The organism is Blautia sp. St.27G3, assembly GCF_059728505.1.
The window spans coordinates 1-115,343 of the sequence record NZ_BAAGFO010000004.1; the positions used below are offsets into that span (position 1 = coordinate 1).

The 115,343-nt window shown below is 46.4% G+C and carries 102 protein-coding genes, 1 tRNA gene and 7 pseudogenes (1 of these 110 running past the window's edge); 95 read left to right on the top strand and 15 right to left on the bottom strand.

Features of this window, described 5'->3' with window-relative positions; translation table 11 throughout:
• Positions 1-258: 258 nt before the first annotated feature.
• Together AC6I2O_RS17395 and AC6I2O_RS17400 are read right to left on the bottom strand one after the other, a co-directional pair.
• Positions 259-654 (bottom strand): replication initiator protein A, encoded by a 396-nt coding sequence (locus AC6I2O_RS17395; RefSeq protein ID WP_002575861.1) that lies wholly within the window; start codon positions 652-654, stop codon positions 259-261.
• A 111-nt stretch (positions 655-765) separates the two neighbouring features.
• On the bottom strand, positions 766-1,179 hold the full coding sequence (locus AC6I2O_RS17400) for a cysteine-rich VLP domain-containing protein (protein ID WP_002575860.1): 414 nt from the start codon (positions 1,177-1,179) through the stop codon (positions 766-768).
• 349 nt (positions 1,180-1,528) lie between these two features.
• Here AC6I2O_RS17400 and AC6I2O_RS17405 point away from each other — a divergent pair, with 349 nt between their 5' ends.
• Together AC6I2O_RS17405 and AC6I2O_RS17410 are read left to right on the top strand one after the other, a co-directional pair.
• Positions 1,529-1,672 carry a hypothetical protein gene (locus AC6I2O_RS17405; RefSeq protein ID WP_441036818.1) on the top strand — a complete coding sequence of 48 codons (144 nt, stop codon included), beginning with the start codon at positions 1,529-1,531 and terminating at the stop codon, positions 1,670-1,672.
• A 78-nt stretch (positions 1,673-1,750) separates the two neighbouring features.
• Positions 1,751-2,552, top strand: a pseudogene (locus tag AC6I2O_RS17410) (helix-turn-helix domain-containing protein).
• 80 nt (positions 2,553-2,632) lie between these two features.
• On the opposite strand, the pseudogene AC6I2O_RS17415 reads toward AC6I2O_RS17410, so the two are convergent.
• Positions 2,633-3,854: pseudogene (locus AC6I2O_RS17415) on the bottom strand (MFS transporter).
• 1,068 nt (positions 3,855-4,922) lie between these two features.
• Between AC6I2O_RS17415 and AC6I2O_RS17420 the strand changes: the two are divergent.
• From AC6I2O_RS17420 to AC6I2O_RS17465, 10 genes and pseudogenes are all read left to right on the top strand, one after another.
• Positions 4,923-7,082 (top strand): annotated as a pseudogene (locus AC6I2O_RS17420) (leucine-rich repeat protein); the annotation flags it as partial.
• An 807-nt stretch (positions 7,083-7,889) separates the two neighbouring features.
• The gene (locus AC6I2O_RS17425) at positions 7,890-8,429 is read left to right on the top strand and encodes an S-layer homology domain-containing protein (protein ID WP_497743455.1); all 540 of its coding nucleotides are present in this window, start codon (positions 7,890-7,892) and stop codon (positions 8,427-8,429) included.
• A 242-nt stretch (positions 8,430-8,671) separates the two neighbouring features.
• Complete coding sequence (locus AC6I2O_RS17430; protein WP_120391449.1) at positions 8,672-9,049, top strand: DUF6864 domain-containing function; 378 nt, start codon at positions 8,672-8,674, stop codon at positions 9,047-9,049.
• The gene (locus AC6I2O_RS17435) at positions 9,050-10,291 is read left to right on the top strand and encodes a hypothetical protein (protein ID WP_497743357.1); all 1,242 of its coding nucleotides are present in this window, start codon (positions 9,050-9,052) and stop codon (positions 10,289-10,291) included.
• Positions 10,248-10,808 (top strand): NUDIX hydrolase, encoded by a 561-nt coding sequence (locus AC6I2O_RS17440; protein WP_120391450.1) that lies wholly within the window; start codon positions 10,248-10,250, stop codon positions 10,806-10,808. The genes AC6I2O_RS17435 and AC6I2O_RS17440 overlap by 44 nt, the downstream gene beginning before the upstream one ends.
• Before the next feature lie 26 nt (positions 10,809-10,834).
• Entirely contained in the window at positions 10,835-11,695 is an 861-nt protein-coding gene (locus AC6I2O_RS17445) for a YitT family protein (RefSeq protein ID WP_120391451.1), read from the top strand.
• Positions 11,696-12,035: 340 nt separating this feature from the next.
• Positions 12,036-12,833: a sporulation transcription factor Spo0A gene (gene spo0A, locus AC6I2O_RS17450; RefSeq protein ID WP_120391452.1), complete on the top strand. Its 798-nt coding sequence runs from the start codon at positions 12,036-12,038 to the stop codon at positions 12,831-12,833.
• A gap of 81 nt (positions 12,834-12,914) precedes the next feature.
• The gene (gene glgA, locus AC6I2O_RS17455; protein ID WP_120391453.1) at positions 12,915-14,360 is read left to right on the top strand and encodes a glycogen synthase GlgA; all 1,446 of its coding nucleotides are present in this window, start codon (positions 12,915-12,917) and stop codon (positions 14,358-14,360) included.
• A 133-nt stretch (positions 14,361-14,493) separates the two neighbouring features.
• The gene (locus tag AC6I2O_RS17460) at positions 14,494-14,679 is read left to right on the top strand and encodes a hypothetical protein (RefSeq protein WP_120391454.1); all 186 of its coding nucleotides are present in this window, start codon (positions 14,494-14,496) and stop codon (positions 14,677-14,679) included.
• A gap of 24 nt (positions 14,680-14,703) precedes the next feature.
• Positions 14,704-14,952, top strand: coding sequence for a spore coat protein (locus tag AC6I2O_RS17465; RefSeq protein WP_120391455.1), 249 nt, complete (start codon positions 14,704-14,706; stop codon positions 14,950-14,952).
• A gap of 182 nt (positions 14,953-15,134) precedes the next feature.
• Here the strand turns inward: AC6I2O_RS17465 and AC6I2O_RS17470 are convergent, their stop codons facing one another.
• Complete coding sequence (locus AC6I2O_RS17470) at positions 15,135-16,745, bottom strand: putative polysaccharide biosynthesis protein (protein ID WP_497743358.1); 1,611 nt, start codon at positions 16,743-16,745, stop codon at positions 15,135-15,137.
• Between the two features lie 171 nt (positions 16,746-16,916).
• Here AC6I2O_RS17470 and AC6I2O_RS17475 point away from each other — a divergent pair, with 171 nt between their 5' ends.
• From AC6I2O_RS17475 to AC6I2O_RS17515, 9 genes are all read left to right on the top strand, one after another.
• Positions 16,917-17,387: an RrF2 family transcriptional regulator gene (locus AC6I2O_RS17475; RefSeq protein WP_120391457.1), complete on the top strand. Its 471-nt coding sequence runs from the start codon at positions 16,917-16,919 to the stop codon at positions 17,385-17,387.
• A 28-nt stretch (positions 17,388-17,415) separates the two neighbouring features.
• Entirely contained in the window at positions 17,416-18,603 is a 1,188-nt protein-coding gene (gene nifS, locus AC6I2O_RS17480; protein WP_120391458.1) for a cysteine desulfurase NifS, read from the top strand.
• 193 nt (positions 18,604-18,796) lie between these two features.
• Positions 18,797-19,237 (top strand): Fe-S cluster assembly scaffold protein NifU, encoded by a 441-nt coding sequence (gene nifU / locus AC6I2O_RS17485; RefSeq protein WP_120391459.1) that lies wholly within the window; start codon positions 18,797-18,799, stop codon positions 19,235-19,237.
• A 27-nt stretch (positions 19,238-19,264) separates the two neighbouring features.
• A complete protein-coding gene (mnmA, locus tag AC6I2O_RS17490; protein WP_120391460.1) occupies positions 19,265-20,353 on the top strand; it encodes a tRNA 2-thiouridine(34) synthase MnmA in 1,089 nt (362 codons plus the stop codon).
• A gap of 57 nt (positions 20,354-20,410) precedes the next feature.
• On the top strand, positions 20,411-21,373 hold the full coding sequence (locus AC6I2O_RS17495; protein ID WP_120391461.1) for a D-alanyl-D-alanine carboxypeptidase family protein: 963 nt from the start codon (positions 20,411-20,413) through the stop codon (positions 21,371-21,373).
• 133 nt (positions 21,374-21,506) lie between these two features.
• The gene (locus AC6I2O_RS17500) at positions 21,507-23,681 is read left to right on the top strand and encodes a carboxylesterase family protein (RefSeq protein WP_497743359.1); all 2,175 of its coding nucleotides are present in this window, start codon (positions 21,507-21,509) and stop codon (positions 23,679-23,681) included.
• 128 nt (positions 23,682-23,809) lie between these two features.
• Positions 23,810-24,790, top strand: coding sequence for a sugar ABC transporter substrate-binding protein (locus AC6I2O_RS17505; protein ID WP_497743360.1), 981 nt, complete (start codon positions 23,810-23,812; stop codon positions 24,788-24,790).
• Positions 24,775-26,328, top strand: a complete 1,554-nt coding sequence (locus AC6I2O_RS17510; RefSeq protein ID WP_120391464.1) for a sensor histidine kinase — start codon at positions 24,775-24,777, stop codon at positions 26,326-26,328. Before AC6I2O_RS17505 ends, AC6I2O_RS17510 begins: the two co-directional genes overlap by 16 nt.
• The gene (locus AC6I2O_RS17515) at positions 26,303-27,859 is read left to right on the top strand and encodes a response regulator transcription factor (RefSeq protein ID WP_120391465.1); all 1,557 of its coding nucleotides are present in this window, start codon (positions 26,303-26,305) and stop codon (positions 27,857-27,859) included. The genes AC6I2O_RS17510 and AC6I2O_RS17515 overlap by 26 nt, the downstream gene beginning before the upstream one ends.
• Positions 27,860-27,999: 140 nt before the next feature.
• Here AC6I2O_RS17515 and AC6I2O_RS17520 read toward each other — a convergent pair whose 3' ends face one another.
• Positions 28,000-28,518, bottom strand: a complete 519-nt coding sequence (locus tag AC6I2O_RS17520) for a TetR/AcrR family transcriptional regulator (protein ID WP_497743361.1) — start codon at positions 28,516-28,518, stop codon at positions 28,000-28,002.
• A gap of 192 nt (positions 28,519-28,710) precedes the next feature.
• Here AC6I2O_RS17520 and AC6I2O_RS17525 point away from each other — a divergent pair, with 192 nt between their 5' ends.
• Together AC6I2O_RS17525 and AC6I2O_RS17530 are read left to right on the top strand one after the other, a co-directional pair.
• The gene (locus AC6I2O_RS17525; protein ID WP_497743362.1) at positions 28,711-29,679 is read left to right on the top strand and encodes a poly(ethylene terephthalate) hydrolase family protein; all 969 of its coding nucleotides are present in this window, start codon (positions 28,711-28,713) and stop codon (positions 29,677-29,679) included.
• Positions 29,680-29,705: 26 nt separating this feature from the next.
• Positions 29,706-30,081: pseudogene (locus AC6I2O_RS17530) on the top strand (DDE-type integrase/transposase/recombinase); the annotation flags it as partial.
• Positions 30,082-30,331: 250 nt separating this feature from the next.
• On the opposite strand, the gene AC6I2O_RS17535 reads toward AC6I2O_RS17530, so the two are convergent.
• Complete coding sequence (locus AC6I2O_RS17535) at positions 30,332-31,150, bottom strand: histidinol-phosphatase HisJ family protein (protein WP_497743363.1); 819 nt, start codon at positions 31,148-31,150, stop codon at positions 30,332-30,334.
• Positions 31,151-31,415: 265 nt separating this feature from the next.
• Here AC6I2O_RS17535 and gap point away from each other — a divergent pair, with 265 nt between their 5' ends.
• From gap to AC6I2O_RS17695, 32 genes are all read left to right on the top strand, one after another.
• Positions 31,416-32,429, top strand: coding sequence for a type I glyceraldehyde-3-phosphate dehydrogenase (gap, locus tag AC6I2O_RS17540; protein ID WP_120391467.1), 1,014 nt, complete (start codon positions 31,416-31,418; stop codon positions 32,427-32,429).
• Between the two features lie 229 nt (positions 32,430-32,658).
• Positions 32,659-33,864, top strand: a complete 1,206-nt coding sequence (locus AC6I2O_RS17545) for a phosphoglycerate kinase (protein WP_120391676.1) — start codon at positions 32,659-32,661, stop codon at positions 33,862-33,864.
• 63 nt (positions 33,865-33,927) lie between these two features.
• Complete coding sequence (tpiA, locus tag AC6I2O_RS17550) at positions 33,928-34,677, top strand: triose-phosphate isomerase (RefSeq protein ID WP_120391468.1); 750 nt, start codon at positions 33,928-33,930, stop codon at positions 34,675-34,677.
• A 271-nt stretch (positions 34,678-34,948) separates the two neighbouring features.
• A complete protein-coding gene (locus AC6I2O_RS17555; protein WP_497743364.1) occupies positions 34,949-35,779 on the top strand; it encodes a helix-turn-helix domain-containing protein in 831 nt (276 codons plus the stop codon).
• 4 nt (positions 35,780-35,783) lie between these two features.
• On the top strand, positions 35,784-36,701 hold the full coding sequence (locus AC6I2O_RS17560; RefSeq protein WP_120391470.1) for a DMT family transporter: 918 nt from the start codon (positions 35,784-35,786) through the stop codon (positions 36,699-36,701).
• Positions 36,702-37,094: 393 nt separating this feature from the next.
• A complete protein-coding gene (locus tag AC6I2O_RS17565; RefSeq protein ID WP_120391471.1) occupies positions 37,095-37,283 on the top strand; it encodes a hypothetical protein in 189 nt (62 codons plus the stop codon).
• A 66-nt stretch (positions 37,284-37,349) separates the two neighbouring features.
• Positions 37,350-37,529, top strand: a complete 180-nt coding sequence (locus tag AC6I2O_RS17570; protein WP_120391472.1) for a DUF3006 domain-containing protein — start codon at positions 37,350-37,352, stop codon at positions 37,527-37,529.
• Between the two features lie 153 nt (positions 37,530-37,682).
• Complete coding sequence (locus AC6I2O_RS17575) at positions 37,683-38,489, top strand: sirohydrochlorin cobaltochelatase (RefSeq protein ID WP_120391473.1); 807 nt, start codon at positions 37,683-37,685, stop codon at positions 38,487-38,489.
• A gap of 29 nt (positions 38,490-38,518) precedes the next feature.
• Positions 38,519-39,802: a glutamyl-tRNA reductase gene (hemA, locus tag AC6I2O_RS17580; protein ID WP_497743365.1), complete on the top strand. Its 1,284-nt coding sequence runs from the start codon at positions 38,519-38,521 to the stop codon at positions 39,800-39,802.
• 60 nt (positions 39,803-39,862) lie between these two features.
• Positions 39,863-40,759 carry a hydroxymethylbilane synthase gene (hemC, locus tag AC6I2O_RS17585; protein ID WP_120391474.1) on the top strand — a complete coding sequence of 299 codons (897 nt, stop codon included), beginning with the start codon at positions 39,863-39,865 and terminating at the stop codon, positions 40,757-40,759.
• On the top strand, positions 40,756-42,297 hold the full coding sequence (gene cobA, locus AC6I2O_RS17590) for a uroporphyrinogen-III C-methyltransferase (protein ID WP_497743366.1): 1,542 nt from the start codon (positions 40,756-40,758) through the stop codon (positions 42,295-42,297). Before hemC ends, cobA begins: the two co-directional genes overlap by 4 nt.
• Positions 42,298-42,342: 45 nt before the next feature.
• Positions 42,343-43,326, top strand: coding sequence for a porphobilinogen synthase (hemB, locus tag AC6I2O_RS17595; RefSeq protein WP_497743367.1), 984 nt, complete (start codon positions 42,343-42,345; stop codon positions 43,324-43,326).
• 12 nt (positions 43,327-43,338) lie between these two features.
• Positions 43,339-44,616: a glutamate-1-semialdehyde 2,1-aminomutase gene (gene hemL, locus AC6I2O_RS17600; RefSeq protein ID WP_120391476.1), complete on the top strand. Its 1,278-nt coding sequence runs from the start codon at positions 43,339-43,341 to the stop codon at positions 44,614-44,616.
• A 77-nt stretch (positions 44,617-44,693) separates the two neighbouring features.
• Entirely contained in the window at positions 44,694-45,242 is a 549-nt protein-coding gene (locus AC6I2O_RS17605; RefSeq protein WP_120391679.1) for a bifunctional adenosylcobinamide kinase/adenosylcobinamide-phosphate guanylyltransferase, read from the top strand.
• Positions 45,217-45,981: an adenosylcobinamide-GDP ribazoletransferase gene (locus AC6I2O_RS17610; protein ID WP_497743368.1), complete on the top strand. Its 765-nt coding sequence runs from the start codon at positions 45,217-45,219 to the stop codon at positions 45,979-45,981. The genes AC6I2O_RS17605 and AC6I2O_RS17610 overlap by 26 nt, the downstream gene beginning before the upstream one ends.
• Positions 45,982-46,024: 43 nt before the next feature.
• Positions 46,025-46,444, top strand: a complete 420-nt coding sequence (locus AC6I2O_RS17615; protein ID WP_497743369.1) for a GtrA family protein — start codon at positions 46,025-46,027, stop codon at positions 46,442-46,444.
• 13 nt (positions 46,445-46,457) lie between these two features.
• On the top strand, positions 46,458-47,513 hold the full coding sequence (locus tag AC6I2O_RS17620) for a bifunctional adenosylcobinamide kinase/adenosylcobinamide-phosphate guanylyltransferase (protein WP_497743370.1): 1,056 nt from the start codon (positions 46,458-46,460) through the stop codon (positions 47,511-47,513).
• A gap of 92 nt (positions 47,514-47,605) precedes the next feature.
• Entirely contained in the window at positions 47,606-48,589 is a 984-nt protein-coding gene (cbiB, locus tag AC6I2O_RS17625; RefSeq protein WP_497743371.1) for an adenosylcobinamide-phosphate synthase CbiB, read from the top strand.
• Between the two features lie 98 nt (positions 48,590-48,687).
• Positions 48,688-49,914 (top strand): pyridoxal phosphate-dependent aminotransferase, encoded by a 1,227-nt coding sequence (locus AC6I2O_RS17630; protein ID WP_497743372.1) that lies wholly within the window; start codon positions 48,688-48,690, stop codon positions 49,912-49,914.
• Positions 49,914-51,431 carry a cobyric acid synthase gene (locus tag AC6I2O_RS17635; protein WP_497743373.1) on the top strand — a complete coding sequence of 506 codons (1,518 nt, stop codon included), beginning with the start codon at positions 49,914-49,916 and terminating at the stop codon, positions 51,429-51,431. Before AC6I2O_RS17630 ends, AC6I2O_RS17635 begins: the two co-directional genes overlap by 1 nt.
• A gap of 20 nt (positions 51,432-51,451) precedes the next feature.
• Positions 51,452-52,105 carry a precorrin-8X methylmutase gene (locus tag AC6I2O_RS17640; RefSeq protein WP_120391482.1) on the top strand — a complete coding sequence of 218 codons (654 nt, stop codon included), beginning with the start codon at positions 51,452-51,454 and terminating at the stop codon, positions 52,103-52,105.
• Between the two features lie 63 nt (positions 52,106-52,168).
• Positions 52,169-54,133: a cobalt-precorrin-5B (C(1))-methyltransferase CbiD gene (gene cbiD, locus AC6I2O_RS17645; protein ID WP_497743374.1), complete on the top strand. Its 1,965-nt coding sequence runs from the start codon at positions 52,169-52,171 to the stop codon at positions 54,131-54,133.
• A 56-nt stretch (positions 54,134-54,189) separates the two neighbouring features.
• Positions 54,190-54,879 carry a precorrin-2 C(20)-methyltransferase gene (cobI, locus tag AC6I2O_RS17650; protein WP_120391680.1) on the top strand — a complete coding sequence of 230 codons (690 nt, stop codon included), beginning with the start codon at positions 54,190-54,192 and terminating at the stop codon, positions 54,877-54,879.
• Positions 54,876-55,658 (top strand): precorrin-4 C(11)-methyltransferase, encoded by a 783-nt coding sequence (cobM, locus tag AC6I2O_RS17655; protein WP_120391484.1) that lies wholly within the window; start codon positions 54,876-54,878, stop codon positions 55,656-55,658. Before cobI ends, cobM begins: the two co-directional genes overlap by 4 nt.
• Positions 55,655-56,710 carry a cobalt-precorrin 5A hydrolase gene (locus AC6I2O_RS17660; protein WP_497743375.1) on the top strand — a complete coding sequence of 352 codons (1,056 nt, stop codon included), beginning with the start codon at positions 55,655-55,657 and terminating at the stop codon, positions 56,708-56,710. Before cobM ends, AC6I2O_RS17660 begins: the two co-directional genes overlap by 4 nt.
• An 80-nt stretch (positions 56,711-56,790) precedes the next feature.
• On the top strand, positions 56,791-57,522 hold the full coding sequence (cobJ, locus tag AC6I2O_RS17665) for a precorrin-3B C(17)-methyltransferase (protein WP_497743376.1): 732 nt from the start codon (positions 56,791-56,793) through the stop codon (positions 57,520-57,522).
• Positions 57,519-59,744: a precorrin-6A reductase gene (cobK, locus tag AC6I2O_RS17670; RefSeq protein WP_497743377.1), complete on the top strand. Its 2,226-nt coding sequence runs from the start codon at positions 57,519-57,521 to the stop codon at positions 59,742-59,744. Before cobJ ends, cobK begins: the two co-directional genes overlap by 4 nt.
• Before the next feature lie 105 nt (positions 59,745-59,849).
• Positions 59,850-61,298, top strand: a complete 1,449-nt coding sequence (locus AC6I2O_RS17675) for a cobyrinic acid a,c-diamide synthase CobB (RefSeq protein ID WP_497743378.1) — start codon at positions 59,850-59,852, stop codon at positions 61,296-61,298.
• Positions 61,299-61,385: 87 nt separating this feature from the next.
• A complete protein-coding gene (gene cobT, locus AC6I2O_RS17680; RefSeq protein WP_497743379.1) occupies positions 61,386-62,462 on the top strand; it encodes a nicotinate-nucleotide--dimethylbenzimidazole phosphoribosyltransferase in 1,077 nt (358 codons plus the stop codon).
• 32 nt (positions 62,463-62,494) lie between these two features.
• The gene (locus tag AC6I2O_RS17685) at positions 62,495-64,792 is read left to right on the top strand and encodes a fibronectin type III domain-containing protein (RefSeq protein ID WP_497743380.1); all 2,298 of its coding nucleotides are present in this window, start codon (positions 62,495-62,497) and stop codon (positions 64,790-64,792) included.
• 133 nt (positions 64,793-64,925) lie between these two features.
• Positions 64,926-65,777, top strand: a complete 852-nt coding sequence (locus tag AC6I2O_RS17690; RefSeq protein ID WP_120391489.1) for an ABC transporter ATP-binding protein — start codon at positions 64,926-64,928, stop codon at positions 65,775-65,777.
• Complete coding sequence (locus AC6I2O_RS17695; RefSeq protein ID WP_497743381.1) at positions 65,761-66,567, top strand: ABC transporter permease; 807 nt, start codon at positions 65,761-65,763, stop codon at positions 66,565-66,567. Before AC6I2O_RS17690 ends, AC6I2O_RS17695 begins: the two co-directional genes overlap by 17 nt.
• 77 nt (positions 66,568-66,644) lie before the next feature.
• Here AC6I2O_RS17695 and AC6I2O_RS17700 read toward each other — a convergent pair whose 3' ends face one another.
• Positions 66,645-67,310, bottom strand: coding sequence for an epoxyqueuosine reductase QueH (locus AC6I2O_RS17700; protein ID WP_497743382.1), 666 nt, complete (start codon positions 67,308-67,310; stop codon positions 66,645-66,647).
• Between the two features lie 341 nt (positions 67,311-67,651).
• Here AC6I2O_RS17700 and AC6I2O_RS17705 point away from each other — a divergent pair, with 341 nt between their 5' ends.
• The 16 genes from AC6I2O_RS17705 to AC6I2O_RS17780 all read left to right on the top strand — a co-directional run bounded on the left by AC6I2O_RS17705 (position 67,652) and on the right by AC6I2O_RS17780 (position 89,305).
• Positions 67,652-69,334 (top strand): hypothetical protein, encoded by a 1,683-nt coding sequence (locus tag AC6I2O_RS17705; protein ID WP_497743383.1) that lies wholly within the window; start codon positions 67,652-67,654, stop codon positions 69,332-69,334.
• A gap of 95 nt (positions 69,335-69,429) precedes the next feature.
• Positions 69,430-70,719, top strand: a complete 1,290-nt coding sequence (locus AC6I2O_RS17710) for a fibronectin type III domain-containing protein (RefSeq protein ID WP_497743384.1) — start codon at positions 69,430-69,432, stop codon at positions 70,717-70,719.
• Between the two features lie 42 nt (positions 70,720-70,761).
• Positions 70,762-72,153 carry an argininosuccinate lyase gene (gene argH / locus AC6I2O_RS17715; protein ID WP_120391495.1) on the top strand — a complete coding sequence of 464 codons (1,392 nt, stop codon included), beginning with the start codon at positions 70,762-70,764 and terminating at the stop codon, positions 72,151-72,153.
• Positions 72,154-72,282: 129 nt separating this feature from the next.
• Positions 72,283-73,368 carry an aspartate-semialdehyde dehydrogenase gene (gene asd / locus AC6I2O_RS17720; protein WP_120391496.1) on the top strand — a complete coding sequence of 362 codons (1,086 nt, stop codon included), beginning with the start codon at positions 72,283-72,285 and terminating at the stop codon, positions 73,366-73,368.
• 174 nt (positions 73,369-73,542) lie between these two features.
• A complete protein-coding gene (locus AC6I2O_RS17725; RefSeq protein WP_497743385.1) occupies positions 73,543-75,708 on the top strand; it encodes a DNA topoisomerase in 2,166 nt (721 codons plus the stop codon).
• 16 nt (positions 75,709-75,724) lie between these two features.
• Complete coding sequence (locus AC6I2O_RS17730; RefSeq protein WP_120391498.1) at positions 75,725-76,390, top strand: acyltransferase; 666 nt, start codon at positions 75,725-75,727, stop codon at positions 76,388-76,390.
• A 40-nt stretch (positions 76,391-76,430) separates the two neighbouring features.
• Complete coding sequence (locus AC6I2O_RS17735; RefSeq protein ID WP_120391499.1) at positions 76,431-78,353, top strand: DNA gyrase/topoisomerase IV subunit B; 1,923 nt, start codon at positions 76,431-76,433, stop codon at positions 78,351-78,353.
• Positions 78,354-78,433: 80 nt separating this feature from the next.
• Positions 78,434-80,674, top strand: a complete 2,241-nt coding sequence (locus AC6I2O_RS17740) for a DNA gyrase/topoisomerase IV subunit A (RefSeq protein WP_120391500.1) — start codon at positions 78,434-78,436, stop codon at positions 80,672-80,674.
• A 190-nt stretch (positions 80,675-80,864) separates the two neighbouring features.
• Entirely contained in the window at positions 80,865-81,731 is an 867-nt protein-coding gene (locus AC6I2O_RS17745) for an MTAP family purine nucleoside phosphorylase (RefSeq protein WP_120391501.1), read from the top strand.
• A gap of 125 nt (positions 81,732-81,856) precedes the next feature.
• Positions 81,857-83,113 (top strand): BMP family lipoprotein, encoded by a 1,257-nt coding sequence (locus AC6I2O_RS17750; protein ID WP_497743387.1) that lies wholly within the window; start codon positions 81,857-81,859, stop codon positions 83,111-83,113.
• Between the two features lie 84 nt (positions 83,114-83,197).
• Entirely contained in the window at positions 83,198-84,721 is a 1,524-nt protein-coding gene (locus AC6I2O_RS17755; protein ID WP_120391502.1) for an ABC transporter ATP-binding protein, read from the top strand.
• Positions 84,718-85,800, top strand: a complete 1,083-nt coding sequence (locus AC6I2O_RS17760) for an ABC transporter permease (protein WP_497743388.1) — start codon at positions 84,718-84,720, stop codon at positions 85,798-85,800. The genes AC6I2O_RS17755 and AC6I2O_RS17760 overlap by 4 nt, the downstream gene beginning before the upstream one ends.
• Positions 85,800-86,717, top strand: a complete 918-nt coding sequence (locus AC6I2O_RS17765) for an ABC transporter permease (RefSeq protein ID WP_497743389.1) — start codon at positions 85,800-85,802, stop codon at positions 86,715-86,717. The genes AC6I2O_RS17760 and AC6I2O_RS17765 overlap by 1 nt, the downstream gene beginning before the upstream one ends.
• Positions 86,718-86,724: 7 nt before the next feature.
• Positions 86,725-87,339, top strand: coding sequence for a V4R domain-containing protein (locus tag AC6I2O_RS17770; RefSeq protein ID WP_497743390.1), 615 nt, complete (start codon positions 86,725-86,727; stop codon positions 87,337-87,339).
• Between the two features lie 224 nt (positions 87,340-87,563).
• A complete protein-coding gene (gene istA / locus AC6I2O_RS17775; protein WP_497743391.1) occupies positions 87,564-89,120 on the top strand; it encodes an IS21 family transposase in 1,557 nt (518 codons plus the stop codon).
• Positions 89,117-89,305 (top strand): hypothetical protein, encoded by a 189-nt coding sequence (locus tag AC6I2O_RS17780; RefSeq protein ID WP_497743392.1) that lies wholly within the window; start codon positions 89,117-89,119, stop codon positions 89,303-89,305. Before istA ends, AC6I2O_RS17780 begins: the two co-directional genes overlap by 4 nt.
• Before the next feature lie 432 nt (positions 89,306-89,737).
• Here AC6I2O_RS17780 and AC6I2O_RS17785 read toward each other — a convergent pair whose 3' ends face one another.
• Entirely contained in the window at positions 89,738-89,929 is a 192-nt protein-coding gene (locus AC6I2O_RS17785) for a hypothetical protein (RefSeq protein ID WP_497743393.1), read from the bottom strand.
• A 283-nt stretch (positions 89,930-90,212) separates the two neighbouring features.
• Between AC6I2O_RS17785 and AC6I2O_RS17790 the strand changes: the two genes are divergently transcribed.
• Genes AC6I2O_RS17790 through AC6I2O_RS17800 form a run of 3 tightly spaced genes read left to right on the top strand, consistent with a single transcriptional unit; the run spans position 90,213 to position 92,178 of the window.
• Positions 90,213-91,451: a sensor histidine kinase gene (locus AC6I2O_RS17790; RefSeq protein WP_497743394.1), complete on the top strand. Its 1,239-nt coding sequence runs from the start codon at positions 90,213-90,215 to the stop codon at positions 91,449-91,451.
• Positions 91,452-91,457: 6 nt separating this feature from the next.
• Positions 91,458-91,880 carry a response regulator gene (locus AC6I2O_RS17795; protein WP_497743395.1) on the top strand — a complete coding sequence of 141 codons (423 nt, stop codon included), beginning with the start codon at positions 91,458-91,460 and terminating at the stop codon, positions 91,878-91,880.
• A 37-nt stretch (positions 91,881-91,917) separates the two neighbouring features.
• Positions 91,918-92,178, top strand: a complete 261-nt coding sequence (locus tag AC6I2O_RS17800; protein WP_497743396.1) for a LytTR family DNA-binding domain-containing protein — start codon at positions 91,918-91,920, stop codon at positions 92,176-92,178.
• A gap of 83 nt (positions 92,179-92,261) precedes the next feature.
• Here AC6I2O_RS17800 and AC6I2O_RS17805 read toward each other — a convergent pair.
• From AC6I2O_RS17805 to AC6I2O_RS17815, 3 genes and pseudogenes are all read right to left on the bottom strand, one after another.
• Positions 92,262-92,574, bottom strand: a pseudogene (locus AC6I2O_RS17805) (TnpV protein).
• Between the two features lie 42 nt (positions 92,575-92,616).
• Positions 92,617-93,761, bottom strand: a protein-coding gene (locus AC6I2O_RS17810; protein ID WP_497741782.1) for an IS3 family transposase whose coding sequence is annotated in 2 segments (ribosomal slippage) — positions 92,617-93,518 and positions 93,518-93,761 — 1,146 coding nt in all. Because the reading frame shifts where the segments join, the coding sequence is not laid out codon by codon here.
• Positions 93,762-93,840: 79 nt separating this feature from the next.
• Positions 93,841-93,912, bottom strand: a pseudogene (locus AC6I2O_RS17815) (TnpV protein); the annotation flags it as partial.
• Between the two features lie 84 nt (positions 93,913-93,996).
• Between AC6I2O_RS17815 and AC6I2O_RS17820 the strand changes: the two are divergent.
• The 9 genes from AC6I2O_RS17820 (at position 93,997) to AC6I2O_RS17860 (ending at position 100,182) form a co-directional block, all read left to right on the top strand.
• A complete protein-coding gene (locus AC6I2O_RS17820; protein ID WP_497743397.1) occupies positions 93,997-95,160 on the top strand; it encodes a sensor histidine kinase in 1,164 nt (387 codons plus the stop codon).
• Positions 95,079-95,303 (top strand): hypothetical protein, encoded by a 225-nt coding sequence (locus AC6I2O_RS17825; protein ID WP_497743456.1) that lies wholly within the window; start codon positions 95,079-95,081, stop codon positions 95,301-95,303. The genes AC6I2O_RS17820 and AC6I2O_RS17825 overlap by 82 nt, the downstream gene beginning before the upstream one ends.
• A gap of 219 nt (positions 95,304-95,522) precedes the next feature.
• Positions 95,523-96,365 carry a CPBP family intramembrane glutamic endopeptidase gene (locus tag AC6I2O_RS17830; RefSeq protein WP_497743398.1) on the top strand — a complete coding sequence of 281 codons (843 nt, stop codon included), beginning with the start codon at positions 95,523-95,525 and terminating at the stop codon, positions 96,363-96,365.
• Between the two features lie 104 nt (positions 96,366-96,469).
• On the top strand, positions 96,470-96,889 hold the full coding sequence (locus AC6I2O_RS17835; RefSeq protein WP_497743399.1) for a pyridoxamine 5'-phosphate oxidase family protein: 420 nt from the start codon (positions 96,470-96,472) through the stop codon (positions 96,887-96,889).
• 41 nt (positions 96,890-96,930) lie between these two features.
• Positions 96,931-97,059 (top strand): hypothetical protein, encoded by a 129-nt coding sequence (locus AC6I2O_RS17840; RefSeq protein ID WP_497743400.1) that lies wholly within the window; start codon positions 96,931-96,933, stop codon positions 97,057-97,059.
• Positions 97,060-97,296: 237 nt separating this feature from the next.
• On the top strand, positions 97,297-98,076 hold the full coding sequence (locus AC6I2O_RS17845) for a recombinase family protein (protein WP_497743401.1): 780 nt from the start codon (positions 97,297-97,299) through the stop codon (positions 98,074-98,076).
• Between the two features lie 178 nt (positions 98,077-98,254).
• Entirely contained in the window at positions 98,255-98,863 is a 609-nt protein-coding gene (locus AC6I2O_RS17850) for a type IV toxin-antitoxin system AbiEi family antitoxin domain-containing protein (protein WP_120391511.1), read from the top strand.
• Positions 98,863-99,759, top strand: coding sequence for a nucleotidyl transferase AbiEii/AbiGii toxin family protein (locus AC6I2O_RS17855; protein ID WP_120391512.1), 897 nt, complete (start codon positions 98,863-98,865; stop codon positions 99,757-99,759). Before AC6I2O_RS17850 ends, AC6I2O_RS17855 begins: the two co-directional genes overlap by 1 nt.
• 93 nt (positions 99,760-99,852) lie before the next feature.
• On the top strand, positions 99,853-100,182 hold the full coding sequence (locus AC6I2O_RS17860; RefSeq protein WP_120391513.1) for a hypothetical protein: 330 nt from the start codon (positions 99,853-99,855) through the stop codon (positions 100,180-100,182).
• Between the two features lie 16 nt (positions 100,183-100,198).
• Here the strand turns inward: AC6I2O_RS17860 and AC6I2O_RS17865 are convergent, their stop codons facing one another.
• Both AC6I2O_RS17865 and AC6I2O_RS17870 read right to left on the bottom strand, forming a co-directional pair.
• Positions 100,199-100,342 carry a hypothetical protein gene (locus tag AC6I2O_RS17865; protein WP_497743402.1) on the bottom strand — a complete coding sequence of 48 codons (144 nt, stop codon included), beginning with the start codon at positions 100,340-100,342 and terminating at the stop codon, positions 100,199-100,201.
• A 115-nt stretch (positions 100,343-100,457) separates the two neighbouring features.
• The gene (locus tag AC6I2O_RS17870; RefSeq protein WP_120391514.1) at positions 100,458-101,303 is read right to left on the bottom strand and encodes an AraC family transcriptional regulator; all 846 of its coding nucleotides are present in this window, start codon (positions 101,301-101,303) and stop codon (positions 100,458-100,460) included.
• A gap of 273 nt (positions 101,304-101,576) precedes the next feature.
• Between AC6I2O_RS17870 and AC6I2O_RS17875 the strand changes: the two genes are divergently transcribed.
• From AC6I2O_RS17875 to AC6I2O_RS17890, 4 genes and pseudogenes are all read left to right on the top strand, one after another.
• Positions 101,577-102,899, top strand: coding sequence for an ABC transporter substrate-binding protein (locus AC6I2O_RS17875; RefSeq protein WP_497743403.1), 1,323 nt, complete (start codon positions 101,577-101,579; stop codon positions 102,897-102,899).
• Positions 102,896-103,774, top strand: coding sequence for a carbohydrate ABC transporter permease (locus AC6I2O_RS17880; RefSeq protein ID WP_120391515.1), 879 nt, complete (start codon positions 102,896-102,898; stop codon positions 103,772-103,774). Before AC6I2O_RS17875 ends, AC6I2O_RS17880 begins: the two co-directional genes overlap by 4 nt.
• Positions 103,775-103,943: 169 nt before the next feature.
• Positions 103,944-104,033: pseudogene (locus AC6I2O_RS17885) on the top strand (carbohydrate ABC transporter permease); the annotation flags it as partial.
• 55 nt (positions 104,034-104,088) lie between these two features.
• On the top strand, positions 104,089-106,293 hold the full coding sequence (locus AC6I2O_RS17890) for an alpha-galactosidase (RefSeq protein WP_497743404.1): 2,205 nt from the start codon (positions 104,089-104,091) through the stop codon (positions 106,291-106,293).
• Between the two features lie 119 nt (positions 106,294-106,412).
• Here AC6I2O_RS17890 and AC6I2O_RS17895 read toward each other — a convergent pair whose 3' ends face one another.
• A complete protein-coding gene (locus tag AC6I2O_RS17895; RefSeq protein WP_497743405.1) occupies positions 106,413-107,306 on the bottom strand; it encodes a Fic family protein in 894 nt (297 codons plus the stop codon).
• A 212-nt stretch (positions 107,307-107,518) separates the two neighbouring features.
• Positions 107,519-107,589 (bottom strand) — tRNA-Gly (locus AC6I2O_RS17900).
• Positions 107,590-107,824: 235 nt separating this feature from the next.
• On the opposite strand from AC6I2O_RS17900, the gene rimP reads away from it, so the two are divergent.
• The 8 genes from rimP to truB form a co-directional block, all read left to right on the top strand.
• Positions 107,825-108,292, top strand: coding sequence for a ribosome maturation factor RimP (rimP, locus tag AC6I2O_RS17905; RefSeq protein ID WP_120391518.1), 468 nt, complete (start codon positions 107,825-107,827; stop codon positions 108,290-108,292).
• A 17-nt stretch (positions 108,293-108,309) separates the two neighbouring features.
• Positions 108,310-109,608 carry a transcription termination factor NusA gene (nusA, locus tag AC6I2O_RS17910; RefSeq protein WP_120391519.1) on the top strand — a complete coding sequence of 433 codons (1,299 nt, stop codon included), beginning with the start codon at positions 108,310-108,312 and terminating at the stop codon, positions 109,606-109,608.
• A gap of 3 nt (positions 109,609-109,611) precedes the next feature.
• Positions 109,612-109,893, top strand: coding sequence for an RNase P modulator RnpM (rnpM, locus tag AC6I2O_RS17915; protein ID WP_120391520.1), 282 nt, complete (start codon positions 109,612-109,614; stop codon positions 109,891-109,893).
• Positions 109,880-110,227 carry a L7Ae/L30e/S12e/Gadd45 family ribosomal protein gene (locus AC6I2O_RS17920; RefSeq protein ID WP_120391521.1) on the top strand — a complete coding sequence of 116 codons (348 nt, stop codon included), beginning with the start codon at positions 109,880-109,882 and terminating at the stop codon, positions 110,225-110,227. Before rnpM ends, AC6I2O_RS17920 begins: the two co-directional genes overlap by 14 nt.
• Positions 110,205-113,471, top strand: a complete 3,267-nt coding sequence (infB, locus tag AC6I2O_RS17925) for a translation initiation factor IF-2 (protein WP_497743406.1) — start codon at positions 110,205-110,207, stop codon at positions 113,469-113,471. The genes AC6I2O_RS17920 and infB overlap by 23 nt, the downstream gene beginning before the upstream one ends.
• 259 nt (positions 113,472-113,730) lie before the next feature.
• The gene (gene rbfA / locus AC6I2O_RS17930) at positions 113,731-114,138 is read left to right on the top strand and encodes a 30S ribosome-binding factor RbfA (RefSeq protein ID WP_497743407.1); all 408 of its coding nucleotides are present in this window, start codon (positions 113,731-113,733) and stop codon (positions 114,136-114,138) included.
• A 16-nt stretch (positions 114,139-114,154) separates the two neighbouring features.
• The gene (locus AC6I2O_RS17935) at positions 114,155-115,123 is read left to right on the top strand and encodes a DHH family phosphoesterase (protein ID WP_497743457.1); all 969 of its coding nucleotides are present in this window, start codon (positions 114,155-114,157) and stop codon (positions 115,121-115,123) included.
• Positions 115,116-115,343: the beginning of a tRNA pseudouridine(55) synthase TruB gene (gene truB, locus AC6I2O_RS17940; RefSeq protein WP_497743408.1), read on the top strand. 732 nt of this gene lie beyond the right edge of the window; only the first 228 of its 960 coding nucleotides appear in the window; its start codon is at positions 115,116-115,118; its stop codon lies beyond the right edge, outside the window. Before AC6I2O_RS17935 ends, truB begins: the two co-directional genes overlap by 8 nt.

Consider the following 115,343-nt stretch of genomic DNA (forward strand, 5'->3'; position numbering starts at 1 on the left):
TCTTTTTCCGTTCATGGTGGGCTTCCAGCGGCCCCGCCGGGTGGCCCTTGTGCTTCTCAAATCGCAAAATTGCGTGTTGTGCCATTGAACTCCTTTCCCCATTCCATTCCTTTCCGGCGGGTTTTCCCGCCGAAAATATCTCTGATAGGATTGGAATGGAATGAATGTAAATAGATGGTTTTAATCTCTGTATTTCTATATACCGTCAGATTTCCGTACTTCAAGAGGATTGATTTTCGTACTCGCCAAGTACGGTTTTCAGCCCTCCGGCGTACCATAACCGGATTTCTTGAAGTCGGTGTTTGGAACCGCTTCATAGGATTTCGGGTAAATGCGGTTGGGTTTTCCACAGCCCTGTTTCTGGATTTCCACCAGCCCCGCATACTGCAACTCCCGCAGGGTGTTGACCGCTTTCTGCCGCCCGCAGCGGAGCAAAGCGACCACCTCGCAGATGGGGTAGTACAGGTAGACCCGCCCGTACTCGTCCGCCCAGCCGTTCTTCCGGGACAACTCCGCCCGGCGCAGGACAAAGGCATACAGCACCTTCGCTTCGTTGCTCAAGGGCTGGAATGTGGGTGCTTCAAAAAGGAAATTGGGGAGCCGGGTGAAACTGAACGCCTTTTCCGGCTGGTGAATATAAATCGTGTTTGTCATAGCGTGTTTTGTGGACGGTTAGAGGCCCGTTTTCCGGGGCGAATGATAAATGATACCAGCCGCCCCGGTTGAGGGCTTGCGGAGCCTTGCAAATCAAGGCTTTTCCCGCTCTTAACTGTCCACAGCAGACCTCCTTTTCCGTTCACTTTCTGTTTTCTGCCGCCTGTGAACTCTGGCGGCGCAGTCCGGGCAGTATTTGCCCCGGTTGGACTTCGGGACGAACACACCGCCGCACTCCGCACAGCGTTTCAAGTCCCTGTCCCGGTAAATCTCCGCTTCCAGCGTCCTGTCCAGCGGCAAGACCGCCCAGCGGAACCACTTGCAGCAGACGGAGAACGAAATCATCTGCGGACAGGCGCAGGTGTCGCCATCGTCCAGCGCAAGGCAGTTTCCGTCCTCGCAGTTGCAGCACTCCCGGCGTATCAGGCCGCTGGCTCGTCTCTTCTGGGGCGGGGTTATGCGGTAGGGGGAGCCGTCCGGCCTGTGTTCCAGCGGCGGCAGGTGTTGATAGGGTCTTTTGCTCATGCGTCCCTCCGTTTTCTTTGGCGTGTTCTGTTTCCAAGGTGCTTGTCCATCGATGAACTATCCCAAGTCTACACCTTTTTGACCGCCTGTGCCGTATATCCAAGAGGTAGGAAATCAGCCTGAAAAACTCCCTATTTCCACGCTCTCGGATTTGTGATATAATCAAAAAAAGATAAAAGACAAATTCAGGTTTCTGGTCTTCTTGCACAAAATAAAGGAGGAGCTATTATGCAAATTGTTTATATTCCAAGCGAATCAATGTCTGTTCAAGGTAAAAAAGATGAAATCTATAAAAGATATGGGAAAGACTGGAATATTAGAGAACAGGGAGGAGGGTAACGGAAATTGGTTGTTGACCAGAAAAAGTGATGTGCTTGTAGATGGAAAAAGTTATCGTACTTTTGTACTTGAACACTACGGTAAATCCAAGCTGACAGCGAAGCTTGTTGATAAATTTCGTGAAGATGTAGCAAATGGTAAAATAAAACTGTAAATGCCTATGCCGTTATGCTATGAGCATAGTACATAGCATAACGGCTTCTCTTTCGTTGAGCTAGCAAGGAGGGTGAATATGTCTTTATCCATACAAGAGCGATTAAAAGACCTACGTGTGGAGCGTGGCTTGACGCTGGGGCAGCTTGCGGAGCAGACCGGGCTTTCCAAGTCTGCGCTGGGCAGTTACGAAACGGAAGACTTCAAGGACATCAGCCACTATGCCCTTATCCGGCTGGCGAAGTTTTACGGTGTGACCGCTGATTATCTGCTGGGGCTGTCTGAAATGAAAAATCACCCAAACGCCGATCTTGCAGACCTGCGTTTGAGTGATGAAATGATTGACCTGCTGAAAAGCGGGAGGATAGACAATACCCTGCTGTGTGAGCTGGCGGCGCACCCGGATTTCCCCCGGCTGATGGCTGACCTTGAAATCTATGTGAACGGAAACGGCACTGAAACAGGCGCAGGGTGCAAACGCCATAGTGGACACGATGAGCGCAACTGTTATAAAAAAGCATAATCCTGGCATGAGTGATACGCAGTTAAGACAGCTTATCACCGCCCATATTGATGAGGACGAGTTTTGCCGCTATGTGATACAACGGGACATAAACGGGATTGCCCTTGCTCTGCGGGAAACACACAAGGACGATTTTTTCAGCGTCCCAGAGGATAACCCGCTAAAAGAAATGCTGGAAACTGCTGGTGAAATCGTCAGCCAGGACAGCGACACGGAACAAGCGTACTTGGCGTTTATCTGCAAACGGCTCAAGCTGAATTTTAGGAAGCTGTCAGTAGAAGAACGGAAGTGGCTGAAAAAGATTGCGGAAAAATCCGACTTGCTGAAGAATCCAAAACCGCAGAGAGGACGAAGATAAAAAATGCCTGAACGGCGGTTCTGGTTTTTCAGAACCACCATCCAGGCATTTTGTTTAGTAATAGAAAAAGGTGCAGTTGATTATTGCGTATTGTCAATCTCTCTCAAACCGGGTAGTAAAAATACGGCAAGCGCAACGATGATAATGCCAATTCCGCAAATGACAAACCATTTCTCAACTCCCAGCCGCTCCGCCAGAGGCCCGGAAATGACAAGGCCAAACGGCATGGCGAGGGAAGCGGCGCTTGTCAGTAGAGAAAAAACTCTCCCCAGATATTCTGGTTTGACCGTTTCTTGAAAAATCGCATTTTGCACACCGTAAAATGGAGCGGAAATTCCCATAACAGTACAGCACACAACAAAGACAAGAAATGCGTCTGGCGGCAAAAGCCCGGAGAGCATATTGCTAACGCCCATCAGGAGAACGGAAAGACCGATGGTGTACCGCCGTTTCTTAAAACCGCCCCAAATGCTCAGAATGACTCCGCCAAGCAGCATACCAACCGCAAAAGCAATTTCAGCGGCAGAGGCATGGGCCGGTGTTCCTTTGAAGTATGACATACAGATGAGAGGAAAAAGCGTACTGATTGGCATATAAAAGAACATATAAATTACACCAATCCAGAGCAGAGCAAAGAGGCCCCTGTTTTGCTTTAATACCACATACCCCTCTTTCATATCCTGTAAAAACTGTTGTCTTTTCGTTTCTGGACATAGTTCAGGCGTTGGTATGGACGAAATCGCAACAGTCACACAGGCAAGGATTGCACCCACAATATCTAACAATATAATTGCATTAAGAGGCCAAACAGCATATAAAAACGCTGCGGCAGCTGGACTGATAATCGCACTTACTGCTTGCATGGTCTGCGTGTAACCAGCGCATTTTGTAAGTTCCTCTTTTGGCACAATCATAGGTGTTGCTGCGCTGAATGCTGGAGAATGAAAAGCAGTTTCCCGCACTTCGGATTAACAGGACAACCATAATAGACCATACGGGCAATTCCATGTAAAACGCCACCAGCGCCAGAATACCGCCAGCGGCGGCAATTATCAAATCCGCACCAATCATTACGCTTTTACGGCTGTGCCGGTCAACAAAAGCACCTGCAAACGGGCCTAAACAGGCTTGCGGCAAAAATCCAATCAGTGTTGCCGCCGTCAATATGATTGCAGAATTAGTTTTCGCAACCAAATAAAAGATAATGGCCATTTGCAAAATACCGCTGCTAATAAAGGATATTGCTTGTCCGGCAAGAAGTGTAAAATAAGTTTTTCTCCATGAATTGTTGTTTTGGGTCATAATGCGAACCTCCTTTTTTATTGCATTGTTCCTTTGTTTCTGCAATAAAAAGCAGGCGTTGTCCCACAGAGAGGGCAGACGCCTGCATAACAACAAAGCACGAAAAAACACCACGATACAGTTCAAAGACTGCTCGTGTCAAACCTACGTGTTCCTTTGCATACGCACGCAAAAAAAGCCCACCATCATGTGGAAAGGTACTTCTACTTTTTATTGCTTATTAGCGTACACAAATTAACACACGTAAGCCTCCTTCCAATCTCAAACTGTCGCACAGTATAACACACATCCGATAGACTTGTCAACCATTTTTAACCTTGTTTTCCATCTTGTTTTTCCATCTCTTACGGGCAGTAGCAAAGCCAGGCGAGCCAGTCAACGGTCAAGATGAACGGCGCTTTCAGCGCCGCCGTTGACAGTCTCGCCCGTCTTTGCTAATGGGTAATCAAGGCGGGAAAGCCATTTTAGGGCTTTCCCGCCCATTTCAATTTTGGGAGAAGAAAGGCCCCAAAATGAACGAGTGCGGCCAAACACTTTTAGGGATTGGCCACCTTGTCCACCCATCCAGCGGGGCGGCGGGGAACGGTCAAGGCCGGGCGTCAGCCCATTCATTTCAGCCTTGACGGTTTCCTGCCGTCCTGCTACTTTTCCCGGAGTGTGGCCACACATCTGGTCACGGTGTCCAGAGCTTTGGGACTTTTTGTCCCATAGGCCGGGGGCGGAGGACGAGGGACGGGGGCTTTCATAATACGCCCTGTCTGCTGCTGAAATCAGCCCTTTGTTTCCGGCTTACCAGCCCCAAACAAAGCCCTGCTTTCCTGCCGCGTCAAATGCCCTTGCCCTCCCCGGCGGCAACGGTATTTTCAGGGCAACGCCGACAGAGCGTATAACACACTACACTTTGCTCCGCAAAGTCGTGTGCCAAATGGGGCGCTGCCCCCTTTGGAAACCCCCGCAACAAACAGGTGCTATGCACCCAGCCGGGAGCATAGCGCCGTTTGTTGTCAGCAGCCCGTTTCACGGTCTGCGTGTAGTTCCTTGTAAACTGACCTAAGGGCATTTGCAAGCAACAAAAATCTGACTGGAATTACTCTTCCCTCAAGCCTGACCAGCATTGGAACTTATGCATTTTCAGGGTGCAGCGCTCTGACAGGGAACCTGGTTTTACCTGAAGGCCTGGCGGAGCTCGGGGATTATGCATTTCAGAGCTGTGCAGGTCTTTCCGGGGATATCAGACTGCCGGACAGCCTGTTGAATATTGGAATCAGTGCTTTTTATGGATGCAGCGGTTTTAATGGAAGCCTGGTTCTGCCGGGAAATCTGACTTACCTTGGAAAGAGTACGTTCGATGGATGCAGCGGGCTGCAGGGAACCGTGCTTCTGCCGGACAGCCTGAATGTAATCGAGACATACGCTTTTTCGAGATGCCAGTTTACGTGTGAGGCATCATCAGAATCAGTTGCAGCACTGGCGTATGGTTCAGGATATCGTAACATAACGCTGAATGGCGTTCTGTATGAACCGGCGCCGATAAACACTTCTACTTTTCGTGTTGATGACTTTTATTATAAAATAATTGATAAAGAAAAAGGATATGTTCAATTAAGTTCGTCTCCAAGCACGGTATCAGGCGTTGTGACAATTCCGGATCGTGTCACGTATCAGGAAAAAACGTATCAGGTAACAGAAATCGGGCCAATGGCCTTTCATTCGAAAAAGAATATAACCGGAGTGATTTTTCCGGAAGGCCTGCTTCATATAGGAGATTCTGCTTTTGACTACTGTACTGGCCTTAGCGGAACCCTGACATTGCCGGACAGCCTGGTCAGCATCGGGGCAGAGGCTTTCATGGAATGTACCGGCCTGAGTGGGAATCTGATTTTTCCAGAAAATATGAAAAGCATAGGAAAATTTGCTTTTATGAATTGTACAGGCTTCAATGGATCTTTACAATTACCGGACAGCATTACAAATATCGGGGAAAGTGCCTTTTTTAACTGCTGTAACCTGAGAGGAACTCTGACATTGCCGTCTGGTCTGACGAAAATATCTCAGAATGCATTTTATAATTGCAGCCGTCTGACTGGAATACTGACAATTCCGGACAGTGTTACGGGACTGGGCAGCACGGCATTTCAGCTGTGCAGCGGTATTACAGAGTTTCAGGTTGGAAAAGGGGTACAGAGTATCGGAAGTTCCGCGTTTCCTTCTGGAGCCAAGCTGGTGACGGGCAGCCCTCAGGTTCAGCTTTTGCTGGTAGAATATCTGAGATTGAATGAGATCCCGGCCGCTTTTTGGGACGGGCAGGAAGATGTGCCGGGCGGTGCGATAGTTACCGTAGAGAAAGATGCTGTGATTTCCGGTGACATTACGATTGGTGAGGAAGCGCAGGTAAGGATTGCTCCGGATGTTACGGTCACTGTTTCCGGAAAGCTGACAGTGGAAGGAACTGTTACCGTGGAAGGAATTTTGCTGGCAGACGGCACAATTAATGTCACAGAAACAGGTACGATTGTCAGGAGAAAACAGGAGCAGCTTGAGATTCAGGATATAGGGAACAGAACGTATGGGGATGACAGCTTTACACTGGCTGTAAACGGCGGAAGTGGTGTAGGTGCTGTGACATTTGAAAGTTCTGATCCGTCTGTGCTGAGTATTTCAGGTAATACAGCGACAATCCGAAAGGCAGGAACTGTTGTTATTACGGCGACAAAATCGGAGGATTATACATTTAAAGAAACGTCAGCGATACAGCCTGTTGATATTGAACGGAAAAGAGTTACAATTCAGGCAGAAAATATTTCTGTGAAGAAAGAAGAGCAGCTCCCGGGATTCACGTATGTGCCCTTGACACTGGCGTATCAAGATCGTATCGAAACAGAGCCGGTATTAACCAGCAGTGTAATAGATACAGGGGTGATCGGTGAATATTCAATTGAGATTAAAGGAGCAGTACTGACCAATCATGACAGCTATGTGATTGAATATGTTCCGGGGATTTTGAGGGTGACAGATAATCTCTATACACTTAAGGTAAATAACAGTGGGGATGGAGCAACAGCATCAGGAGAGTTCCATCCAGGAGAACGGATTGAGCTTCATGCCGGAACCAGAAATGAGTATGTGTTTGATGGCTGGATTTCTGACAATGGCGGTGTGTTTGAGGACGCAGCTTCACCGGATACTGGTTTTATTATGCCAAAAGCGGATGTAGTGATTACTGCAAACTGGAAAAAAGAAGAGGGACCTTCTGATAATAATGAAGGAGGAACCGGCGGCAACGGAGGAACCGGAAGTAACGAAGAGGGAACCGGCGGCAACGGAGGAACCGGAAGTAACGAAGAGGGAACCGGCGGCAACGGAGGTTCCGGAAGCAATGAAGGAGGAACTGGCGGTAACGGAGGTTCCGGCGATAACGAAGGAAACAAGAAACCGGACAATGACAAAAAAACAGAAGAAAAAAGAAAAGATGATAGAAAGGTGACAGAGCCTGCAATCGGAACTGTTTCCGTAGATGCTGAGAAGGATGGTAAGGATGGAACTATTTCTGTGAACATAACAGAAGCACATATCAGTCAGGCGGTTCAGGCAGCAAAGGATGCAGCAGCAGACAGGGATGTAAATGCAGGAGATATTTCAATTAAGATTCAGGTTACATTTGAGGAAGATGGTTCAGATGAGAATAGGGTGAATCATCTGAAAGTCAATCTTTCGTCTGAGGTACAGAAGCAGATGAAAGACAATAAAATCAGCCGGGTTACGTTTGCAGCCGAAAAGCCGGGCATCTCCGTAGGGCTTGATCTGAATGCTGTCGTGGCAGTCAATGATCAGGCGAAAGGAGATGTGCAGCTGGTCATCACGTGCGCAGATTCCACCAAGCTTTCCGGGGAAGCACAGGTTGCAATTGGAAGCCGTCCGGCGTTTGAACTGAACATTTTATACGGCAGTGATCAGCAGATGATCACAGATTTTGGTTCCGGGAAAATGCACGTTGCAGTTCCATATGAATTACAGAAAGAAGAAAATCCGGGAGGAATGCAGGCAGTTTACGTGAGCGAAGAGGGAGAAGCCACGTATTTGATTAATTCTGTTTACAGCAGCGGCAAAAAGGTGGCGTATTTTGCAGCAGACTGTCCCGGAATCTATGGACTGGGGTATCGAACACCAGCTTCCTGCAAAGATGTGAAAACCCACCCGGCAAAAGATGATATGGAATTTGTAATCAGCCGGAAACTGATGGAACCGCTTGAAGATGGGGTGTTCGGCCCGGAAGAACCGGTAACGGTGGAGCAGTTTACCGCTTGTTTTGAAAAACTGACTGGGATAGATGTGACCACTGGCCTTGAACGTTATTTTGCCGGAGCAGATACATGGCAGACTCTTACGCGTGCACAGGCGTGCTGTCTGCTGCGCCATTATACGGAACATACCATTTCTGGTTCTGTATCAGAAGGCTGGCTGAGAAATACTTCCGGCAGTTGGGCATACTATCAGGATGGCAGAAAGCTGACCGGAATTCATACCATAGACGGGTTGTGGTATGAATTTGGTAAAGACGGTTTGCTGAAAGGATAATTAAATCTTCAGGTAAGACTTCAGGCAAATGAAGTTGGAATGAAAAAAGGCATATGGAATAGCAAAGGAAAGAAGCTTTGTGATCCATATGCTTTTTTGTAGCCCATTCAAGAGACAATGTGTAAGGGAATCAAGCTTCCTTTTGCCTGCGTGGCTTGAAATATGGCAGACTTCATGATAAGATAATTTTAATCGTTGGAAATATTTTGATAATAAAAAACAGAGCGCATGAGGTGTTGCGGATGCAGATTAATTTAAGTTCAGATGGTTACGAGATCGTTGACAGCAGGCAGGTTTTTCTATTTGAGGCGAGTAAGGATTTAAAGCTGGATATCAGAGCAGATAACGGCTTTTCTTTTTCTGTTGTTTTAGTTTTTTTGAAGGATTCCTCAGGGAAACAGGAGATTAGGCAGGAAGTTAGGGAAAATACGCTTCATCTGTCGTGTATGAATTTTATGGATAAGGGAACCGGCCTTATTACACCAAAAAAGATAGCAGAGATCGAAGACAGAGCGCTGTTTTTGATGTTTTGGTCTTCCGTGCACGGAGATCTGAACGGGAAGGTCAGAAGTGTAAGATATACCCTGTTTTTTGAAAGACAGCCGGAGGAGAGTGAATAAATGGGAGCGAATCGGCTGATTACAAACGGGTCGTATGTATTAAATGAGAAAGCGGTTCAAAACAAAACCAAAAAACGGCTTGCGTATGAAGTGATGCACATGGACCGGCGGGTGGCAAGTATTTCGTCCATTGGGAATGTAAAGATTTTTGATGAGGCTTTTATGCCATTTGACCTTTATCTTGAGCAGGAAGAGGAACACGACATTGAGACAATGATGAACAATGTCAACAATTTTTACCATTGGTGTGCATCGCGTGTTCTGTCGCTGGACCGGAAATATGCAAAGGAAATTTTAAACAGTATCGGTGTGGCTCAGGCTGTGACAGATAAGGACCGCGCAGAGATTTCTCTGTCATATCACTGCGTCTCTCTGACGGATGTTTTCTGGGTCAGGGGCCAGGAGGAAGATGTTGCATTTGCAGAGCTGAATCTGTACGACAATACATTAAATGAGGCAGTTGTAGAGCTGTCCTTGAAAGGCCGGCAGATGACAGTCACAAATGAGGAGCTGGCGCCGGATTTATCAACAAAAGGCTGCTTTCCCAAAGCATGGATCCGCGGTGAAGGCGGCTTTCGTCTCCTGAAAGGGGGAAACGAATCTGCCGTGAACAGGGAATTGCTGGCAAGCGCGGTCTGCCAGTGTTTTGATGTCAGGCAGGTGAGGTACCGAAAGCATATTTATGAGGGGCAGGTGGTTACGGAGAGCGATATCATAACGTCAAAGGAATACTCTATGGTTTCAAAGATGGCGTTTGATATTTATGCGTGTAATCATGATCTGGATACACTTGAGATCTGTAAGCGTCTGGACCCGGTAACTTATTATGGTATGAATATTCTGGATTATCTGACCGGGAATACGGACCGCCATCCGGAAAACTGGGGGTTTTTGGTGGATAACAGCACAAATCAGTGTATTTCTCTGTATCCGCTGATGGATTTTAATCAGTGTTTTTTGTCTTATGACAATCTGGAAGGTGCAAGCTGCCAGACCGTATTACCGCTTCGAATGACACAGAGAGAGGCGGCTATCGAAGCAGTCAAAGCGATCGGGCTGCGGCAGATCGCAAAGATCGATATGGGCTGGTTTGGGACAATGGAAAAAGAAGCAGAAATGTTTCTGTTACGGCTTGCAGAATTGAGACATTATGAATCGAAACGTTATGAATCAAAACGTGACGAAAGGACAGAAAAGGATGAATCTGATACAAAAGATAGAAGCGTACCGTCCATGGAATGAACAGGAAGCAAAGGACCGGGAGCTGATTCTGGAATGCCTGCGCCGGGAACCGGATATTTTTACAAGAAAAAATGTCCTGGCGCATATGACAGCTTCAGGCTGGGTGGTGAATCCGGCGCGGGACAGAGTATTGATGGCGTATCACAGGATTTTTGATTCCTGGTCATGGCTTGGCGGACATGCGGACGGGCAGGAGGATCTGCTGGCTGTGGCAGTACGTGAAGTGCAGGAGGAGAGTGGGCTTCAGGAAGTATGTCCGGTATCAGAGGATATTTTTTCTCTGGAGGTGTTGACCGTAGACGGCCATATAAAGCGTGGGGCATATGTGGCTTCTCATCTGCATTTGAATGTTACGTATCTTCTGGAGGCTTCCGATGAGGAAGCGTTGTCTGTGAAAGAGGATGAAAACAGCGCTGTGGCCTGGTTTGGCCTGCAGGAGACCGTGAAGGTTTCCACGGAGCCATGGCTTCGGGAGCACATTTACGGAAAATTAAACGAAAAACTTCATTTCATGTAAGGTTATGAGAGAGGAAAAGTACGAAAATGAGCTTTGACTGGAAAAAAGACGGAAAAAGAATTTTGATTATCTGCATTGCGGCTGTGATTTCAGCGGTGAATATCAAGACATTTGTGCGCACAGGCGGACTGTATCCGGGCGGAGCAACGGGACTTACGATTCTGATACAGCGCATCGGAGAACGCTATCTGAATGTGGAAATTCCGTATACAGTTATCAATCTGCTGTTGAACGCAGTTCCGGCTTATATTGGATTCCGATTTATCGGAAAGAAATTTACCCTGTATTCCTGTCTGATGTTTTTTCTGACCGGTCTTCTTACAGATGTGATTCCGGCGCAGGTAATCACGTATGATACGCTGTTGATCAGTATTTTTGGCGGTATTATCAACGGATTTACGATAAGCTTATGTCTGCGTGAGAATGCGACGACCGGAGGCACCGATTTTATCAGTATTTATTTGTCGGACCGGACCGGAATGGACTCTTTTAATGTGATTCTTGGTATTAATGTTGTGATTATCGGAATTGCAGGCGTTCTGTTCGGATGGGATAAGGCGCTGTATTCCATTATCTATCAGTACGCCTCCACACAGGTATTGCATACGCTTTATCAGAAATATCAGAAAAAAACGTTGTTTATTGTAACAAACAGGCCAAAGGAAATCTGTGAGGTCATTAAAGAGATGAGCCATCACGGTGCGACGATTCTGGAAGGGGAAGGGTCCTATGAAGGGTGTACGCGCGATGTTGTTTATTCTGTCATATCAAGTGCGGAATGCAAACAGGTAACGCGCGCAGTGCGTGAAGTCGATCCGAAAGCGTTTATCAATGCAATGAGGACCGAGGAACTGACGGGACGTTTTTATCAGAAGCCGACAGAATGATGCCCGACGTATGTCCGGAACGCTGTTTTTTCCAGCAGATTTTCCGTATTGCGTTTATTCGACGGCAATCGGAGAAAAAAATTTCGTGATTTTCAGACTTTTTTTTATTTTCTGCGTCACTAATCGATTCCTATTACGTTATAGTATTATGTGACGTGTGCATTTTACGGCAGAAACAGGGGAGCTTTCTGTCGTTTTTGGGGGACAAGATTTTCTTGCCATCACGCGAGGTTGTTATATAATACAAGTAGTTTTTGTACATGACAATTTTTGGTAAGGGCCCACAAAAAATGCAGCGGTGCAACGACAGAAAATTCATAGGATTGAGAGGAGTATTACGATGGAAAAGCTGAATATTGCGATTGCTGACGACAATGAGAGAATGGTGCAGCTGCTTGATCAGATTGTGAGTAGTGACGAGGAGCTGCAGGTGGTTGGAAAGGCCGGAAACGGAGAGGATCTGATTGAGATCATCCGAGAGAAGAAACCGGATGTTGTGCTGCTGGATATTATCATGCCGAAACTGGACGGACTTACTGTAATGGACAGAGTCAATCAGGATTCCAATCTGAGAAAGCCTGCGTTTATCGTGATATCTGCGGTTAGTCAGGAAAAGATGACAGAGGATGCGTTTGAGCTGGGAGCGGATTATTATATTTTAAAGCCGTTTGACAATGACACTGTGGTGAACCGGATCAAACGTGTGCGTACAAGACAGCTTCGAAACGCGTCAAAGACAAAAAAGATAAGCGCATACGAAAGCCAGAAAGCATATATGGAACATAATCTGGAAACAGATGTGACAAATATCATACATGAAGTCGGCGTTCCGGCACATATTAAAGGATATCAGTACTTAAGAGATGCGATTATCATGTCTGTGAATGATATGGAAATGCTGAATTCCATTACAAAAATCCTCTATCCGACAATAGCAAAGCGTCATCAGACAACGCCGAGCAGAGTCGAGCGTGCAATCCGGCATGCGATTGAGGTAGCATGGAGCCGCGGTAAAATGGATACGATTGAAGAGCTGTTTGGCTACACGGTCAGCGGTGGAAAAGGGAAACCCACGAATTCAGAATTTATTGCGTTGATTGCGGATAAGATACGTCTGGAATATAAAAACCGGGCCTGAACAAATGTAAATAAAGTCTTTTCATTGCGCCGAAAATGAGTTATAATTTTTATAATATTCGTAATGAGCGGAGGTTCGTATATGAAAAGAATACTTTATGTTGCTTCTGAAGCAGTGCCGTTTATCAAGACAGGAGGACTTGCCGATGTAGTAGGTTCTCTTCCGAAATGTTTTAATAAAGATGAGTATGATGTCCGTGTAATTCTTCCCAAATATATGTGCATGAGCGAAGAGTGGAAGAGTAAAATGAACTATGTGACGCATTTTTATATGGATCTTGCATGGCGTTCTCAGTATGTCGGCGTTTTGGAGATGCAGTATGACGGCATACAGTTTTACTTTATTGACAATGAATATTATTTTTCCGGTGCCAAGCCATACGGAAACATTTATCAGGATATCGAAAAATTTGCATTCTTTTCAAAAGCAGCCCTTTCCGCACTTCCGCTGATCGGCTTTCAGCCGGATATCGTTCACTGCCATGACTGGCAGACGGGGTTGGTTCCGGTGCTTCTTAAGGATAAGTTTCATGAGGGTGAGTTTTTCCGGAATATGAAGTCCGTGATCACGATCCACAACCTGAAATTCCAGGGGGTGTGGGATGTCAAGACCGTACGTGATATTACAGGACTTCCGGCATATTATTTCACACCGGATAAGCTGGAGGCCTATGGCGACGCAAATTATCTCAAAGGCGGTATTGTCTATGCAGATGCGATCACAACAGTGAGCGACACGTATGCGGAGGAGATCAAGACGCCGTTTTACGGAGAAGGCCTGGATGGTCTGATGCGTGCGCGTTCGGGGAGCCTGCGAGGGATTGTAAACGGTATTGATTACGATGTATTTAATCCTGAGACAGATACGCTGATTGAGAACAACTACAACAGCCGTAACTTCCGTAAAGAAAAGATCAAAAACAAGAGAGCATTGCAGCGCGAGCTTGGCCTTGAGCAGAATGACGGCACCTTTATGGTGGGAATCGTATCGAGACTGACAGACCAGAAAGGTTTTGATCTGATTGCTTATATGATGGATGAGATGTGCCAGAATAACATCCAGATTGTTGTGCTTGGTACAGGCGAAGAAAAATACGAAAATATGTTCCGGCACTTTGCATGGAAGTATCAGGGCAAGGTATCGGCCAATATTTTCTATTCAGAAGCTTTGTCGCATAAGGTTTACGCTGCCTGTGATGCGTTTCTGATGCCGTCACTGTTTGAGCCGTGCGGTTTGTCACAGCTTATGAGCCTGCGCTATGGTACTGTGCCGATTGTCCGCGAGACCGGCGGACTGAAGGATACGGTGATTCCGTACAACGAGTATGAGAGCACAGGAACAGGCTTCAGCTTTGCAAATTACAATGCACACGAGATGTATTTTACGTTGCAGTATGCAATGAACATTTATTACAACAAAAAGCGTGAATGGAATAAACTGATTGACCGCGGTATGGCAGCTGATTTCTCCTGGAATCACTCTGCGAGCAAATATCAGGAAATGTACGACTGGCTGTGTTCTTACTGATTCTGAGAGAATTTTGTCAGAACTATTTTTGGTCAGAACTACATTTTTGGTTTTTCTGTCAGGATGCATATTTTCCCTCCTGTCCGGAGATACTGAGATCGTAACTCAAGTATCCGGAAGGAGGGATTTTTTTATGAATCAGATATCAGAGCTTGACCTTCAGAACCTTCGCCACCTGATTGGCGGATTTTCCACGACCCATTGTAAAATGCAGGCTTATGCACAGCAGGCAACAGACCCGGGCGTGAAGCAGTTTTTCCAGAAATCTGCGCAGTCTGCAATGCAGAGCAAGCAGCAGCTGATGCAGTTTTTGCAGTAAGAGATAAATAAGGAGGAAACAGACATGGACGAGAAAACAATGGTATCCGATACGCTGGCTGGCATCAATGGCGAGCTGGTACGCTACGGAGAGATGATTCCGCAGACAGAGAATGCACAGCTGAAGCAGACTCTGAAGCAGTTCCGCAATCAGTGTGAGCAGTCTCAGGAAGAGATTTATCAGATTGCAAGAAGCAAACAGTACTATGTTCCGGCAGCACAGGCAACCAGAGAAGAAATTGAGCATGTAAAATCAATACTGTCTCAGATGTAATCAGGGAATAGAACCAGGGAATGATAACAAAAATCCTGCCATGAGGCCGATGTAAATGAGTTTCAGGTACAGACGGCACATTTTTGTATAGGACTGTCGCATGAAAGAGGGACGATTCTTTTTTCATGCGGCAGCCCTGCTCTGAAAGGATAGGAGAAGGATCAGTCTGTTTCAGTAGTGTTTTATGAGCGTCTGGTTCCATGATTTTTTGCGGAAGCAAGCCTGGAATGATGCAGAAGCTTTTGAGGCAGCATGCTTTGCGGCAGCAGGAAAAAGCACGGGACCAGAAATGAGATGCCAAAAAGCACCGCCAAAAGGAGCGTGCCGCTCCAGGAAGGTACAGAAAAACGTGGGCAAAACAGGCGCAGAGCGGTCAGTCCGGCTCCGCACAGGATGCATAAAAGGGCAGGTTTTAACAGAGCGTCCGTGAGGCTTGCAGTAAAGCCGGCAGCACGGTGCAGCGTGATCAGGGAACAGACTACGATAAACGCCTGGCTGACCAGCATTCCGATAAAGTAACCGTCAATGCCGATGTCCGGTACCAGAAAAAGAATACATAAAAGCCGGACGCAAAACCCTGCCGTATTCCACACAGAAGCAGCGGCTGTTTTTCCCATTCCGTGCAAAACGCTGATAAGTGTCGTGTTGATATAGACGAAGGGACAAAGCAGCGCCAGTTTTCTCGTAAAAACTCCGGCCAGGGAGCTGTGGAATAAAAGCGTCCCCAGATCATTTCCGAAAAGTAAAAAACCAGTTAAAAAGAAATAACCTAAAAGAAGGCTGCCCTGAAAACTGGCATTGATCGTGTCAGTTATTTTTTTGTCCTGATTCAGTGCACGTGCTTCTGAAACGGCCGGAAGGAGCAGCGTTCCGATGGCGCTTGTTACTGCGGTTGGAAACATGAGAAGCGGCAGTGCCATGCCAGTCAGGGTGCCATATACGGCGAGCGCATCCAGGGAGCTGTGACCGAACTGACCAAGCATTTGCGGGAGCAGTGCGGCTTCAATTCCCTGTAGGACGCAGAGGAGCATTCGGCTCAGACCAAGCGGCGCCGAAACTGCCAGTGTTTTTTTTGTATCGCGGCGAATTAAGCGAAAGAAGGAATGGCGCCGGATCACGGAAAGTGCCGGAGATGCCATCTGTTCTTCCTGGAGTTGGTGTTTTCCAAAGACAAGGTGATAAATACAAAACAGGGCAGCGGCCAGTTCTCCGGCAAGCTGACCAAGTGCCATGATATTGGCGTTTGCGGTGCGCCCGCTTTTCTTGAAAATCATATAGAAAAGCATAACCGCAGTGATGCGCAACAGCTGCTCGATCAGCTGAGATGCCGCAGAAACGGGAATATTTTTCTTCCCGATAAAAAATCCGTTCAGACAGCCATGGATGGCAGAAAAAGGCAGAGAAAAAGCAATGATTTGCAGCAGAGAAGCACAGCTTGGCTCTAAAAGAAAATAAGTAGCCAGCCAGAGTGAACCACCAAAAAGCGCGGCACAGCACACCGTAGATAAGGTGATGGAAAGGAACAGCGCGCAGGCGAGAATACGGATTGCGGATTTCTGGTCTTTTTCTGCATAATATTCCGCAGTGAAGCGGGAAACGGCAGTCTGAATGCCGCCGCAGGAAAGGGCGGAGCAAAATGCCAAAACAGGAAAAGTGAGTTGAAATCGTCCGATTTCGGCTGCACCGATTGTACGGGATAGGAATATTTTATAGAAGAACCCCGCTGCTCTGGTAAGTAGCCCTGCCACAGTCAGAAGAAAAGTGCCTTTTAAAAGATAATGTCGTTCATTCATGGATAAATCCTGTCTCAGTGTTTGTTCAATATATGCAGATTGGAAGAGCGGATAGTACGAATTCCGCAAAACAGGCTTGACAGGAAAGAAAACGAGTGTTATTCTGAACAAGAAATCCGAGTAAAACACTCGGATATAAGAGCAGTTTTATCTTCTGTAAAGGAGAAAAAGATGAAATTATCAACAAAAGGAAGATATGGCCTTCGCGCTATGATCGATCTGGCACAGTACAGTGAGCATGAGGCTGTGTCGATCAGCAGTATTTCCCAGAGACAGAATATTTCAGAAAGTTATCTGGAGCAGCTTGTGGCAAAGCTTCGAAAGGCGGAGCTGGTTACGGGCATTCGGGGCGCGCAGGGAGGGTATCGCCTGATGCGCGCGGCAGATACGATTTCTGTCGGAGATGTGCTGCGGGCACTGGAAGGGAATCTGTCTATGGTCGAATGTTCGGAACACACAGATGAGGGATGTGTCGGAGCAGATCTTTGTGTCACAAAATATGTTTGGCAAAAGATTAATGAGAGTATCACAAGAACTGTAGATGAGATCATGCTGAGCCAGCTTGTGGAAGAAAGCAGAAAAGCACAGAAAAACAGGGAGACCCAGCCTCCGGATTACGGCAGCAGAAGCTGCCTGGGGTAGATGGCCAGGATCAAAGGAGAGTAGAAATATGGATAGATTTGTTTATCTGGACAATGCAGCAACGACAAAAACTTCGCCGACCGTGCTGGAAGCGATGCTTCCGTATTTTTCGGAGCTTTATGGAAATGCGTCCAGCATTTACAGCATTGGCGTAGAGAGCAAAGAAGCGATTACACAAAGCAGGGAAATGATTGCCTCAACTTTGGGGGCAAAACCTGAGGAAATTTATTTTACAGCGGGCGGCACGGAGGCAGATAACTGGGCGCTCAAGGCGACGGCAGAGGCTTATGGAGGAAAAGGAAAGCATATCATTACGTCTAAAATCGAACACCATGCGATCCTGCATACGTGTGCGAATCTGGAAAAATGCGGCTATGAAGTCACGTATATTGATGTGGATGAAAACGGCGTCATCAAACTGGAAGAACTGAAAAAAGCAATCCGGCCGGATACGATTCTGATTTCTGTGATGTTTGCAAATAATGAAATCGGGACGATTCAGCCGATTCGTGCGATTGGCGAGCTGGCGGCGCAGCATGGCATTTTGTTCCATACGGATGCGGTGCAGGCATACGGACAGCTTCCGATTAATGTAGATGAGCTGCACATTGATATGCTCAGCTCCAGCGCGCATAAGGTAAACGGACCGAAGGGTATCGGTTTTCTGTATATCCGCAAGGGAGTGAAAATCCGCTCTTTCATACATGGGGGCGCGCAGGAACGGAAACGCCGCGCAGGCACAGAAAATGTTCCGGCTATTGTCGGTTATGGCCAGGCTGCGAAGGAAGCATTTTCTTCGATGCAGGAGCGGACAGCCGGGGAAAGAGAGCTGAGAGATTACCTGATTGATCGTATGGAAAAGGAAATCCCGTTTACGAGGCTGAACGGAGACCGCAAAAACCGTCTTCCGAACAATGCGAATTTCAGTTTTCAGTTTATTGAGGGAGAATCTCTTCTGATTATGCTTGACATGGAAGGGATCTGCGCATCCAGTGGTTCTGCCTGTACCTCAGGGTCTCTCGACCCGTCCCATGTGCTTCTTGCGATTGGGCTTCCGCATGAAATCGCACATGGTTCGCTGCGCCTCACGCTCGGTGCAGATACGACAAAAGAGGATATTGACTATGTGGTGGAAAAGACGAAGGGAATCGTCGAACGGCTGCGCAGTATGTCACCGCTTTATGAAGATTTCTTAAAAAAATGTCAAAAGCGATAATACAAGATCCTAATGGGACAAAAAACAAATAACAAAAGATATCAATTACACAAGCTATTCATAACACAAAATATAAATTAAGAGAAAGTTCCCGTAACGAGTAAATACAGATAAAATAGAGGAAAACAGGACAAAATAGGACTAATACAGAAAGAATGGAAAAAGCAGCACGGGAATTTGGAGGAGATGAATTATGTACTCAGAAAAAGTAATGGATCATTTTCAGAATCCGCGAAATGTCGGCGAAATAGAAAATGCCAGCGGAGTCGGTACGGTTGGAAACGCGAAGTGCGGAGATATTATGAGGATTTATCTTGACATTGACGAAAACGATATCATCCGAGATTGTAAATTTAAAACATTTGGTTGTGGCGCAGCAGTGGCAACGAGCAGTATGGCGACAGAGCTTGTAAAGGGAAAATCCATCCAGGAGGCGCTTCAGGTGACCAATAAGGCGGTGATGGAGGCACTTGACGGGCTTCCTCCTGTGAAGGTTCACTGTTCTTTGCTTGCGGAAGAGGCGATTCACGCAGCTCTTTGGGATTATGCGGAAAAGCATGGAATCAAGATTGAGGGTCTGGAAAAACCGAAGTCGGATATTCATGAGGACGAAGAAGAGGAAGAAGAGTATTAAGGCAGTTTCGGGAGGGAGACCACAGGAATGGGAAAGAAGAAGGTTGTCGTAGGGATGTCTGGCGGCGTGGATTCCTCCGTTGCTGCATATCTGTTGCAGAAACAAGGCTACGATGTGATCGGTGTGACCATGCAGATCTGGCAGAAAGAGGAAGATGAGGCGGCGAGCGAAAACGGAGGATGCTGTGGGCTGAGCGCAGTGGAGGATGCCAGGAAAGTGGCTTTTGGGCTTGGAATTCCTCATTATGTGATGAATTTCCGGGATGAATTCCAGGACAAGGTGATTGATTATTTTATGGAAGAGTATCTGGCTGGCCGTACTCCGAATCCCTGCATAGCCTGCAACCGCTATGTAAAGTGGGAGTCGCTGCTTCGCCGGAGCCTGCAGATTGGCGCTGATTACATTGCGACCGGACATTATGCGAGAATTGCTCAGTTGCCGGGAGGGCGTTATGCGCTGCAGCGCTCTGCTACGGCTGCGAAAGACCAGACGTATGCATTGTACAATCTGACGCAGGAACAGCTTTCGCGCACCTTGATGCCGGTCGGTGATTATGAGAAAGACCAGATTCGGGAGATTGCACAGGAGCTTGACCTTTCCGTGGCACAGAAGCCGGACAGCATGGAGATCTGTTTTGTGCCGGATCAGGACTATGCTGGTTTTATTCAGAAAAACAGTGGCCAGAAGATTGCAGAGGGGAATTTTGTCACATCGGACGGAACAGTCGTCGGTCGCCACAAAGGAATTACCCATTATACGATCGGTCAGAGAAAAGGACTGAATCTGTCCATGGGACATCCGGTGTTTGTAACGGAAATCAGACCGGAGACGAATGAAGTTGTGATCGGGGAACATGAGGATGTTTTTACGGATCGTCTGGTATGTACGAATCTGAATTTTATGAGTGTTCCGGACATTTGTGATGAAGTATCGGTTATCGCGAAGATACGTTACAATCATCAGGGCACACCTGCGGTTGTACGAAAAATCGGGCCGGATCAGGCAGAGGTTGTTTTTGACGAGCCAGTGCGGGCTGTCACGCCGGGACAGGCTGTCGTGTTTTATGACCACGATTATGTGCTTGGAGGCGGAACAATCGTAACGGGCAGAAAGTAGTATACTGAAATAGTATATTGAAATAAGTATGGAAAACCGGAGGGACAAGCTGAGTTTATGGAAGAGAGAAGCAAAAAAAGGTATAGCAGGCGGAATCACAGGCAGACATTCTATGTCTGTCTTGTTGTTTTTTTCCTGCTTGTAGCAATCTGCGTTTTTGTTACGATGTTTCTGTATCGGAGTAGTGAACGCGGTCGCGTACCCGGAACAGGGGAACCAGCTTCTGTGATTCATACGGTAGATCTGGAATTGCTGGACAGTCCGTATGCGATTTTGCTGGATGCAGATACTGGGGAGGTGCTGTCTTCGAGGCGTGGAGAAGAGAAGATTTTTCCGGCATCTATGGTAAAGATTATGACAGTTTTAACTGCAATTGAGCAAATTGAGGATTTGGACCGGAAGATTACAATGTCGTATGATTATTATGATATGCTTTACGAGCGGGATGCATCGCGGGCCGGATTTGAGCCAGGTGAAGAAGCGGTGATCCGCGACCTGCTTTACGGGGCCCTGCTTCCGTCGGGAGCTGAGTGCTGTATGGAACTGGCCGTGCAGGCAGCAGGATCAGAATCAGCCTTTACGGAGTTGATGAATGAGCGCGCCCGAAGTCTCGGACTGACACAGACACACTTTACAAATTGTACGGGACTTCACAATGACGAGCAGTATTCAACTGCAAAGGAGATTGCGCAGATTCTCTGTGAAGCAATCAAAAATAAAACGTTTTACCAAGTGTTTACCACACCGTCCTATACGGTAAAGGCTACGGATCTCCATCCGGATGGATTTACGTTCTGGAGCACAATGTTTAAAACCATGGAATCTTCGGAGGTGACGGATGGTAAGATTGTTGGTGGTAAGACAGGTTATACCGACGAAGCGGGGCGATGTCTTGCCAGCATGGCTGAAATTGACGGACATGGCTATATTCTTGTGACCGCAGGCTGGGCTGCCGAGCCGCGTACGGAGCAGTATCATGTGAACGATGCGTTTCTGGCATATAATCAGATTGGCGATTAAAAGCGCAAATTATGGCAGTCTGATCACAAATATTTGCATGGTAAAGTCAGGTATTCAGAGATGTTTCCTTTTTTGCAGTGTTGTATAATGAACACGTAACAAAAACTGGTTTGTTCAAAAAAGGAGGAAAGACATGAGGAAGAGGATTTTGGTTGGAACATTTCTTGGAACGCTGGCGTTCGCATCCGGAACTGTGTTTGCGGGCGAGACAGCAGGTAGTGAAATTGAATCTGTAAAAGTGAACTGTTCCGTACAGTCTCCGGGACAGCGTCTTGATACGATTGAGGTAAAGGTAAAGAATCCGGAAGTGCTGAATGGTATTCAGGCAACGGCATTTACGATGGAAGGGAAATCATATGGCTGGGGATATGAAAAGGAGGACGGCTTCCGTTCGCCTGATGTCCATGATTTCACAGCTACAATAGCAGGCGCCGTAGTGGAAGAGGATACTCTTATTTTAAGCATTTCTGATTTTAATGAGAAATATTACTATGTAGACAGCTATACGGTTACTTGCAGCAGCAACGAAGCACTAACATTTACGAAAGATCAGGTGACGGAAGTAGTGACGCCGGTTGCAGATGATTTTGAGCAGCTGACAAAGAGCTTTGATGGACAGCCGGACCTTGTTTATAATCTTTATACACCGGAGAAAGCTGATGAGCCGATGCCTCTGGTACTGGCCTTCCATGGTTCCGGAGATCAGGAGAATACAAGAGCGAACCGTGTGGTTACCGCATGGGCAGAGCCGGCACAGCAGGCAAAATATCCGTCTTACGTACTGGCGCCGGTGCTCAGCGATCAGTCGGCAGAGGGACAGGACATCAATGTGGCGCAGGCTGTTTCTGTGGTAAGAGAAATGATCGAAGACGGAAAGGTAGACGCAGACCGCGTATACGTGACCGGCAAGTCACTCGGAGGAGGAAATACGGTTCATGCGGCAGCTACAAACAGCGATCTGTTTGCGGCAGCGCTTCCGCTTTGCCCGGCAGCTAAGCGTTTTGAAAACGATGATCTCACCGTGCTTTCAGATATGCCGGTATGGTTTGTCCAGGGTACGAACGACCAGGCAGTTCCGATTGAGGGAACAAGAGACGCTTATCAGACGATTTTAGGCACGGGAAGCTACAAAGTTAAGATGAAAGAGTATTCTCAGGAAGAGATGGCAGCAAGGGGAATCGCAGATGAGAAGCATCATGATGTGGAAATCATTTCCCTTGAAGATGACAAATACGCTGACTGGCTGTTTGCTCAGAAAAAGTCAGATGTGAATGACGCAGTGGATTACGTCAGGGTGAATACCTCAGTTCCGGCAAGAGGGCAGAGGATTGACACAATAGAACTCTACCTGAACGAAGCTCTGGCAGAGATTCCGGGCGCGGACGCATTTACATTGACCGGTAAGGCATACACCTGGGCAGGCAATCCGGCTACAGGTTACCGTTCTGACGAGACGCATGATTTTGAAGCATCTGTTTCTGATGTGGCGGCAGAAGATGGAAAGCTGACATTGACAATCGGTGATTTTCCAGAAAAATATTTCTATGTGGACAGTTTTGAAGTAGTATGTGCATCGAATGAAACGCTGAGCTTTACGAAAGAAGACGTAAGAGAGACAACAATAGCAGTAGTAGATGAGTTTGACAGCTATTATGCGAACAGAACAGGTGCTTTTGATTATCATCTGTATGCACCGGAGACGAACGGCGAGGCGGTTCCGCTTGTACTTGCATTGCATGGTTCAGGCGACCAGATGAACCTTCAGGCAAACCGTGTGGCGGAAGCATGGGCAGATCCGGCGAATCAGGAAGTACGTAAGGCATTCGTACTGGCGCCGATTTTCTATGATCAGAGCAATGAAACAGCATTTGAGATTTTCCAGGATACGATGAACCTGATTCGTAGCCTGATCAGTAAGGGCATGGTTGACCCGAATCGGGTTTACGTGACAGGAAAGTCCATGGGCGGAAGAAATACCGGAAGAATTTTCTCAAGCTACAATGGAATGTTTGCAGCGGCAATGCCTCTTTGTGGAGGTTATAGCGACGAGCTGAAGGATAAAATCGAAAATATTCGCAACAAGCCAATCTGGATTTTGCAGGGTGATCAGGACAAACCTGCTCTGCTGGATGGCAGCCGCAATCTGTACCAAGAGCTTCAGGAACTGGGCAATGAACAGGCAAAATATCATGAGTTCACAGTGGCAGAAATGGATGAGGCAGGCATCGGATATCATGATATCGAGATTCTTGCGATGGAAGATTCGCAGTTTATGGAGTGGATGTTTGCACAGACACTTGCAGAATAAATGAGTACAGACTGTTAAAAAGTAAGACAGAAACAAAAATGATAAATAAGATAGCAGCCAGGGGACTGTTGCGTCATGCAGCAGGCCCCTTTGGTGCATTGTACGTATTGTGAGAGGAATGGAAGCGGATGAAGAGATGGTTGGCAGCGTTCAGTGTGGTTATGATGCTAGGGGGAATCTGGTTTGTATTCAGAAATGAAGAAGAACAAAACATGCTGCCTGGACGGAGGATTACGTTTATCTCTCCTATGGCAAATTCAGGGTATTGGGGCAATGTGGCAGGCGGAATCCTGGATAAGGGAAACGCGTGTGACATGGATGTGAAATGCGTAGGTTTTTCAGAATTGAACCTGGATAAACAGATCTATGCAATGGAGAATGCAGTACTGTCAGGCGTGGACGGGATTGTCACAGTCGCATACGAGGATTCGAAAGAATTTCGGGAAATAGTGAGCCAGGCGCAGGAAGCGGATATTCCGGTCATTTTTATTGACAGTGATGTGGAGGATATCGGAAGATTATGTTACATAGGGTCTGATAATTTTTATGCGGGACAGCTTGCAGGAGAAAAGCTGGCAAAGGAGTGTGGTGGACAGGGAAAAGTGGCGATTGTCACGTCATTTTGTGATAACGCAAATCAGGCGGAGCGAATCAGCGGTTTTATAGAAGCTTTGAAGGACTTTCCCAAGATGGAAGTAGTGAAAATACTGGAAGGGCAGTCAAATACGGGACTGCTGAGAGAAATGATTGTGGGAATGATGGAAGATATTCCAAAGATCAGTGCAATTTTCTGTGCAGAAGGATATGGCTCCGGCGTTATGTGTAAGTTGGCGGAGAAAAACAGAGAACGGTTTGACGGAATTAAAATCCTGGTTTTTGATTACAGTGAAACAATCAGACATGCAATGATAAGCGGAAATATTGCAGGGACAATTAAGCAGAATCCATATGAGATGGGAGGACGGGCAGTAGAAGTACTACAGGAATACTTTACTGGAAACAAAGAGGAGATTCGGGATCAGTATACAAATGTCGAGCTGGTGGGAACCGAGGATGAGCTGGAAATCGAGCATACAGTAAGAGAGGATATTTTATGGCACATATATTAAAAGAAGGCTCAAATGCTACGCTGAAACAGATACTGAACCGTTATCACAGCCTGATTCTTGGCGTTGCTTTTTTTATGAACTTTGCAGCAATTTTGTTTCACGTTGTCAGTGTGGAGAGTTATTCGGATGCGATGCGGCAGGCATTGAGTCTCAATGAATATTATATGCAATTTGACAGGATGAACACAAACTTGTCCAATTATATATCAGATGGTTCTTCAGAAATAAAAACGCGGTTGTTTGAAACCATACAGGAATTGGAAAATTCGATGGCAGGATTGCAGGAACTAAATGTGAGTCCTGCATTTCAGCGGGATATAAAGGATATTTCGTTGATGATGGGGCAGTATGAGAAGAGGGTCAGAGCCATTGCAGAGAAAACGACGACAGGGGAGGAAGGGTTCTCTTCATCTGTTTACCGGGAGCTTCTGGACGAATATGAAAAAGCCGAGAATATATATGAAAGGATTGATGCTGAGTTTAAACCGCTGCATCTTCAGCTCTTGAGTAAAGCAAGCGAAAGGCAGAGTGCAGTTATGAAAAAGAGCAGGCTTTATTATGCCGTATTTCTGTTGTTGGTACTTCTTTTATCAGCATATGGAATCTGGTGGGGGAAACGCCTGAGCAGCTGGATTTTACTTCCGATTCAGACGCTGACGCATGCGGCGGAGGACATTCGGGATGGAAGGCTCTCAGAGTTTCGGAGGATTGATTTTCGGGAACATATCTATGAGGAAGGGACTTTGCTGATTCAGGTTTTTAATATGATGGCGCAGCAGATTAAAAGCCAGATTAAAATTATCGAAGAGGATGCGAAGACAAAGGTGCTCTACCAGAAACAGAAGGTGGAGAAATTGAAAATTTTGAATTTACTGCGCACAAGTGAGCTAAAATCTCTGCAAATGCAGATGAATCCGCACTTTTTATTTAATACCTTAAATATGATTGCAAAAACTGCTTATATAGAAGAGGCAGAGAAAACCGTATTTTTGCTGAAAAAGACGTCGCAGCTTTTGCGATATAGTCTGGATTATATGGGGAAATCCGTGACGCTTGGCCAGGAGCTGGAAAGCCTCGGAAATTATGTGTATCTTCAGGAACAGCGGTTTGGTAAGCGGATTTTATTTGAATTTGATCTGGACGAGTCCTTTCATCAGACGAAGATTCCGTGTCTGATTCTGCAGCCTTTGGTAGAAAATAGTATCATTCATGGTGTCGGAGCGTTTGTGGAGGGCGGAAGAGTTTTAATTCAGACAAAGTACGAGCAGAAAAGCGGGAGAGGACTGATTCGGATTGCAGACAACGGTTGCGGAATGGACGGGCAGACGCTTGCTTTGGTGCGGGAGCGGCTCTCTTCAGATGAGGAGCAGAGAGAAAAACTGGGATTGGCGAATGTTTGCAGGCGCCTTCAGATTTTCTTTGAGGAGAGGGCGAACATGGAGATCCGAAGTACGGCGCTGAAAGGAACAGCTGTTGAGATTATGGTTCCGGTGAAAGAAAGGGACGAGGAGAATGTGGAAAATTCTGATTGCAGATGATGAGGAAATTGAATGCCGTGGACTTGAGATGATGATACGGAAAAATTTCAAAATGGCTGAGTTGCTGCCGAGCGTATACAATGGGGTGGACCTTATTAAAAAAGCCGAGAGGTTCCAGCCCGATGTCATTCTTGCAGACATTAATATGCCGGGACTGAACGGACTGGAAGCATTGGAAATGCTTCGGTTGAAAGCGGTGAATGCGAAGGTGATTATTAATACGGCGTATAATGATTTTGCCTATATCAGAAAAGCGCTGCAGCTGGGTGCTTCTGATTTCTTATCGAAGCCGGTGTACGAAGAGGAACTGGTAAAAGCCATTTCCAAGGTGCTTGGCGTGCTGGAGCAGGAAAAACGGATTTTCCGTGAGAATCAGATTTCAGAGAAAAAATTTCAGGATATGCAGAGTGCTTTGGGGAATGGCCTGATGTCCTCTATTCTTCTGGGACAGCCAAAGGAAGAGGAGCTGAGACTGTGGTTTGAAAATCTGGATCAGACGTTTCTGGGAGGTATTCTGGTTTTGATGCAGGTACCGGATAACAAAAAAGTATCCGTGTATCTGGAAGTGATCAGAAAAATGGTGCAGGAAGAGCTGAAGCGTTTCTGTACATCTTTGACTATGGTACATAAAGAAACGCTCTATCTATTCCTGATACCGGGAGGCGAAGTGGGGGAAGAAAATTATCAGCCCTGGAGCAGGGAACTCCTGGAAATGCTCAGAAGAAAGATCAGGACTGACTTTGAATGTGAAGCAGTATTTGGCGTAAGCCGTTGGAAATATGAATTTGAAAAAATGCCGGAAGGGCTAAAAGAATGTCGTATGGTTTTGAATGACCAGCGCGCGGAAGCTGTCTGCTTTTTTGAAAAGCGGGAAAAGATATACAGTCGGCAGGCAGAGGATTTGGAGCTGACTGAGGATATGGCAGATGCTGTAAGAAGAAAAGATTCGGAAGCTGCAAAAGAGATCTTGCAGAAGATATTTACGCAATGGAAAGCCGGAGGACAGGGATTGTGGCAGGAACAACGGCTGGCAGCAGCTTTTATCCAAAAATGTCAGGAGGAGCTTGAGAGTGGAAAAAGACGACATTTTTTCTGGAGACAGCTTCTGGAACGGCTGCAGAGCGCTTCGGATGAGACACAGCTGCAAGAAAGGGTGCTTGCAGTTTTATGGGAGCTTCCGGAATCGAAAAGAACGGAAACGATTCGGAATGAATATGTGGAGGAAGCGGTTCTTTATATTGAGAACAATTACATGAAGGATATTTCACTGGAGGCAGTAGCAGAGCGTCTTGGGATCAGTTCTTTCTATCTGAGCCGTCTGTTGACGCAGCAGCTTGATGAAAGCTTTGTAGAACTTCTGACAGATGCCCGGATTGATCATGCGATTCGGCTTATCCGGGATGAAGATTTTATCGTAAAGGATATCGGGGCACGGGTGGGATATCTTTCGCCTACTTATTTTTATAAGGTATTCAAGAAGAATACAGGAATGACAGTAGGAGAAATGAGACGGCTGCTGCGTGGGCTGTGATCCATTGTTTGAAAGGCAATCTTATGAAAAGAATGGAATCTGGCGTACTTTTGTGGTAAAATGTATTCAAATCATTATTGCTAAAGATAAATAAGTCTATAAAAAACAGGCTGGCAGGAAATTTTCTTGCCAGCTTGTTTTTATGATTTTTGATTTAACCCAGAGGTGATAGTGTCGTTAATATGCTTTTGTATCTGTTCGGGTGTTTCATCAAAATCATATTTTATCCACTGATAGATGATGCCGAAGTATCCATAGATAAAAAAGGACATAAGATACGAGGCTTGCTTGTCGTATGTTTCCCCCGAAGGTATCAAATCCTCAAGCGCACGCATAATGACAGAAATAAGATTATTTTGATAGAGCATTGAAAACAGACGCCTTTTATCATATATGAATTCTGTCAAATCAGCATTCTCTCCCCGCTCGTCGCTTTCGTGCATATTAGAATACTGCTCCCATTCATATTTTATCTTGAAAAGAAGCATTTCCTCTTTGCTGTTTTTGTTTTCAAAATATCTGTAAAAAGTAGTTCTGCCGATGTCTGCTTCCTTGCAAATCGAGTTTACATTGATTGTATCAAAGTCTTGGGTCTTCATCAGCTTGATAAGTGCGTCTGCAAGACATAGTTTCATAAATGTTGTTTGATTTTTCTTCATAAAGGAACAAAATCCCCCTTTTTGTACCGCATAGCGTGATGGCAGTATCATTTTTACTGATTCGCATTGACACTCAATGCGACCGTCATTATAATATAATTTGATTGAAACAAATGTTTCGTATAATAACACTTGTTCCGAAATTATTATAGAGAAAACAGATTATTCTGTCAAGCGGAAGGAGATTTATTTATGAAAAAAGTCTTGAAAATAGTGGGGCTTGTGATTTTAGTGATTATCATTTTAATCGTCCTTGTAGTGGGCTTCCTGCTGATTAAAAACTACATTGATTTTAAAAAGCCTTGGCTGGATAAAAATTACTACAAGCAGTTCCAGTCTGATTCGGAATTAGAAAAAAAGTATGCGGGACTTGGAGGTTATGAAGTATCCAGTAAGATAGTAGAATCCGAAGATAAGACGATTGGGAATATCCGTATTTGGTATCCATCTGAAATGAAGAATAATCAAGATGATTATCCAATGGTAGTTGTTGTAAACGGTAGCAATACAGCGGCATTGAACTATGAAGCTTATTTTGAAAGGCTTGCTTCGTGGGGATTTATTGTTGTTGGTAATGATGACAGACAGTCGGGAATAGGTATATCCACCTCACAGACCTTGGATTATATGCTGGAGCAAAATCAAAATTCCAACAGCCTGTTTTATGAAAAAATTGATACCCAAAATATTGGAATTGCCGGATATTCACAGGGTGGTGCGGGTGCGATTAGAGCGGTAACTGAATGTGAGAACGGCAGTCTTTATAAAACAATTTTTACGGGCAGTGCAGCCCATTCCTACCTTGCACAGATGTGGGGAGGATATGACGCTTCTAAAGTGTCGATTCCGTGGTTTATGACTGCTGCTACTGGAACTTCTGATGATACGGGCGCAACGGACGTAGCAAAAGAGTGGCTTGGTGTTGCTCCGCTTTCATCGTTGGTTGAGAATTACAATGCTATGTCGGACAATGTATTTAAACTTCGTGCAAGAGTTGTAGGAGCAGAGCATGAGGAAATGCAGATGAAGACTGATGGATATATGACGGCGTGGATGCTATACCAGTTACATGGGGATGAAGAAGCTGGTAAAGCACTTATAGGCGAAAATGCAGAAATCCTAAACAACGCCAAGTGGCAGGATATTGAGAAAAACGAATAAGGATTGAAATAATGAAGTCCTTCTGAAAGAGATCATACGCATTCACGAGGCATCATGAAACACCTATGGTGGCAGAAAATATCCTGAACAGGAAATTTGACGCTGACAGACCCGGCCAGAAAATGGTAAGTGACATTACCTATATTCGAACGGATGAAGGCTGGCTCTATCTTGCCGGAGTGATGGATCTATGTGGGGATAAGATAGTCGGCATATCAATGGACGGACGCATGACGAAAGAGCTGGTGCTGTCAGGGCTTAAGGATGCCATCTGCCATACAAAGGTTACAGAGGAAAGAACACGGATTTATCAGCAGCATGAGCCGGAAAGGGAACTGCTGGGACAACGCCCCGATGGAAAGTTTCTGGGAGAAGTTAAAGCAGGAATGGCTTAACGGGCAGCATCAGACAGATCCGAAAGCAGCATAGCTGTTTTTGAATAAATAACCACACAGTCATGGCAGAAGCAGAAAAGATTTTTCTGCCAGTCTGAATGGAAGAAAAAGCTAGAAAAACTAAGAACCGGATAGAATCCTTTCGTTTTAGATGTCTATGTTGCTGGGGACGGCTCATTTGTATTCCTTGCGGGCGACGAGACAAAAGCCTTCGCCTGCAAGGGAATCAGATTTTTATGCTTTGACAGATGCGGATATCACCCGTTCAGGGGGAGCATTTCCGATTTGCGTTGCTGAAATATGGCGTAGTATCGGAAGCCAAGATCGAGAAGGAGGGCCTGCACCCGGTCAAAGTCGAAACAAAGGTGTTTGGGATCGTGAGCGTCGGAGCCGATTGTGAGAAGCTCTCCGCCAAGCTCGCGGTAACGGCGCAGGACACCGGCGCAGGGGTTTGGCTCTCCTAGACCATATTTAAAGCCACCAGTATTGACTTCAAGGCATTTTCCGTTTTCAATCAGGAGACGAAGGATCGGATCAATATAGTCTGCGTATGCTTCATAAGAATATTCGCGATTCTGGTTCGGGCCATAGCGGACAATGAAATCCATATGTCCAAGTGTATCGTAGCTTTGAGGTGGAAAGCATTTCAACGTCTCATATTCTGTTTTCAGAAATTCTTCGTAACATTCACGCTCGGATCTCTCAATGAAATATTCCGGATAATAAGGATCTTTGCCATCCACAAAATGAAGGGAGGCAATGACAAAATCAAAAGAGTATTTTTCCAGAAGCGTCTGGAGTACCGGGGGCAGATGTTTCATTATACCGAATTCGATACCGGAACAGATGCGGATACGGTCTGCATACTGTGATTTCAACCGGGACATCTTCCGAACATATGCATCAAAATCCAAGGTGAAGACAAGTTCCTGTTCCGGGAGATCCTGATCGTGGTGTTCTGTGAAGCATAATCCCTGAAGTCCGAGTGTGAGTGCGCGTTCAATCATAAATTCAGAGGGAATTTCGCAGTCACCGGAAAAATCAGAGTGAAGATGATAATCGTATCGGATCGTCATAAAAACCTCCTTGTTTGCATTGTGAGTCGCGTTTGAAAGCAAAAAAATAGGGCCTTGTCAGCGGGAAAATACAGCATTTTGCACATGATGAAATCATAATATCCGATGTGTTTCAGAAAGTCCACAAATTTTTTTCGGAATGCAGATTACTACTTGAATTTTTGGGACAAATTGGTTATTATAACAGATAGGTTGGAGTTTTTTTAACAAATAGCAGAACTTCAACAGTTACTATTTAAAATTACATTTAGGAGGAATTGTAATCATGGCAGTAAAAGTTGCGATTAATGGTTTTGGACGTATTGGTCGTCTGGCATTCAGACAGATGTTCGGTGCTGAGGGATATGAAGTAGTTGCTATCAACGATCTGACAAGCCCGAAGATGCTGGCTCATCTGTTGAAGTATGATTCATCTCAGGGAAAATATGCTCTGGCTGACAGTGTAACAGCAGGCGAGGATTCCATCACCGTAGACGGCAAGGAAATCAAGATTTATGCAAAGGCTAACGCTGCTGAACTTCCGTGGGGAGAGATTGGTGTTGATGTAGTTCTTGAGTGTACAGGTTTCTACACATCCAAAGAGAAAGCATCTGCTCATATTACAGCAGGCGCAAAGAAAGTTGTTATCTCTGCTCCGGCAGGAAATGACCTTCCGACTATCGTTTACAATGTAAACCATGAAACACTTACAAAAGAAGATACTGTTATTTCAGCAGCTTCCTGTACAACAAACTGCCTGGCTCCGATGGCAAAGGCTCTGAATGATTATATGCCGATCCAGTCTGGTATTATGTGCACAATTCACGCATACACAGGCGATCAGATGATTCTTGACGGACCGCAGAGAAAAGGCGATCTGAGAAGATCACGTGCAGGTGCTGTAAATATCGTTCCGAACTCCACAGGCGCTGCTAAGGCAATCGGCCTTGTTATTCCGGAACTGAACGGCAAACTGATCGGTGCTGCACAGCGTGTTCCGACCCCGACAGGTTCTACTACAATCCTGAACGCAGTTGTTAAGGGCGCAGCTACAGTTGATGGTATCAACGAAGCTATGAAGGCAGCAGCTACAGAGTCCTTCGGATACAACACAGACGAAATCGTTTCTTCTGACGTTATCGGTATGAGATTCGGTTCTCTGTTCGATGCTACTCAGACAATGGTAGTAAATCTTGAGGATGGCACATCTCAGGTACAGGTTGTATCATGGTACGACAACGAGAATTCTTACGTAAGCCAGATGGTTCGTACAATCAAGTACTTCGCAGAGCTTGCATAAGTAAATCTCTGAATTAAAATTTGTATAAAAAATCTGTATAAGAAATGACCTAAGAAGGGGTCCGGTCTGCTTGGACCGGATTCCTTTTTTGCTTAGGCTCGCATATGGAAGTTTGCTGTTGACACAGTGTGTAGGCAGGAAAAGAAATTTTCCGTATTCGATTGTGCAGGCCGTATGGAAAACGTTTTGTGTTACAAAACGAATAAAAGAGAAATCAGGAGGAATTCCAATGCTTAACAAAAAATCAGTAGACGATATCAGCGTAAAGGGCAAAAAAGTCCTGGTTCGCTGTGACTTTAATGTACCGCTTAAAGACGGAAAGATCACAGATGAAAACCGTCTGGTAGCAGCACTCCCGACAATCAAAAAACTTCTTGCCGATGGTGGCCGTGTAATTTTGTGCTCTCATCTTGGAAAGCCGAAGGGAGAGCCGAAGCCGGAGCTGTCTCTGGCGCCGGTAGCAGTACGTCTTTCTGAGCTGCTTGGACAGGAAGTAAAATTTGCAGCAGATGACAATGTAGTCGGTGAGAATGCAAAGGCAGCTGTTGAAGCGATGAAGGATGGAGAAGCGATTCTGCTTCAGAATACACGTTACAGAGCAGAGGAGACAAAGAACGGTGAAGCATTCAGCAAAGAGCTGGCTTCTCTGTGTGAAGTATTTGTAAATGATGCGTTTGGTACAGCACACCGTGCACACTGCTCCAACGTTGGTGTGACAGAATATGTAGATACCTGCGCAGTAGGTTATCTGATGCAGAAGGAAATCGACTTCCTTGGCAATGCAGTAAACAATCCGGAGCGTCCGTTTGTAGCAATTCTGGGCGGAGCAAAAGTAGCTGATAAATTAAATGTTATCTCCAACCTGCTTGAGAAATGTGATACACTGATTATCGGCGGTGGTATGGCATACACGTTCCTGAAAGCAAAGGGCTGTGAGGTAGGTACCTCTCTGGTAGATGACACAAAAATTGATTACTGCAAAGAGATGATGGAAAAGGCAGAGAAGCTTGGCAAGAAGCTTCTGCTTCCGGTAGATACAACCATCGCAAAGGAATTCCCGACCCCGATTGATGCAGAGATCGAAGTATCTGTTGTAAGTTCCAGCGCTATTCCGGCTGATATGATGGGCCTTGACATCGGAACAGAAACAGCAGCTCTGTATGCAGATGCAGTAAAATCTGCAAAGACAGTTGTTTGGAACGGACCGATGGGCGTATTCGAAAATCCGATTCTTGCAAAAGGCACGATCGCAGTTGCAAAATCTCTGGCAGAGACCGATGCGACCACGATCATTGGTGGCGGCGATTCCGCAGCAGCAGTGAACCAGCTTGGATTTGGCGATAAGATGTCCCACATTTCCACAGGCGGCGGCGCATCCCTCGAGTTCCTGGAAGGCAAAGACCTGCCAGGTGTAGCTGCAGCTGACGATAAGTAAGCACTTAACGATTGGCGAGCCGTAGGTTCCAATTTGATGAAAACAATAGAAGGAGAAAAGACAATGGCAAGAAGAAAAATTGTGGCAGGTAACTGGAAAATGAACATGACTCCGAGCGAGGCTATTAAGCTGGTTGAGACGCTGAAGCCGCTCGTGGCAAACGATGACGTGGATGTAGTTTTCTGTGTTCCGGCGATTGACATTATTCCGGTAATGGAAGCTGCAAAGGGTTCCAACATTCAGGTTGGTGCTGAGAATATGTATTATGAAGAGAAGGGTGCATACACTGGAGAAATTTCACCGGCTATGCTTACCGATGTTGGCGTAAAGTATGTTGTTCTCGGACATTCTGAGAGAAGAGAGTACTTTGCGGAGACGAGTGAGACTGTAAACAAGAAAATGCTGAAAGCATTTGAGCATGGTATTACACCAATCATGTGCTGTGGTGAGACTCTGGAGCAGAGAGAGCAGGGAATCACAATGGATTGGATTCGTCAGCAGGTTAAGGTTGGTTTTCTGAATGTAACTGCAGATCAGGCAAAAACAGCGGTGATCGCATATGAGCCGATCTGGGCAATCGGAACAGGAAAGACAGCTACAACAGAGCAGGCACAGGAAGTTTGCGCTGAGATTCGTAAGTGCATCGCTGAAATCTATGATGACGCTACAGCAGCAGCAATCCGTATTCAGTACGGCGGCTCTGTAAACGCAAAAACAGCTCCGGATCTGTTTGCACAGGCAGACATCGACGGCGGTCTGGTAGGCGGCGCTTCTCTGAAAGAAGAGTTTGGTCAGATTGTAAACTATAAATAAAGATCACATGCTTTGACATAGTCAAATAGCGTGTAAGAATTTGAACACCATCAAATACAAGGATACCGGCAGTGATGAGGTATTTCATTGTATTTGATGGTGTTTTTTTAGATCATATTCATAACAAAAGATCTGATGGAAAAAAGATACTTTTTTGCAGTTTTGGGGGGCTGAATATAAAATTTTTAACAATGCCAAAGAAAATGAAGATATTTTACAAGACTTTTTGATGTCACAGCGGTACAATATGCGCGAAAGGCAGTGAAAACGCATGAAGAAAGAAACAAAGACGGTAGTTTATGATGATAAATTAAGAATGGAAGCCTATCGCTTTGAGGGGATTGTGCAGCCATTCCCCAATCATTTCCATGAGTATTATGTGATAGGATTTGTTGAGGATGGGCAGCGTGTTTTATTCTGTAAAAACAAAGAATATAGCATAGAAAAGGGAAACGTCATTCTGTTTAATCCGGGGGATAATCATGCCTGTGTTCAAAGTGACGACGGAACTTTTGATTATCGCGGTTTTAATATTTCAAAAGGTATGATGCTTGACTTAGCCGAAGAAGTAACAGGGATACGGGAACTTCCCGGTTTTTCAAAGAACGTCATTTATGATGAAGAAATCGCCTGTTATCTTCGCACGCTTCACGAAATGGTTATGAATGGTACTTCTGATTTTGGAAAAGAAGAAAACCTGTTATTTCTGATCTCTGCATTGATACAGAATTATGGACAGCCCTTTGAAAGTTGTGTGCTGGAATGTCGGCAGGAAATTGAAAAAGCCTGTGAATTTATCAGACAGCACTTAAACGAACGGATTGATTTAGATCAGATATGCCGCTATGCTGGATTAAGCAAATCCACCTTGTTGCGGGCATTCGCCAAGTCAAAGGGGGTTACGCCATACCGCTATTTAGAAACAATGCGTATCAATGAAGCAAAGGCACTGTTGGGAAAAGGCATGCAGCCTATAGAAGTCGCCATGCAGACAGGATTTTCAGACCAGAGCCATTTGACAAATTATTTCAATCGCTTTATCGGGCTTGCCCCCGGTGTTTATCGTGATATATTCTTTGACAAGAATAGGAATGAGGAGTAACGGTATGAAGAGCAAAAAGACGATCGGACATTTAGCCGCATTATTAACGATTGTGATTTGGGGAACGACTTTTATCTCCACCAAAATCCTGTTAGTAGATTTTCAGCCTGTGGAAATTCTCTTTTTCCGCTTTATTATGGGCTTTTTGGTTTTATTAGCAGCATATCCCCGGAGATTAAAGACCACAGGATATAAGCAGGAACTAACTTTTGTACTTGCGGGGCTGTGTGGAATATGCCTGTATTACCTGCTGGAAAATATTGCATTGACGTTTACAATGGCCTCCAATGTGGGCGTGATTATTTCCGTTGCCCCATTCTTTACGGCAATACTGGCGCATTTGTTTATGAAGTCAGAGGAAAAGTTATATCCGCAATTCTTTGTTGGATTTGTCGTTGCAATGGCAGGTATTATCTTAATCAGCTTTAACGGTTCAAGATTAGAACTTAATCCTTTGGGCGACTTGCTTGCAGTTATTGCTGCCCTTGTGTGGGCTTGCTATTCCATTTTGACAAGAAAAATCAGCAGCTTCGGCTACCCAGTCATTCTCTCTACACGCAGGACATTTTTCTATGGAATATTATTTATGATACCGACACTGTTCTTTTTTGACTTTCAAGCGGATTTATCCCGGTTCACGAACATCACATACCTGTTCAATATCCTGTATCTGGGATTAGGGGCTTCTGCGCTTTGCTTTGTCACATGGAATTTTGCAGTAAAAGAATTAGGCGCAGTAAAGACAAGCGTATATATTTACATAGTGCCTGTGATAACGGTTGTCACATCTGTTTTGATTTTACGTGAACAGTTGACCTTATTAGCAGGCATAGGAACGGTTTTGACATTGATAGGATTATTCCTGTCGGAACATAAGAGAGAAGGGAACATCTATCTTAAAAGGGAATGTCGAAAGCATTAAGGCAATCGGATAAACTGCTTACGCGCTCAATCCATTATGGATGTTATGCAGTAGAGATTGATTTTCTTTTGATTCATACGGCTTGCAGAGCGTGTAGAGTACTCAGGCGATTTTTGTACTTCTACCCTCAAAAATGGAATTTTAGTGCGTAACGGGAAGAAAAAAGACGGGCAAAAAGCAATTGCTTCTTACTCGTCTTTTTTTGTTTCCTGTATGGCAGTTACCTTATTTCAGTTTGTCGGTTGTACCCCGGGTCACTGGAATGATTGCTCGTGCAGACAGGGGTTTGGATTTAGAACAGAATCATGAAAATACGAAACTTGTTGTCTGTACAAGTTTGTGTTACAATTTTGATCATGAGAAGTGGGATGTATGAAAGTAGGAGATAGGTATATGAATGAAGTAATCAGACAGCTCCATGAGCGGAAATCTGTTCGTGTGTTTACGGAGCGGGAGATTTCGAAACAGGAAAAAAGGAAATACTGGAAGCTGCAGGCTTTTTGTGCGCGCAAATACAATTTGGATTTTACAAAGGAAATGTCAAGGTCTGTAGCGAAATATCTGGAGGAGTTTGAAAAGTAGCAGGGGATAATCTGAGTGCAAACATACAATGTAGAAAATAATATTCATACTATCAGGAGGATGAAAATGGATTTTGGACCGTTTGAGTATGTCGTGAAACGTATTGATGGAGACTACGCTGTTTTAGTACGGTGTGATGTGGAAACATCCGATGAAAAGCTGGTCGCGCGGGCGCTACTTCCGGCGGAGATCATGGAGGGGATGCATCTGCGCTATGAATGTCTCGCTTATGAGATTATATCGTGATTAGCGCCAAGGCTACCGTATCATTGGAAGGAGCAGCCTGTCTGCTGATATCCTATACCGACTGCCGTGCATATCCTTGCATTTTCTTGACAATCTGAAGGGGGCAGGGTATAGTGGAACAGGAGAAATTACAGCTCATTTGAGGAGAAAAAAATGGATAACAAAAGAAAAGCCATTTTGGTGGTCAGCTTTGGAACTAGTTATTCGGAAACGCGGAAAAAGACGATTGAGCAGATCGAAAAAGAAATCGGCAACGCTTTTCCGGAATATGCCTTGTATCGTGCTTGGACGAGCGGCATGATACGGAAAAAGCTGTTGAAAAGAGATGGTATTTTTATCGCGGATGTGCGTGGTGCAATGGAGCAGATGAAAGCGGATGGTATTACGGATTTGATCGTGCAGCCAACACACGTGTTAAATGGGATTGAGAATGATCTGATGATGGAGACCGTGTTGTCTTATGAGAATCAGTTTGCGCATATCGCCGTAGGTAGACCGCTGCTCAGTTCTCAGGAGGATCATGACCGGGTGGTGGAGGCTGTGGCCGGGGAACTGTGTCCTGCTTCGAGTGAAGCACTTGTATTGATGGGCCATGGGACGGAGCATTTTGCGAATTCTGTCTATGCGGCGCTTGACTATCAGTTCAAAGATACTGGATATCGCAACATTTTTATGGGAACCGTGGAAGCTTATCCGACGTTTGAGTCCCTCTTGAGGCAGCTCAAAGAACTGAAACCAGAGCGGGTAATTCTGGCTCCGTTTATGATTGTAGCCGGAGATCACGCGACTAACGATCTGTCCGGTGAAGAGCCTGATTCCTGGAAGAGCCAATTCGAGGAGGCCGGATTTTCCGTTCGGTGTATTTTGAAAGGGCTCGGAGAGTATCCCGCGATACGGAATATTTTCCTGGATCACGTTTCAGCGGCGGTGAAGGATTTGGAAGAGCGTACGAAAATGTAGTTTCAGGATGTTCAGAAGGGCAATGTAGAATGACCTGGGAGCAGTTTAATGACTGCAACGCAGGAAAAAGGAGCAGATTTCAGGATATTATGGCAATACAGATGATAGGGATTGATCACAGCGTTGCTGAGATTGATATCAGAACTATTTTTTCATTTACAAAAAAAAGTACAGAAGAGGCACTCCTATGTCTGAAGCAGGTAAAAGGCATTGAGGGCTGTGTTTTATTGTCTACCTGTAATCGGATGGAGCTCTGGCTTTCAACCAGCGAAGCATATGATTCCAATATTTATGAACTGCTCTGTGAGATTCGCAAGGTTGAGCCAGAGCGGTACAGACAGTACTTTACATACCGGCAGGAGAAGGAGGCGGTGCATCATCTGTTCCGCCTTGCAGGTGGATTGGAGTCGCGGATTCTGGGTGAGGATCAGATTATTACGCAGGTAAAAGACGCGTTGTGTCTGGCCAGGGAGCATTTCGCGGCGGATCATGTGCTGGAAACGCTGTTTCGGCAGGCTGTGACTGCTGCAAAAAAAGTGAAAACAGGCATTGCACTGTCTGCATCGGATCAGTCGGTGGTACATATTGCAATCCGGAATCTGAAGGAAAACGGTCATGATTTTCACGGAAAGACCTGTATGGTGATTGGCAATGGCGTGATGGGAAAACTGGCGGCGGAACAACTGCGTCTTCAGGGAGCGGATGTCACGGTGACGGTGCGGCAATACCGAAGTGGTGTAGTGGAAATACCGGCAAAATGCAGCCGGATTGATTACGGGCGCAGGATGGAACTTTTTGGAGCGTGCGATTATGTAGTCAGCGCTACGGTCAGCCCGAATTATACGCTGACACGGGAGCTGGTGGAAGCGGCGGTACAAAAGCCGGTGGTTCTGATTGACCTGGCAGTTCCCAGGGATATTGATCCGCAGGTGCAAAAAATACCGGGAGTGACGCTCCTTGATATTGACTGTTTTCGAGAGGAAGCAAGGAGCGAGGAGCAAAAAGCAGCGATTCTTGCAGCTGAGGAATGTTTTGCGGAGCAGATGGAAGAATTTTATATGTGGTATGGCTGCGTGGATGTGATGCCGAAAATTCAGAAGATAAAAGAAAAGGCAGCTGTGGATTTGGAACTGAGGCTTACGAGGGAGCTGCGTGAGCTTCCGTTAAGAGAAAGTGTGCGCCGACAGCTTTGTCAGGATATTGAGGCGGCTGCGCAGCGGGCGATGAACAAGCTGCTGTTCGGGCTGCGGGACGGAACAACCAAAGAGACGTTTCGGGAATCCCTGGATTGTCTGGAAAAGCTATATAAGTAAGTAGCAGATGGTTCTGGCTTTAGAAAAGCTTTGCGGTGCTGAGCTTGAAGGATGAATAAGATGAGAGATAAGATTGTAATTGGAAGCCGTGAAAGTGTTCTGGCTGTTGTCCAGGCAGAGCAGGTGCGGGATTACATAAGAGAGCGTTATCCGGGGCTTGCGGTGGAGATTCTGACAATGAAAACCACCGGGGACCGGATTCTGGATCGGCCGTTGGAGAAAATTGGCGGAAAAGGATTGTTTGTGAAGGAGCTGGACTGCGGGCTTTTGGATGGAAGAACCGATCTTTCTGTGCATAGCCTGAAGGATGTACCGATGGAGCTTTCTGATGAGCTTCCACTTGTCGCTTTTTCCAGAAGGGAAGATCCGCGGGATGTTCTCGTATTGCCGGAGGGAAAGACAGAGATTGATTTTACAAAGCCTATCGGATGCTCGAGCAGACGAAGGATGATTCAGTTTCAGAGATTATATCCGCAGGCGAAGTTTGCGACGATTCGGGGAAATGTACAGACAAGGCTGAAAAAGCTGGACGATGGCCAGTATGGAGCAACGCTTTTGGCGGCAGCCGGGTTGAGACGGCTTGGTTTGGAACACCGTATCAGCCGTTATTTCTCAACGCAGGAGATGATTCCGGCAGCCGGGCAGGCAATTTTGGCTGTGCAGGGGCGTGCCGGTGAGGACTATGACTTTCTTTCGGGTTATACAGATGCGGATTCTACGGTATGTGCGCTTGCAGAACGTGCATTTGTCCGTGCGCTTGGCGGAAATTGTAGTACGCCGGTGGCTGCTTTTGCAGAAGTAAAGGAAGGCAGACTTATCTTGCGAGGGCTGTTTCTGGACGAGACAGACGGACAGCTGCATGAAGGACAGGAAATCGGAAAACCGTGTGATGCAGATCAGATCGGAAGAAGTCTTGCGCAGCGGTTTCAGAAGAAATCACGGGAGATTTTGGGATGAGGAACGATACAGGAAAGGTATGGCTGGTCGGCGCAGGGCCGTCTGACCCGGGACTTTTTACTCTGAAAGGGAAAACAGTGCTGGAGAAGGCTGAGGTGGTAGTATACGATGCTCTGGTCGGGACCGCTATTTTGCATATGATACCGGATACGGCGGAAGCGATTGATGTTGGAAAACGTTCGAGTCAACACACGATGCCACAGGAGAAAATCAATGAGCTTCTGGTGCAGAAGGCGCGAGAAGGAAAAAGGGTAGTGCGCTTAAAGGGCGGAGATCCTTTTTTATTTGGCCGTGGGGGCGAGGAGCTTGAGCTTTTGGTAAAGGAGGAGATTCCTTATGAAATTGTGCCGGGGATTCCTTCTGCTATTTCAGTTCCAGCTTATCAGGGCATACCGGTGACGCATCGGGATTTCTGTTCTTCCGTGCATATTATTACGGGGCACAAACGGGCTGGAATGCCCTACGACATTGATTTTGAAGCGCTGGTGCGTACAAAGGGAACTTTAGTATTTCTTATGGGGGCTGCGGCGCTTGGTGACATCTGCCGCGGGCTTCTTTCAGGCGGTATGCGGCCGGATTGCCCGGCAGCATTTCTGATGCGTGGGACAACGGCTGGACAGGAGCGGATTACGGCAACGGTGGAAACTCTGGAAGAGGCTGTGAAAAGACAGGGAGTGAAAACGCCGGCAATCATTGTGGTGGGAGACGTCTGTGCATTGGCAGATACATTCTCCTGGTATGATAAACTTCCGCTTGGCGGTGTGCGTGTACTGCTTACAAGGCCCAAGGAGCTGATCAGCGGGACTGCTGCAAAGCTGCGGGAGCTTGGAGCGGATGTGCTGGAACTGCCTGCAATCCGCACGGTGAAAACGGAAGAAAATGATCGGCTGTATCGGGCATTTGAAACGCTGGAACAGTACCAGTGGCTGGTGTTTACAAGTCCTGCGGGAGTGCGCATCTTTTTTGAGCAGATGGCTCAAAAACGGATGGATGTCCGCCGCTTCGGACAGATAAAGCTTGCTGTGATTGGCAGTGGAACAAAAAAGGAACTGGAAAAACACGGCCTATATGCAGACCTGATTCCGGAAGTGTACGATGGCGCACATCTGGGAAAAGCACTTGCAGATGCGGCAAAGGCAGGAGAGCGGATTTTGATTCCAAGGGCAGCAATCGGTAATCCTGAGCTGACAGATGCACTTCGCGATGCTTTGAAGCAGCTGGAAATAGACGATATTGCGACGTATGATACCGAATATGAGACGGATGGGCTATCAGACGTAAAGGCCGAACTGGAAAACGGCGGCGTGGATTACATTGTATTTACAAGCGCCTCGACAGTTCGCGGTTTTGTGGCAGCAGCGGATGGCGCAGACTTTGCAGCGGTAAAAGCTGTCTGTATCGGAAAACAGACGAAGGCCGCGGCAGATGCTTACGGGATGCAGACCTGGATGGCGCAGCAGGCTACGATAGACAGTCTGCTGGAATGTCTCGTGAAGGTGCATCAGGAGCAATCACCGTATTGGAAATTTGAATATTGAAACGAAATGTGAGATCAAAAATTGTGGGTACAGGAGGAAGGGCAGATGGATATGAGAGTCAGACCGAGAAGGTTGCGTTATGGGGAAGGACTGCGAAAAATGGTGCGTGAGACGCGCATGGATGCTTCTTCCTTGATCTATCCGATTTTTGTAAAAGAAGGAAGTGGCATTGTGGAGGAAATCCCCACTATGCCAGGACAGTACCGTTACAGTGTGGATACCATGGAAAAAAAGCTGGAAGAGCTGTTGGATGCAGGTGTTTTCAGCGTAATGTTTTTTGGTATTCCTGAGCGCAAAGATGAGATCGGCAGCGGCGCCTATGCGGCGGACGGGATTGTGCAGCGTGCAGTGGCAAAGGCTCGCCGGGAATTTCCGGAGCTTTATCTGATTACAGATGTCTGCATGTGTGAATACACCTCGCATGGACACTGCGGCGTACTCTGCGGACACGATGTAAATAATGATGAAACGCTGAATCTTTTGGCAAAGACAGCGCTTTCGCATGTGCAGGCGGGGGCTGATATGGTGGCTCCGTCGGACATGATGGATGGCCGTGTGGCAGCAATTCGTGACATACTGGATGCCAACGGGTATGTAAATACGCCGATTATGTCATATGCCGTGAAATATGCTTCTGCCTTTTATGGGCCGTTTCGCGATGCTGCGGGTTCAGCCCCCGCATTTGGGGATCGTAAGAGTTACCAGATGGATTACCATAACAGCCGTGAAGGAATCAAGGAGGCTCTGCTTGATGTGCAGGAGGGCGCTGATATTATTATGGTAAAGCCGGCAATGTCTTACCTTGATATGGTGACAAAAATCAAGCAAGAGGTGCATGTCCCGGTGGCGGCCTACAGTGTCAGCGGAGAGTATGCGATGATCAAAGCCGGAGCGAAGCTGGGGTATATTGAGGAAGAGAAGATTATCTGTGAGACGGCGGCAAGCGCCTTCCGGGCGGGCTGCGATATCTATCTGACGTATTATGCGCAGGAGATTGCGCGATATATGCAGGAAGGCAGAATTGGATAAAAGGAGAAGAGAATGACAAAATCAGAGGCAATATTTGAGCGGGCCTGCAAGGTAATTCCCGGAGGTGTGAACAGTCCGGTGCGTGCTTTTGGCTCGATTGGCGGAATACCGCAGATGATTCGCCGTGCAGACGGGACGAAGATGGAAGATGAGGACGGCAATGTGTATCTTGATTTTGTCGGTTCATGGGGGCCGATGATTTTGGGGCACAATCATCCGGCAGTGCGTGAGGCAGTGATCAAAGCCTGTGAGGATGGGCTGAGTTTTGGAGCAGCGACGCAGCGCGAAGTTGAGATAGCAGAGCTGATCTGCGGTTCAATTCCGAATGTTGACATGGTTCGTATGGTAAATTCCGGTACAGAGGCTGTGATGAGCGCAATACGCGCGGCAAGAGGTTATACGGGACGGGATAAAATTGTGAAATTCATGGGCTGTTATCATGGGCATTCGGATGCACTGCTGGTACAGGCCGGTTCGGGTGTCATGACTGCAGGGATTCCAGACAGCGCAGGAGTGCCGAAGGGGTGTACCAAGGATACCTTGCAGGCGGTATACAATGATGCTGATTCCGTGGCGCAGCTTTTTGAACAGTTTCCGGGGGAGATTGCAGCTGTGATTGTGGAGCCTGTGGGAGCAAATATGGGGGTTGTACCGCCAAAGCCCGGATTTCTTGAAGCGCTGCGCAGCCTATGTACGAAACACGGCGCTGTGTTGATTTTTGATGAGGTAATCACAGGCTTCCGGCTCGGCTTTACCGGTGCGCAGGGATATTTCGGCGTGGATGCGGACCTTGTGACTTACGGAAAGATTATCGGAGCAGGAATGCCGGTGGGAGCTTATGGTGGCCGGCGTAAAATTATGGAGTGGGTTGCTCCGGTGGGACCTGTGTATCAGGCAGGGACCCTCAGCGGCAATCCGGTAGCGATGGCAGCAGGCCTCGCACAGCTTACGATTTTAAAGGAGCATCCGGAGATTTATACAAAGCTAAATGAAATGGGCGACTGGTTTTATGGCGAAATAAAAGAGATTCTGAAAGAAACGGAATTTCGTGCGCAGGCTGTATCATGCGGTTCTCTTGGCTGCATTTTCTTTACCGATGTTCCTGTATGTGATTATGCGACAGCAAAGATGTCAGATACGTCAATGTATGCATCCTATTTCAGATATATGCTTTCGAGAGGCGTCTATCTGGCGCCGGCACAGTTTGAAGCAATGTTTCTGTCAGCAGCGCACATGAGATCGGAGCTGGAAGGTGTACTGGAGCTGATGCGTGGATTTTTTGCGATGTGACGGAAAGCACAGAGGAGAAACAGAGATGTCTTTGTGACTTGTGGCTGAAAAATATGAGACAGAAGAAGGGAGACGGGATGCTGCATGTGATTACCGGAGGGAGCGGCAGTGGAAAATCGGCATATGCGGAGGGGCTGGTGCAAAAAACAGGCCCTGGAAGACGCATTTACATTGCCACGATGATTCCTTACGGGGAAGAGGGAAGGCAGAGGGTCTTACGGCACCGGGCGCTGCGAAGAGAGAAACAGTTTGAGACAGCAGAGTGTTACACGGACCTGGCGCATCTTGATCTGGGTGGCTATGCAGATGCCGTTTTGCTGGAATGTATGTCCAATCTCGTTGCAAATGAGATGTTTGAGCCGGATGGGGCAAAGGCGCAGACCGTGGAGGCCGTGTGCAGAGGCGTGCAGCGCTTGCAGCAGCAGACCGGAGCGCTATTTATTGTGACAAATGAAATTTTCTCGGACGGAATTTCCTATGATGCAGAAACTGCTCTTTATCTGGAACAGCTGGGAATTGTAAATCAGAGACTGGCACAGATGGCAGATACGGTGACAGAGGTTGTGTGTGGAATTCCGAATGTGGTGAAGGAGCGGAAGGATGAAACGGTGTTGGAACAGTCTTAATATTGCAGTTTCGATGTATTCGAGACTTCCGGCCATGCAGTGCGACTGGTCAGAGGAAAACATGAGATACGTGATGTGTTTTTTTCCCTGGATTGGAGTTGTGATTGGGGCTCTGTGTCTTGGCTGGGAGTTTCTGGCCGGATATCTTGGTTTGCACATGCCTCTTCGCACGGTGATTCTGATGCTCATTCCGGTGGCGGTAAGCGGAGGGATTCATCTGGATGGAATGCTTGATACGGCGGATGCCATGAGTTCATGGCGTCCCCGCGAAAAACGGCTGGAGATTCTCAAAGATTCTCATGCCGGCGCGTTTGCGATTATTACGTGTACGGTTTATTTTTTCCTGCTTTACGGTGTCCTGGATATGGTACAGGGAGAGCTGGCAGTTACTTATGCATTTACGTTTCTGATTTCCAGGGCTTTGAGTGCTTATTCGGTTGTGACATTTCCGAAAGCTTCTGCAAAAGGGACTGTGGCAGGATTTTCTAAAACAGCGCAGACGAGGGTGATACAGACGACCTCCGTTATTTATGTCTTGCTGGGAGCAGCCGGGATGGCGTTCTGGCAGCCGGTATATGCGGCGGCCGCGCTTTTGGGTGCCGGGATTACGTTTTTCTGGTATTATCGCATGGCCATGAAAAATTTCGGCGGAATTAATGGAGATCTGGCTGGCTGTTTTTTGTCGGTATGTGAGCTTGTAATGCCGCTGACAGTTGTGATGGTTTCGCATTTGGTATAGAATGACGGTATGTCACAGAAGCCGGGATTAGAGAGGCAGAGAGATGGATAAATTATTGGAAATATATAAAAAACATAAAGAAATCATACATTATCTGATGGTAGGGGGACTGACTACGGTAGTAAGTCTTGCGGTCTATTATGGATGTGTGGTGACGTTTCTTGATCCGGGAGTTTCGGCGCAGCTTCAGGCGGCAAATATAATTTCCTGGGTTGCAGCAGTTACATTTGCATATTTTACGAACCGCAGATTTGTTTTTGAGAGTGAAAGTACGGACAGGCTTCGGGAAGCGGCGGCTTTTTATGGTTCAAGGGTGACTACGCTTGTGATGGATATGGGTTCCATGTTTTTGATGGTAACACTGCTTGGCTGGAATGATAAAATTGCGAAGCTGATCGTCCAGGTGCTTGTGACAGTGGCGAATTATATTTTGAGCAAATTTCTTGTATTTCGTAAAAAATAGGAAAAGAGAGTAAATGAAAGTAATTATCGGAGGCGCCTGTCAGGGCAAGCTTGCATTTGCGAAGCGAGAGTATCAGGTTGCAGATGGCTGGATTGACGGACGGGTATGTAAACTGGAAGAGATCGAAGGATGCCGCGGCATTTTTCAGTTTCATGAGTATATACGGCGGTTTATGGATGACAGGAAAGATGGTCTTTGGCTTTCATCAGATTTGAGCATTGTTGGGATGGAGCAGCAGGCGGAGCGTTTTGCTGATCTGTTGTATGAGAAAAATCCGGATATCCTCATTGTATCAAATGAGCTTGGCTGCGGAATTGTGCCAATGGAAAAAAAGGACCGTCTGTGGCGGGAGACGTGTGGGCGCGTCTGCACAGCCCTTGCAGCCCGCGCCGATGAGGTGGTGCGCGTGGTGTGCGGCGTGGGGCAGAAGATCATAGTTCGGGCAGAGCAAGATCTGGAACTTGTACAAAATAAAATCGGGAAACTTTCTTTGGGAAGGACGCAAAATGGCGGCGGAAATGATGGTCCGTCAGGTGTATGTTTCCCATTGTTTCTGGACTTATCCCATGCACAGATTCTGGTAGTGGGAGCAGGGCAGATTGCACTTCGGCGCATCCGGGCGCTGCTTGGGTTTGCAGGTCGGATTACAGTGGTGGCGCCGGACGCTGCGCCTGGCCTCTCAGATATTCTGACAGACATTGCGGAAACGGAGAGGGCCCGGGAAGAGAGAAGCTTGTGCGAGTCAGACGCGGAAAAGGGGACCAAGGTGGTCTGGGAGCAGAGAGGATTTTGTGAGTCAGACCTGGATGGGAAAACGATGGTTCTGGCAGCGACAGATGATAAAACGTTGAATCAAGAGATCGCAAAAAGCTGTAAGGCGCGCGGAATTTTGGTAAATGTGTGCAGTGACGCAGCGTTGTGTGATTTTCAGTTTCCGTCGATTGTCCGGGATGGAGACGTCGTAGTCGGGGTGAATGCCTCCGGACGGAATCATCCCCTGGTTAAAGAGACGCGGAAAAAAATAGAAGCATGCCTGGGCATAGAAGAAGATGGCAGCAGGTATTGCTGAAAACAGATTTTTGAAAGGCGCTGTATGAGCCTTACATTGTTCTTAATGTTTATAGACTGGATTTGATTTTATTTCAGAAAGCAGGTAATACGATGCAGAATTATATAGTCGGTTCGTGGATTGCTGTGCTGATCGGGTTTCTTGCAGATCTGGTTTTCGGAGACCCTTCGGTGTCCTGGCATCCGATTTGCCTGATCGGTGCGCTGATTGCAAAACTGGAAAAATGGCTCCGTGCGTTATTCCCAGGAACAAAACGCGGGGAACTGGTGGGCGGAGCTGTGATGGTGGTTCTTGTAGTTTTTATTTCTTCCGGAATTCCGGCGGTGCTGCTCTTTGTATTTTATCGGATTCATTTCTGGATCGGCGTTATGGCGGAAGCTGTGATGTGCTTTTTTATTTTTGCGGTGAAATCCTTAAAAAAGGAAAGTATGCAGGTGGAAAAAGCGCTGGAGACAGAAGGACTGGAAGCCGGACGGAAAGCAGTTTCACGCATTGTAGGAAGAGATACGCAGAATCTCTCCGAAACCAGTGTGATCAAAGCAGCCGTTGAGACTGTGGCTGAAAATTTTTCAGACGGTGTGTTTGCTCCAATGTTGTATCTGATCATCGGCGGTGCAGGACTGGGGTTTGCTTACAAAAGTATCAATACCATGGATTCCATGGTTGGATATAAAAACGAACGGTATCTTTATTTTGGCCGCACGGCGGCAAAGCTGGATGACGTGGTAAATTATATTCCGGCACGTCTGGCAGCGCTTTTTATGATTGCCGGTGCATGTTTTTGCGGACAGGACGGAAAGGGAGCCTGGAAAATCTGGCGTCGTGACCGAAGAAATCACGCGAGTCCCAATTCTGCGCAGACGGAAGCGGCAGCTGCCGGAGCATTGCAGATTCAGCTTGCGGGAAATGCCTGTTATTTTGGAAAATTATACGAGAAACCGTATATCGGAGACGCGGTCCGGTCCGTACAGAGGGAGGATATCGCCAGGGTCAACCAGTTGATGTTTATGGCTTCTGTGCTGGCATGTATGGTGCTTGGAGGCGTGAAACTGCTGTTGCTGTATGGCTTCCTGTGATCTGGCAGTTGATTCAAAAGTATTGAAAAGCTACAAATCCAGACTTTACAGCAGCGTTTTGTTTGATCTGTATCATTCGTAGTATGGAGAAAAAATAAGTGGAATTAGTAATAACGACAGAAAAAAAAGGGATGCCGGAAGCGGCTGCATTGCACGAACACGGCGGAGATATCTATTCTTATAAAAACGTCAGGGATTTTTCGGCTAATATTAATTTCCGTGGGATGCCAGAGACCGTGCGCCTGGCAGCACAGGAAGCGGTAAGTCAGTCGATTCATTATCCAGATCCCAGGTACAGGATCTTGCGGGCTGTCTTGGCAGAACGGGAAAGTGAGATCTGCCGGAAGCAGGAAACGCTGTGCGAGGATGTGATGCGTCAGGATATCTTGTGCGAGGCATGCAGGATTCATCCGCATCAGATTCTATGTGGAAATGGAGCAGCGGAGCTGATGTTTGCGCTTGCGGCGGCGCGCCGCCCGGCAAAAGCATTGCTTGCGGCGCCTTCTTTTTTTGAATACGAGCAGGCATTGTCAGCGTTTGGTTGCGAGATCAGGCGTTTTTACCTGAAAAAAGAGCAGGAGTTCAGGCTTGAAAAATCATTCCTGGAAGCAATAGAAGAAGGAACGGACCTTATTATCTTGGGCAACCCGAACAATCCGACAGGGCAGGTGTTGCAGACAGACTTTCTTGAGAAGCTGATGCAGATCTGCCTCAGCCGTCAGATTCTTCTGGTACTGGATGAAAGTTTTTTTGATTTTCTGGATGTGGTAAGCTGTCAGGAGACATTTTCCGGAGTCAGCAGAGTCACAGAAAATCCCAATATATTTGTAATGAAATCTTTTACGAAAATGTATGCCATGCCGGGATTGCGTTTCGGATACGGGGTTTGCAGTGATACGCGTCTGCTTGATCAGATGCGTTTTGTCATGCAGCCGTGGAATGTTTCAATTCCGGCGCAGATGGCCGCCCAGGCAGCAGCAAAAGAACTGGAATTTGCCGCTGCATCGGCAACGGAAACAGCTGAAAACCGGAGCGAACTGAGCGGGGCACTGGAGAAGGCAGGGTATCAGGTGTACCCTTCCGCGGCTAATTTTTTGCTACTGGAAGGACCGGAAGATTTACGGGCAATGTGCCTTGACCGGGGCTTTCTGATCCGTGATTGCAGCAATTTTCCGGGACTTGAAAAAGGCTTTTTCCGAGTTTGCGTCCGAAGCGAAAAAGAAAATCAGATGCTTTTTGCAGTCCTTAAGGAGTGTAAAGAAACAAAATATCAGAGTAAGGTGACGAAGGAAAGCAATGCAGCAAAAGAAAGGACGGCAGAATAATGGCAAAGGTAATTATGGTGCAGGGCACAATGTCGAATGTAGGCAAGAGCGTGGTGGCGGCAGGACTTTGCCGGATTTTCCGACAAGATGGCTACAAGGTGGCGCCGTTTAAATCCCAGAATATGGCTCTCAATTCTTTTATCACGAAAGAGGGCCTGGAAATGGGACGCGCACAGGTGATGCAGGCAGAAGCCGCAGGAACGGAACCGTGTGTGGCCATGAATCCCATTCTTCTGAAGCCGACGAATGATACCGGCTCCCAGGTCATTGTAAATGGAGAAGTGCTGGGAACAATGAATGCCCGCGATTATTTTAAAATGAAAAAATCACTGGTGCCGGAGGTTATGAAGGCGTACCGTAAACTGGAAGAGCAATATGACATTATTGTAATTGAAGGCGCGGGAAGCCCGGCAGAGATTAACCTGAAGCAGGACGATATTGTGAATATGGGAATGGCGAAGATGGCAAATGCGCCGGTGCTTCTGGTCGGAGACATTGACCGGGGAGGCGTGTTCGCACAGCTTTACGGTACAGTGGCACTTCTGGAGGAGGACGAGCGTCGGCTCATTAAGGGGCTGATTATCAATAAATTCCGGGGAGATAAAACAATCCTGGAGCCAGGGGTAGGGATGCTGGAGAAGCTGACGCAGCTTCCAGTTCTCGGTGTGACACCATATCTTCCAGTAAGTCTTGAGGATGAGGACAGTCTGAGTGAACGGCTGGAAGGCAGGACAGATAGACAGACGGTCAGTCTGCTTGATCTCGCAGTGATTCGGCTGCCTCGTATTTCCAATTTTACAGACTTTAATGTGTTCGAAGGAATCAGCGGTGTCTCTGTGCGTTACGTTTCCGCAGCGCATCAGCTTGGAAATCCTGATTTGATTCTTTTGCCTGGAACGAAGAACACCATGCGAGATCTGCTGTGGATGCGCCAGAATGGTCTGGAGGCCTCTGTATTGAAGGCGCATAAGGCAGGCAGCGTTGTTTTTGGCATCTGTGGAGGGTATCAGATGCTGGGCCGTCAGATTTCTGATCCGGAAGGTGTGGAGGAAGGCGGAAGCATCCGTGGAATGGGTCTTCTCGATGCGGAGACTGTTTTTGAACCGGAAAAAGCCAGAACGCGCGTGGAAGGACATATTCTGCCTGTTGACGGAATTTTGGAACCACTGTCTCACACGGCAGTTGCCGGGTATGAGATTCATATGGGACGCACCGTAATCGGGGATGGGACAAAGCCGTTTACAGAAATTGAAAATAGTATCACAGGAGAGCGCAAGCAGGAAGGAGCCTGCGGGAAAAATGTATACGGCTCCTATCTGCATGGGATTTTTGATCAGGAAGAGGTGGCTGTCCGTGTGGTACGGGCACTTGCGAGGGCCAAAGGAATTACGGAAGAAATGGGCATGGAGATGGATTTTGCCTCCTTTAAAGAAACGCAGTATGATCTGCTTGCAGAAGGACTGCGGGCGCACCTCGATATGAAACGGATTTACGGGATTCTGGAAGAAGGCGTATAAGAAAAAGGAGGAAACAGAACATGAAGGACATAACATGGAAAGAAATCGAGCATATCGGACCAATGGAGATAGAGCGCCGCAGCTTTGAAATGATCTCTGAGGAAGCGGGGGACCGTATTCCCGAGGACGAGCGGGCAATGATTATCAAACGGGTCATTCATACGTCGGCAGATTTTGACTATATTGATCAGCTGCGCTTTTCCGATGGTGCAGTAAAAAAAGCACAGGCTGCCCTGCGGGCCGGCGCGTGGATTATTACAGATACGATGATGGCATTTTCCGGAATTAATAAAAAAAGCCTTCAGCTGTGCGGCGGTGAGGCACACTGTTTCATCGGAGATGAAGACGTGGCCAGAGAAGCAAAAAGCCGTGGCGTGACGAGGGCTTCCGTATGTGTGGACAAAGCTGCAGCGCTGGGCAAACCAGTAATCTATGCGGTAGGAAATGCACCGACGGCCCTGCTTCGCCTGTATGAGCTGATTCAAAAGGGAACCTTTTGTCCGGAGCTTGTAATCGGCGTGCCGGTCGGCTTTGTCAATGTCGTACAGTCCAAAGAGCTGATTATGCAGACAGACGTACCGTACATCGTAGCGCGCGGCCGCAAAGGAGGCAGCAACGTGGCAGCAGCAATCTGCAACGCCTTACTGTACCAATTGGACGGCAGCCGCGTGTAATATGGGGCGTCCCGCTTAACATATTTCAAAAACACCTCATTTTTGCGAAAGGAGTCCACGAGAATGCAGATCTATCTGATACGGCACGGAAGCACAGCCGGAAACCTGGAACACCGCTACGTCGGGACAACAGACGAAGAATTGACGCAGGATGCGTGTCAGGAACTTCGGCTTGCGCGAGGAAAATTTCCGGTACCGGACGTCGTGTTTACGAGCCCTTTGAGACGTTGTGTACAGACTGCGGGGATTTTGTTTCCCGAAGCATCCAAAGAGGTAGTCTTTGATCTGAAAGAATGTGAATTTGGCGCATTTGAGTATAAGAATTATAAAGAGCTGCAGGGCAATGAGGCGTATCAGAGCTGGATAGACAGCGGAGGGACGGCTGCATTTCCGGGGGGAGAAAGCCGGGAAGAATTCAGCAAAAGATGCTGCAAGGCTTTTGAAACAGCCTGCTTTGATGCGCTTCGTAAAAAATACGACACGGCAGTTTTTGTTGTGCACGGCGGAACGATCATGGCTGTCATGGAGCAGTATGCAAGGCCATCCAGGGACTATTTTGACTGGCAGGTAAAAAACGGATGTGGGTTTTCTTGTGAGGTGTGCTTTGCGGACGTAAACGAAAACTGTGAGGCAAAAGAGCCGATGCACACGATAAATCCGGGTGACGGCAGACTGTATCTGAAACAGATTGATTTTCTTTCTTGTGAGGCGAATGAGAAGGATCGAATTGGCGTTGAAGATTTGTTCGTGATGAAGAAGGATAAGAAGCTTCGATGCGGCTATACGACAGGAAGCTGCGCGGCTGCGGCGGCAAAGGCGGCAGTATGGATGCTGCTGACAGGACAGATCTGCGAGCGGGCGGAGATTGCGACGCCAAAAGGAATTGTTCTGCGCCTGCCTGTTGTGGAGCAGCATATTTCGGGAGAGAATGCTGTCTGCGCTGTGCGAAAATACGGCGGGGATGATCCGGATGCGACAGACGGGGCGCTCATTTATGCGCAGGCAGAAAAAATGAAACTGCCGCTTGGCGAAGGGGCGGATAGGAACGACATTTCGGGAGCCTGCCGGGATGGAGACGGGGAACGTCATGCAGGCAAAATGATGCACAAAGCGCGTGTGTCCATCGACGGCGGAACGGGTGTCGGACGCGTGACAAAGCCGGGACTGGAGCAGCCGGTCGGTGCAGCGGCGATCAACCGTGTGCCGCGTGAAATGATCGAGCGGGAGGTTGAGGCAGTATGCCGCAACTGCTCCTATGGCGGAGGGATTCGGATTACGATTTCTGTGCCGTCCGGTGTGGAGCTTGCAAAAAGAACCTTTAATCCGCACATTGGAATTGTGGACGGGATTTCCATTCTCGGTACGAGCGGAATCGTGGTTCCTATGAGCGAGGAGGCATTGATTGCCAGCATACGCGTGGAGATGAAGCAGAAGGTAGAAAACGGCGCGCAGTATCTGTTGATTACACCGGGAAATTATGGGGCGGATTTTATTCGCAGAAAAGAGCTTTCGGGGGCGCTGGATGCAGAGCACTCGATGAAATGCAGCAATTACGTCGGTGAGACGTTGGATATGGCGGTTTCACTCGGTGCGAAAGGAATTTTATTTGTTGCGCATATCGGAAAATTTATTAAGGTTTCGGGCGGCATCATGAATACGCATTCTGCACAGGCAGATTGCAGAGCGGAGCTTATTACAGCTCAGACGTTGCGTGCGCTGAAAAAATATAATTCAGAAAAAGCGTTACTGGAAACATCAGAGATAACGGCCCTCGCCGTGCAGCTTCTTGCAGCAAATACAACGGAGGAAGCGGTCGGAATTTTACAGGAGAAAAATCTGTTGAAAGACGTGATAACAGAGACTCTGGGACGCATTCATTATCATTTGCAGAAACGCTGTCAGGGGATGCTTGAAACAGAGGTGATTCTTTTTTCAAATCAGTATGGATATCTGGGTGAAACCGAAGGCGCGCAGTGCATGATGGAAAAAGTGATGGAACAGACAAAGAACAGCGAAAAGCTGACATAAAAATTCCGGCAGGCATCGAAACAGATGCAGGGCCGCAGGCATACAGGAGGATGAAAATGGCAGGAATATTATATGGCGTGGGCGTGGGCCCGGGCGATCCGGAATATATGACGCTGAAAGCGGTACGGCTCATCCGGGAAAATGAGGTGATTGCGGTACCGGGTGCTGTTGCGCAGGAGACGGTTGCATACCGGATTGCAGTGCAGGCAGTTCCGGAGCTGGCAGATAAGGAACTCCTTGCAGTTATGATGCCGATGACGCATGACAAAGATGCGCTGGAGCAAGGACACAGGGAGGCTGCGGATGCGGTGGAGCGGTATTTGAAGCAGGGGAAAAATGTTGTGTTTCTCACCCTGGGAGATCCCACCGTTTATTCGACTTATCTGTATGTTCAGAAACGTATTGAAGACAGAGGCTATGCTACGGAGCTGGTGAGTGGGATTCCGTCTTTTTGCGCTGCGGCTGCCAGAGCAAATATATCTTTGGTGGAGTGGAGCGAGCGGCTCCATGTGCTTCCGGCAGCTCATATGCCAGAGGATGCACTTGACCAGCCGGGCAATTATATTCTGATGAAGTCAGGCAAACGGATGGGGCAAGTAAAGGAAATATTGAAGAAAAGCGGCCGGGATGTGGTGATGGTGGAAAACTGTGGCATGGAAACGGAACAGGTTTATCACGGTGTGGACGAAATTCCGGATACGGCGGGCTATTATTCGCTGATCATTGCAAAGGAGGCAAGAAAATGATTCATTTTGTAGGAGCAGGAAGCGGCGCGGCTGATCTGATTACCGTGAGGGGAAAAAAGCTTCTGGAGCAGGCGGATGTGATTATCTATGCAGGGTCCCTGGTTAATCCGGAACTGCTGGAGGATAAAAAAGAGGACTGTGTGGTATATGACAGTGCCAGGATGACACTGGAAGAGGTCTTTTCAGTCATGAAGGAGACGGAGGCGAAAGGACTTACAACAGTGCGTTTGCATACCGGGGACCCGTGCATTTACGGTGCAATCCGTGAGCAGATGGATTTGTTGGATAAAGCGGGGATTGTATATGATTACTGTCCCGGTGTCAGCGCATTTTGCGGTGCAGCCTCGGCGCTGAATCTGGAATATACTCTGCCGGGAATTTCGCAGACTGTGATTATCACGCGAATGGCGGGGCGGACACCGGTGCCGGAGCGTGAAGAGATCGCGAAGCTTGCATCCCATGGTGCGACAATGGTTATTTTTCTCAGTACCGGGATGCTGGAACAGCTTACACAGCGGTTGCTTGCAGGCGGCTATCAAAAAGAGACTCCGGCGGCCATTGTCTATAAAGCAACGTGGCCGGACGAGCGCAGTTATACGTGTACGGTCGAGACGCTGGCTCAGTGTGCAAAGGAGCATAATGTGACCAAGACCGCGCTTATTATTGTGGGAGATACGGTGGCCCAGGCCGGATACAACCGTTCAGAGCTTTACCATCCTGCGTTTTCGACAGAGTTCCGTAATGCTTCTGTGCGCAGAGAGGAAGAAGCGTGCAGGTGAGAAAAATAGGCATCGCTGCGTTTACAGACAAAGGCAGGGCGTTGGCAGAGCAGATCAGTCTTAGGTTGAGTGAAGACACGGAAATTCTGTGGTATCAGGAACATTTAAAAAGCTGGTGTGCGGACTGTTTTGCGCAGGCTTCAGGAATATTGTTCATCGGGGCGTGCGGAATTGCGGTACGAACCATTGCACCTTTTCTGAAAAGTAAGACAACAGATCCGGCCGTTCTGGTGATGGATGAAAAGGGACAGTTTGTGATCTCGCTTCTTTCGGGGCATCTTGGAGGTGCAAATGAGCTCACAGCGGAGATTGCAGAGCTGACCGGCGCTGTGCCGGTGATCACGACAGCCTCGGATGTCAATGGAAAAACGGCAGTCGATGTTCTGGCGAAAAAGAACGGTTTGAAAATTGGGTCCATGTCAGATGCAAAAAAAATGGCTGCCGCGATTGTGCGGGGCGAGCAGGTGGGCATTTGGTGCAGCGGACAGACGGAGGGGAAACTTCCGGAGGAGTTCGTTTTGCTGGAAAGTCCTGAAAATATCTCGCATACTGCGGTTGAACATCTTCTGTGGATTTCAGAGCAGCTTCCGAAAAAGGCGGAATTGCAAACGCATCTGTCCGGGCGGGCGGGAATCGTTTTGCATTTGATCCCGAGGAACGTTGTGCTTGGAATTGGATGTCGCAGGAATAAAACAGAGGAAGAGATTATTCATGAAGTGTCCCGCGTTCTGAAGGAGGAAAGCATACCGGAGGAAGCGCTTGTGGGTGCGGCGTCGATAGACCTTAAAAAAGAAGAACAAGGGATTTTGGCACTCTGTAAGCGTTATGGGATTTCGTTTACTACGTACACGGCAAACGAGCTTGCGCAGGCCGAAGGAGAGTTTGAACCGTCGGAGTTTGTGAAAAGAACAACAGGCGTAGACAACGTGTGTGAGCGGGCGGCACTGCTCGCAGCGGGCAAAAATGCGCGACTGATCCGGAAAAAATATGCCGCAAACGGCATAACGGTAGCACTTGCCGTACGGGAATGGAAGATCAGCTTTGAAAAATAAGCAGTATGTAAGTAGAATGCAAAGAGAAGTTTGGATTAAGTTTGGATAAGGAAATCGTATATAAAAACGGAGGATAAGCTTTGAAAAAGAGAGTGTATGTGATCGGAATGGGGCCGGGGGAACCGGAGATGATGTGTGTGAAAGCAGACCGGATTTTGCGGGAATGCGATACAATTATTGGGTACACCGTTTACGTGAATCTGCTGAGGGAGGCTTATCCCGGAAAAGAATTTTTGACAACGCCGATGACCCAGGAGGCGAAGCGCTGCGAGATGGCTTTTGAGGAGGCTGCAAAGGGAAAAAAAGTTGCCATGGTTTGCAGCGGGGATGCCGGCGTGTATGGTATGAGCGGGCTGATGCTGGAGATCGGTGCGAGCTATCCGGAAATCGAAGTAGAGGTTGTTTCGGGCGTGACGGCAGCTTTAAGCGGTGGCGCAGTACTTGGCGCGCCGCTGACGCATGATTTTGCAGTGATCAGTCTGAGCGACCGACTCACTCCGTGGGATAAAATTGAGAAAAGGCTTGCGTGTGCGGCAGAAGCAGACTTTTCTATTTGCCTTTACAACCCTTCGAGTAAGGGGCGTCCTGATTATCTGAAGCGGGCCTGTGATATTCTTTTGCAGTTTCTGCCAGAGGACCGTATCTGCGGGACTGTGGAAAACATCGGAAGGCAGGGAGAGACGGCAAAGCTGTATACACTCGGACAGCTGCGGGACACAGAGGTAAACATGTTTACAACAGTATTTATCGGGAATTCCATGACAAAGGAAATCGGGGGACGTATGGTGACTCCAAGAGGTTATCGGATATGACGGGAAAGAAAGTACTTGTTTTTGGCGGGACCGTCGAGGGCAGGCAGGTATCAGATTTTCTGAGGGAAAAGGAAGTATTCCATATACTTTGCGTTGCAACTGAGTATGGAGAGGAAGTCTTGACTGCGGACAGGTATCTGGATATCCGGCAGGGACGGCTGAATGTGATGCAGATGCGCGAGCTGATCCGACAAGAGGGGTTCTGCGCGGCAGTGGATGCGACACATCCGTACGCGGTGGAGGTTTCCAGAAACATCAGGGAGGCCTGTGATCTGGAAAATCTGCGGTACCTGCGGTATCTCCGATCCGGTCTGACGGAAGAAGGAAAAGAATCAGAAGCTGTGTATGTAGATTCAGCGGCCGAGGCAGCAATGTATCTTGAGACGCAGCAAGGCCCCATTTTTTTGACGACCGGAAGCAAGGAACTGCGAGCGTTTACCGAACACATTTCAGATAAGTCGCGACTTTTTGCAAGAGTACTGCCTGCTGCGCAGGTCATAGAATCCTGCCGTGCGCTTGGGCTTGAGGGAAAACAGATCTGTGGCATGCAGGGGCCTTTTTCGGCGGATATCAATGAAGCGATGATGCGTCAGGCCGGTTCACGGTTTCTGGTGACGAAGGATACAGGAATTTCCGGAGGATTTCCGGAAAAGGTGGAAGCTGCCAGAAGGCTTGGTGTTCAGATCGTAATGATTCGCAGACCACAGGAAGAGGGCTGCGGATGGGAAGAGATCAGAAATACGCTTGTGGAAATTGTGAAAGAAAGTACAGCATATATCGGGGCAACAGATCGTGTGGAACCAACAAAGAACGCAGGTGTGGAAGCAGTTACGGATGTACAGACAGTAGGCAAACCAGATCCGGAAACAGATATAGAAACGAATTTGGAAGTGGAAATAGAAACCAATTTGGGAATGGCTCCGGCGATGGAGAAGCGGACAATCAGCTGCATCGGTATCGGGATGGGGACGCTGGATACCCTGACGCATGAGGGAGCAGAACGGATTCGCAGTGCAGACGTTTTGTTTGGCGCAAAACGGATTCTGGAAAGCGTTAGCCGGATGCCAGGACTGCTGCCCGGAGCTGACAGGCGGCAGGAACATACGCAGGGAGGCGTTGATGGAACATACGTATCTGATGTTCCGGACATGGTAACAGAATACAGCGGCAGTAAAATTGCGGCGTATCTTGACAGGCATCCGGAATATCGCCGCGTGGTTATTCTGATGTCCGGGGATGTTGGGTTTTACAGCGGGGCGCGCAGCATTCAGGAAGCCTTTCCAGGGGAAGCGGTTCATTTTTGCTGCGGTATTTCGTCAGTCATTTATTTTGCGTCCAGGATTCCTACCCCATGGCAGGATGCGAAGCTTGTGAGCGCGCACGGAAAAGCGTTTTCCGTACTGAATCATGTGAGACGCTATCCGAAGCTGATTCTGCTGGTTGGCGGGCCAGAAGATGTGGAGCAGATCTGCAAAGAGCTGCAACATGCAGGACAAGGGCAGATCCGGGTGACAGTTGGAACAAATTTGTCTTATCCGGAGGAAAAGATTGAACAGGGGGCTCCGGAGGACTTTTTATCCTGCAAAACAAAAGGGCTCCATATTCTGATGCTGGAAAATCCGGATGCATCGTATATTCTTACGCCGGGCATTCCGGATGAAGCGTTTATTCGCGGTAAGGTTCCGATGACAAAAGAGGAAATCAGGGTTCTTTCGATTGCGAAGCTGAGACTTGTAGAAGACGCAGTGGTTTATGATGTGGGAGCAGGAACCGGTTCTGTATCGGTAGAGATTGCAAGGCTGTGCACACAGGGATATGTCTATGCGATAGAACAAAAGCCGGAGGGCATTGCGCTGATTCGCGAAAATAGCCGGCGTATGTGTCTGTCAAATCTGATTCCGGTAGAGGGAACAGCCCCCCGGGCGCTTGAGGACTTGCCTGTACCGACCCATGCTTTTATCGGGGGAAGCTCGGGAAATATGCGACAGATTGTAGCGTGCCTGCTTGCCAGAAATCCGCAGATACGTATTGTGATTAATACGATCGCGCTGGAAAGCATTGCGGAAGTGATGGCGGTTTTAAAAGAGTTTGGGATTGCTGATGCGGATATTGTACAGGTAAGCGCGGCAAAAGCGAAGGTTTTGGGGCGTTATCACATGATGAACGCGCAGAATCCCGTTTCGATTATAGCTTTTGGTGGAAATAGCAGTATAACTTTTTGACAAGATATGTTAGAATAAAAAGAGTACAAAATACAGAATAAAGGAGTGCAGGATCATGCAAAAAAACGCTGAGCGTGCGGCAGTAAGTTTGGCACGCTGTGACGTATGATTCATTTGCCGAGGATTATGCTGGCAGCGCCTTCAAGCGGCAGCGGGAAAACGATGATTACGTGCGGATTTTTACAGGCGCTTATAAATCGGGGCCTATCGCCGGTTTCTTTTAAATGTGGTCCGGATTACATTGATCCGATGTTTCACACAAAGGTTATTGGCGCAAAGTCCAGGAATCTTGATACATTTTTTACAGGCCGGGATGTGACGCGTTATCTGTTTGCGAGAACTGCATCGAAGGCAGATATCTCTGTCCTGGAAGGTGTCATGGGGATTTATGATGGTCTGGGCGGCATTTCGCCGAGAGCGTCCTCATATGAATTGGCACAGGTAACGAATACGCCGGTGATACTTGTGGTAAATGCCCGCGGGATGAGCCTTTCGGTGATTCCTCTGATCCGGGGATATCTGGATTACCAGAGCGCATTTGGCAGTCAGATGATCCGAGGTGTTATTTTAAATCAGACAAGCAGGATGACATACTTGCTTCTCAAAGAAAAAATCGAGCAGGATACGGGCGTGAGGCTTTTGGGGTATGTACCAAGACTCCCGGACTATGTAATTGAGAGTCGCCATCTTGGACTGGTTACACCGGATGAAATTACGGATCTGAAAAATACACTGGACCGGCTTGGCAAAGAACTGGAACAGTGTCTCGATATAAACGGAATCCTGGAGCTTGCGCAGGAAGCTTCTGATTATGAGGAGACAGAACTGCGGACGCCGGAGTGTGCGGCAGCATATATTACAGGGCAGCAGGAACATGGCGGTTCCGGCTGTATGCGCTCCAGGCTTGGCGTTGCAATGGATGAAGCTTTTTGTTTTTATTATCAGGACAATCTGGAGCTGCTTGAAGCTATGGGAGCAGAACTGATTCCTTTTTCACCGCTTCATGATACGCATCTGCCGCAGGGGATTTCCGGTCTGATATTCGGAGGCGGTTATCCCGAGTTGTATACAAGGCAGCTTGCGCACAATGTGCCAATGCGGGAGGAAATTTACCGGACATTGAAAGTCGGGATGCCGTATCTGGCAGAATGCGGGGGATTTATGTATCTCCATGAGGAGATGGAGGATATGGAGGGTAGGGGATTTCCGATGTGCGGTGTGATTCCGGGACGTTCGTTTCATACGTCGAAGCTTTCCAGATTTGGATATATACAATTACAGGTTAATGCGGAAGCAGGAATACAGATGGAGCAGCTTTTGAAGCCTGGCCATACGATCCGTGGACATGAGTTCCACTACTTTGACAGTACCAATGCAGGAGCAGCTTATCGGGCGCAAAAACCGCTCGGAAAACGGCAGTGGGAATGCATACACGGAGATACCGCATATGCGGCCGGATATCCGCATTTGTATTACTGGTCAGAACCGGCTTTTGCAGCTGCATTTGTAGAAAAAACCGTACAGTACAGGCAAAGAGGTCTCCGTTACATATAAAAAGACAGAGAATCTGTTTCATACGTTTGGAGAAAATGGCTGAAAGACGAGGACAAAAAGAACAGAACAATAAAAGCAGGTGAAAAAATGGAAGGAACAGAACAGGAACAGCTTACGCTAAATTATGTGCTTTCGCATATTTCAGCATGTGATCAGAAGGCAATCAAAGAGTGCAAAAGGCGTTGGGACAGCATTGCCAAGCCGCTTCACAGCCTGGGCTGGCTGGAGGAGGCGATTGCGATCATTGCAGGGGCGCAGCACAGCAGCGAGATCATCACAAATAAAAAGATTCTGGTGCCGATGTGTGCGGACAATGGAGTGGTTGCAGAGGGGGTGACGCAGACCGGGCAGGAAGTTACGGCCATTGTGGCAGAAAATTTTCTGGATGAGAAGTCCTGCGCGGCACTGATGTGTGTTCATGCAGGAGCTGATATTCATCCGATTGATATCGGTATGGCTGTGGATACCCCGCGGGTAGAAAAAAGGAAGATCGCCTATGGTACAAGAAACTTTGCCAGAGAGATGGCAATGACGAAAGAAGAGGCAGTAAAGGGACTTGAGACGGGCATTCGGCTGGTCGGAGAGTTAAAAGAAAAGGGGTACCGGATGATTGCGACCGGAGAGATGGGAATCGGAAATACGACGACATCCAGCGCGGTTGCGGCTGCTTTGCTTGGGGTTCCGGCAGAGGAGATGACAGGACGTGGAGCAGGGCTTTCGGGAGAAGGACTGAAGAAGAAAATAACAGTGATTCAGGATGCAATCGAACGATGGAATCTGACGCAGGCAGATCCGCTGACCGTCCTGGCGTGCGTAGGAGGTTTTGATCTTGCTGGTATCGCGGGGATGTTTCTTGGCGGAGCGTATTATCATATACCGGTTTTGATCGACGGATTTATTTCGTCTGTGGCAGCGCTTCTGGCGGTTCAGCTTTGTCCGGATGCAATCGGATATATGGTCGCAACGCATGTTTCCAAGGAACCGGCTGCACACAGAATATTGGATGAACTGGGGCTGTCTCCGGCGCTTGACGCAGGAATGTGCCTGGGTGAAGGAAGCGGGGCTGTGGCAGTATTTCCACTTATTGAGATGGCAGCAGATATTTATCACAGGATGAGTACGTTTGAACAGATTGATATGGAGGCATACCAGGAGCTGACTTAAAGATATGGCAGTTTCGGAAAAGGAGGGGGCATATGAGAAAGAAAAAAGCAGTGAGATTGATGGCAGTTTTACTCAGTGGCGCTATGCTGCTGGGAAATGCGCCTGCGTCTGTGGCGATGGAAGGGGAAATACCACAGGAAAATGTTTTGGAGGAGCTGATTTTGGAGGATGACGGCAGCAGTACAGCGGCAGATGAAGGAAATTCCGGCGAAGCAGAAGAAAAGACAGAGCTTGGGATAGAATCCATTGAGACTGTGAATGATCCGGTAGGAGAGGAAGAACCGCCGGTGGAGGGCTCCGACAAGCCAGAACATCAGGAAGCGGAAATCCGGGCGGGAGCGCAGCAGATTCTGATGTTTACGATGGAGGCAACAGCAGAGAACATCACAGTCGCATGGCGTTCTTCGGACAGTACGGTTGCAGAATGCGGAACGATCCGAAATCCAGACGCTGCAAAAGGCGAAACGGAATATTCCTGTATTGTGACGGGAAAAAAAGCAGGTATGTGTACGATAGAAGCGTATAATGAGAGCGACAGTACGGTATATGCAGCATTTGACGTAAGCATAGTCCCTTATCGCGTGACAGGTTGCATCGGAACGCAGCTTGCATTTACCATTACATCCGAGGTCCTGCAGGAATTTGATTTTTCTTGTGTGGATGACGCGCTGACCAATGCGACATTTGAAGCAGTTGATCTCGTTAACTCAGGCGGTCAGACGATCTATGTGTATTCTTACCGTATTGATGCGGATAAGCTGTACGATGGTGTGCTGAAGGCAACGGGAAAGACAGATCAAACGCAAAAAGAGGTATCGGTAACGGTCAGCAGCCATTCCTGGAGCGATACACCGACAGTAGAAAAAGAAGCAACGTGTTCAGAACCAGGGGTTCAGAATGTACATTGTACGGTCTGTGATGCGGTAAAAGAGGGAAGTGAGGAAGAGATCCCATGTATTCCACACACCTGGAATCCGGAAGCGACGATTGAGAAAGAGGCGACGTGTTCTGAGCCGGGCTATCAGGTTACATATTGCAGTGACTGCGGCGCAGTGAAAGAGGGAAGCAGGGAAGAAATTCCATGTATTCCTCATACGTGGAATCCGGAAGCAACGATTGAAAAGGAAGCAACGTGTTCGGCTACGGGATACAAGAGTGTTCATTGGAGTGTCTGTGATGCAGTGAAAGAGGGAAGCGAAGAGACAATTCCGAGTACGCCGCACAGCTGGAAAACAGACCGGACGGTTGATCAGCCGGTTACCTGCACAGAAAACGGGGCGAGCAGCATCCATTGCAGTGTCTGTGACATTGTAAAAGAAGGAAGTGTACAGCAGCTTCCGGCGACGGGGCATCAATGGGATAGCTGGAAGCAGGTGACGGCTCCGGCGATCAAAACAGAGGGGAAGGACCAGAGAGTTTGTCTGCGGTGTAATGCAAAAGAGACACGTTCGACTGGAAAGCTTCCGTTAGCACTTGATAAAGTCAAGATGAATACGCCGACTGTGGTAAGCGGTGATCACATCGGGCTTAGCTGGCAGGCAGTAAACTATGCGGACGGTTATATCGTTTACCGGAAAAAAGGAAGCAAGTGGACGAAGATTGCGACACTGAAAGGCAATGTTCTTGCATATACAGACAAAGATACAAAGATCGGAACAACGTATACCTATTCTGTCAGGGGTTACGTTACAGAAAACGGAAAAACCGTTTACAGTCCGAGCCTGAAGCCTGGCGTTTCCATTGAGCAGAAGTTTTATAAAGATGCTGTGAAAATGCGGGATGCGACAGATTTGTCGACCACTTCGATCAAGATCCGCTGGACTGGCCGCAAAAAGTCCTCGGGTTATATTATTTACAGAAAGATACCAGGGAAATCCTGGAAGAAGCTTGCTACAGTCGGAAAGGTTACTTCTTATACAGATAAAACGTGTGATTCAGCGACGACCTATCAGTACGCAGTCAAGGCTTACACGAAAAACGGGAAGAAAACCATTTACAGCAAAATGGAAAAAACAGGTGCCGCTGCGATTTCCAGGATGCACAGACCCAAGGTCACTGTGAAGTCTACGGATGAGGAGACTGCAGTTCTGAAATGGACCAAGCAGTCGAATGTGGGCGGCTATGTGATCTACCGCAAAGAGGGTTCCAAGGGAAAATGGATTAAGATCAAGCGGACGAGTGCAAAGACTAGCTCCTTTACAGATGAAGATGTAGAGAGCGGAAAAACGTATTACTACATTGTGAAGGCATATAAGAAAGCTAAACCAAAGGTTGGCATTATGGAACCTGTGTACAGTAAGTATTACAAAAAGAAAGTGAAAATTAAATAGAATGATCAAAAATGCCCGGAAAAATATTTTCGGGCATTTTTTGAATATTAATATATCATAATTTACCGGACGTTAACAGGTATTTTGTGATTTACATATGATATAGGGAGACAATCGAATCGAGGTATCAGACGTGAAGCCTTTACTTGAGCTGGCTCATGTGAGCTACGCATACCACAGCAAAAACGGTGAGACGATTGCCCTGACAGATATATCTTTTCAAGTGAAAAAGGGAGAATTCATTGCAGTTGTAGGACCGAGCGGTTGTGGCAAATCCACACTGCTTTCTTTGATTTCCGGGCTGCTCCTTCCAGAGAGCGGCTCTGTTTTATTCCCGTGGGCAACGCAGCAGGTGGAAGATGACTATGTGCAGGAGTGCGCAGCCAGGGAGCACTGCGATAACAGAAACGTTGTGCAGGCAGGTACAGGATTTCGGGATAAAATTGGATATATGCTGCAAAAGGATCATCTGTTTGAATGGCGGACAATTTATAAAAATGTGATTCTGGGACTGGAAATACAAAAGAAACAAAATGAAGAATCTCTGGCAAAAGTAGAAAAAATGCTGAAAGATTATGGTCTGTACCGGTTTCGAGATGCAAGGCCGAGCGAATTGTCGGGCGGTATGCGGCAGAGAGCGGCTCTGATTCGGACACTGGCGCTGGACCCGGAGCTTCTTTTGCTGGATGAACCATTCTCGGCGCTTGATTTTCAGACGCGTCTGACTGTTTGTGATGATGTTGCATCCATTTTGCGCAAAGAAAAAAAGACGGCAATTCTTGTGACACATGATCTGTCAGAGGCAGTCAGCATGGCTGATCACATTGTTGTTCTTACGAAACGACCGGCAACGGTACGGACGATCCTGGAACTGGATTTTGAGGAAAAAAATCTGACTCCGTTCGAGAGAAGAAATGCACCGGAATTTAAAATGTATTTTAATCAGCTGTGGAAGGAGATGGATGGCAATGAGCAGAAACAGTAACATTTCTTCCACACAGGAAAACTATTTGCGGCGGATGAAACATCAGCAGTACCGTATCAAAATTATTCAGATTTTGATTTTTTTCGTTTTTCTCGGCTTATGGGAAACGGCAGTACAGCTTTCCTGGATTGACGGTTTTATTTTCAGCAGTCCGTCACGTATTTGGAAGACCTTTGCAGGAATGTGGGAAGACAGAAGCATCTTCCTTCATATGGGAATTACAGTGGCAGAAACGCTGATCAGCTTTGCGCTCGTCGTTGTGCTTGGAATCAGTATGGCGGTTCTGCTCTGGTATAACGAAGAATTGTCCCGCGTGCTGGAACCATATCTTGTTGTACTGAACAGCCTGCCGAAATCGGCACTTGCACCGCTTCTTATCGTATGGCTTGGTGCAAACATGAAGTCTATTATTGTGGCCGGGATTTCGGTGGCAGTATTTGGAACGATTCTGAATTTATATACCGGGTTTACAGAATTATCGCCGGATAAGATCAAACTGATTTACACCTTACGCGGCAGCCGCCGGGATGTTCTGACAAAAGTTATTCTGCCGGGCACAATTCCACTGCAACTGAGTGTGATGAAAGTCAATATAGGTCTTTGTCTGGTGGGGGTTGTGATTGGAGAATTTATCGGAGCAAGACAGGGGCTCGGATATCTGATCATATATGGAAGCCAGGTGTTCAAACTTGACTGGGTGATCATGTCTATCATGCTTCTGTGCATGATTGCCATGGTATTGTACGGAATTTTGAATCTGATCGAGAAGAGATGTCTGCGCAGACGTTAGTTCATATGCTTTGAGTAACAAGCCGGGAAGCGGGGGTGTGCGGATGCTGACTGTACAGAGATTTGCTTCCGGGCAGTCTAAGACTGTCCGGAAAAACGCTCCTGGCGTGAAAATACACAGCCGCAGTAATCCTGACGGTACAGGCCATATTCGGCTGAAAGTGCAATCGAAGTTTTATAGCCATTTTTCTTTTTGAAATCGGAGGGGAGCCAGCGGACGCCATATTGTCCGGAAAGTTCTTCGCCGATTTCGTTTAGTTTTTGTGCGTTTTTTAAAGGGCTGATGGTGAGTGTGGTTGTAAAATAGTCAAAATTTCCCTCCCGGGCGACGCGTGCCGCCTCTTCAAGCCGCAGCCGGAAACAGGCATGGCAACGGCTTCCTCCTTCCGGAATCTGTTCAAGGCCGCGGACAGCGTCGTAGAATTCCTGCGGCAGAAAGCGGCCTTCGATCAGAGAAACCGGATAACGAAACGGCATCTGCGCAATCAGACGTTTTTGTTCCGCTACGCGGTGAACATATTCTTCTTCCGGGTAGATATTTGGATTGTAGTAGAGTACTGTGATCCGGAAATAGTCGGAAAGGTAATGCAGTACGTAACTGCTGCATGGTGCACAGCAGCTGTGCAGCAGCAAAGAGGGCGCAGGAGGACAGGTTGTATCAGATGGTTCTGTCAGGTGCTCCTGTGTCAGTATTTTTTCCAGGTCTTTTTGATAGTTACGTTTTTGTATCTGAGATGCGGGCATGGGCGGCCTCCTGTTTGATTTCCCGTTTTTTGCCGGGGATATTTCTTTTATCTGTGCAAAGGCACCGGGCAGGCAAAAAAGCCTGCACGTGCAGGTAACGAATACTGTGAGTTATGTTTACATGTTGCACAGCAAGTATAGCGGAAATCGGTCCGGACTGCAAGCGGATATCAGTTCGAAATCAGTCTGATTATGAGGGAAATATGAGGGAATTCTTCATTGACACAATATATTGATTTTGATAAGATAAAAATGGTATTTGTATACATTTCGTCTGATGTTTTATCTGCTTTCTGGTGGTAAAACGCAGGCAACAGCACATTGGAAACAAGGGATTTACGATGATAAGAGAAGATACCTGGCTTGAAAAAAGCAGGGAAAAGTTATGGTTTTCTTTTTTACTGAATGCTCTGATTCTGTTCGTTCTTCTGGCCGTGTTCCGGCCGGTATATGAGACAAATGACGATATGGGAATTGCAGGGCTGGTAAACATGGTGAAGGGTGAGAGCGATGCACATGTGCTGTTCCCACGCTATTTGTTTGGTTTGTTGTGGGAGCTGCTGTACCGTTTGCATCAAGGTGTTCCGTGGCTTCCGCTTTTTGAGTATTTTTGTATGTTTTTTTCGTTTACTGCGATTACATATGTGCTGATACGAAAGCTGAAAAGTAACTCATCTGTCTGGATTACAGCCATTTTGGTATTCTGGTTTTCCTATGAGGGATATATTCAGGTACAGTTTACAAAGACGGCAGGGATTGTATCTACAGCCGGGTTATTACTTTTGTTCTATGCTGTGACACAGGAGAAGGTGTCGGGAAAAGCACTGGTTTTGGGTATGTTATTTTCCTGCACTGGTTTTATGTTTCGGAAAAATCAGTTTTTTGCGGAGGCAGCGCTTCTGACCGGAATCGGTGTATATCTGCTTTTGCAGCTTCGCGGTAAAGGGAGAAAAGAGCAGTATAAAAATTTTTTGCTGTATTTCGGAACCTTTGGCTCCCTGTTGATTTTCGTTTTTGCTTTACGTATTGTGAATCAGCAGTGCTATACCTCACAGGAATGGCAGGTGTTCCGGCGTATGAACAGCGTCCGCAGGGACCTGTATGACCATGGATTTCCGCCGTACGAGGAAAACAAAGAGGCATATGAGGAACTGGGGATTGACGAAGTGTCTTACCGGATGCTGCGTTCGTGGAACCAGATGGACACAGAGCGGTTTGATGTGGAAACTCTGGAAGGAATCCTTGCGCTGCGTCAGCAGAAAAAACTGACGCCCGGTCTGGTGAAAAACTTTGTGCGGGAGTTTGCCGCGAAGATTTTCAAGGTTCCGTGTTTTTACTGTTTTGTGCTTATATGTATTTACTGGCTGCTTTGGGGAAGGCATGGGAAGGCTGAGCTCCTGGCACTTTTTTATGAGTCGTTTGCAGTGTTTTTTGTGTACCTGTACCAGTATTATGACGGTCGTTATCTTCTGAACCGTGTGGACGTAGGGCTTTGGCTGGCGGTTTCCTGTACGGTTTTATGGACCTTTGCGAAAGAACAGGAATATTTTCCGGCAAGGACAGGAGCGGCTCTGACGGTTACTGTGACGCTCCTGCTTGTATATGGGTTTCGCGGCGAGTGGAGAGTGAATGCGAAAACGGATTTGGAGAAAATGATGAAAAACCGGTCAGCGCTTGAGACCATTCATGAAGATGCGGAGCACGTCTATGTGACAGCGGTGAAGACGGTTTCTTTTCACCAAAGCTATGAGGTGTTTGATGCAGTTCCCTCCAATATGGCAGAAAATATCTGTCCACTCGGGGGCTGGACAGCAATCACTCCGCTGTACCGACGGGCGGCAGAACGCTATGGTATTACAAATCCGATTAAGGATGTGATCGGAAACGAAAAAGCATATCTGGTGACAGGGGATATTGATTTGATGATGGAATATATTCAGGTACATTATGACCAGAATGCGAAAGCCGAGATCGTTCATGATTTCGGAAAATATAAGGCATATGCAATCCAGAAGGGGGATTAAGGAAGAAAAAATCAGGACTGCGCATATCCACACAGAGTTTTTATTTTTAGAACAGAGCCGATGTGACGCGGTTTCTGAATATGGGAGGAAGGAAAATGAATATGAGACGTTTATCAAAATTTTTATTTTTGTATCTGCTGTTTTTGGTTTTCTGGTTGCTTCCGGCTCAGTCCGGAATGGCTGCGAGCAAATATCCGGGAAATGTAAAGAACCTGACTCTGAAAAAGCAAAGCGATACGTCCGTCAAGCTGACCTGGACGAAAGCATCCAATGCCACGGGGTATCGAGTTTATATTATTAATTCGACAACTGGTAAAAAGAAGAGCGTCGGTACGACAAGAGGAACTTCCTGTGTTGTCAATAAGATGGAGGTAGGGCGCGAATATGTTTTCCAGGTTTATGCATATCGGAGAAGCGGAAAGAAGGTATACTGGAGTAAGAAGGGGTCTCCGATGGCGCGGATCAAAACCACGCTCAGCAAACCTGGAACGATCAAGAATTTCCGCCTGGTCTGCTATGGGAATAATTCTGTATTCCTGGCCTGGAATGAGGCGAAAAATACGGATTATTATATTGTTTACCAGTACAACTGGGATACCCGCACGTACGAAAAAATAGGAAGTACGAAGGAAAATAACTACCAGGTAAAAAAACTGAAAGAAGGAGAAAAGTATTACTTCAAAGTACAGGGGTACCATACGGCTTCCGGTCAGGAGAAATATGGAAAACTGTCTGACAAGGTAGGGGCAAGGGCGAAAAAAGTAGATGTCTCAGCTGTTCACGGGCGCTACTGGAGTGCGACCGTGAAGAAAAACATCAAAGCGACCAATACGACGACAGGAAAAAAGGTGACTCTGAAAAAGGGCACGAAGCTTACGACAACGAAAAAGTCAAATGATTCGGTAACGGCCATACTGAAAAATGGCAAAAAGGTGGAACTGAAAGGTTCAAATCTTTCCTACGGAAATCTTTCAGTCACAAAGAGCAACTATACCAAGGCACAGCAGGAAGCGTTTGTCAATGGGAAGGGCTACAGCAGTCAGACTGATTATCTGATATGGGTAAACCAGTATACGTGTACGACCTGCATTTTCAAGGGTTCGAAAGGCGCTTGGAAGCTTGTCCGCAGTATGATCTGTGTGGTAGGTAAGGACGGCCATTCGCCGGTGGGGATTTTCAAGCTCCATCATCGGGTGACAGGATATGGAAGACCGAAGATTTTCTATACATGGAGCGATAAATATATGGAGGGAAATTCCTTCCACAGCAGGGTTGACAGTACGACAAGAGGGGCAGCGTCAGGAGGCTGTGTCCGCCTGGGCGATTCAGATCTGTATTATCTGGCTAATAATTGTCCAATGGGAACAACGGTTGTCAGCTATTAAAAATATGAGATAGAAAAAGCAAAAAAGAAAAGAGGAAAAAACATGGCACAGTTGTGGGGCGGCCGTTTTACAAAAGAGACGGATCAGATGGTATATGAATTTAATGCATCCATTTTGTTTGACAAAAGGTTATATAAGCAGGATATCAAAGGCAGTATGGCGCATGTGAAAATGCTTGCGAAGGTAGGGATTTTGACAGAGAAGGAATGCGACGAGATTCTGAACGGGCTGGTCGGCATTTTGCAGGACGTCGAGCAAGGGAATCTGAAGATTACAGCGGAGTATGAGGATATTCACAGCTTTGTGGAGGCGAATCTGATCGAACGCATTGGAGAGACCGGAAAGAAGCTGCACACAGGGCGCAGTCGGAACGATCAGGTGGCGCTGGATATGAGGCTGTATATCCGCGATGAGCTGAAACGCACGGACGGACTTCTTCTGGAGCTTTTGAAGGTGCTTGCACGCATCATGGAGGAGAATCTTGATACGCTTATGCCAGGTTTTACCCATTTGCAGAAAGCGCAGCCAGTCACACTGGCGCATCATGTGGGGGCATACTTTGAAATGTTCAAAAGAGACCGGCTCCGTCTGGAAGACATTTGTCGCAGGATGAATTACTGTCCGCTTGGAGCCGGGGCTCTGGCGGGGACGACGTATCCGCTCGACCGAGAATATACGGCTGAGCTGCTGGGCTTTTACGGCCCTACAAAAAACAGCATGGATTCCGTTTCAGACCGGGATTATGTGATTGAATATCTGTCCGCACTGTGTACGGTTATGATGCATCTGAGCCGCTTTTCGGAAGAGATTATTATCTGGAATTCCAATGAATACCGTTTTGTGGAGCTGGACGATGCGTACAGCACAGGCAGCAGTATTATGCCGCAGAAGAAAAATCCGGATATTGCCGAGCTGGTACGTGGAAAAACGGGCCGTGTGTATGGGGCGCTAATGGGGCTTCTTACGACAATGAAGGGGCTTCCGCTTGCGTATAATAAGGATATGCAGGAAGATAAAGAGGGCGTATTTGATGCGATTGATACGGTAACGACCTGTATCACGCTGTTTACCGGCATGGTGGATACCATGAAATTTAACAGACAGGTGATGGAAGATTCAGCCAAAAATGGCTTCACGAACGCGACGGACGTAGCAGATTATCTGGTAAATCGCGGAGTACCGTTTCGGGATGCGCACGGGATTTCCGGGCGTCTGGTGTTGAAATGCATTGCGCAGGACAAAGCGCTGGATGACCTTTCTCTTGCGGAGTTTCAGGAGGAGAGCGCTGTTTTTGAGGCAGATATTTATGAGGCCATCAGCATGAAAACGTGTGTGGAAAAACGACTGACGCTCGGTGCACCGGGGGAGACGGTGATGCGTCAGGTGCTTGAGGAAAATCGAACGTATCTGGAAGAAGCAGAAGAAAATGCTTGACAGATTAAAAAAAACGGCGTATTTTAGGTAAAGACACTTGTGCGTCGCAGAAAAACAAGAAAACAGCGGCGTTCCAGTCAGGTGAGACAGCCTGTGGGAAGGCCGCTGTAGTTATGAGGAGAATGAAAAATGAGTCAGAAATTAAGAGTTGGTATTCTGGGAGCAACTGGTATGGTAGGGCAGAGATTTCTTGCTCTTTTGGAGAACCATCCGTGGTTTGAGGTTGTTGTGGTAGCGGCAAGCCCACGCAGTGCAGGGAAAACATACGAAGAGGCCGTAGGCGGCAGATGGAAGATGACAACGCCGATGCCGGAAGCAGTGAAAAAGCTGGTGGTTATGAATGTCAATGAGGTGGAGAAGGTTGCCGCAGAGGTGGATTTTGTTTTCTCCGCAGTGGATATGTCAAAGGATGAGATCAAAGCGATCGAAGAGGCTTATGCAAAGACTGAGACGCCGGTTGTTTCAAACAACAGCGCACATCGCTGGACACCGGATGTGCCGATGGTAGTGCCGGAGATCAATCCGGAGCATTTTGATGTAATTGAATCCCAGAAAAAACGTCTTGGGACGACAAAGGGCTTTGTTGCTGTGAAGCCGAACTGTTCCATCCAGAGCTATGCGCCGGTACTGACTGCCTGGAAGGAATTTGAGCCGTACGAGGTAGTTGCCACAACGTATCAGGCGATTTCCGGAGCTGGAAAAACCTTTAAGGACTGGCCGGAGATGGTAGAGAATATCATTCCATATATCGGCGGAGAGGAAGAAAAGAGCGAGAAAGAGCCGCTCAGACTTTGGGGACAGATCGAGGACGGTGTAATCAAACCGGCCCAGGAACCGAAGATTACGTGCCAGTGTATCCGTGTTCCGGTACTGAACGGACATACGGCAGCCGTATTTGTGAAATTCCGTAAAAAGCCGACAAAGGAGCAGCTGATCGAGAAGCTGGAGAATTTCAGAGGAATTCCGCAGGAGCTCGACCTTCCGAGCGCACCGAAGCAGTTTATCCGGTATATGAGCGAGGATAACCGCCCGCAGGTACAGCTGGATGTGGATTATGAGAATGGAATGGGCGTGTCAGTCGGACGTCTGCGCGAAGATTCCGTTTATGATTTTAAGTTTGTGGGTCTGTCTCACAACACCGTGCGCGGAGCGGCAGGCGGAGCAGTGCTGTGTGCAGAGACACTGAAGGCAAAAGGTTACATTCAGGCGAAGTAAGGACCAAAATACAAAATTCTGGTTGCCAAAATTGCAAAGAGTAACGTATAATAGGGCTGTTGCGGAATTTTATCTGCAGCAGCCCTGCTTTGTGCAAAGCACACGTTTGTTTCTGCACAGGATGCAAAAAGATTCCGTATCCGTTGCAGGAAAAGCAGAGTCTGGAGGATTTACATGAAGAATCTGTTTATTGCGGAGAAACCGAGTGTGGCTCAGGAATTTGCCAAAGCGCTGAAAGAGAGTATGAGGCGCGGCGACGGATATCTGGAGTCAGATTCCTTCGTTGTGACATGGTGTGTCGGTCATCTGGTGACAATGAGTTATCCGGAGGCGTACGACGAAAAATACAAAAGATGGAGTCTGAATACACTGCCTTTTCTTCCGAATGAATTTTTATACGAAGTGATCCCCAACGTAAAAAAACAGTTTGCAATTGTCAGCGGGCTTTTGAAGCGGGACGATGTGGGAACGATTTATGTCTGCACCGATTCCGGGCGGGAGGGAGAATACATTTACCGTCTCGTGGAACAGATGGCCGGCATAAAAGGCAAGCCGCGAAAGCGGGTATGGATCGACTCGCAGACAGAGGAAGAGATTCTGAGGGGAATCCGGGAGGCAAAAGATCTTTCCGAATACGATAATCTATCTTCAGCCGCATATCTGCGGGCAAAAGAAGACTATTTGATGGGGATTAATTTTTCGCGGTTGCTGACCCTGAAATACGGAAATGCAATCTCGAATTATCTGGGAACGAAATATTCGGTGGTATCGGTAGGACGTGTCATGACGTGTGTGCTTGGCATGGTGGTCCGGCGGGAGCGGGAAATCCGCCAGTTTGTGAAAACGCCGTTTTACCGGGTACTCCAGAAGCTCGACATTCAGGGAAAGACACTGGAAGGAGAATTTCGGGCAGTGGAGGGCTCTGGTTATTACTTATCCCCGAAGCTGTACAAAGAAAATGGTTTCAAGGAGAAGAAAGATGCACAGGAGCTGATTCAAAGGCTGCAAGAGCGGTGCGGCGATCCACTGGAAGCCATTATTGATTCTATTGAGAAAAAGAAGGAAAAAAAGAATCCGCCGCTTCTCTATAACCTGGCGGAGCTTCAGAACGAATGCTCGCGTATGTTCAAGATCAGTCCGGATGAAACGCTTCGGATTGTTCAGGAATTGTATGAGAAAAAGCTGGTGACGTATCCGAGAACGGATGCAAGAGTTTTGTCTACAGCAGTATCAAAGGAAATCTACAAAAATATTTCCGGCCTGCGCAATTTTGCTCCGGCAAAAGAATTTGCCGAGGAGGTACTGGAGAGCGGGAGCTATAAAGGAATTGCCAGAACGCGGTATGTAAATGACAAACAGATCACAGACCACTATGCAATCATCCCGACGGGACAGGGCATGAATGCACTTGGCTCGTTAAAAGGAAATGCATTTGGCGTCTATGCGGCGATTGTACGCCGGTTTTTGAGTATCTTTTATCCGGCAGCGGAATTTCAGAAGATCAGTATGGTCACTGCAATGGAAGCTGCGACAGGAAGAACAGCGGAAGACAGCATAAGAAAAGAAAAGTTTTTCCTCAGTTTTAAGGTCCTGCTGGAAGAGGGATACTTTAAAGTCGCTGGAAACCCTTACGATAAAAAACCAAAGGGAAGCACGGAAGAGGCGAAGGAAAAGGAAGCAGAAGGTCTGAACGGGAGCGGGGATGGCACGCCGGAAGGTCAGGAGGAAGCTCAGTTTGGCAAAGAGCTGCTGGAGCTTTTAAAGGGCCTGAAAAAGGGCATGAAGCTTCCGGTAAAAGCACTGAACATCAAAGAGGGGGAGACATCTCCGCCGAAACGTTACAATTCAGGTTCTATGATTCTTGCAATGGAAAACGCCGGGCAGCTGATAGAGGATGAAGAGCTTCGCGCTCAGATCAAGAGCTGTGGTATCGGTACAAGTGCGACGAGGGCAGAGATTCTGAAAAAGCTGGTTTCTAATAAGTACATAGCGCTGAATAAAAAGACGCAGATTCTCTCGCCAACACTCATGGGCGAGATGATTCACGATGTGGTTTTTTATTCGATCCGTTCTCTGCTGAATCCGGAGCTTACGGCAAGCTGGGAAAAGGGATTGAACTATGTGGCAGAAGGAAGTATTACGAGCGACGAATATATGCAAAAGCTTGAGCATTTCGTCCGCTCGCGCACAGATGGCGTGCTGAACTTGAACAATCAATATGCGATGCGGCCATTGTTTGATGCAGCGGCAGCTTTTTATAAAGCAGAAAATAAAACGAGCGCTACAGCTCAAAAGGCTGCATCCAAAAGCAGAAAAAAACAGTCTAAGAAGACAGAATAAAAAGGAGTGTGTTACGATGGAAACGTGTAAAATTAAAAATTTATACAATTTGAATGAAACAATAGCGTCTGCCTTGTTTGAAGGCGCAGAGTATCCGTGGGAGGTGCTGCCAAAGATCAGCGCATTCATTCTGGAGCTGGGAAGCACACTTTCGAAGGAGGAATACGACCAGGTCAGTGAAAATATCTGGATTGCCAAATCTGCAACAGTGGCTCCGACTGCTTATATCGGAGGACCGGCGATTATTGGGAAAAATGCGGAGGTTCGCCACTGTGCCTTCATCCGTGGCAATGCGATTGTAGGAGAAGGCGCGGTAGTCGGAAATTCCACAGAATTAAAAAATGTAGTTCTGTTTAACAAGGTGCAGGTACCGCATTACAATTATGTAGGAGACTCTATTCTGGGCTATAAGGCACATATGGGCGCCGGTTCGATTACCTCCAATGTAAAATCAGATAAAAAGCTTGTGGTGGTAAAAGAAGGGGAACAGCGTATGGAAACCGGACTGAAAAAATTCGGTGCAATGCTCGGCGACGAGGTGGAGGTAGGCTGCGGTTCCGTTTTGAATCCGGGAACTGTCATTGGCCCGCGCACAAACATTTACCCGCTTTCATCCGTGAGAGAGGTCGTTCCGGGCAACTCCATATACAAAAAGCGTGGAGAAGTAGTAGAAAAGCAGTAAAGTGATCTGTGATGGATTGATATGATAAAGGAGTAACTCTATGTCCAAAAGCAATACGTATGATGCGAGCAGTATTTCTGTTCTTGAGGGATTGGAAGCTGTCCGCAAACGTCCCGGCATGTATATCGGTAGCGTTTCGCGTAAAGGTTTAAATCATCTGATTTATGAAATTGTTGACAATGCGGTGGATGAGCATCTTGCCGGATTCTGCAGCCAGATTGAAATCTATCTGGAAAAGGACGGGTCCGCGACAATTGAGGACAATGGCCGCGGTATTCCGGTCGGCATGCATGAGAAAGGGATGTCTGCCGAGCGGCTGGTATTTACCACGCTTCATGCGGGCGGAAAATTCGATGATACCGTATACAAGACGAGCGGAGGGCTGCATGGAGTGGGTTCCTCTGTGGTAAATGCGCTTTCTACATGGCTGGATGTACAGGTCATGCTGGATGGCAAAATACACCATGACCGTTACGAGCGGGGCGTTCCGGTTATTGAGCTGGAGCATGGCCTGCTGCCTGTGATCGGAAAAACAAAGCAGACAGGAACGCGCATTCAGTTCCTGCCTGATCCGGAAATCTTTGAAAAAACACGGTTTTCTGCGACGGAACTGAAGAGCCGCCTGCATGAAACTGCCTACCTAAATCCGGCGCTGAAGATTCATTTTGAGGACCGCAGAGGTGCGGAGACAGAGGAGATTACTTATTTTGAGCCAGAGGGAATTACCGGTTTTGTGCGCGAACTGAACCAGAAATCAGAGGCGGTCTGCGAGCCCGTTTATTTTAAGGGAGAGGCGGACGGTATTCAGGTGGAAGTGGCATTTCAGTATGTCAATGAGTTCCATGAGAATGTCCTTGGTTTCTGCAACAATATCTACAACGCAGAGGGCGGTACGCATCTGACAGGATTTAAGACAACATTTACGACCGTGCTGAATTCTTATGCGCGTCAGATCGGAATACTGAAAGAAAAAGATGTCAATTTTACCGGGGCAGATATCCGGAACGGTATGACAGCAGTCGTTTCAATCAAGCATCCGGCGCCGCGTTTTGAAGGTCAGACTAAGACAAAGCTTGATAACCAGGATGCTGTGCGGGCAGTTGGTAAAGTGACCGGTGAGGAGATTGTCCTGTATTTTGATAAACATCTTGAGATTTTGAAAAGCATTCTGAGCTGCGCAGAGAAGGCTGCTAAAATTCGCAAAACAGAAGAGCGCGCCAAAACGAATCTTTTAACGAAGCAGAAGTATTCGTTTGACAGCAACGGAAAGCTGGCGAACTGTGAAAGCCGGGACAGTAGCATCTGTGAGATTTTTATTGTCGAGGGAGATTCCGCAGGAGGTTCTGCCAAGACGGCGAGAGATCGGAATTATCAGGCAATTCTGCCGATTCGAGGGAAAATTCTGAACGTAGAGAAGGCCAGCATTGACAAAATCCTGGCAAACGCAGAGATCAAGACGATGATCAATGCTTTTGGCTGCGGTTTTTCGGAAGGTTATGGAAATGATTTTGATATTTCGAAGCTGCGTTATGATAAGATTGTGATCATGTCGGATGCTGATGTGGACGGCGCACATATCTGTACGTTGCTGCTGACGCTGTTTTATCGTTTTATGCCGGAGCTGATTTATGAGGGGCATGTTTATATTGCGATGCCGCCGCTATATAAGGTGATTCCGTCCAAGGGGAAGGAGCAGTATCTGTACGACGATAAGGCTCTGGAAAAATACCGCAGGACCCACAAGGCGCCGTTTACATTGCAGCGGTATAAAGGACTTGGCGAGATGGATGCAGATCAGCTGTGGGAGACCACGCTGAATCCGGAAACCCGCGTGATGCAGCGTGTTGAGATTGAGGATGCCAGGATCGCATCGAATGTGACGCAGATGCTGATGGGGACAGAGGTACCGCCGCGCAAGGCGTTTATTTACGAACATGCACAGGATGCGCTGCTGGATGTGTAATGGTGGAACACCTGTGAAATTTTTTGAAGAGAGCTTCGTGAATGTTTGCAGGACAAGAAAGAGGATAAGGAGAAGGGTATATGGATGGACAGATTATTAGGGCAGAATATTCTGATATTATGCAGAAATCTTACATCGATTATGCGATGAGTGTAATTATCTCACGTGCACTTCCGGATGTCCGTGACGGACTGAAACCGGTACAGCGCCGAACGCTGTATGATATGTATGAGCTGGGGATCCGTTATGACAGGCCTTATCGAAAATGCGCCAGAATTGTCGGGGATACGATGGGTAAATACCATCCGCATGGCGACAGTTCGATCTATGAAGCTCTGGTGGTTATGGCGCAGGAATTTAAAAAGGGTATGCCGCTTGTGGACGGACACGGAAATTTTGGTTCGATCGAAGGAGACGGAGCGGCTGCGATGCGTTATACGGAGGCGAGACTCCAAAAGGTGACGCAGGTTGCCTTTCTGGGTGATCTCGACAAAGATGTCGTAGATTTCGGGCCAAATTTTGATGAGACGGAAAAAGAGCCGGTGGTGCTGCCGGTGCGGATTCCGAATCTTCTCGTAAACGGGTCGGATGGAATTGCAGTCGGGATGGTGACTTCTATCCCGCCGCACAATCTTGGCGAGGTGATTGACGCAGTTAAAGCATTGATCAAAAACAACAGACTATCCGGCCAGGAATTGATGAAATATATCAAGGGGCCGGATTTTCCAACAGGCGGCATTGTGGTAAATGAGAGCGAGCTTGCCGCTATTTATGAGACGGGCCAGGGTAAAATCCGCCTGCGCGGCAAAGTAGAGGTGGAGCAGCAAAAAGGCGGAAAGGAACGCCTTGTCATCACGGAGATTCCGTACACGATGATGGGGGCCAATATCGGTAAATTCCTGAACGATGTGGCGACTTTGGTGGAAACGAAAAAGACGACGGACATTGTGGATATTTCAAATCAGTCATCCAAAGAAGGAATCCGGATTGTACTGGAGCTGCGTCGCGGAGCAGATGTCGAGCGCTTGAAAAACCTCCTGTACAAAAAGACGCGTCTCGAGGATACGTTCGGCGTCAATATGCTGGCTGTGGCAGATGGCCGTCCGGAAACTTTAAGCCTTCGTCAGATTTTGGAATATCATATTGATTTCCAGTTTGAGCTGGCAACCAGAAAGTACCAGAACCTTCTGGAAAAGGAAGAAAAGAAGCGGGAGATTCAGGAAGGACTGATTCGTGCCTGCGACATGATTGATCTGATTATTGAGATTCTGCGTGGCAGCAAAAGTCGTGAGCAGGTCAAAAACTGTCTTGTGAACGGCGTGACAGAGGGGATTCGGTTTAAGACAGAAAAATCCAGAAAAATGGCGGAGAAACTGACATTTACAGAGGCTCAGGCAAATGCGATCCTGGATATGCGCCTCTATCGTCTGATCGGGCTGGAAATAGAAGTGCTTATGAAAGAACATGAGGCTACGTTGAAAAACATAGCCGAATATCAGGACATCCTCAATAATTACGGTTCCATGGCCACGGTGATAATGAAAGAGCTGGATTCGTACAAAAAAGAATTTGGCCGTCCAAGAAGAACTGCGCTTGAAAATGCGGAGCAGATTGTTCTGGAGGAACAGAAGATTGAGGAAGTGCCGGTCGTATTTCTGATGGATCGCTTCGGGTATGTCCGGACGATTGACAGTGCAGTCTATGAGCGTAACAAAGAAGCGGCGGATACGGAAAACAAGTATGTGATTCACTGTCTGAATACAGATCGGGTCTGTGTGTTTACCGATACCGGAAAGGTGCATCTGTTGAAAGTGCTGGATGTGCCGTACGGCAAGTTCCGTGATAAGGGAACTCCGATTGATAATCTCTGCAATTACAGCAGCAGTGAAGAAAATTTTGTGGCAGTGATGGCGCTGAACGATATGAAAGATACGGTACTCACGTTTGTGACAAGGCAGGCTATGATCAAGCAGGTGGAGGGCTGTGAGTTCGACGTGGTATCAAAACGTACGATTGCGGCGACGAAGCTGCAGCAAAATGATGCGGTTGTGGCTGTATATACGCCAGAGGAGCAAGCTCATATTGTTTTGGCAACAAAAGAAGGATTTTTCCTGCGTTTTCCTGTGGCAGATGTCCCGCTGAAAAAGAAAACTGCAGTCGGCGTACGCGGCATGAAGCTTTCTGAGAAAGATGAGGTAGAGCATGTATATTGGCTGGAGGGAAGCGAAGTGCCGGAGGCCTCTTACCGAGGAAAGCCGGTACATTTGAACCGCCTGCGCATTGGCAGCCGTGATACGAAGGGGGCTAAAGCACGCAGCTGATTTTGTTTATCAGAAGAATCGGGAATCGAATCAAAAGACAGAAACGAGGGAAAACTTCACAATAACAGGCCATTGATTCGGTTTGTTTTTTACAAAAAGAAGACTGGTATTCTGTCGAATGCTGTGATAAAATGGGGAAGCATATTATGGACAATTTAACTCATTACACAAATTTCAGGAGGTAAATGCAATGATTTGTAAGGAAATCCCCAAGGTTTTGTATTGCCATATTGGCGGTTCCGGTACCTGGGGCTGTGAGTTTCCGGAAGAGGTAGGATTTGAGGGGCTTACGGTTCTTAAAACAGGTATGGAATTTGAAACGCCTTATGGCACAACAGTTCCGATGAAGTTGTACGAGCTGGACGCATCTGTAACGGCAGATCACAAACCGCGTCAGGTTCTGTACTGTCCGTTCCACGGGTGGGCACATCTGTCCGCATTCAACGAGACACCGAGCGAGCGGCTGTTCTGGGTACTGAAGGAAGCGGGGGTAAAATATATTCTGGCTGACGGAAGCGGCGGTGGAATTAATCCTCTGCTTGAGCCGGGTGATCTTATTGCACCTACAGATTTTATTGATTATACAAAGAGAATTTCATATTTAGAGCAGTTTAATCCGCTGGTTACCCGTATGAGAGACATCGTATGTCCGGATCTGCATGACATTCTGGTAGAAGAGGCACAGAAGGATTTCCGCCGCGTGTTCCGTACAGGCGTTTATGCTGTTTCGGAAGGGCCGCGTTTTGAATCTGCTGCCGAGGTGCGTATGCAGTGGAATGCCCATTGTGATATCTGCGGACAGACAATGATGCCGGAGGCAGCTCTTGCCAGAGCGATCGGGGCACATTATGCGTCTATTTACTTGATCAGTAATTACGCGGAAGGAATCAATCCGCAATGGGAAAAAACCATTCACGCAATTTATGAGGAAACGGCTCCTAAAATCGGAAGAATTATGATCCGTTCGATTGCAGCCATTGATCCGGAGAAGATTGCTTGCCATTGCGATGATAATCTTGTAGGAACCAATATTGGTGAACATAACCGTGGCGTATAAGAATACATAGTATGGAACCTCAGATTTAGATAGATTTAGATAAAGAAACCAAGGATAGAAAGACTTAGGATAGAGATACTTAGGTATAGAAAACTCAGAGCGAGGAGTTTAGGAGGAGAAACGATATGAAAAAAGTACTTGCGCTTATGCTGTCTGCGACTATGGTACTGTCCCTGACAGCCTGCGGAAATAGCTCTAAAAAGGAGACAGAGAAGACAACTGAGAAGAAAGCAACAGAGAAAGTCGTAGAGACAGAAAAAGCAACAGAGGCAGAAACACAGACTGAGAAAGTGACAGAAAAGACAACAGAGGCAGAAACACAGACCGAAAAAGCGACAGAAAAGGCAACAGAGGCAGAAACAAAGGCTGAGAAAACAACAGAAAAGACAACAGAAAAGACAACAGAAAAGACAACAGAAAAGACAACAGAGGCAGAGACGAAAAAGGAAGCCGTGACCAGAGATGAAGATTTTAAAGCTGCGCTGGTGATCGGTGTTGGTGGTCTGGGCGACGGTTCCTTTAATGACAGCATGAAGGCTGGTATGGACGAGGCTGTTGAAAAATATGGCATTACTTACCAGCTCGTAGAACCGACAGAGGTTGCAGAGTTTGAAGGTCATTTCACAGACCTGTCTGCTTCCGGTGAGTATGACTTGATCGTTGCAGGCGGTTTTGATGCAGCTGAGGCTATGACAAATGTAGCAACAGAGTTCCCGGAGCAGAAATATCTGTTTGTAGACGGTGTGGTAGAAGGGCTTGACAATGTTACAAGCGTGACATACCGTGACAATGAAAAGACATACCTGCTGGGCGTTGTGGCGGCAATGACAACAAAGACAAATAAGCTCGGCGTTGTTCTTGGTATTGACACACCGTCACTCATTGTATTTGCAGCAGGATTTATGGCTGGTGCTTATTCAGCGAACCCGGATGTAGAAGTGAATGTGAAGTATGTAGGATCTTTTGCTGATACGACAACAGCAAAAGAGCTTGCAATGGCGCTGAATGACGAGGGTGCTGATATTGTATATGCTGCTGCTGGTGGTTCCGGTCTGGGTGTATTCAGTGCGGCAAGTGAGAAAGGATTCCTTGCAATCGGTGCTGATACAAACCAGTGTCTGCTTGATCCGGATGTTATCATGGTTTCCGGTATTCGCCTGGTAGACGTTACAATCTGCAACGGTATCGGTGCAGCAATCGAGGGTACGCTGGAAGGCGGAAGTACAACAGAAGGTCTGGCTGAGGGTGCACTGACGTATACGAACGAAGGTTCCAAGGTTGAGATTTCTAAGGAAGCAATTGATGCAGCAGAAGAAGCAAGAGAAAAAATTATTGCTGGCGAAATTGTAGTTCCGGATACGTACGAAGGCGTAGAGAAATAAGCAAATGAGAAAAACGAAAGGTACATGAGTGCTTTTGGCATCTCGTGTACCTTTCTTGCGCCACTAAATAGATGGAGGATAGGCATGTACGCAGTAGAAATGCGAAATATAACCAAGCGGTTTCATGGCACCCCGGCAAATCATCATGTAAACTTTTGCGTAAAAGCAGGAGAAATTCACTCACTTCTGGGTGAAAACGGAGCCGGGAAGACCACCTTGATGAATATTCTGTTCGGCCTGTACAAAGCGGACAGTGGAACCATCCGCATCCATGAAAAGGAAACAAAAATAGATTCGCCTATGGCGGCGATTCAGCAGGGAATTTCGATGGTGCATCAGCATTTTATGCTGGTTGATTCTCTGACCGTAGCGGAGAATATTGTTCTTGGCCATGAGCCAAAAAAAGGGATTTTTTTTGATCGGGAAAAAGCATTTGAAAAAATTACGGAAATTGCCGAAAAATATCATTTTCAGATTGATGCAAGAGAGCAGGTCGGGAATCTTTCCGTAGGCGTAAAACAGCGTGTGGAAATTCTGAAGGCCTTGTATCATGAGTCTTCTGTTTTGATTCTGGACGAGCCTACCGCAGTTTTGACACCTCAGGAGGTAGATGATCTGTTCCGGGTGCTGCGGGATCTGAAAAAGGACGGAAAGACAATTATTATTATTACACACAAGCTGAAAGAAACCATGTCCATTGCGGATACGATCACGGTACTGCGCAAAGGAGAGACGATTACGACGCTTCCGATCGGGGAAGTGAATGAAGAAAAGCTTGCGGAGCTGATGGTAGGACGTCTGGTGTCTTTTACCATTGACAAAAAGCCCCTGCAGTCCGAACGGCCGGTAAAGATGAAGCTTTCTCATATTACTGTGAGCAAGGGTGGGAAAAAGAGCCTGAAGGATGTCAGCCTGACTATCCGGGGCGGAGAGATTCTCGGTATTGCAGGAGTAGAAGGAAACGGACAGACGGAATTAATCGAGGTTTTGACCGGGCTTTGTGCCCGATATGAAGGAACGGTTATCGTGGGGAAGGAAGACGTCAGCCGTTCAAATGCAAAAAAAATGTTAGATTATGTAGGACATATTCCTGAGGATCGTGGAAAAAGAGGCTTTGTAAAAAACTATACCAATTGGGAAAATATGATTCTCGGGTATCATACAAGACCGGATTATATCACGAAGGCCGGTATTTTAAAACGAAAAGCAATTCAGGACGTGACGCGCAAAGCGATTGAAGAATACGATGTCCGTACGGATGGCATTGAACAGACGACAGGTTCTCTTTCCGGCGGTAATCAGCAGAAGCTGATTGTGGGCCGTGTGCTCATGCATCATACTGGCATTGTCCTGGCTGCTCAGCCGACGCGAGGGGTGGACATCGGAGCGATTGAATACATTCATTCCCAGCTTGTACGTCTGCGCGACGAGGGGGCGGCGGTTATTCTTATTTCCGCTGATCTGGACGAGATTGTCAAGCTGTCGGATGAGATTGCCGTGTTGTATGAAGGCAGCATTGTGACCAGAAAGTCGGCGGATGCTTTTACAGAAAGAAGTCTTGGTGCATATATGCTTGGTCATACAAGAGATGAGGAGGTGCAGGCGTGAAAGCATTGAAAAAGACGAAAGAGTGGCTTGGAAAAAGCGAGATTTTACTTTCTCTGATTGCTCTGCTTTTATCCTTGCTGGTATCCTCTGTGGTAATTATTATTTCAGGGTATTCCCCATTTGAAGCCTACGGCGCTATGCTGAAGGGTGCATTTGGCAGTAACTACTATCTGGCTCAGACGATTGGTACGGCAATTCCCCTGATTTTTTCCGGACTTGCTATGGCAATTGCCATGAAAGTCGGTATTTTTAATATCGGTATTGAAGGTCAGATGATTATCGGTGCGCTTCCCGCAGCTCTGTTGGGGACATATGTAACTGGTCTTCCGGCATGGCTGCATCTGCCGCTTTGTATCCTGGTGGGGGCAATCGCAGGCGGATTGTGGGCGATGATTGTAGCTGTGCTGAAAAACAGGCTGCGTATAAACGAGGTCATCCTGACCATTATGATGAACTATGTTGCCACGTATATTGTGGATTACCTTGTCAATTATCCATTTCGGGCAGAAGGCAAAATCATCCGGACAGAGGAGATTCAGCCGACTGCGGCTATGACTACGCTTGTTCCGCACACGAGATTATACTCCGGCATTTTTCTGGCGCTTGCCGCTGCCGGAATTCTCTGGTATGTACTGAAGAAGACGTGCTTTGGCTATGAGCTGCGGGCAGTGGGCAGCAATCCGGATGCGGCGGAGACGGCCGGTGTCAATCGGAAAAAATATATGCTCCGTGCCATGTTTATCAGCGGTGCGCTGGCTGGTATCGGAGGCGCAGGAGAAGTACTTGGTTTTTATGGCTACTATATTTCAAATATGATCAGCGGCTACGGCTTTGACGGTATTGCCATAGCGACGATGGGCCGCGGCAATCCATTTGGTACTGTGCTGGCAGCATTACTGTTCGGTGTGCTGCGAAATGGAGCAACGGGTATGAACCGTTCCACCAGTATTCCGGGTGAATTTATTCAGGTTTTACAGGCACTTGTTATTTTGTTTGTGTCCACACCTGGTATTATCCGGGTAGTGCAGAAATCCTGGAAGCGTAAGCGTTTTGCTCAGAGAAAGGAGGAGGTGGCATAATGGATTTTGTTTTAAATTTACTTGCTGGTGCTATTCGTGTCACGATTCCGATTGCCTTTGCCGCACTGGCAGGCGTACTCTCTGAACGTTCCGGCGTCATTAATATGGGACTGGAAGGTATGATGCTGATGGGCAGCTTTTTTGGTGTTGTCGGGTCTTATCTTACCGGGAATGCGTGGCTGGGCCTGTTGGTAGCCATGGCGGCCGGCGCAGTAGTTGGTCTGTTTATGGCAGTGTTTACCATCAGTTTTAAATGCGAGCATATGCTTGCCGGTGTGGGTATCAACATTCTGGCCAGCGGTCTTTCGATTGTATTGTTGCAGATGATCTGGGAGACGAGAGGAAAATCCAGCATTGTAGAGGGGCTTGGCGTTGTCAGTGCTCCGCTGCTGAACAGGATTCCTGTTGTCAGAGAGCTGATTGGTACGGTTTCTCCAATGTTTTATCTTTTGTTGGTATGTGTATTTCTGGTCTGGATTGTACTGTACCATATGCCGGTTGGCCTGCGGGTACGTGTGATCGGAGACAATCCGTTTATGGCAGGTTCCATGGGTATTAAAGTATATAAATACCAGTATATCAGCCTGATGGTCAGCGGTATGCTGGCAGCTATGGGCGGTGCGTACCTGTCGATTGGCGATATCAATATGTTCAGCAAGGACATGGTATCCGGCCGTGGCTACATTGCGTTGTCCATGGTAATTCTGGGTGGCTGGCATCCGGTAAAGGTAGCAGCCTGCGGGCTGATTTACGGGTTGGCACAGAGTTTGCAGTTCCGTCTGCAGACAGTGGAAATTCCGCCGCAGCTTGTGCAGATGCTTCCTTACGTTATAACGATTTTGGTATTGATTTTTGCAAGAAACAGGAGCAAGGCCCCGGCAATGGAGGGTGTGCACTACTATCAAAAAGGAGAATAGTCCCATTATGAAGGAAAAAAAGGAATCTGTACTGGAAAAGATCGAAGAGATCCGTAAGCAGCTTGGGGCGCTTACGTTTGATGATGAGACGATTCAGGCTATGCGCGACAAAATTGCCTCTCATCCGGAGCTTGGCAAAGCGTTCGGAGAAGCATACGGAAAATACAGCCGGGGAGAGTCGATTCGCCCTACGCTTGGGAATGAAATGCAGATCTTTTATATGAGAGAGCGTCAAACCTTGACATTTTTGCTGTTTCCAGAGCTTTTGAAACTGGAGTATGAGGTTGCTAGAATGATCGGTGAGAGTGTCATGGCAGATCAGATGGGGGGCTATACCTTGCCGGAGATTATGGCACACAATGAGCCGATTGCGGAAAGAGATAAGTACGCGATTGAAAAAGTGATCGAAGCGGACGACAAGCATGCGATTTACCGCCATTATGAGTGCGCAGATTGTTATGGCGTTCCGAATATCGGCATGAAGATCTGTGCGTATGAGGCCGGAACCGCTGCGGGCTGTTTCAGTGCCGCCCTTGGCAAGCGCTGTGAGGTGACTGAAACAAAATGTTGTGCTAACGGGGACCCGTACTGCGAGTTTCTTGTGACTGTTGTTGAGGAATAAACGGAAAATAAAGGGTGTTGCAAAAGGGCGGTAGCCCATAATGAATATTCTAGCGCTTCGGAGCCACCGTTTTATCGCTTGAGAGCCATTTGATTTTGGTATTCTAATGCTTGAGAGCCACCACAACATCTAGTGGTCTTTGATATTTGATTTTATATAGGATCTCCTATAGATTTTGATAGAAAGCCTGGTGCTTTTAATAAATCTATAGGAGGTCTTTTATTATGTACAAAAAGACGAAACCCAGAAGCGTAATGGAGCTTCTAAACAAAAATCTAAGCGAAAGGGAGGTGGCAGCAATACTTGGATGCTCAAGAAACACAGTCTCTGAAATTAAAGAACTCTGCAGACAGCAGGGCATGACTTGGGATGACATTCAGGATATGACAGATGACGGGTTGTACGATATTTTATATCCTAAGAAATTCAAGCGGACAACAAACTATGTGCCTGTCGATTATGCATACGTACATTCAGAACTCAAGAAAACTGGAGTGACTATGAAACTGCTGTGGGAAGAGTATCGGGACAGATGCGTGAGCGAGGGCAGGGAATACTGTGCGTATCCTACATTTACTGTCAATTATTACAAATATACTGGCGAGAAGAATTATACCAGCCATATACAGCACAAGCCGGGAGTCGAGGTAGAGGTGGATTGGTCTGGTCCTACAATGTCTTATGTGGACGTGGATACCGGAGAAATCATAACCGCATATCTGTTTGTCGCCACACTGCCATACAGCCAGTATGGGTATGTGGAAGCAACCACGGATATGAAAGAAAAGGCGTGGCTTGAATGCCATGTGCATATGTTTGAATTCTTTGAAGGCACGCCTGTGAAGATTGTCTGCGACAACTTGAAAACTGGTGTTGTGTCTCATCCTAAGAAGGGCGAGATAATCCTCAATGATGCATATCTGGCATTGGAGGAGTATTACATGACCGCCATCATGCCTACAGGCGTTAAAAAGCCCAAGCAGAAAGCCAGTGTAGAAGGTTCTGTAGGCAAGATTGCGACGGCTGTTATAGCAAAGCTTAGGAATGAGATATTTACATCACTTGGATCGCTAAACTCAGCTATTCGCAAGGCTGTAAAGGAGTACAATGACAGACCGTTCCAGAAAAGGGATGGAAGCAGGAGCACTGTTTTCAATACGCAGGAAAAGGCTTATCTGAGAGCCCTGCCGTCAGTCCCTTACGAGGTGTGTGAATGGTCTTACGGACATAAGGTGGGCAAGAACTCCCATATAAGCTTTAACAAGGGTCAATACTCTGTTCCCAGCAGATATATTGGTTGTAAGGTTGATGTCAAATACAACTCCCGCCTTGTCTTTGTCTATTATAACAGAAGCGAAATTGCAAGACATGAAATCCTTACCAAGGGCATAGTAAACGGTGTCAGGACAGATGAATCCCATCTTCCGTTTCCGCTTAAGAAGAATAAGCAGGCTGAAGACCTGATTGACGCGGCCAGAGAAATCGGGTCGAATACTTTTGAGTTGATCCGAAGGATGTATGACGAGGCAAAAGTAAAGGAGCAGTCCACGCAGACTGTCGTAGCCATTCTCGCAATTGCTGACACCTTTACGCCGGACATCTTAGAAGCCGCTTGTAAAAAAAGCTTAAAGCAGTATCATATGCCTTTTTACAAAACGGTATACAAGGCTGCCGAGAATCTAAATAATCAAAAAGAGTTTGAAAAATTCAAAGAAACAAATAAAACAACTGGCATCGTAAGAGGTGCCGTTTACTACGGACAGGAGGAAATACCATTATGAAATTCGAGTTAAAGAAAAACCTTACAAAACACGAGCTGGGTGATTTAGCCAGACTGGTGGAAAACCAGGAAGGCGATATCGCATTGGCAGATTTGAGCTTTGATGCAAGATTGGAACAACTGCTTGAGGAATTGATTTGCGAAAGAGAAAACAATGATGTTGTATCATTTCATGCTGAGAAGTAGCGTTGCATGGGCAGGGATTTTTTTAACTGGCTTCCTGCCAATCCCCGATATGCTATGTATGAATAAATTCTGCGTTGCATGAGTAGTAGCTTACTGCCCGAAAAAAGGACATAAAAAATCCCTCCAAACTTTAAAACAGGTCTGGAGAGTGTCTGTTAAGTCTTTTCGGGCATAGCAATACCGCCCACCACACGCCGTTTTTTATATGGTGGGCGTTCGCCTTAAAACCTTATGAAATGAAAAAGAGCCAATAAACTGTGATTTTATTTCACAAGTTCATCGGCTCTGTATCTTTATGTATAGCTGGGCTATATTTCCCCCATGCATGTAAAAATTTTTCCTTAACTTTCTGTGTTTATGTTTGTTCGCAGACGTTTTTAGTAATCTATACCTTTAAAGATATATGACCTACAAAATGATTACTCGTTATTTTTAATTCCCGTTATCTTTATTTTTTTCATTCCTAATCAATCCATGATAAAACAGCATGGCGCAAACTGCTGATACTGTACCTGTCGCTGTCTGGTCTAAGTGAATATCATGCATATTACAAAATATATTGATTACCATTAAAGCAATCAATACCACCGCTGCCACAGCAGCTCCTTTTAATAAATGTTTCATAGCTCCTGTTTCCTTTCTAAAATAAATTTATTTACTGCAAAATAGTATACCAGAAAAACAGCAATTCTTTCAAAACAGTCATAAAATACCCTAATTCATGAATAAATGAAGTTTCCCCTTTACAGAACACGCACTTATTCGTCATTTTTGAAGGAGAGCGGTTGATATAAAGAATGGTATAAAGTATAATTAGGGAAGTAAATATCGAAAGAAAGAATATATTGAAATGCTACTATCTTTTTTTCGGCTTTCCCTTGCTATCCGCAATGTATGGCCGCAACATATGAACTTCAAAGTGTTTAGCGTACTTTATATACTCCTGTTGGTTGCTGGAATGCCTGTAACGCTCCTCGCCTGTGTTCCATACGGTTTGTTCGGTATTCTGGTGGCAGTATGTATTTATGGGTTGGTTACCTGCCGTGACACTGCACCACAGAATGTTTTTATGGGCATGATTGGATGTGTACTTGCCGTTTTGACAGAGAATTTGCTGGCAAATTTTCTTTATATACTGATTCCCTCACCTTTATCAAATCAGTGGTATTTTTTTTGCGTCATCGATTTGATTTATACTTTGCTGTTTTATTGGATTACACTACTTTGCGGTAAGTTGCTGAAAAATGTATTCCTGTCTGGCAAAGGCATTTTACATCTTCCGCAGACATGGTATGTGATAGATGCTGCATTACTACTCCTTATAACCATCTATCTGTTTGATAATTTGATTCCAGGACAAAACGGCTCTATCGGCAAAATGATATATAATAATGCCTTACACATTTCAGGGTATCTGCTTGTGATGTGTTGTTTACTTCTGGCTATGCGCCGCTCTTATTTGGAACAGATACAGACCGAAGCAAAGCAGAAAGCCATGCAGGACTTACAGAACTACACACGGAATTTAGAAGCTATGTATAACAGTCTGCGCTCATTTAAGCATGATTATGTTAATATTCTGCTCTCTTTATCTGGTTATATTGAAGATGGTGATATGGATAGGTTAAAGGATTTTTTTGAAAGCAAAATCTTCCCAACGAAGAATCTGATTACGGGGGAAGATTATAAGCTGAACCAACTTAGCAACATCAGTGTGTTGGAAATCAAAAGCCTGCTCTCAGCAAAAATGATTTACGCCCATGAATCGGGAATTGACATCACCATTGATATTCCCGACAAAGTGGAAAGTTTTCTGATAAATACGGTTGACCTTACCAGAATACTGGGAATCTTTTTGGACAATGCGATTGAAGCCACATTGGAGACAGAACAGCCGCAAATAGGCTTAAATATCATCCAGAATAAAACTGGCGTATCAATCATCATAAGCAACCGCTTTCGGGATAACGGTCTAATGCTGCATAAATTAAAGCAAAAAGGCTTTAGCACAAAAATCGGGCATCAAGGAATCGGTCTTGGGAACGCCCAGAAAATCATCAGTTCTTATAACAACGCGCTATTAGAAACAACAATGAAATGCGACTATTTTACACAACATATAGAACTTACTGAGAGAAAGGAATGACATCATATGTTGGATATCTTTGTATGCGAAGACAATGCCGCACAGCGGCGGACTGTTGTAAATATCATTCAAAATACTGTTCTGATAGAAGAATTAGATATGCAGCTTACTTTAGATACAGGAGACCCTTATATGTTGTTGGAAAAAGTCAAGACCAGCCAGAACACAGGCATTTATTTCCTTGACATTGACTTGAACAGCAACATGAATGGAATGAAGCTGGCACAGCAAATCAGATTGTATGACCCCCGTGGTTTCATCATATTCATAACAGCACATTCAGAACTGAGCTATATGACTTTTCAGTATCGGGTAGAGGCGATGGACTTTGTACTAAAAGACAACCCTGCCGAAGCGAAAGTGAAACTCAGAGAATGTCTATTAAATGCAATGGAAACGACATACGCTCCAAACCAACAAGACACATAAAGTCTATACCCTTGAAGTTGGCGGACGAAAAATCAGCGTGGATTATGAGGATATTTTATTTTTTGAAACTTCCAGCAATATCCATAAAGTCATTCTCCATGCAAAAGACCACCAGATTGAATTTCCCAGCACCTTAAAAGAACTAACAGGTGTATTGGACAGCAATTTTGTGCGTTGCCATCGGGCATTTTTGGTAAACAAAAATAATATAAAAGAAGTTGACACTAAAAATCGAATCATCCATTTTGCCAATGGAGAAACTTGCCTGATGTCCACACGCATGATGAAAGGGCTTTAAAGCAATTTTCAATACTGTCATCTTCACATTGAAATTGCATTGTTTGACGAAAATATGGGTGAGGTTTTCCCCACCCTTATCTTTTACATTTGAATAATTTCCTCGTTCACAATCTCCCTCGCGCAAGCCCTTATGTTATTGAGCCGCCCTGTCCATTCTAAGGCGTTTTCTTCCTTTAGCTGCCGTTATGCCCTGTGCCTGTTTCATGCCCTCTATGAGCCTTTCAAAGTGTTCCTGCGCCTGCTTGTCGATGTCGGCAAGGTAAGTGTTCAGCCTGCCGCTTGTGAGAAGATTGATGTATGTAACCCTGCGGTACTGCTTCAGATAGTCCAGATGCCGCTGTCCACATATGCCTATCGGCTGTTCTTCTTCAGCGGGTAAAGCTGTTGTGGTCAAGCATTTTTGTAACGCTTATGACTAAAAAAATCAGCTTTTAATTTAAGATGCAAACCGTACCTGATAAGGGGTGCGGTATCCATTATAGCTGTGAGGGCGGATGTGATTATACGTGACATAAGCAAATTCTTCCACTGCCCGATACAGTGCCTCCTCTGTCTGGAAATCGTACAGATTCACACATTCATTTTTCAATGTATTGAAATATCTTTCCATAGGGGCGTTGTCATATGGACATCCTGCTTTGCTCATACTCTGTGTCACATGGACAGATTCACAGAATTCTACAAATGCCTTTGACGTATACTGGGAACCCTGATCGCTGTGGAGTATCAGTTCTCCATTGATCCGGGACTGTGATTCCAGTGCTTTCTTCAAAGTCCGGATAGCAAGACTGCTGGTGATCTGGCGGTCTGTCTCGCTTGCAATGACACTCCGGTCATACAGGTCAACAATGCTGCAATTGTAGCGCACTTCTCCATTTTTCAAAAACAGATACGTGAAATCTGTACACCACTTCTGATTCGCCCTGCCTGCACAAAACTTTTGCTGCAGCCTGTTTTCAAAGATTTTGTGCGGTTTTTCACGCCGACAGCCCGGTTTCTTTGGGCGGACAAGGGAATACAGCCTCATTTCCGTATTCATGTACTTATGTACGGTAACCGTGCTGTAATGGCAGCCCCTGCGCGCCAGATAGACAGTCATGGTCCGGTATCCTGCTACCCCGTTATGCACATGGTAAATTTCCCTGATCTGCGCTTTTACTGCTTCTTTTTGGGCATGATAAGCCGCCTTCCGGTGTTTCCGGTAGTTGTAATACGCATTCGGACAGATGCCAAGCCGCCTTAGCAGCCAGCGGACCCCGAATTCTCTGTGATGTTCTTCTATAAACCGATAAGCCTCTAATCGATTTCTTTTGCGAAGAATGCCGCTGCTTTTTTTAGAAACAGGTTCTCCTTTCGGAGCTCCTCATTTTCTCTTTTGAGCTTAAGCATCTCCTTCATGTTATCATACTCTGTTTTTGTATCGGGGCTTGTCCGGCATTCTTCTTTGAATTCATTGCACCAGCGGCGCAGCGTTTCTTTGGAGATGTTATACTCCGCGGTGATGCTTTTGATTGTTCTTCCTTCTTCCAAACGGAGACGGACAATCTTTTTCTTAAACTCGGGAGTGTAATTCTGTGGCATAATAGGTACCTCTTTTCTTGTGATTTTGATTATATCTTATTAGCCACTTCTGTTACAACCTTACTTTATCACAACAAGCTATACACGGTATTAGATAATCTCCTTGCCATTCGTATTTGCCACCCAGTTCCTCAAAAATCGTCTTTGCCATTGTTTGTTACCTCCACATTCTTTTTTATTTTGAATGTCCGCAAAATCCGTCCTACATCTTTCGGCCGGTACGATCATCGGTTTTATGGCGCTTGTCTTTCTGCTTACGGTATGCGGGATGTTTGTCTGCCATGCGGATTTTAAGTCTTCCCTTCTGTATGCGGCTGTGACGACTGAGATCATGCTGCTATGTTATGGAATTGTGAAATCCCTGATCAGCCTTTTATGCCCATTTTTGCCTGTCGTTTACCACGATACGGTCAGTATCGCGTTCATGCTGGCCAGTGAGGCGGTGTCACTTGCTCTGACCGGTTTTTGTTATTATATGGTGTACCGTTATTTTTCCGACTATACTACAGTGGAAATGCAGCAAATGTTTTTGGTTTTCATCCCGATTTTGATGATATTCATTATGAGCGAGTACATCAATATGATAGAATTTGAATTCCAGGTTAAAATCCTGGAGGAAGACGGGCCTTTCGAGTATCTGCTTAACCACTGGCAGCTGCTTGCCATGCATTTTTTAGGACTTGTCAGCCTGTTTTGCATCCTGTTCTCTTATAAGAAACTGCAGCAGAATTTCCGCCTCAGCACGGAATTATCACTGCTGGAGCAGCAGGAACATTCCCTGAACCAGTATGTGGAGGAAGCGAAGGCTCGTTATGACAGGACAAAATCCTTGCGCCATGACATTAGGAACCACATCGCAGTGGTAAAAAAGCTCCTGCAGAGTGAAAAACTGGAGGAAGCCGTAACCTATATGGAGGATCTGGACGATATGGCGGAAAAAATGTCATTCCCCTGCAGCACCAACAACCCGGTAGTGGATATTCTGGTAGGAAACAAACTAGGAATTGCAAAAAGCATGGGGATAGATGTGGACTGTTCCCTCCTTCTGCCATACCCCTGTGGCATTAAGGACATTGATATCTGCATTGTCCTGTCAAATGCACTGGATAACGCAATCCATGCAGTAAAAAGTCTGGATGCCGGTACAGAAAAATATATCCGGGTGTCTGGGCGTATCCAGGGAGATTTCCTTATGATGGAAATCGAGAACAGTTTTCATGGGAAAGGCGTGTTCAAAAAAGGAACAGGCCTGTCGAATGTAAATGCGGTGGCCGAAAAATATGGCGGCGCCATGAGTATAGAGACACAGAGGAATGCATTTGTCCTCCATGTGCTGCTGATCATTTCACAGCACCCAGAAGGTATCCCACAGCAAATGGAAAGGAATCTTTTCAGTTGACTTTTGAGGAGATTCAGAAGATTGCGGGGGTGCCGATTGACCACTCTTTCCTGAAATACAAAAAAGAATTGGCGGACTATGGTTATCAGGTCGGGAAAATATCCATGAAAGAGCAGACGGTATGTTTCTATAAGGTTGACTGACTCCGTGTGTTAAAACATGAACATAGGAGCGCCCGATATTTTTATATTCATTGGAAAAACTTTGGGGCTGATTGAAATTGCATTAAGTGCAGTGATGTTTTTGTTTCATGCCTCTATTCATGTAAGAGATAATCGGGATTTGTATCGGAAATTTGTTGAGGATTATAACAAAAATTATAAAGATATATAAAAAAGTCAGGATTTATAAGAGGTAACTGTATGGGAAGGAACATAAAATGCAAACAGGATCATTTGTGTATTGCAATATTTACGCTTTGTTTGTCCGTGAGGTTTGTAGAATATTTTCTGATTGAAACAGATAAAACGGCTATTGGAGAAAATGTGCTTCATAAAGTAGTTGGAATTATCATGTTGGCTTTGGTACTAAAAAGGGTAAATCTTTCATGGAGTGATATTGGATTTCATAGAAACGGTTTTGTAAGCGGTATTTTGAACGGTTTGTTATTGGGCAGTGTTTGCTTTGCTATTTCATATGGCCTGGAATTGGCGATTTTTATTCTGCAAGGCAATCCTGCACATTTAGAAATGTATATTAGCAGTTTTTCGTTAACCGGCTCTCAAATAAATAATACGGATTTCGTTTTCTTTCTGTTATGCCTACTATTCAATGTTATGAATGTATGGATGGAGGAGGGCGTTTTTCGCGGTCTGTTTATGAAAACGCTTTCTGAAACAAGGTCATTTATGAAAGCAAATTATATTGCCGCATTTTTGTTTGGTGTTTGGCACATTGTAATGCCAATCAGAAGCTATATAAATGGTGAAATGTCATTTGCGGCAATGCTTCTAATGGGTATCGGTTATATGATCCTTGCCGGGATTATGGGAATCAAATGGGGGCTTCTTTACCGCATAACAGGAAATCTATGGGCAGGGATTGGCGACCATTTATTCAATAATACCGTTGCTACAAACATGCTGCATGTCGTTTCGCTAAAGGGCGCAGACGAATTACAGATTGTCCGGATTATGGCTGCACAAATTATTTCCTTTGCATTTGTGTTGGCCATTCATACTTATCGGACTACTAATGTTCGATAAGGTATTATTGCAAGAACAGAAGCGGAAATAGATAGAAGTTTGGATGGAATGCTTTAAAAGCTGACATAGAGACAAATCAGAATTTGAAAGTGGGTGAAAATATTATGGATTTAAAGAAAATAGAAGATTTTATTGATAAACAAAAAGTGAGTTTTATATGCTCTATTGATGATGAAAATTGTCCTAATGTAAAAGCAATGCTAAAACCCTGCAAAAGAATAGGGCTAAAAGAGTTTTACTTTTCTACTAATACTTCATCTATGAGAGTAAAACAATATAAAGATAATTCAAGTGCCAGTATTTACTTCTATCACAAAGGATTAATGAAATATGTTGGTGTTATGTTAAAAGGTAAAATGGAAGTATTAACAGACCAGGAAACTAAAAACATGATTTGGAAAAAGGGCGATACAATGTATTATAAAAAAGGTGTAACTGACCCAGATTATTGTGTTTTAAAGTTTACTGCTACAAGTGGTAGATATTATTGCGATTTGAAAACAGAAAATTTTGATATTAAGTAGTTGCTAAATTCCCATTGAGGAACAAAGGGAGGAGAGATTCATTGGGCGATTTAAAAGAATTAGGGAAGCTGATGAAAGAACATCCTATCATTATTGTTGTAACATTGGCGGCGATGGCTGTAGGTGCAATTTTTGGAGCGGTTGCGTTTTATCAGGGGTGGTTGGGATGATTTTTTGCTTGCATAAATGCAGATGGAACGATAAGGAGACAATAGAGTATGGACTTGTAAAACTGACACACGAAAATATGGAAAAGGAGCACATTGCTGCGCCATATCCAATAACAAAGATATTCAGGTCGTGTCCAAAAAGAAAATGGGATTCCTCTCTGATCCAAAGTATATGGGCTATAAGGGCTTTCAGACAGCGGATACGGAGCCTTATTTCGAGCTGATGTACTTTGGCTTTTGGCAAAAAATAAGCCTGCTGAGCAAATGATTGCTGACCGCTTAAACGAAGCAGTATCTCATTATACGGATATGAAGATAAAAGATGATAAGACATATTCTCTGAAAGTTTCCGACACGCAAATGCTGGTAACGACATATATGCCTGAATATACGGTCTTTGGAGTTTCTACCGATGCGTATACTGTCCGGCCAGGCCAAATTGATGACACTTTAACGACAGAAAAAGAGCAGGATCTGCCAATCTGTAATTTTAATTATGTATTGATTTACGATGAAAAAACAGACAAGTTTTATAATGTGAAATTCGAGGGAAAAGGGAAACCTGTCATCCCCGATTTTATAGAGGCGAAAGAATTAAATACATATGAACTTGAATTGCCAGACGCAGGGGCAGTAGACAGCCTCTCTCTCAAAAGGAATTCTGACATTCCCATCGTGATAAACAGCATAGATGATGCCCTCGATGGGGAGAGCAATTCCATCACCAATCAAAAGTCTCTGTTGTCCAAATATGCGTCGGAACACGGATTCCGCAATACCATGTTTTTTGTGTTCCTCGCCTACGATGTCCGGTTTATTGCGATCAACGATGATGTGGACAGCGCAAAAGGCGAAAACGACTTCGCTGTGTTCAAAAAAAGGATAAAGAAGTATGATGAAAATGAGAATGCGGGGAATGTCGGGAAGCCTTATTCTATCGAGATTTGCGACACTCCAAGATGGATAAATCTCTATGCGGTAGTTAATGAGGATGTTTATTTTAGTTACGTAATGTAAAGAATTCAGCTTGTCTGTATATTCTTGGACGAGCTGAGTTCTTTGTATTAAATAACACTATTGAATGATTCATTTATGGTGTATTACTATAATTGACTTTTCATATAAAAGAGGATATGCTATAATAAATCACATAATTGTTAAGATATTTTTGTGTGGATTAATAGAGGTGTAATCAATGCTTGATGAAAAAATGATAGATATTGTCAGAAAAATTTTTTTTGACCATGATTGTATTATGACGACCGCTGAACTTAATTCTTATAAACTGTATTATGCTGATATTCAGAAATTATTAGATGAAGGACTGATTGAAAAGATAAAATGGGGATATTACCATTGGGTGGATTCTTTTGATGGACAGGAGGTTAAGATAATCAATCGACTTTTTCCAGATGCAGTCCTTTGTATGGAAACAGCTCTCTTTTATTATCATTATAGCGACCGTAATCCTGCCGAATGGAATATTACGGTTGATAAAAATGTTTCAAGGAATCGTACAAAGATAGATTATCCGTTTGTAAAGGCTTATAGAGTTGAGCCTTATTTAGTACCGCTAGGGGAAATAAAAGGAAGTATTGATTTTGTGGATGTCCGCATCTATGATCGTGACCGTACGATTTGTGATGTCTTGCGGAATATGAGTAAGATGGATAAAGAAATTTTTAATAAGGCAGTTCAAGGTTACGTGAGGGACACGCAGAAGAATATCCCAAACCTTATGAAATATGCAAAGGAACTCAGAGTGCAGAAGAAAGTAAAAGAATTGATTGGAGTGTGGTTGTAGTGGCTGATATTGCGGCATCTGTTTTGGCAAGGCTAAGGAATAAGGCAAAGGCGGCTGGCATTAGTTATCAGCAATGCTTACAGCTTTTTATGCAGGAGGAATTTTTGCGGAAGCTTTCAAAATCGGAGCATGAGGATACTCTTATTCTTAAAGGCGGTTTGTTTATTTATACGCTTACAAATTTTGAAAGCCGAGCAACTGTTGATGTTGATTTCCTATTGCGCAGTGTTTCTAACTCGTTAGAAGAAGTGCAGGCTCTTGTTTTAAAAATTCTTGCTGTACCTACGGGCAATGATTATATTGAGATGACAGCCAAAGGCTTTGAGAAAATTTCCCCACAAAGGAAATATCACGGCATTAGTACGCAGATTATCGGAAAAATTAAAAATGTTCGTGTGCCGTTCAATGTGGATATAGGCGTAGGAGATGTGATTGTGCCATGTGCCGAGGAACGGACCATTCATACGCAGCTTCCTGATTTTGAAGCTCCTGTTATTATGACGTATTCTCTTGAAAGTACGATTGCTGAAAAGTTTGACGCTATTTTACAGCGGTTTGAGCTGACAGGCAGAATGAAGGACTTTTACGATATTTACTATCTGGCAAGGACTTTTGATTTTGACGGAGCGAAATTGCAGACAGCAATATCCAGAACATTGGAACGGCGAGGGACGCCCTACGAAAAGGACAGTTTCAAGCGTATTCTCACACTTGCCGAGGATGTGGATATGCAGAAGCGTTGGAAAATCTTTTTGAAAACTATAAAAGATGATATGCTTGAGTTTTCAGTGGTTATTGAGGGAATACGGAAATTCCTTGAGCCTGTATTTGATGCGATTGTGAATGAGGTTGAGTGGCAAAAAACATGGGATTGTACAAATGCAATGTGGGCTTAAATAAAACAAGATAAATTTTAAAGGAGAATTATTTATGGGAAATCCATTAAATTTAACAACTGAGCAAAAAGAATTGAAAGACAAACACAGACATTGTATAAAGAAATGGCAGAAACTGCCCATGAATTGCATATGTCATTAAAAAGCAGCGGATATGAGCCAAAACATCATAAATATATGCTTGAAAACAGAGGTGTTTCTGTCGAAGACATGGAGTTTTACAACCACATTCATCCTGTTGATGATTTGTTGAAATTCATTGATGATGTAAACGCTAATGATGACCCAGAAGATACAACAGTAGGTGAAAAGTTTATCTTAAGAATTTATACAAGAAGGTGGGGACATTATGACCATTATTCAATGACAAGAACCAAAAATGGTTGGAATTTCAAAGAAATGCTCATATCGTTTTCCCCTTGATTCTTACATTTTCCTCTCATTCCTTGCGGTGCTCATCGGAAGATTGCCCGATCCGCGCAACAGAATTCCGGGAGACGCCAAGAACACCAGAAATTTCCCGGTCGCTTAGATTTTTTTGAAGCAGCTCTATGATCTGCCTCACTCTTGTTTTCTTGAACATAAAGAAAACCTCCTTCAAATACATTATGGCGCAGGAACACTGCATTTTGTAACAGCCTTTTTTGGCACTATAAAATAAGATTTGGATTCCCATCCTGTTTTTTTTCAGCAGCATCTCAATTTGTATTCTGATTTCTCCATGTCCGCGGGGAGACACCGTATACGTTTTTAAATGCACGTGAAAAATGCAGGGGATTTTGATAGCCTACTGCATTACCGATGTCGGCAACAGACAGCGAGGTGAGTTTTAAAAGTTCTGTTGCTTTAATCATTCGATAATTCAGGAGAAATTCCTGCGGCGATTTTCCAACCGCGTCTTTGAAAATCTTTCCGAAATAGCTGCGGTTCAGTCTGCAGACTTTTGCGATATCCTCAACAGAGATATCATTCTGAAAATTCTGTTCTATATAATTCATGGCTTCTTTCATATAAAAATCCCTCAGTTTGCTGTGATTCTGCGTATAAAGCTGTGCGCAGGAGCGCGTGAGGTAGTCAAGAAACAGAAAGAGATGCCCGATCAGGTGAAAGGGCGAAGCATCGCTGTGATTTGTGATGTACAACATTTCATTTTTCATCTCTTCTCTTAAATCCCTGGACTTTGCGCGGTAGATTGGCTGGTCATAAGAAAGTCCGGCGACAGAAATTGCTTCTTTTACACGAAGTCCGTCAAATTCCAGCCAGGTATATTCCCATGGAATATCCGGGGAGGCAGTATACATTGTGATCTGATTTGGAAAGATCATAAACCCCTGTCCGCTTTTGATATGGTAGGTCTGGGAAATGCCTTTGGAGTCAGTAGCATTCAGTGTACCGGAGCCGGAAATAACGTAATGAAACAGATAATGATTGCGGGCAGCAGGGCCAAAGGAATGTGCGGGTGTGCACTGTTCCCAGCCAAACTGATACAGGCCGAGGTCGACGAAATTTTCATTTGGGAAAATCGAAAATAAATAATTCTGCATAGGTTCCTCCTTCAAAGATGATAGGATTTGCTGCAATGCGGTTACTATTTGTGATTTACGGATAAGATAAGTATAAACAAAAATATAGCATAATGCTAGATAACTTTCTCTTATAAATAAAAAAATAGCAAAAAGGTATGAAAGTGAATATATAGCGATATTTATGGTCGCATAAAGGTATGTTATAATGTGGCTACCTAAAAGGCATAAGCAAAACGGGTGGCAACTTAACGTTCTGCGATTCTTTGTAAGAGAGAGGAAGGAGGGCATTACATGAAAATATGTGCAAAGGCAGCCTGGCTTGTGGGTACAGGCGCCGTGGCAATGTCAGCACTGCTTGTTGGATGTGGTGCGAAAGAAACAGCGGATGGAAAAACACTGGTTGAAATTGTCCAGTATAAACCAGAAGCGGTGAAAGCGTTTGAGGCGCTGGAAACGAAGTTCAATGAGACGCATGATGACATTGAACTGAGAATTGAATCACCGAATGATGCAATGACGATCCTGAAAACAAGGTTTATCCGGGAGGACTATCCGGATATTATTGGAATTGGAGGGGACATTAATTATTCGAATTTTCTGGATTCTGATATGCTGATGGATGTTTCGGATTACGAGGGATTAAGTGAGATTAAGGAATCCTATCTGCGGACGGATAAGGAACTGGAATTTATCCCGATGGAGGGGGTCTATGCAGTTCCATACATGGCGAATGCAGCTGGAGTTTTTTATAACCGGGACATTTTTATGGAGCACGGATGGACGATTCCAAAGACGCTGGATGAATTTTATGCGCTGTGTGAGGAAATTCAGACGGCAGGTATTCAGCCGCTCTACTTTGGATTTAAAGATGTTTGGACGTGTCTCGCACCGTGGAATGCAATCTGTGTGGATCTTTCGCCGTCGGATATCTGCGCTCAGGTGAACGCAGGGAACGCGAAATTTGCAGATGCATACCGGCCGGTTGCGGAAGTGACAAAGTCGCTGCTTGCCTATGCACAGCCGGACCCTTTTGCGTACAGTTATAATGACGCATGTACGGCATTTGCAAAAGGTGAGTCTGCGATGTATGTGATTGGGAGTTATGCAGTTCCGCAGATCAAATCCGTGAACCCGGATATCAATGTGGATTCCTTTGTCTTTCCGGCAAGCAATCATGCAGAAGAGAATGTTCTAAATTCAGGAAACGATCTCCAGTGGTCTGTGATGGTAGGTAAGGAAGAGAAAAAGGAAGCCATCTATACCGTGTTGGATTTCCTGTACGAAGATGAAAATATTCAGGCCTATTTGGATGATCAGAGTGCGGTTCCGTGCAAGAAAGGTGATTTCGCACTTCCGTCCATGCTCGATGGTATGAAGGAATATATAGAAAATGATAAAATGGCGGATTATCAAGATCACCATTATCCGGCAGAAATGGCAGTGGATGCGATGATTCAGACATATCTGATGGACGACCGTGCAGACGCTACGGATCTCTTTATGGAACGGTTCGACACGGAGTGGGGGCGTTATAACCGCGATCTGATCGCAAAGGTGCAGAAATTTTATGAAGATAATCCGGATAAACGGGCGGAAGGAGGAGAGAAAAAATGAAAACCAAAGGCGCACAGGAAAGGAAACGTACCTTTCTGCTGATTACGATTCCGGTGATTGCGTTGTTTTTCTGCTTTAATACGTTGCCGCTGATCCGGGGGTTTATTTACAGCTTTACAAATTTTAAGGGATATGGTTCATATGACTGGGTTGGTCTGCGCAATTATCAGGATCTGCTTGGGGACGCCCGCGTCGGAAAATCGTATCTGTTTACCTTTAAATATGCGCTGGCCGGGACAATTATCACGAATGTGATCAGCCTTATTCTCGCGCTTGGACTGAACAGTAAAATCCGTGCCAAGAGTGCACTGCGCGGTATTTACTTTATCCCGAACGTCCTTGGAGGACTGGTAATCGGCTACATTTTCAGCTTTATTTTTACGTATGTTCTTCCGGCCATCGGTCAGAATCTTGGCATTGAGGCGCTTTCCGGAAGTATGCTTTCAAGCACCAGCAAGGCGTGGATTGCGATTGTGATTGTTGGCTGCTGGCAGGCGATTGCAATGAATACAATCATTTATATTTCAGGTTTGCAGACCGTTCCGGAGGACGTCTATGAGGCAGGTTCCCTGGACGGAGTGACGGGATGGAAAAAATTTAAGTATTTGACGTTTCCTCTGATTATCCCGTTTTTCTCTACAAACATGGTACTCAGCATGAAAAACTTTCTGATGGTATTTGATCAGATCATGGCATTGACCAAGGGTGGACCGTCCCAGAGTACGGAATCCATCTCCTACCTGATTTATAACAATGGTATGAGCGGCGGCCAGTTTGGTTTCCAGAGCGCCAACGCGTTTGTGTTCTTTGTTATGATTGTTGCAATTTCTGTATTTCAGATGACAGTTACGAACAGGAAGGAGGAGCAGTTATGAATCAGGTTCAGGTTAGAGATAAGAACAAATATAACTGGCCGGTTACGATATTGCTGGGGCGCTTTCTTTGCCGGCAAGCTGGAGCCTTTCCAACTTCCGGGAAGCGATGGAAGTAACCGATTTTTGGAATTCTCTCGGAAACAGTCTTTTTCTTACAGTTGCAACCGTGGTTCTTCTGGCGTTGATTCCAATTCTTCTGTTCTATATTGTATGTCAGAAGCAGATTTTAAATGGTGTTGTAAACGGAGCCGTGAAGTAGTATAGTGGGTAATTGCAAACAAAGTATAAGTATATAGTTATGAAAGGGATTTGATATGGCGATCTTATTTGACAGCAAGGCAAAAACTTTTACACTTCAGATGAAGAAGAGCACCTATCAGATGAAGATTGATGAGCAGGGCGTGCTTTTGCATACGTATTTTGGAGCAGGGACAGATGAGAGTGATTACTCTTATCTGATTGTTCCGGATGATCATGGGTTTTGTGCACAGCCGTCGGAGCATGGCGGAAATCGGAATTATTCTCTGGACTTTTATCCGCAGGAGTATTCCGTGCATGGCAACGGAGATTTCCGGATTAAGGCGCTGCGTGCCGGTTTGGAAGGCAGAGTGCCAGCTCTTGACCTGCGCTATGGCGGGTATGAGATTTCAGATGGGAAATATGCATTGCCAGGGCTGCCAGCTTTCTTTGCAGGCAAAGAGGAGAAAGTACATACGCTGCGTATTGTGTTAAAGGATTTGTATGAGGAAGTTTATGTAACGCTGTTTTATGGTGTTTTTGAGGAAAAAGACATCATTACGAGGGCAGCAGTGATACAAAACAGGAGCAATGTGCCGCTGAGACTGAAAAGAGCAATGAGCATGAGCCTTGATTTTCCGGAGGGAATGGATGCATTCATCTGCTTTCACGGAAAACACGCAGGAGAACGGCAGTTTGACCGGCGCACTCTGCACAGTGGTGTGACTGAGATTGGAAGCAACCGTGGGACCTCGAGCCATCAGCAAAACCCTTTTGCAATTCTTTGCGGAAAGGATACGACAGAAGAATTTGGAAGCTGCTGCGGCCTTTCTCTTTTATACAGCGGAAGCTTTCAGATTCAGGCAGAAGTCGATCAGTTTGAAGGCGTGAGAGTTACCTGCGGAATCCATGATGAGGAATTCGAATGGATTCTAAATAAAGACGAAGAATTTGTAACGCCTGAGGCAGTACTTTCCTACACAGACCAGGGCTTGGGTGATCTGACTCGTACAATGCAGCGGGCCATGTCTGAAAATCTGATCCGCAGTCCGTGGAAAAATAAAAAACGTCCGGTGCTTGTGAACAATTGGGAAGCTACCTATTTTGATTTTACAGGAAAGAAGCTTTTGCAGATAGCACAGCAGGCGGCCAGAATTGGTCTGGATATGCTCGTACTTGACGACGGCTGGTTTGGAAAGCGTGACGATGATAATTCCGGACTCGGGGACTGGTATGTAAATGAAGAAAAGCTTGGGTGTACTCTGCGGGAACTGGTAGAGCAGGTCAATGAAATGGGGCTGCAATTCGGGATCTGGATTGAGCCGGAGATGGTATCCGAGAATAGTGATCTGTACCGTGAACATCCGGACTGGGCCATGACTATTCCGGGCCGCGACCCTGTTCGTGGCCGGAACCAGCTCACCCTTGACCTTTCGAGGCGGGAAGTCATTGAATATATGAAAGCGTCGATAGACCAGTTACTTGGCATGGCGAATATTGCATACATCAAATGGGACATGAACCGGAGCGTGGACAATGTATTCAGCTCGGCAGCCCCCTACCTGAGTCAAGGGGCTGTGCGGCATAAATATATTCTGGGTCTGTATGAGGTGATGGAATATATTCTGTCGAGGTATCCGGATCTGCTGATCGAAGGCTGTAGTGGTGGCGGTGGAAGATACGATGCAGGCATGCTGTACTATGTGCCGCAGATCTGGTGCAGCGACAATACGGATGCAATCGAGCGGTTGCGTATTCACTACGGCACTTCGTTCGGCTATCCGATGTCAACGGTAGCAGCTCACGTTTCTGTCTGCCCGAACCACCAGAATGGGCGGGTAACGCCATTTCAGACGCGTGGTATCTGTGCGATGCAGGGCGCTTTCGGATATGAACTGGATTTGGACAAACTCAGCGAGGAAGAGATTAGACAGGCAAAAGAACAGGTAGAATTTTACAATATGCACTATGAGCTGTTCCAGAAAGGAGACTATTACCGTCTCAGTTCTCCATTTGAGCATCACGATTTCACTGCGTGGAGTTATGTGATGCCCGATGGCAGCAAAGCCTCCCTGAGTGTCGTTTACACAGATCTTCATGGAAATCCGAAACCGCAGAGGATCAAATGGAGAGGACTGATTCCGGATGCAGTTTATGAACTGGATGGTCAGGAATACACCGGAGCAGCTCTGATGCGGGGGGGCTGCATACTGCCAAAGCCGCGTGAGAATTATGATTCCTGGATGGCAGTGATTGAAAGAAAAGCCAAAAGGAATAGATAAAACTTTGCTGTAAAATATTGGAGATAGGGATCACAGCCAGCCTGCCAAGGAGGAGCCTGGAAAAAACAGGAGCCTTTTTTGCAGGCTGAAGTTTCCGGCGACAAAGCTGTCGGCAATGGCTATTCTTCTAGCATCATCAGGTAACTATCCAGCCTTGCATTTACATAATCTGCAAATAGCTTTTCCATCGGACCAAGATTATGTTTTACATGATACTTATCAAACGCATTATAATATGAAACCCGATCTGAAAACTTAATATTAATCGGCGGAAATCCGGCTTTCATCAATTCTAAATTTACAAGCAATCGGCCGGTTCTGCCGTTTCCATCAATAAAAGGGTGTATTCTCTCAAATTCAATATGAAACCATGCCAGACGGGGAATGACATGCTCCGTACTGTTTCTATAATCCTCTAGCAACTGTTCCATTTTATGCTGGATCAGATATGGCTGTACTGGTTCATGTTCCGCACCCATGATCCTGACAGGTACTTTTCTGTAAACACCCCGGTCCTCCCGTTTATCCGCCAGTACAAGGTAATGAATCTGTTTGATAATACGTTCCGATAATGGTACCTGATCTTTTACTAAATCCTGCACGAATTCAAATGCCTCTTTATGTCCGACTGCTTCTAAATGGTCTTTTAACGGTTTTCTGTCAATCGTTAGACCACGCAAAACCATATCCGTCTCGCGCAATGTTAGAGTATTTCCCTCAATTGCATTGGAATTATAGGTGTACTCAACAATGAATTCCTCGGTTAGGCGTTCTAATTCACCTGCGGTTAGAGGGCGTCTGGTATCCAGTTCTCTTTTCTTTCTGTCTATAGCTGTCAACGGACTTTCCATTGATTTAACCCGTCCATTCTCCGGTTTTTTTGCGTCTATCGGAATCATCCAAATGAGACCGTCACGGGTAGCACCGGAAATCTTTCCTTCTGCGCATAATATGCGCACACGCCTGTCAGGAATACCCCACTTCTCTGCAGCCTGCTTTACCGTCATATACATAAATCGTCCACCTCGCTTACTAAAACGCTATATCCTATTACTGAATTAATAACGACTAAAGGAACTGGATTCTCCTTTTCTGTTTTCATATAGAAAATGATATAAAAATAGAAGAGCAAAAATAATTTACTCTTCTAGTTCTTGTTAAGTTTATTAAGCTTTACAAATAAAATCCATATAAATCCGCCTGAAATAATATCTAATATTTATAAAGCGGATAACGGGAATCGAACCCGCCTATCCAGCTTGGGAAGCTGGTGTTCTACCAATGAACTATATCCGCATCTGTTTTGTTATTATACCATATCAGTTGGGAATTGCAAGCAAAATTAATTTATTTTTCCAAAATCCGGTGAAGGTGATTTTCTGAAAAGAAACGCTTGCATTTGACAGAAATTGGTGTTATGATGAACAAAGAATTTCATATTATACTAGATCATAAGAGTGGGCCGAGTGGTCCACTCTTATTTGTGAAAATGATTGTAAACAAGAAAACCGGACTTTTGGGAGGATTGTGGATGAGTAAAAAGGAGACGTATGAGCAGAAAACCGAAGAGCTGCTTTTACCGCTTGTGGAAAAGCATCAGTTTGAGCTGGTGGATGTGGAATACGTAAAAGAGGGTGGAAACTGGTACCTGCGGGCATATATTGATAAGCAGGGCGGGATTACGGTGGATGACTGTGAAATTATAAGCCGCGCGCTCAGCGATCTGTTGGACCAGCATGATTTTATAGAAGAAGCATATATTCTGGAAGTCAGTTCTCCGGGGCTTGGCCGGCCGCTGAAAAAGGAGAAGGATTTTGCGCGCAGTCTGGGTGAGGAAATTGAGGTGCGCACGTTCCGACCGATCAATCATCAGAAAGAATTTACCGGTATTCTGAAAGAATATGATAAAGAAAAAATTGTGATAGAAGCAGAAAATCAGGAAACAATGGAGTTTGACCGTTCCGACATTGCGTTGGTCAGGCTGGCCTTTGATTTCTAACAGGGAGGATACCAATCATGAATAACGAATTGTTTGAAGCACTGACGATCCTTGAGAGAGAGAAAAATATCAGCAAGGAAACTCTGCTCGATGCAATTAAGCAGTCACTGCTGCAGGCATGTAAAAATCACTACGGAAAAGCAGATGCCAGCAATGTAGTGGTTAACATTGACCCGAATACTTGTGAGTTTGAAGTTTATGCAGAGAAAACGGTTGTCGAAAGAGTAGAGGATGATCTGATGGAGATCAGCCTGACAAACGCAAAAATAAAGGATACCAGATACGAGCTGGGGGATATCGTACGTGTAGATATCAAGTCAAAGGAATTCGGACGTATTGCAACGCAGAATGCGAAAAATGTGATTCTTCAGAAAATTCGTGAGGAAGAACGAAAGGTTCTGTATAATGAGTATTATGAAAAAGAAAGAGACATCGTAACAGGTGTCGTACAGCGTTATCTTGGAAGAAATATTAGTGTCAACCTCGGAAAAGTAGATGCGATGCTGAACGCTGAAGAGATGATTAAGGGCGAGACGTACCGTCCGACAGAGCGAATTAAAGTTTTTGTGCTGGAGGTAAAAGATACGCCAAAGGGGCCGAAGATTCTTGTTTCCAGAACACATCCGGAATTTGTCAAACGTCTGTTTGAGTCTGAGGTAACTGAAGTTCGGGATGGTACGGTTGAGATCAAGAGTATTGCGAGAGAGGCTGGCAGCAGGACGAAGATGGCTGTGTGGTCGAACAATCCGGATGTTGATCCAGTGGGTGCGTGCGTGGGTCTGAACGGAGCGAGAGTAAACGCAGTTGTGGATGAGCTTCATGGAGAAAAGATTGATATTATCAACTGGGATGAAAATGCAGCGCTTCTGATCGAGAATGCTTTGAGTCCTGCGAAGGTTATTTCGGTTATTGCAGATGGGGATGAAAAGACGGCTAAGGTTGTTGTTCCGGACTATCAGCTTTCCCTTGCGATTGGCAAGGAGGGACAGAATGCCCGTCTGGCAGCCCGTCTGACCGGATTTAAGATTGATATTAAGAGCGAAACGCAGGCGAGAGAGTCCGGAGATCTTCTGGAATATGAAGAAGATTATTATGAGGATGAGTACTACGACGAGGAAAACGGCGAGTACTATGAAGAAGATTATTATGAGGATGGCGAATATTCTGAGGATGATACATATCCGGAGGATGGAGTTTATGCGCAGGATGGCGCAGAACCGGATGCTGGTGTGGATGAGCCATATCAGGACCGTGAACAGGCGGATGCCGGGGAAGATCCGGCAAATGATGAGCCGCAGCCAGGAGAGCAGGAGTAAAAGATGGCAGTACAGGCAAAAAAGGTTCCGCTGCGCAAGTGCACGGGCTGTCAGGAAATGAAAAGCAAAAAAGAAATGATGCGGATTCTCCGTACGGCTGAGGGTGAGATTGTTCTCGATACGACAGGCCGGAAAAATGGCAGAGGCGCGTATGTGTGCCGTTCTATGGAATGTTTTGAAAAGGCAGTAAAGAGTAAAGGACTGGAACGGTCGCTGAAATGTCGGGTGCCAGAAGAGGCGTATGAGAGTCTGAAGAAGGAGATTGAATTATTTGAAGAGAGATAGCGTATTATCGCTGATTGGTATTGCAAAGAAAGCAGGTAAGATTGCAGCCGGTGAATTTCAGACAGAACATGCTGTCAAATCAGGAAAAGCCAGTCTTGTGATCATCTCGGAGGAAGCTTCGGAAAATACGAAGAAGAAGTTCCGGAATATGTGTGCCTTTTACGAAGTTCCGATCTTTTGCTACGGGACGAAGGATGCACTCGGAGCTGCGGTTGGATGTGAATTTCGTGCGTCTATTGCGGTAACGGATGCCGGGCTTTCGCAGTCTTTGGAAAAGAAGATAGTCAGTATGAGGGACGGAGGTTATGAGAATGGCAAAAATCAGAGTTCATGAGCTGGCCAAAGAGCTGGCAAAGGATAATAAAGATGTGATTACAGCGCTGCAAAGGCTTGGTGTGGAAGTGAAAAGCCATATGAGTAATGTGGAAGAAGCAGATGCCGGGAAAGTGAGAGCGTTATTAACAGGGAAGACTGAGAGGATAAAGGAGGAGGAACGTATGGAACAGAATCCAGAAAAGGGAACAGAAAAGGATTCCGTAAAGAAACCGGATGGAGAGGGAGTTGCACAGCCAAAGAAAAAGAATATCATTCAGGTGTTCCGTCCTCAGAACAGCAAGACAGGAATGGTAAAGCCAGGTGGCAGGCCGAAACAGGCAGGTGCAGGAACGGTAAGAGGACAGGGACAGCCAGGGGCAAGACCGGCGCCAGGGACAGCACGTCCGCAGGGACAGCCAGGAACAAGGCCGTCCGCAGGAGTAGCGCGCCCACAGGGACAGCCGGGAGCAAGACCAGCAGCACAGGGACAGCCGGGAGCAAGACCAGCGGCAGAAGCAGGCCGTCCGCAGGGACAGTCGGCAGCGGCAAGACCAGCATCAGAAGCAGTACGTCCGCAGGGGCAGCCAATGGCAGCAAAGCCGGATACGGAAGCAGTACGTCCGCAGAGTCAGGCTGGAACTGAGAAGCCAGCAGCAGCTGAACCGCAGAGAACAGCACAGGATACAGGAAAAGTGACCGCGCAGAGCGTATCAGTTACAGCAGGCAACGCGCAGACAACCGGCACTTTGCGCCAGAATGAACAGGGAAATCCAAGACCTCAGAATCAGACAGAAACTCGCCCGCAGAGTGGTATCCGTTCACAGGATGGCCGTTACCAGGGCGATGGACAGAGAAACCGTTATCAGGGTGATGGACAGAACCGCGGCCAGGGAAGCCGTTACCAAGGTGATGGACAGAACCGCGGCCAGGGAGGCCGCTATCAGGGTGACGGACAAAACCGCGGCCAGGGAGGCCGTTACCAGGGCGATGGACAGAATCGTGGCCAGGGAGGCCGTTACCAGGGCGACGGACAAAACCGTGGCCAGGGCGGCCAGGGCAGCCGTTACCAGGGTGACGGACAGAACCGTGGTCCGGGAGGCCGTTACCAGGGTGACGGACAGAACCGTGGCCAGGGAAGCCGTTACCAGGGCGACGGACAGAACCGCGGCCAGGGAGGCCGTTACCAGGGCGACGGACAGAACCGTGGCCAGGGAAGCCGTTACCAGGGCGATGGACAGAACCGTGGTCCGGGTGGTCGTTACCAGGGAGGCAATCAGGGCAGAGGGCAGGCACCACATGCAGGCGCAGTGCCGAAAGCACCGACAGAATCCAAACCGCTTGAGAAAGAGAGTAGAAAGCGCGTTGAGCGCGGAGACAGAAACCGCGCAGACAAAGGTGATAAGCTTGAGAGAATGGAGAAGAATGTTCGCCAGGGCCAAAAGGGTACTTCGAAGAAAAATCAGCCGATAAAAGCCCCGGCTCCTAAGCCGGTAGAAAAACCGGAAGATACAATCAAGACAATCACAATACCGGAGAAGCTGACAATTTCTGAGCTGGCAGAAGCGATGAAAGTAGTACCTTCTGCTGTAGTAAAGAAGCTGTTTCTTCAGGGAACTATGGTTACAGTGAATCAGGAAGTGGATTTCGAAAAGGCAGAGGAAATTGCGCTTGAATTTAACTGTATCTGTGAAAAAGAAGTAAAAGTAGATATACTGGAAGAGCTGCTGAAGGAAGAGGATGACGCAGAAGAGACATTGGTACCACGTTCACCGGTTGTATGTGTGATGGGACACGTTGACCATGGTAAGACTTCCCTTCTGGATGCGATTCGTGATACACATGTGATTGACAGAGAAGCAGGAGGAATTACACAGCATATCGGTGCTTATGTGGTTTCGATTGACGGACAGAAGATTACATTTTTAGATACGCCGGGCCATGAGGCGTTTACGGCAATGCGTATGCGTGGCGCGAATGCGACGGATATTGCGATTCTTGTTGTCGCAGCAGATGATGGCGTAATGCCGCAGACCGTAGAGGCAATCAACCATGCGAAAGCAGCAGGTACTGAAATAATTGTTGCAATTAATAAAATTGATAAGCAGGGCGCGAATATTGAGCGAGTAAAACAGGAACTCTCAGAGTATGAGCTGATTCCGGAGGATTGGGGCGGAAGCACAATCTTTGTTCCTGTGTCAGCGCATACACACGAAGGTATTGATACGCTCCTTGAAATGATTCTGCTGACAGCGGAGGTTGCTGAACTGAAAGCAAATCCGAAGAGAAAGGCAAGAGGCCTTGTAATCGAGGCAGAGCTTGACAAGGGTAAGGGCCCGGTGGCTACGGTGCTCGTACAGAAAGGTACCTTGCGTGTCGGTGATCCGGTGGCTGCAGGCGCTTGCTATGGAAAAGTAAGGGCCATGATGGATGATAAGGGTCGTCGCGTAAAAGAGGCAGGACCTTCTACTCCGGTAGAGATTCTCGGATTCAGCGATGTACCGGGAGCCGGCGAGATATTTATGTCAATGGATTCCGAAAAAGAGGCGAGAAGCTTTGCAGAGACCTTCATCAGTGAAGGAAGAGAGCGAATGCTTGAGGAGACAAGATCAAGAATGTCTCTGGATGACCTGTTTTCTCAGATTCAGGCAGGTAATCTGAAAGAGTTGAACATCATTGTGAAAGCAGATGTTCAGGGCTCCGTGGAGGCAGTAAAACAGAGTCTTCTGAAACTTTCTAATGAGGAAGTAATCGTGAAGATTATTCACGGAGGCGTTGGTGCAATCAATGAATCTGACGTAATTCTGGCGTCTGCTTCAAGTGCGATTATTATCGGCTTTAATGTGCGTCCGGATGTAATGGCAAAATCCAGCGCAGAGCGGGAAGGCGTTGATATCCGTCTGTACCGTGTTATTTACGATGCAATTGCAGATGTGGAAGCAGCTATGAAGGGAATGCTGGATCCGATTTTCGAAGAAAAAGTAATCGGCCATGCCGAGGTACGCCAGACATTCAAAGCATCCGGTATCGGAACAATTGCAGGATCTTACGTACTGGATGGAATTTTCCAGCGCGGCTGTTCTGCAAGAATCATAAGAGATGACAAAGTGATCTTCGACGGCGCACTTGCATCCCTGAAACGTTTTAAAGACGATGTAAAAGAAGTAAAAGCCGGTTATGAATGTGGTCTCGTATTCGAGAAATTCAACGACATCCAGGAAGAAGACCGCATTGAAGCTTATACAATGGTGGAAGTTCCGCGTTAGCATTGGGCCGTGCCATTAACCGCGTGGACGCGTCCGGGAGCTTGCTCACGGAGAAGCGTCTTAGCGGTTAATGCTAGGGCGAAAGCCCGCGACCGAGATGAAGCAAAGCGGAATCGAGGTCGGAGCACGGCGGTGTCCCGCGGAACCAATGTATTGTATAGTAAACCATACCATACCAATACCGCCCCGTGCGTCCCACGAATCCACCACATTTAAAGTTTCTCCATATAGCCAAATATTGAAAAGGCAGGAATGTGAATTGAGAAAAAACAGTATAAAAAATACCAGAATCAACGGCGAAGTGCAAAAAGAGCTGTCCCGTATCATCCAGAATGAAATCAAGGACCCGAGGATTGCTCCAATGACCTCTGTGGTAGCCGCAGAGGTGGCACCGGACCTGAAAACATGCAAGGCATATATTTCAGTGTTCGGAGACGAAAAGGCGGCAGCCGATACGCTGGCAGGTCTGAAAAGCGCGGAGAGTTATATCCGCCGTCAGCTTGCACGTACGGTAAATCTGCGCAATACACCGGAAATCCGTTTTATTCTGGATCAGTCGATCGCGTATGGGGTCAGCATATCCCATTTGATCGATCAGGTCATTGATACCGATGAGAAGAAGCGTAATTCCGCAGACCAGAATACCATGGAAGAAGGGGCTGAATAAAGAAGGGATGAGCGCTATGATCAATCTTGCAGAAGAATTGAAACAGGTACGGTTCGTGGCGATTGCAGGCCATGTAAGACCTGACGGGGATGCAACAGGTTCCTGTCTGGGGTTGTACCATTATCTGAAGAAAAATTATCCTGAGACAGATGTCAGAGTGTATTTGGAAAACACGCCACAGGCATACAGTAAAGTGCCTGGAATTGATGAAGTTTTTCATGAAGTTGGAGAGAATGAAGCGCCGGATGTTTTTTTCTGCCTTGACTGCGCAGATGAAAAACGTCTTGGGGGATTCGCAGAGCTGAAAAAACGGGCGAAACGTGTGATTTGTATTGATCATCATGTCAGCAATGGAGGCTTTGCGGATGTAAATTATATTGTACCGGATGCGAGTTCCACGTCAGAGCTTGTTTTCAGGCTGCTTGACGAGGAAAAAATGCCAGTTGAGACTGCTGAGAATCTGTATATGGGGCTTGTGCATGATACGGGTGTGTTCCGGCATTCGTGTACGTCTCCAGAAACGATGGAGATTGCGGCAACTTTAATGAGAAAAGGAATTGATGCAGCGGGGATCATCAACCGTACTTTTTATGATAAGACGTATCACCAGAATCAGATTCTGGGAAGAGCGCTTCTGGAAAGCATTCTTCTGATGGATAAGAAGGTGATTTTCAGTGCGATCCGTCAGAAGGAAATGGATTTTTACGGAGTCGGTCCGTCTGACCTGGATGGAATTGTGCAGGTGCTTATGAGTACGGCAGATACAGAGGCTGCCATTTTTCTCTACGAGGTTTCGCCACAGACCTTTAAGGTGAGCCTTCGCTCCAGAGAATTTGTGGATGTAAGTACGATAGCTGCATATTTTGGCGGCGGCGGCCATATAAGAGCCGCAGGCTGTACCATGCAGGGAAGCATCTATGATGTTGTGAACAATATTACACTTCATATTGAGAAACAGCTTCGTCAGGAGAGAGACAGTGATTAACGGAATCATTAATGTATATAAAGAGTGCGGCTATACCTCTCATGATGTGGTGGCAAAGCTGCGTGGTATTTTGAAACAAAAGAAAATTGGTCATACAGGAACACTTGATCCGGAGGCACAGGGCGTGCTTCCGGTTTGTCTTGGAAACGGGACAAAGGTCTGTGAGTTGCTGACAGATAAGACAAAGGAGTATCGGGCGGTTTTATTGCTGGGCACCGTG

Excerpts from the sequence above, each read along its gene's own strand:
- hemC (WP_120391474.1), top strand. The coding sequence starts at position 39,863 with ATGAGAGATAAGATTGTAATTGGAAGCCGTGAAAGTGTTCTGGCTGTT.
- AC6I2O_RS17870 (WP_120391514.1), bottom strand. The coding sequence starts at position 101,303 with ATGCAGAATTATTTATTTTCGATTTTCCCAAATGAAAATTTCGTCGAC.
- AC6I2O_RS17465 (WP_120391455.1), top strand. The coding sequence starts at position 14,704 with ATGGACGAGAAAACAATGGTATCCGATACGCTGGCTGGCATCAATGGC.
- cobK (WP_497743377.1), top strand. The coding sequence starts at position 57,519 with ATGACGGGAAAGAAAGTACTTGTTTTTGGCGGGACCGTCGAGGGCAGG.
- cbiB (WP_497743371.1), top strand. The coding sequence starts at position 47,606 with ATGCAGAATTATATAGTCGGTTCGTGGATTGCTGTGCTGATCGGGTTT.
- hemA (WP_497743365.1), top strand. The coding sequence starts at position 38,519 with ATGACCTGGGAGCAGTTTAATGACTGCAACGCAGGAAAAAGGAGCAGA.
- AC6I2O_RS17685 (WP_497743380.1), top strand. The coding sequence starts at position 62,495 with ATGAGAAAGAAAAAAGCAGTGAGATTGATGGCAGTTTTACTCAGTGGC.
- gap (WP_120391467.1), top strand. The coding sequence starts at position 31,416 with ATGGCAGTAAAAGTTGCGATTAATGGTTTTGGACGTATTGGTCGTCTG.
- AC6I2O_RS17705 (WP_497743383.1), top strand. The coding sequence starts at position 67,652 with ATGATAAGAGAAGATACCTGGCTTGAAAAAAGCAGGGAAAAGTTATGG.
- AC6I2O_RS17575 (WP_120391473.1), top strand. The coding sequence starts at position 37,683 with ATGGATAACAAAAGAAAAGCCATTTTGGTGGTCAGCTTTGGAACTAGT.
- AC6I2O_RS17400 (WP_002575860.1), bottom strand. The coding sequence starts at position 1,179 with ATGAGCAAAAGACCCTATCAACACCTGCCGCCGCTGGAACACAGGCCG.
- AC6I2O_RS17780 (WP_497743392.1), top strand. The coding sequence starts at position 89,117 with ATGAAATTCGAGTTAAAGAAAAACCTTACAAAACACGAGCTGGGTGAT.
- AC6I2O_RS17835 (WP_497743399.1), top strand. The coding sequence starts at position 96,470 with ATGGATTTAAAGAAAATAGAAGATTTTATTGATAAACAAAAAGTGAGT.
- AC6I2O_RS17425 (WP_497743455.1), top strand. The coding sequence starts at position 7,890 with ATGCAGGCAGTTTACGTGAGCGAAGAGGGAGAAGCCACGTATTTGATT.
- AC6I2O_RS17460 (WP_120391454.1), top strand. The coding sequence starts at position 14,494 with ATGAATCAGATATCAGAGCTTGACCTTCAGAACCTTCGCCACCTGATT.
- AC6I2O_RS17395 (WP_002575861.1), bottom strand. The coding sequence starts at position 654 with ATGACAAACACGATTTATATTCACCAGCCGGAAAAGGCGTTCAGTTTC.
- AC6I2O_RS17520 (WP_497743361.1), bottom strand. The coding sequence starts at position 28,518 with ATGAAGAAAAATCAAACAACATTTATGAAACTATGTCTTGCAGACGCA.
- AC6I2O_RS17700 (WP_497743382.1), bottom strand. The coding sequence starts at position 67,310 with ATGCCCGCATCTCAGATACAAAAACGTAACTATCAAAAAGACCTGGAA.
- AC6I2O_RS17695 (WP_497743381.1), top strand. The coding sequence starts at position 65,761 with ATGAGCAGAAACAGTAACATTTCTTCCACACAGGAAAACTATTTGCGG.
- rimP (WP_120391518.1), top strand. The coding sequence starts at position 107,825 with ATGAGTAAAAAGGAGACGTATGAGCAGAAAACCGAAGAGCTGCTTTTA.
- cobM (WP_120391484.1), top strand. The coding sequence starts at position 54,876 with ATGATTCATTTTGTAGGAGCAGGAAGCGGCGCGGCTGATCTGATTACC.
- AC6I2O_RS17535 (WP_497743363.1), bottom strand. The coding sequence starts at position 31,150 with ATGACGATCCGATACGATTATCATCTTCACTCTGATTTTTCCGGTGAC.
- rnpM (WP_120391520.1), top strand. The coding sequence starts at position 109,612 with ATGGCAGTACAGGCAAAAAAGGTTCCGCTGCGCAAGTGCACGGGCTGT.
- AC6I2O_RS17750 (WP_497743387.1), top strand. The coding sequence starts at position 81,857 with ATGAAAAAAGTACTTGCGCTTATGCTGTCTGCGACTATGGTACTGTCC.
- AC6I2O_RS17620 (WP_497743370.1), top strand. The coding sequence starts at position 46,458 with ATGAAAGTAATTATCGGAGGCGCCTGTCAGGGCAAGCTTGCATTTGCG.
- AC6I2O_RS17865 (WP_497743402.1), bottom strand. The coding sequence starts at position 100,342 with ATGTTCAAGAAAACAAGAGTGAGGCAGATCATAGAGCTGCTTCAAAAA.
- AC6I2O_RS17605 (WP_120391679.1), top strand. The coding sequence starts at position 44,694 with ATGCTGCATGTGATTACCGGAGGGAGCGGCAGTGGAAAATCGGCATAT.
- mnmA (WP_120391460.1), top strand. The coding sequence starts at position 19,265 with ATGGGAAAGAAGAAGGTTGTCGTAGGGATGTCTGGCGGCGTGGATTCC.
- hemL (WP_120391476.1), top strand. The coding sequence starts at position 43,339 with ATGACAAAATCAGAGGCAATATTTGAGCGGGCCTGCAAGGTAATTCCC.
- AC6I2O_RS17675 (WP_497743378.1), top strand. The coding sequence starts at position 59,850 with ATGATTCATTTGCCGAGGATTATGCTGGCAGCGCCTTCAAGCGGCAGC.
- AC6I2O_RS17770 (WP_497743390.1), top strand. The coding sequence starts at position 86,725 with ATGAAGGAAAAAAAGGAATCTGTACTGGAAAAGATCGAAGAGATCCGT.
- AC6I2O_RS17545 (WP_120391676.1), top strand. The coding sequence starts at position 32,659 with ATGCTTAACAAAAAATCAGTAGACGATATCAGCGTAAAGGGCAAAAAA.
- AC6I2O_RS17515 (WP_120391465.1), top strand. The coding sequence starts at position 26,303 with ATGTGGAAAATTCTGATTGCAGATGATGAGGAAATTGAATGCCGTGGA.
- AC6I2O_RS17790 (WP_497743394.1), top strand. The coding sequence starts at position 90,213 with ATGAACTTCAAAGTGTTTAGCGTACTTTATATACTCCTGTTGGTTGCT.
- infB (WP_497743406.1), top strand. The coding sequence starts at position 110,205 with ATGGCAAAAATCAGAGTTCATGAGCTGGCCAAAGAGCTGGCAAAGGAT.
- cobT (WP_497743379.1), top strand. The coding sequence starts at position 61,386 with ATGGAAGGAACAGAACAGGAACAGCTTACGCTAAATTATGTGCTTTCG.
- argH (WP_120391495.1), top strand. The coding sequence starts at position 70,762 with ATGGCACAGTTGTGGGGCGGCCGTTTTACAAAAGAGACGGATCAGATG.
- cbiD (WP_497743374.1), top strand. The coding sequence starts at position 52,169 with ATGCAGATCTATCTGATACGGCACGGAAGCACAGCCGGAAACCTGGAA.
- AC6I2O_RS17820 (WP_497743397.1), top strand. The coding sequence starts at position 93,997 with ATGGCGCTTGTCTTTCTGCTTACGGTATGCGGGATGTTTGTCTGCCAT.
- AC6I2O_RS17735 (WP_120391499.1), top strand. The coding sequence starts at position 76,431 with ATGTCCAAAAGCAATACGTATGATGCGAGCAGTATTTCTGTTCTTGAG.
- nifS (WP_120391458.1), top strand. The coding sequence starts at position 17,416 with ATGGATAGATTTGTTTATCTGGACAATGCAGCAACGACAAAAACTTCG.
- AC6I2O_RS17935 (WP_497743457.1), top strand. The coding sequence starts at position 114,155 with ATGATCAATCTTGCAGAAGAATTGAAACAGGTACGGTTCGTGGCGATT.
- AC6I2O_RS17615 (WP_497743369.1), top strand. The coding sequence starts at position 46,025 with ATGGATAAATTATTGGAAATATATAAAAAACATAAAGAAATCATACAT.
- AC6I2O_RS17745 (WP_120391501.1), top strand. The coding sequence starts at position 80,865 with ATGATTTGTAAGGAAATCCCCAAGGTTTTGTATTGCCATATTGGCGGT.
- tpiA (WP_120391468.1), top strand. The coding sequence starts at position 33,928 with ATGGCAAGAAGAAAAATTGTGGCAGGTAACTGGAAAATGAACATGACT.
- AC6I2O_RS17500 (WP_497743359.1), top strand. The coding sequence starts at position 21,507 with ATGAGGAAGAGGATTTTGGTTGGAACATTTCTTGGAACGCTGGCGTTC.
- AC6I2O_RS17555 (WP_497743364.1), top strand. The coding sequence starts at position 34,949 with ATGAAGAAAGAAACAAAGACGGTAGTTTATGATGATAAATTAAGAATG.
- AC6I2O_RS17710 (WP_497743384.1), top strand. The coding sequence starts at position 69,430 with ATGAATATGAGACGTTTATCAAAATTTTTATTTTTGTATCTGCTGTTT.
- AC6I2O_RS17610 (WP_497743368.1), top strand. The coding sequence starts at position 45,217 with ATGAAACGGTGTTGGAACAGTCTTAATATTGCAGTTTCGATGTATTCG.
- asd (WP_120391496.1), top strand. The coding sequence starts at position 72,283 with ATGAGTCAGAAATTAAGAGTTGGTATTCTGGGAGCAACTGGTATGGTA.
- AC6I2O_RS17850 (WP_120391511.1), top strand. The coding sequence starts at position 98,255 with ATGCTTGATGAAAAAATGATAGATATTGTCAGAAAAATTTTTTTTGAC.
- AC6I2O_RS17470 (WP_497743358.1), bottom strand. The coding sequence starts at position 16,745 with ATGAATGAACGACATTATCTTTTAAAAGGCACTTTTCTTCTGACTGTG.
- AC6I2O_RS17475 (WP_120391457.1), top strand. The coding sequence starts at position 16,917 with ATGAAATTATCAACAAAAGGAAGATATGGCCTTCGCGCTATGATCGAT.
- AC6I2O_RS17795 (WP_497743395.1), top strand. The coding sequence starts at position 91,458 with ATGTTGGATATCTTTGTATGCGAAGACAATGCCGCACAGCGGCGGACT.
- AC6I2O_RS17635 (WP_497743373.1), top strand. The coding sequence starts at position 49,914 with ATGGCAAAGGTAATTATGGTGCAGGGCACAATGTCGAATGTAGGCAAG.
- AC6I2O_RS17440 (WP_120391450.1), top strand. The coding sequence starts at position 10,248 with ATGAATCTGATACAAAAGATAGAAGCGTACCGTCCATGGAATGAACAG.
- AC6I2O_RS17740 (WP_120391500.1), top strand. The coding sequence starts at position 78,434 with ATGGATGGACAGATTATTAGGGCAGAATATTCTGATATTATGCAGAAA.
- AC6I2O_RS17560 (WP_120391470.1), top strand. The coding sequence starts at position 35,784 with ATGAAGAGCAAAAAGACGATCGGACATTTAGCCGCATTATTAACGATT.
- AC6I2O_RS17830 (WP_497743398.1), top strand. The coding sequence starts at position 95,523 with ATGGGAAGGAACATAAAATGCAAACAGGATCATTTGTGTATTGCAATA.
- AC6I2O_RS17525 (WP_497743362.1), top strand. The coding sequence starts at position 28,711 with ATGAAAAAAGTCTTGAAAATAGTGGGGCTTGTGATTTTAGTGATTATC.
- AC6I2O_RS17785 (WP_497743393.1), bottom strand. The coding sequence starts at position 89,929 with ATGAAACATTTATTAAAAGGAGCTGCTGTGGCAGCGGTGGTATTGATT.
- AC6I2O_RS17725 (WP_497743385.1), top strand. The coding sequence starts at position 73,543 with ATGAAGAATCTGTTTATTGCGGAGAAACCGAGTGTGGCTCAGGAATTT.
- AC6I2O_RS17890 (WP_497743404.1), top strand. The coding sequence starts at position 104,089 with ATGGCGATCTTATTTGACAGCAAGGCAAAAACTTTTACACTTCAGATG.
- hemB (WP_497743367.1), top strand. The coding sequence starts at position 42,343 with ATGGATATGAGAGTCAGACCGAGAAGGTTGCGTTATGGGGAAGGACTG.
- cobI (WP_120391680.1), top strand. The coding sequence starts at position 54,190 with ATGGCAGGAATATTATATGGCGTGGGCGTGGGCCCGGGCGATCCGGAA.
- istA (WP_497743391.1), top strand. The coding sequence starts at position 87,564 with ATGTACAAAAAGACGAAACCCAGAAGCGTAATGGAGCTTCTAAACAAA.
- nusA (WP_120391519.1), top strand. The coding sequence starts at position 108,310 with ATGAATAACGAATTGTTTGAAGCACTGACGATCCTTGAGAGAGAGAAA.
- AC6I2O_RS17875 (WP_497743403.1), top strand. The coding sequence starts at position 101,577 with ATGAAAATATGTGCAAAGGCAGCCTGGCTTGTGGGTACAGGCGCCGTG.
- AC6I2O_RS17640 (WP_120391482.1), top strand. The coding sequence starts at position 51,452 with ATGAAGGACATAACATGGAAAGAAATCGAGCATATCGGACCAATGGAG.
- AC6I2O_RS17445 (WP_120391451.1), top strand. The coding sequence starts at position 10,835 with ATGAGCTTTGACTGGAAAAAAGACGGAAAAAGAATTTTGATTATCTGC.
- AC6I2O_RS17505 (WP_497743360.1), top strand. The coding sequence starts at position 23,810 with ATGAAGAGATGGTTGGCAGCGTTCAGTGTGGTTATGATGCTAGGGGGA.
- AC6I2O_RS17510 (WP_120391464.1), top strand. The coding sequence starts at position 24,775 with ATGGCACATATATTAAAAGAAGGCTCAAATGCTACGCTGAAACAGATA.
- AC6I2O_RS17570 (WP_120391472.1), top strand. The coding sequence starts at position 37,350 with ATGGATTTTGGACCGTTTGAGTATGTCGTGAAACGTATTGATGGAGAC.
- AC6I2O_RS17755 (WP_120391502.1), top strand. The coding sequence starts at position 83,198 with ATGTACGCAGTAGAAATGCGAAATATAACCAAGCGGTTTCATGGCACC.
- AC6I2O_RS17765 (WP_497743389.1), top strand. The coding sequence starts at position 85,800 with ATGGATTTTGTTTTAAATTTACTTGCTGGTGCTATTCGTGTCACGATT.
- nifU (WP_120391459.1), top strand. The coding sequence starts at position 18,797 with ATGTACTCAGAAAAAGTAATGGATCATTTTCAGAATCCGCGAAATGTC.
- AC6I2O_RS17565 (WP_120391471.1), top strand. The coding sequence starts at position 37,095 with ATGAATGAAGTAATCAGACAGCTCCATGAGCGGAAATCTGTTCGTGTG.
- AC6I2O_RS17495 (WP_120391461.1), top strand. The coding sequence starts at position 20,411 with ATGGAAGAGAGAAGCAAAAAAAGGTATAGCAGGCGGAATCACAGGCAG.
- AC6I2O_RS17730 (WP_120391498.1), top strand. The coding sequence starts at position 75,725 with ATGGAAACGTGTAAAATTAAAAATTTATACAATTTGAATGAAACAATA.
- cobA (WP_497743366.1), top strand. The coding sequence starts at position 40,756 with ATGAGGAACGATACAGGAAAGGTATGGCTGGTCGGCGCAGGGCCGTCT.
- glgA (WP_120391453.1), top strand. The coding sequence starts at position 12,915 with ATGAAAAGAATACTTTATGTTGCTTCTGAAGCAGTGCCGTTTATCAAG.
- AC6I2O_RS17430 (WP_120391449.1), top strand. The coding sequence starts at position 8,672 with ATGCAGATTAATTTAAGTTCAGATGGTTACGAGATCGTTGACAGCAGG.
- AC6I2O_RS17895 (WP_497743405.1), bottom strand. The coding sequence starts at position 107,306 with ATGTATATGACGGTAAAGCAGGCTGCAGAGAAGTGGGGTATTCCTGAC.
- spo0A (WP_120391452.1), top strand. The coding sequence starts at position 12,036 with ATGGAAAAGCTGAATATTGCGATTGCTGACGACAATGAGAGAATGGTG.
- AC6I2O_RS17435 (WP_497743357.1), top strand. The coding sequence starts at position 9,050 with ATGGGAGCGAATCGGCTGATTACAAACGGGTCGTATGTATTAAATGAG.
- AC6I2O_RS17880 (WP_120391515.1), top strand. The coding sequence starts at position 102,896 with ATGAAAACCAAAGGCGCACAGGAAAGGAAACGTACCTTTCTGCTGATT.